The organism is Pseudomonas sp. P39-UII1 (assembly GCF_039672635.1).
In the GTDB taxonomy this organism is placed as follows: Bacteria; Pseudomonadota; Gammaproteobacteria; order Pseudomonadales; family Pseudomonadaceae; genus Aquipseudomonas.
Genome location: NZ_JBDFPP010000001.1, coordinates 55,981 through 167,999 on the forward strand (window position 1 = coordinate 55,981; position 112,019 = coordinate 167,999).

Annotated in this window: 112 protein-coding genes and 2 tRNA genes (2 of these 114 only partly in view); 47 read left to right on the top strand and 67 right to left on the bottom strand. The window is 62.7% G+C overall.

The window, feature by feature from the left end; translation table 11 throughout:
* The 3 genes from ABEH27_RS00265 to ABEH27_RS00275 form a co-directional block, all read left to right on the top strand.
* A protein-coding gene (locus tag ABEH27_RS00265) for a hypothetical protein (RefSeq protein WP_346611646.1) crosses the window boundary here: on the top strand, positions 1-188 show its end. It extends 1,132 nt beyond the left edge of the window; the window shows 188 of its 1,320 coding nt (coding positions 1,133-1,320); its start codon lies off the left edge, out of view; it ends in the stop codon at positions 186-188.
* Positions 189-320: 132 nt separating this feature from the next.
* Complete coding sequence (locus ABEH27_RS00270) at positions 321-4,202, top strand: RCC1 domain-containing protein (protein ID WP_346611647.1); 3,882 nt, start codon at positions 321-323, stop codon at positions 4,200-4,202.
* Positions 4,203-4,265: 63 nt separating this feature from the next.
* The gene (locus tag ABEH27_RS00275; RefSeq protein ID WP_346611648.1) at positions 4,266-5,123 is read left to right on the top strand and encodes an Ig-like domain-containing protein; all 858 of its coding nucleotides are present in this window, start codon (positions 4,266-4,268) and stop codon (positions 5,121-5,123) included.
* 115 nt (positions 5,124-5,238) lie between these two features.
* Here the strand turns inward: ABEH27_RS00275 and ABEH27_RS00280 are convergent, their stop codons facing one another.
* The gene (locus tag ABEH27_RS00280) at positions 5,239-6,174 is read right to left on the bottom strand and encodes an aspartyl/asparaginyl beta-hydroxylase domain-containing protein (RefSeq protein WP_346611649.1); all 936 of its coding nucleotides are present in this window, start codon (positions 6,172-6,174) and stop codon (positions 5,239-5,241) included.
* A 172-nt stretch (positions 6,175-6,346) separates the two neighbouring features.
* Positions 6,347-7,321, bottom strand: a complete 975-nt coding sequence (gene cysK / locus ABEH27_RS00285) for a cysteine synthase A (protein WP_346611650.1) — start codon at positions 7,319-7,321, stop codon at positions 6,347-6,349.
* Between the two features lie 132 nt (positions 7,322-7,453).
* On the opposite strand from cysK, the gene ABEH27_RS00290 reads away from it, so the two are divergent.
* The 3 genes from ABEH27_RS00290 (at position 7,454) to ABEH27_RS00300 (ending at position 10,794) form a co-directional block, all read left to right on the top strand.
* The gene (locus ABEH27_RS00290; protein WP_346611651.1) at positions 7,454-8,527 is read left to right on the top strand and encodes a DUF748 domain-containing protein; all 1,074 of its coding nucleotides are present in this window, start codon (positions 7,454-7,456) and stop codon (positions 8,525-8,527) included.
* 230 nt (positions 8,528-8,757) lie between these two features.
* Positions 8,758-9,603, top strand: a complete 846-nt coding sequence (locus ABEH27_RS00295) for a MoxR family ATPase (protein ID WP_012315697.1) — start codon at positions 8,758-8,760, stop codon at positions 9,601-9,603.
* 12 nt (positions 9,604-9,615) lie between these two features.
* Positions 9,616-10,794, top strand: coding sequence for a VWA domain-containing protein (locus ABEH27_RS00300; RefSeq protein ID WP_346611652.1), 1,179 nt, complete (start codon positions 9,616-9,618; stop codon positions 10,792-10,794).
* A gap of 103 nt (positions 10,795-10,897) precedes the next feature.
* On the opposite strand, the gene ABEH27_RS00305 is transcribed toward ABEH27_RS00300, so the two are convergent.
* Genes ABEH27_RS00305 through ABEH27_RS00320 form a run of 4 tightly spaced genes read right to left on the bottom strand, consistent with a single transcriptional unit; the run spans position 10,898 to position 14,579 of the window.
* Positions 10,898-11,815 carry a biotin-dependent carboxyltransferase family protein gene (locus ABEH27_RS00305; RefSeq protein WP_346611653.1) on the bottom strand — a complete coding sequence of 306 codons (918 nt, stop codon included), beginning with the start codon at positions 11,813-11,815 and terminating at the stop codon, positions 10,898-10,900.
* Positions 11,812-12,507 (bottom strand): 5-oxoprolinase subunit PxpB, encoded by a 696-nt coding sequence (gene pxpB / locus ABEH27_RS00310; RefSeq protein WP_346611654.1) that lies wholly within the window; start codon positions 12,505-12,507, stop codon positions 11,812-11,814. Before pxpB ends, ABEH27_RS00305 begins: the two co-directional genes overlap by 4 nt.
* Positions 12,504-13,283 (bottom strand): 5-oxoprolinase subunit PxpA, encoded by a 780-nt coding sequence (locus ABEH27_RS00315; protein WP_346611655.1) that lies wholly within the window; start codon positions 13,281-13,283, stop codon positions 12,504-12,506. Before ABEH27_RS00315 ends, pxpB begins: the two co-directional genes overlap by 4 nt.
* Positions 13,284-13,292: 9 nt before the next feature.
* Positions 13,293-14,579 carry an MFS transporter gene (locus ABEH27_RS00320; protein WP_346611656.1) on the bottom strand — a complete coding sequence of 429 codons (1,287 nt, stop codon included), beginning with the start codon at positions 14,577-14,579 and terminating at the stop codon, positions 13,293-13,295.
* 129 nt (positions 14,580-14,708) lie between these two features.
* Between ABEH27_RS00320 and ABEH27_RS00325 the strand changes: the two genes are divergently transcribed.
* On the top strand, positions 14,709-15,620 hold the full coding sequence (locus ABEH27_RS00325; protein WP_346611657.1) for a LysR family transcriptional regulator: 912 nt from the start codon (positions 14,709-14,711) through the stop codon (positions 15,618-15,620).
* Positions 15,621-15,751: 131 nt separating this feature from the next.
* Here the strand turns inward: ABEH27_RS00325 and ABEH27_RS00330 are convergent, their stop codons facing one another.
* The 3 genes from ABEH27_RS00330 to ABEH27_RS00340 are packed head-to-tail and all read right to left on the bottom strand — an operon-like array spanning position 15,752 to position 17,565.
* Positions 15,752-16,273 carry a DUF2937 family protein gene (locus tag ABEH27_RS00330; protein ID WP_346611658.1) on the bottom strand — a complete coding sequence of 174 codons (522 nt, stop codon included), beginning with the start codon at positions 16,271-16,273 and terminating at the stop codon, positions 15,752-15,754.
* A 9-nt stretch (positions 16,274-16,282) separates the two neighbouring features.
* Positions 16,283-17,056, bottom strand: coding sequence for a class II glutamine amidotransferase (locus ABEH27_RS00335; RefSeq protein WP_346611659.1), 774 nt, complete (start codon positions 17,054-17,056; stop codon positions 16,283-16,285).
* Between the two features lie 14 nt (positions 17,057-17,070).
* Positions 17,071-17,565 carry an MFS transporter gene (locus ABEH27_RS00340; protein ID WP_346611660.1) on the bottom strand — a complete coding sequence of 165 codons (495 nt, stop codon included), beginning with the start codon at positions 17,563-17,565 and terminating at the stop codon, positions 17,071-17,073.
* 82 nt (positions 17,566-17,647) lie between these two features.
* On the opposite strand from ABEH27_RS00340, the gene ABEH27_RS00345 reads away from it, so the two are divergent.
* Positions 17,648-19,690, top strand: a complete 2,043-nt coding sequence (locus ABEH27_RS00345) for a S9 family peptidase (RefSeq protein WP_346611661.1) — start codon at positions 17,648-17,650, stop codon at positions 19,688-19,690.
* 168 nt (positions 19,691-19,858) lie between these two features.
* On the top strand, positions 19,859-20,326 hold the full coding sequence (locus ABEH27_RS00350; RefSeq protein WP_346611662.1) for a cyclic nucleotide-binding domain-containing protein: 468 nt from the start codon (positions 19,859-19,861) through the stop codon (positions 20,324-20,326).
* Here ABEH27_RS00350 and ABEH27_RS00355 read toward each other — a convergent pair.
* Positions 20,323-20,601, bottom strand: a complete 279-nt coding sequence (locus ABEH27_RS00355; RefSeq protein WP_346611663.1) for a hypothetical protein — start codon at positions 20,599-20,601, stop codon at positions 20,323-20,325. The two genes, ABEH27_RS00350 and ABEH27_RS00355, sit on opposite strands and share 4 nt — an antisense overlap.
* A gap of 131 nt (positions 20,602-20,732) precedes the next feature.
* On the opposite strand from ABEH27_RS00355, the gene ABEH27_RS00360 reads away from it, so the two are divergent.
* Both ABEH27_RS00360 and ABEH27_RS00365 read left to right on the top strand, forming a co-directional pair.
* Complete coding sequence (locus tag ABEH27_RS00360) at positions 20,733-21,104, top strand: YajD family HNH nuclease (protein ID WP_012315716.1); 372 nt, start codon at positions 20,733-20,735, stop codon at positions 21,102-21,104.
* A 73-nt stretch (positions 21,105-21,177) separates the two neighbouring features.
* The gene (locus ABEH27_RS00365; RefSeq protein ID WP_346611664.1) at positions 21,178-21,648 is read left to right on the top strand and encodes an RNA methyltransferase; all 471 of its coding nucleotides are present in this window, start codon (positions 21,178-21,180) and stop codon (positions 21,646-21,648) included.
* Positions 21,649-21,894: 246 nt separating this feature from the next.
* On the opposite strand, the gene ABEH27_RS00370 is transcribed toward ABEH27_RS00365, so the two are convergent.
* From ABEH27_RS00370 to ABEH27_RS00390, 5 genes are all read right to left on the bottom strand, one after another.
* Entirely contained in the window at positions 21,895-23,385 is a 1,491-nt protein-coding gene (locus ABEH27_RS00370) for an aldehyde dehydrogenase (protein ID WP_346611665.1), read from the bottom strand.
* A 2-nt stretch (positions 23,386-23,387) separates the two neighbouring features.
* A complete protein-coding gene (locus tag ABEH27_RS00375; RefSeq protein ID WP_346611666.1) occupies positions 23,388-24,290 on the bottom strand; it encodes a dihydrodipicolinate synthase family protein in 903 nt (300 codons plus the stop codon).
* 73 nt (positions 24,291-24,363) lie between these two features.
* Positions 24,364-25,692 carry an MFS transporter gene (locus ABEH27_RS00380; RefSeq protein WP_346611667.1) on the bottom strand — a complete coding sequence of 443 codons (1,329 nt, stop codon included), beginning with the start codon at positions 25,690-25,692 and terminating at the stop codon, positions 24,364-24,366.
* A gap of 183 nt (positions 25,693-25,875) precedes the next feature.
* Positions 25,876-27,195 (bottom strand): FAD-binding oxidoreductase, encoded by a 1,320-nt coding sequence (locus ABEH27_RS00385; protein WP_346611668.1) that lies wholly within the window; start codon positions 27,193-27,195, stop codon positions 25,876-25,878.
* Positions 27,196-27,256: 61 nt separating this feature from the next.
* Complete coding sequence (locus ABEH27_RS00390; protein WP_346611669.1) at positions 27,257-27,973, bottom strand: GntR family transcriptional regulator; 717 nt, start codon at positions 27,971-27,973, stop codon at positions 27,257-27,259.
* 290 nt (positions 27,974-28,263) lie between these two features.
* Between ABEH27_RS00390 and ABEH27_RS00395 the strand changes: the two genes are divergently transcribed.
* A complete protein-coding gene (locus ABEH27_RS00395) occupies positions 28,264-28,605 on the top strand; it encodes a DUF2892 domain-containing protein (protein WP_346611670.1) in 342 nt (113 codons plus the stop codon).
* Between the two features lie 49 nt (positions 28,606-28,654).
* Here the strand turns inward: ABEH27_RS00395 and ABEH27_RS00400 are convergent, their stop codons facing one another.
* Complete coding sequence (locus tag ABEH27_RS00400) at positions 28,655-29,863, bottom strand: hypothetical protein (RefSeq protein WP_346611671.1); 1,209 nt, start codon at positions 29,861-29,863, stop codon at positions 28,655-28,657.
* 41 nt (positions 29,864-29,904) lie between these two features.
* Positions 29,905-30,354, bottom strand: a complete 450-nt coding sequence (locus tag ABEH27_RS00405; RefSeq protein WP_346611672.1) for a YcgN family cysteine cluster protein — start codon at positions 30,352-30,354, stop codon at positions 29,905-29,907.
* Between the two features lie 145 nt (positions 30,355-30,499).
* On the opposite strand from ABEH27_RS00405, the gene ABEH27_RS00410 reads away from it, so the two are divergent.
* Positions 30,500-31,093 carry a nitroreductase family protein gene (locus ABEH27_RS00410; protein WP_346611673.1) on the top strand — a complete coding sequence of 198 codons (594 nt, stop codon included), beginning with the start codon at positions 30,500-30,502 and terminating at the stop codon, positions 31,091-31,093.
* A gap of 130 nt (positions 31,094-31,223) precedes the next feature.
* Here the strand turns inward: ABEH27_RS00410 and ABEH27_RS00415 are convergent, their stop codons facing one another.
* The 5 genes from ABEH27_RS00415 to ABEH27_RS00435 all read right to left on the bottom strand — a co-directional run bounded on the left by ABEH27_RS00415 (position 31,224) and on the right by ABEH27_RS00435 (position 35,930).
* Complete coding sequence (locus ABEH27_RS00415) at positions 31,224-32,156, bottom strand: D-2-hydroxyacid dehydrogenase (protein ID WP_346611674.1); 933 nt, start codon at positions 32,154-32,156, stop codon at positions 31,224-31,226.
* Positions 32,157-32,234: 78 nt separating this feature from the next.
* Positions 32,235-32,528, bottom strand: a complete 294-nt coding sequence (locus tag ABEH27_RS00420; RefSeq protein ID WP_346611675.1) for a YcgL domain-containing protein — start codon at positions 32,526-32,528, stop codon at positions 32,235-32,237.
* Complete coding sequence (gene rnd / locus ABEH27_RS00425; RefSeq protein ID WP_346611676.1) at positions 32,525-33,658, bottom strand: ribonuclease D; 1,134 nt, start codon at positions 33,656-33,658, stop codon at positions 32,525-32,527. Before rnd ends, ABEH27_RS00420 begins: the two co-directional genes overlap by 4 nt.
* A 103-nt stretch (positions 33,659-33,761) precedes the next feature.
* Positions 33,762-35,399, bottom strand: a complete 1,638-nt coding sequence (locus ABEH27_RS00430; RefSeq protein ID WP_346611677.1) for a phosphoethanolamine--lipid A transferase — start codon at positions 35,397-35,399, stop codon at positions 33,762-33,764.
* Between the two features lie 165 nt (positions 35,400-35,564).
* Complete coding sequence (locus tag ABEH27_RS00435) at positions 35,565-35,930, bottom strand: 5-carboxymethyl-2-hydroxymuconate Delta-isomerase (protein ID WP_346611678.1); 366 nt, start codon at positions 35,928-35,930, stop codon at positions 35,565-35,567.
* Between the two features lie 115 nt (positions 35,931-36,045).
* Here ABEH27_RS00435 and ABEH27_RS00440 point away from each other — a divergent pair, with 115 nt between their 5' ends.
* A complete protein-coding gene (locus ABEH27_RS00440; protein WP_346612064.1) occupies positions 36,046-36,282 on the top strand; it encodes a YdcH family protein in 237 nt (78 codons plus the stop codon).
* Between the two features lie 155 nt (positions 36,283-36,437).
* Here the strand turns inward: ABEH27_RS00440 and ABEH27_RS00445 are convergent, their stop codons facing one another.
* Positions 36,438-37,622: an aminotransferase class I/II-fold pyridoxal phosphate-dependent enzyme gene (locus tag ABEH27_RS00445; RefSeq protein WP_346611679.1), complete on the bottom strand. Its 1,185-nt coding sequence runs from the start codon at positions 37,620-37,622 to the stop codon at positions 36,438-36,440.
* A gap of 122 nt (positions 37,623-37,744) precedes the next feature.
* On the opposite strand from ABEH27_RS00445, the gene ABEH27_RS00450 reads away from it, so the two are divergent.
* Positions 37,745-38,206: an Lrp/AsnC family transcriptional regulator gene (locus ABEH27_RS00450; RefSeq protein WP_346611680.1), complete on the top strand. Its 462-nt coding sequence runs from the start codon at positions 37,745-37,747 to the stop codon at positions 38,204-38,206.
* 125 nt (positions 38,207-38,331) lie between these two features.
* On the opposite strand, the gene ABEH27_RS00455 is transcribed toward ABEH27_RS00450, so the two are convergent.
* On the bottom strand, positions 38,332-40,662 hold the full coding sequence (locus tag ABEH27_RS00455; RefSeq protein ID WP_346611681.1) for an FdhF/YdeP family oxidoreductase: 2,331 nt from the start codon (positions 40,660-40,662) through the stop codon (positions 38,332-38,334).
* A 280-nt stretch (positions 40,663-40,942) separates the two neighbouring features.
* Here ABEH27_RS00455 and moaA point away from each other — a divergent pair, with 280 nt between their 5' ends.
* A complete protein-coding gene (moaA, locus tag ABEH27_RS00460; protein WP_346611682.1) occupies positions 40,943-41,947 on the top strand; it encodes a GTP 3',8-cyclase MoaA in 1,005 nt (334 codons plus the stop codon).
* 20 nt (positions 41,948-41,967) lie between these two features.
* Positions 41,968-42,867 (top strand): bestrophin family protein, encoded by a 900-nt coding sequence (locus ABEH27_RS00465; protein ID WP_346611683.1) that lies wholly within the window; start codon positions 41,968-41,970, stop codon positions 42,865-42,867.
* 118 nt (positions 42,868-42,985) lie between these two features.
* Here the strand turns inward: ABEH27_RS00465 and moaB are convergent, their stop codons facing one another.
* The gene (gene moaB / locus ABEH27_RS00470) at positions 42,986-43,525 is read right to left on the bottom strand and encodes a molybdenum cofactor biosynthesis protein B (RefSeq protein WP_346611684.1); all 540 of its coding nucleotides are present in this window, start codon (positions 43,523-43,525) and stop codon (positions 42,986-42,988) included.
* 140 nt (positions 43,526-43,665) lie between these two features.
* On the opposite strand from moaB, the gene ABEH27_RS00475 reads away from it, so the two are divergent.
* Together ABEH27_RS00475 and ABEH27_RS00480 are read left to right on the top strand one after the other, a co-directional pair.
* Positions 43,666-44,553, top strand: coding sequence for a LysR family transcriptional regulator (locus tag ABEH27_RS00475; protein WP_346611685.1), 888 nt, complete (start codon positions 43,666-43,668; stop codon positions 44,551-44,553).
* 113 nt (positions 44,554-44,666) lie between these two features.
* Complete coding sequence (locus ABEH27_RS00480) at positions 44,667-44,930, top strand: DUF6216 family protein (protein ID WP_346611686.1); 264 nt, start codon at positions 44,667-44,669, stop codon at positions 44,928-44,930.
* Between the two features lie 35 nt (positions 44,931-44,965).
* Here ABEH27_RS00480 and ABEH27_RS00485 read toward each other — a convergent pair whose 3' ends face one another.
* The gene (locus tag ABEH27_RS00485) at positions 44,966-45,766 is read right to left on the bottom strand and encodes a helix-turn-helix transcriptional regulator (RefSeq protein ID WP_346611687.1); all 801 of its coding nucleotides are present in this window, start codon (positions 45,764-45,766) and stop codon (positions 44,966-44,968) included.
* Between the two features lie 192 nt (positions 45,767-45,958).
* On the opposite strand from ABEH27_RS00485, the gene ABEH27_RS00490 reads away from it, so the two are divergent.
* Both ABEH27_RS00490 and ABEH27_RS00495 read left to right on the top strand, forming a co-directional pair.
* Positions 45,959-47,308 (top strand): APC family permease, encoded by a 1,350-nt coding sequence (locus ABEH27_RS00490; RefSeq protein WP_346611688.1) that lies wholly within the window; start codon positions 45,959-45,961, stop codon positions 47,306-47,308.
* 15 nt (positions 47,309-47,323) lie between these two features.
* A complete protein-coding gene (locus ABEH27_RS00495; RefSeq protein ID WP_346611689.1) occupies positions 47,324-48,421 on the top strand; it encodes a P1 family peptidase in 1,098 nt (365 codons plus the stop codon).
* A gap of 114 nt (positions 48,422-48,535) precedes the next feature.
* Here ABEH27_RS00495 and ABEH27_RS00500 read toward each other — a convergent pair whose 3' ends face one another.
* Positions 48,536-49,627, bottom strand: a complete 1,092-nt coding sequence (locus ABEH27_RS00500) for an NADH:flavin oxidoreductase/NADH oxidase (protein ID WP_346611690.1) — start codon at positions 49,625-49,627, stop codon at positions 48,536-48,538.
* A gap of 84 nt (positions 49,628-49,711) precedes the next feature.
* Between ABEH27_RS00500 and ABEH27_RS00505 the strand changes: the two genes are divergently transcribed.
* Complete coding sequence (locus ABEH27_RS00505) at positions 49,712-50,011, top strand: helix-turn-helix domain-containing protein (protein WP_346611691.1); 300 nt, start codon at positions 49,712-49,714, stop codon at positions 50,009-50,011.
* A 105-nt stretch (positions 50,012-50,116) separates the two neighbouring features.
* Here ABEH27_RS00505 and mqo read toward each other — a convergent pair whose 3' ends face one another.
* Complete coding sequence (gene mqo, locus ABEH27_RS00510) at positions 50,117-51,754, bottom strand: malate dehydrogenase (quinone) (RefSeq protein ID WP_346611692.1); 1,638 nt, start codon at positions 51,752-51,754, stop codon at positions 50,117-50,119.
* Positions 51,755-52,086: 332 nt separating this feature from the next.
* On the opposite strand from mqo, the gene ABEH27_RS00515 reads away from it, so the two are divergent.
* The 3 genes from ABEH27_RS00515 to ABEH27_RS00525 all read left to right on the top strand — a co-directional run bounded on the left by ABEH27_RS00515 (position 52,087) and on the right by ABEH27_RS00525 (position 56,138).
* Positions 52,087-52,617 (top strand): sigma-70 family RNA polymerase sigma factor, encoded by a 531-nt coding sequence (locus tag ABEH27_RS00515; protein ID WP_346611693.1) that lies wholly within the window; start codon positions 52,087-52,089, stop codon positions 52,615-52,617.
* Between the two features lie 4 nt (positions 52,618-52,621).
* Complete coding sequence (locus tag ABEH27_RS00520) at positions 52,622-53,587, top strand: FecR domain-containing protein (protein ID WP_346611694.1); 966 nt, start codon at positions 52,622-52,624, stop codon at positions 53,585-53,587.
* Positions 53,588-53,696: 109 nt separating this feature from the next.
* On the top strand, positions 53,697-56,138 hold the full coding sequence (locus ABEH27_RS00525) for a TonB-dependent siderophore receptor (protein WP_346611695.1): 2,442 nt from the start codon (positions 53,697-53,699) through the stop codon (positions 56,136-56,138).
* Between the two features lie 103 nt (positions 56,139-56,241).
* Here the strand turns inward: ABEH27_RS00525 and ABEH27_RS00530 are convergent, their stop codons facing one another.
* Together ABEH27_RS00530 and ABEH27_RS00535 are read right to left on the bottom strand one after the other, a co-directional pair.
* Positions 56,242-56,433 carry a DUF4223 family protein gene (locus tag ABEH27_RS00530; protein WP_346611696.1) on the bottom strand — a complete coding sequence of 64 codons (192 nt, stop codon included), beginning with the start codon at positions 56,431-56,433 and terminating at the stop codon, positions 56,242-56,244.
* A gap of 96 nt (positions 56,434-56,529) precedes the next feature.
* On the bottom strand, positions 56,530-57,390 hold the full coding sequence (locus ABEH27_RS00535) for a LysR family transcriptional regulator (RefSeq protein WP_346611697.1): 861 nt from the start codon (positions 57,388-57,390) through the stop codon (positions 56,530-56,532).
* A gap of 193 nt (positions 57,391-57,583) precedes the next feature.
* Between ABEH27_RS00535 and ABEH27_RS00540 the strand changes: the two genes are divergently transcribed.
* The 7 genes from ABEH27_RS00540 to ABEH27_RS00570 all read left to right on the top strand — a co-directional run bounded on the left by ABEH27_RS00540 (position 57,584) and on the right by ABEH27_RS00570 (position 61,464).
* Positions 57,584-58,330 (top strand): 2OG-Fe dioxygenase family protein, encoded by a 747-nt coding sequence (locus ABEH27_RS00540; RefSeq protein ID WP_346611698.1) that lies wholly within the window; start codon positions 57,584-57,586, stop codon positions 58,328-58,330.
* Complete coding sequence (locus ABEH27_RS00545; protein WP_346611699.1) at positions 58,314-58,796, top strand: N-acetyltransferase; 483 nt, start codon at positions 58,314-58,316, stop codon at positions 58,794-58,796. Before ABEH27_RS00540 ends, ABEH27_RS00545 begins: the two co-directional genes overlap by 17 nt.
* Positions 58,793-59,494 (top strand): AzlC family ABC transporter permease, encoded by a 702-nt coding sequence (locus tag ABEH27_RS00550; RefSeq protein ID WP_346611700.1) that lies wholly within the window; start codon positions 58,793-58,795, stop codon positions 59,492-59,494. The genes ABEH27_RS00545 and ABEH27_RS00550 overlap by 4 nt, the downstream gene beginning before the upstream one ends.
* Positions 59,473-59,793 carry an AzlD domain-containing protein gene (locus tag ABEH27_RS00555; protein WP_346611701.1) on the top strand — a complete coding sequence of 107 codons (321 nt, stop codon included), beginning with the start codon at positions 59,473-59,475 and terminating at the stop codon, positions 59,791-59,793. The genes ABEH27_RS00550 and ABEH27_RS00555 overlap by 22 nt, the downstream gene beginning before the upstream one ends.
* Before the next feature lie 42 nt (positions 59,794-59,835).
* A complete protein-coding gene (locus ABEH27_RS00560; RefSeq protein WP_346611702.1) occupies positions 59,836-60,270 on the top strand; it encodes a hypothetical protein in 435 nt (144 codons plus the stop codon).
* Positions 60,271-60,402: 132 nt separating this feature from the next.
* Complete coding sequence (locus ABEH27_RS00565; protein ID WP_346611703.1) at positions 60,403-60,747, top strand: hypothetical protein; 345 nt, start codon at positions 60,403-60,405, stop codon at positions 60,745-60,747.
* Positions 60,748-60,846: 99 nt separating this feature from the next.
* Complete coding sequence (locus tag ABEH27_RS00570) at positions 60,847-61,464, top strand: LysE family transporter (protein WP_346611704.1); 618 nt, start codon at positions 60,847-60,849, stop codon at positions 61,462-61,464.
* A 10-nt stretch (positions 61,465-61,474) separates the two neighbouring features.
* On the opposite strand, the gene ABEH27_RS00575 is transcribed toward ABEH27_RS00570, so the two are convergent.
* The 4 genes from ABEH27_RS00575 to ABEH27_RS00590 form a co-directional block, all read right to left on the bottom strand.
* On the bottom strand, positions 61,475-62,638 hold the full coding sequence (locus ABEH27_RS00575) for an ATP-binding protein (RefSeq protein ID WP_346611705.1): 1,164 nt from the start codon (positions 62,636-62,638) through the stop codon (positions 61,475-61,477).
* A gap of 183 nt (positions 62,639-62,821) precedes the next feature.
* Positions 62,822-64,036: a hypothetical protein gene (locus tag ABEH27_RS00580; RefSeq protein WP_346611706.1), complete on the bottom strand. Its 1,215-nt coding sequence runs from the start codon at positions 64,034-64,036 to the stop codon at positions 62,822-62,824.
* A gap of 10 nt (positions 64,037-64,046) precedes the next feature.
* On the bottom strand, positions 64,047-65,939 hold the full coding sequence (locus ABEH27_RS00585) for a hypothetical protein (RefSeq protein ID WP_346611707.1): 1,893 nt from the start codon (positions 65,937-65,939) through the stop codon (positions 64,047-64,049).
* A gap of 8 nt (positions 65,940-65,947) precedes the next feature.
* Positions 65,948-66,805, bottom strand: a complete 858-nt coding sequence (locus tag ABEH27_RS00590) for an SH3 domain-containing protein (protein WP_346611708.1) — start codon at positions 66,803-66,805, stop codon at positions 65,948-65,950.
* A gap of 694 nt (positions 66,806-67,499) precedes the next feature.
* Here ABEH27_RS00590 and ABEH27_RS00595 point away from each other — a divergent pair.
* The 3 genes from ABEH27_RS00595 to ABEH27_RS00605 all read left to right on the top strand — a co-directional run bounded on the left by ABEH27_RS00595 (position 67,500) and on the right by ABEH27_RS00605 (position 69,064).
* Positions 67,500-67,763, top strand: a complete 264-nt coding sequence (locus ABEH27_RS00595) for a hypothetical protein (RefSeq protein WP_346611709.1) — start codon at positions 67,500-67,502, stop codon at positions 67,761-67,763.
* A 147-nt stretch (positions 67,764-67,910) separates the two neighbouring features.
* On the top strand, positions 67,911-68,189 hold the full coding sequence (locus tag ABEH27_RS00600; protein WP_346611710.1) for a DUF3077 domain-containing protein: 279 nt from the start codon (positions 67,911-67,913) through the stop codon (positions 68,187-68,189).
* A gap of 128 nt (positions 68,190-68,317) precedes the next feature.
* Positions 68,318-69,064 (top strand): outer membrane beta-barrel protein, encoded by a 747-nt coding sequence (locus tag ABEH27_RS00605; protein WP_346611711.1) that lies wholly within the window; start codon positions 68,318-68,320, stop codon positions 69,062-69,064.
* A gap of 124 nt (positions 69,065-69,188) precedes the next feature.
* Here ABEH27_RS00605 and ABEH27_RS00610 read toward each other — a convergent pair.
* The 5 genes from ABEH27_RS00610 to dapA all read right to left on the bottom strand — a co-directional run bounded on the left by ABEH27_RS00610 (position 69,189) and on the right by dapA (position 72,892).
* Positions 69,189-69,278 (bottom strand) — tRNA-Ser (locus ABEH27_RS00610).
* A gap of 92 nt (positions 69,279-69,370) precedes the next feature.
* Positions 69,371-70,081 carry a phosphoribosylaminoimidazolesuccinocarboxamide synthase gene (purC, locus tag ABEH27_RS00615; protein ID WP_012315794.1) on the bottom strand — a complete coding sequence of 237 codons (711 nt, stop codon included), beginning with the start codon at positions 70,079-70,081 and terminating at the stop codon, positions 69,371-69,373.
* Between the two features lie 30 nt (positions 70,082-70,111).
* The gene (locus tag ABEH27_RS00620) at positions 70,112-70,870 is read right to left on the bottom strand and encodes an MBL fold metallo-hydrolase (RefSeq protein ID WP_346611712.1); all 759 of its coding nucleotides are present in this window, start codon (positions 70,868-70,870) and stop codon (positions 70,112-70,114) included.
* Positions 70,871-71,989, bottom strand: a complete 1,119-nt coding sequence (gene bamC / locus ABEH27_RS00625; RefSeq protein WP_346611713.1) for an outer membrane protein assembly factor BamC — start codon at positions 71,987-71,989, stop codon at positions 70,871-70,873.
* A gap of 15 nt (positions 71,990-72,004) precedes the next feature.
* Positions 72,005-72,892, bottom strand: coding sequence for a 4-hydroxy-tetrahydrodipicolinate synthase (dapA, locus tag ABEH27_RS00630; RefSeq protein ID WP_346611714.1), 888 nt, complete (start codon positions 72,890-72,892; stop codon positions 72,005-72,007).
* 260 nt (positions 72,893-73,152) lie between these two features.
* Between dapA and ABEH27_RS00635 the strand changes: the two genes are divergently transcribed.
* Positions 73,153-73,713 carry a glycine cleavage system protein R gene (locus ABEH27_RS00635; protein ID WP_346611715.1) on the top strand — a complete coding sequence of 187 codons (561 nt, stop codon included), beginning with the start codon at positions 73,153-73,155 and terminating at the stop codon, positions 73,711-73,713.
* An 11-nt stretch (positions 73,714-73,724) separates the two neighbouring features.
* Positions 73,725-74,198 carry a peroxiredoxin gene (locus tag ABEH27_RS00640; protein ID WP_346611716.1) on the top strand — a complete coding sequence of 158 codons (474 nt, stop codon included), beginning with the start codon at positions 73,725-73,727 and terminating at the stop codon, positions 74,196-74,198.
* Positions 74,199-74,320: 122 nt separating this feature from the next.
* Here ABEH27_RS00640 and ABEH27_RS00645 read toward each other — a convergent pair whose 3' ends face one another.
* A complete protein-coding gene (locus ABEH27_RS00645) occupies positions 74,321-75,391 on the bottom strand; it encodes an AI-2E family transporter (RefSeq protein WP_346611717.1) in 1,071 nt (356 codons plus the stop codon).
* Between the two features lie 19 nt (positions 75,392-75,410).
* Complete coding sequence (locus ABEH27_RS00650; RefSeq protein WP_012273752.1) at positions 75,411-75,650, bottom strand: sulfurtransferase TusA family protein; 240 nt, start codon at positions 75,648-75,650, stop codon at positions 75,411-75,413.
* Positions 75,651-75,770: 120 nt separating this feature from the next.
* On the opposite strand from ABEH27_RS00650, the gene ABEH27_RS00655 reads away from it, so the two are divergent.
* Positions 75,771-77,207 carry a M48 family metalloprotease gene (locus ABEH27_RS00655; RefSeq protein WP_346611718.1) on the top strand — a complete coding sequence of 479 codons (1,437 nt, stop codon included), beginning with the start codon at positions 75,771-75,773 and terminating at the stop codon, positions 77,205-77,207.
* Positions 77,208-77,297: 90 nt separating this feature from the next.
* Here the strand turns inward: ABEH27_RS00655 and nadA are convergent, their stop codons facing one another.
* Both nadA and ABEH27_RS00665 read right to left on the bottom strand, forming a co-directional pair.
* Complete coding sequence (gene nadA, locus ABEH27_RS00660) at positions 77,298-78,356, bottom strand: quinolinate synthase NadA (protein WP_346611719.1); 1,059 nt, start codon at positions 78,354-78,356, stop codon at positions 77,298-77,300.
* Between the two features lie 297 nt (positions 78,357-78,653).
* Positions 78,654-80,162 carry a YdgA family protein gene (locus ABEH27_RS00665; protein WP_346611720.1) on the bottom strand — a complete coding sequence of 503 codons (1,509 nt, stop codon included), beginning with the start codon at positions 80,160-80,162 and terminating at the stop codon, positions 78,654-78,656.
* 550 nt (positions 80,163-80,712) lie between these two features.
* Between ABEH27_RS00665 and ABEH27_RS00670 the strand changes: the two genes are divergently transcribed.
* The 3 genes from ABEH27_RS00670 to ABEH27_RS00680 all read left to right on the top strand — a co-directional run bounded on the left by ABEH27_RS00670 (position 80,713) and on the right by ABEH27_RS00680 (position 85,419).
* Positions 80,713-82,065, top strand: a complete 1,353-nt coding sequence (locus ABEH27_RS00670) for an APC family permease (protein ID WP_346611721.1) — start codon at positions 80,713-80,715, stop codon at positions 82,063-82,065.
* 81 nt (positions 82,066-82,146) lie between these two features.
* Entirely contained in the window at positions 82,147-84,213 is a 2,067-nt protein-coding gene (locus ABEH27_RS00675; RefSeq protein WP_346611722.1) for a methyl-accepting chemotaxis protein, read from the top strand.
* A 246-nt stretch (positions 84,214-84,459) separates the two neighbouring features.
* On the top strand, positions 84,460-85,419 hold the full coding sequence (locus ABEH27_RS00680) for a cation transporter (RefSeq protein ID WP_346611723.1): 960 nt from the start codon (positions 84,460-84,462) through the stop codon (positions 85,417-85,419).
* Position 85,420: 1 nt separating this feature from the next.
* Here the strand turns inward: ABEH27_RS00680 and ABEH27_RS00685 are convergent, their stop codons facing one another.
* From ABEH27_RS00685 to ABEH27_RS00695, 3 genes are read right to left on the bottom strand one after another with little or no spacing between them, the layout of a single operon-like run.
* Positions 85,421-86,767, bottom strand: a complete 1,347-nt coding sequence (locus tag ABEH27_RS00685; protein WP_346611724.1) for a TolC family protein — start codon at positions 86,765-86,767, stop codon at positions 85,421-85,423.
* Entirely contained in the window at positions 86,764-88,890 is a 2,127-nt protein-coding gene (locus tag ABEH27_RS00690) for a peptidase domain-containing ABC transporter (protein WP_346611725.1), read from the bottom strand. The genes ABEH27_RS00685 and ABEH27_RS00690 overlap by 4 nt, the downstream gene beginning before the upstream one ends.
* A complete protein-coding gene (locus tag ABEH27_RS00695; RefSeq protein WP_346611726.1) occupies positions 88,887-90,143 on the bottom strand; it encodes an HlyD family efflux transporter periplasmic adaptor subunit in 1,257 nt (418 codons plus the stop codon). Before ABEH27_RS00695 ends, ABEH27_RS00690 begins: the two co-directional genes overlap by 4 nt.
* A gap of 254 nt (positions 90,144-90,397) precedes the next feature.
* Between ABEH27_RS00695 and ABEH27_RS00700 the strand changes: the two genes are divergently transcribed.
* On the top strand, positions 90,398-90,589 hold the full coding sequence (locus ABEH27_RS00700; RefSeq protein WP_346611727.1) for a hypothetical protein: 192 nt from the start codon (positions 90,398-90,400) through the stop codon (positions 90,587-90,589).
* A gap of 35 nt (positions 90,590-90,624) precedes the next feature.
* Positions 90,625-90,828 (top strand): hypothetical protein, encoded by a 204-nt coding sequence (locus tag ABEH27_RS00705; protein ID WP_346611728.1) that lies wholly within the window; start codon positions 90,625-90,627, stop codon positions 90,826-90,828.
* A gap of 78 nt (positions 90,829-90,906) precedes the next feature.
* Here the strand turns inward: ABEH27_RS00705 and ABEH27_RS00710 are convergent.
* The 18 genes from ABEH27_RS00710 to ABEH27_RS00795 all read right to left on the bottom strand — a co-directional run bounded on the left by ABEH27_RS00710 (position 90,907) and on the right by ABEH27_RS00795 (position 104,556).
* Positions 90,907-90,982: transfer RNA gene (locus ABEH27_RS00710), tRNA-Lys, on the bottom strand.
* Positions 90,983-91,031: 49 nt separating this feature from the next.
* Positions 91,032-91,718: a 7-cyano-7-deazaguanine synthase QueC gene (gene queC / locus ABEH27_RS00715; RefSeq protein ID WP_346611729.1), complete on the bottom strand. Its 687-nt coding sequence runs from the start codon at positions 91,716-91,718 to the stop codon at positions 91,032-91,034.
* Positions 91,719-91,734: 16 nt separating this feature from the next.
* The gene (gene queE / locus ABEH27_RS00720) at positions 91,735-92,382 is read right to left on the bottom strand and encodes a 7-carboxy-7-deazaguanine synthase QueE (RefSeq protein ID WP_346611730.1); all 648 of its coding nucleotides are present in this window, start codon (positions 92,380-92,382) and stop codon (positions 91,735-91,737) included.
* A gap of 158 nt (positions 92,383-92,540) precedes the next feature.
* The gene (gene ybgF / locus ABEH27_RS00725; protein ID WP_346611731.1) at positions 92,541-93,356 is read right to left on the bottom strand and encodes a tol-pal system protein YbgF; all 816 of its coding nucleotides are present in this window, start codon (positions 93,354-93,356) and stop codon (positions 92,541-92,543) included.
* 6 nt (positions 93,357-93,362) lie between these two features.
* Entirely contained in the window at positions 93,363-93,860 is a 498-nt protein-coding gene (gene pal / locus ABEH27_RS00730) for a peptidoglycan-associated lipoprotein Pal (RefSeq protein WP_008090230.1), read from the bottom strand.
* Positions 93,861-93,914: 54 nt separating this feature from the next.
* A complete protein-coding gene (gene tolB / locus ABEH27_RS00735; RefSeq protein ID WP_346611732.1) occupies positions 93,915-95,216 on the bottom strand; it encodes a Tol-Pal system beta propeller repeat protein TolB in 1,302 nt (433 codons plus the stop codon).
* On the bottom strand, positions 95,213-96,289 hold the full coding sequence (tolA, locus tag ABEH27_RS00740; RefSeq protein WP_346611733.1) for a cell envelope integrity protein TolA: 1,077 nt from the start codon (positions 96,287-96,289) through the stop codon (positions 95,213-95,215). Before tolA ends, tolB begins: the two co-directional genes overlap by 4 nt.
* Complete coding sequence (tolR, locus tag ABEH27_RS00745) at positions 96,289-96,741, bottom strand: protein TolR (RefSeq protein ID WP_012273765.1); 453 nt, start codon at positions 96,739-96,741, stop codon at positions 96,289-96,291. The genes tolA and tolR overlap by 1 nt, the downstream gene beginning before the upstream one ends.
* A 14-nt stretch (positions 96,742-96,755) precedes the next feature.
* On the bottom strand, positions 96,756-97,451 hold the full coding sequence (gene tolQ / locus ABEH27_RS00750) for a protein TolQ (protein WP_008090219.1): 696 nt from the start codon (positions 97,449-97,451) through the stop codon (positions 96,756-96,758).
* 2 nt (positions 97,452-97,453) lie between these two features.
* On the bottom strand, positions 97,454-97,906 hold the full coding sequence (gene ybgC, locus ABEH27_RS00755; protein ID WP_346611734.1) for a tol-pal system-associated acyl-CoA thioesterase: 453 nt from the start codon (positions 97,904-97,906) through the stop codon (positions 97,454-97,456).
* A gap of 125 nt (positions 97,907-98,031) precedes the next feature.
* Positions 98,032-99,078, bottom strand: coding sequence for a Holliday junction branch migration DNA helicase RuvB (ruvB, locus tag ABEH27_RS00760; RefSeq protein WP_346611735.1), 1,047 nt, complete (start codon positions 99,076-99,078; stop codon positions 98,032-98,034).
* The gene (ruvA, locus tag ABEH27_RS00765; protein WP_346611736.1) at positions 99,075-99,692 is read right to left on the bottom strand and encodes a Holliday junction branch migration protein RuvA; all 618 of its coding nucleotides are present in this window, start codon (positions 99,690-99,692) and stop codon (positions 99,075-99,077) included. The genes ruvB and ruvA overlap by 4 nt, the downstream gene beginning before the upstream one ends.
* Before the next feature lie 109 nt (positions 99,693-99,801).
* The gene (gene ruvC / locus ABEH27_RS00770; RefSeq protein ID WP_346611737.1) at positions 99,802-100,326 is read right to left on the bottom strand and encodes a crossover junction endodeoxyribonuclease RuvC; all 525 of its coding nucleotides are present in this window, start codon (positions 100,324-100,326) and stop codon (positions 99,802-99,804) included.
* A gap of 188 nt (positions 100,327-100,514) precedes the next feature.
* Complete coding sequence (locus ABEH27_RS00775) at positions 100,515-101,261, bottom strand: YebC/PmpR family DNA-binding transcriptional regulator (protein WP_346611738.1); 747 nt, start codon at positions 101,259-101,261, stop codon at positions 100,515-100,517.
* 112 nt (positions 101,262-101,373) lie between these two features.
* Positions 101,374-103,149, bottom strand: coding sequence for an aspartate--tRNA ligase (aspS, locus tag ABEH27_RS00780; protein ID WP_346611739.1), 1,776 nt, complete (start codon positions 103,147-103,149; stop codon positions 101,374-101,376).
* A gap of 95 nt (positions 103,150-103,244) precedes the next feature.
* Positions 103,245-103,466: a zinc ribbon domain-containing protein gene (locus ABEH27_RS00785; RefSeq protein WP_346611740.1), complete on the bottom strand. Its 222-nt coding sequence runs from the start codon at positions 103,464-103,466 to the stop codon at positions 103,245-103,247.
* Positions 103,467-103,562: 96 nt separating this feature from the next.
* Positions 103,563-103,892 (bottom strand): ribbon-helix-helix domain-containing protein, encoded by a 330-nt coding sequence (locus ABEH27_RS00790; protein ID WP_346611741.1) that lies wholly within the window; start codon positions 103,890-103,892, stop codon positions 103,563-103,565.
* Positions 103,893-104,082: 190 nt separating this feature from the next.
* The gene (locus ABEH27_RS00795; protein ID WP_016392255.1) at positions 104,083-104,556 is read right to left on the bottom strand and encodes a Dps family protein; all 474 of its coding nucleotides are present in this window, start codon (positions 104,554-104,556) and stop codon (positions 104,083-104,085) included.
* Between the two features lie 280 nt (positions 104,557-104,836).
* On the opposite strand from ABEH27_RS00795, the gene ABEH27_RS00800 reads away from it, so the two are divergent.
* On the top strand, positions 104,837-105,430 hold the full coding sequence (locus ABEH27_RS00800; protein ID WP_346611742.1) for a cold shock domain-containing protein: 594 nt from the start codon (positions 104,837-104,839) through the stop codon (positions 105,428-105,430).
* A 38-nt stretch (positions 105,431-105,468) separates the two neighbouring features.
* Here ABEH27_RS00800 and ABEH27_RS00805 read toward each other — a convergent pair whose 3' ends face one another.
* Positions 105,469-105,675: a SlyX family protein gene (locus ABEH27_RS00805; RefSeq protein WP_346611743.1), complete on the bottom strand. Its 207-nt coding sequence runs from the start codon at positions 105,673-105,675 to the stop codon at positions 105,469-105,471.
* A gap of 1 nt (position 105,676) precedes the next feature.
* Positions 105,677-106,096 carry an HIT domain-containing protein gene (locus ABEH27_RS00810; RefSeq protein ID WP_346611744.1) on the bottom strand — a complete coding sequence of 140 codons (420 nt, stop codon included), beginning with the start codon at positions 106,094-106,096 and terminating at the stop codon, positions 105,677-105,679.
* Positions 106,097-106,858: 762 nt separating this feature from the next.
* Between ABEH27_RS00810 and ABEH27_RS00815 the strand changes: the two genes are divergently transcribed.
* The 3 genes from ABEH27_RS00815 to ABEH27_RS00825 all read left to right on the top strand — a co-directional run bounded on the left by ABEH27_RS00815 (position 106,859) and on the right by ABEH27_RS00825 (position 110,992).
* Complete coding sequence (locus ABEH27_RS00815) at positions 106,859-108,142, top strand: OprD family porin (protein ID WP_346611745.1); 1,284 nt, start codon at positions 106,859-106,861, stop codon at positions 108,140-108,142.
* 160 nt (positions 108,143-108,302) lie between these two features.
* Positions 108,303-110,018 carry a proline--tRNA ligase gene (locus tag ABEH27_RS00820; RefSeq protein WP_346611746.1) on the top strand — a complete coding sequence of 572 codons (1,716 nt, stop codon included), beginning with the start codon at positions 108,303-108,305 and terminating at the stop codon, positions 110,016-110,018.
* A gap of 20 nt (positions 110,019-110,038) precedes the next feature.
* Positions 110,039-110,992, top strand: a complete 954-nt coding sequence (locus ABEH27_RS00825; RefSeq protein WP_346611747.1) for a hypothetical protein — start codon at positions 110,039-110,041, stop codon at positions 110,990-110,992.
* A gap of 42 nt (positions 110,993-111,034) precedes the next feature.
* On the opposite strand, the gene dinB is transcribed toward ABEH27_RS00825, so the two are convergent.
* Positions 111,035-112,019 carry the 3' portion of a DNA polymerase IV gene (gene dinB, locus ABEH27_RS00830; RefSeq protein ID WP_346612065.1) on the bottom strand. It continues 74 nt past the right edge of the window, so 985 of the gene's 1,059 nt are visible here — the last part of the coding sequence; the start codon falls outside the window, past its right edge; the stop codon is at positions 111,035-111,037.

A 112,019-nucleotide genomic window follows, 5' to 3' on the forward strand; every position in this document is an offset into this window, starting at 1 on the left:
CACTGGAAGCCTTTATCTACTCCCTCACTTATGATGTATCGGGTCAGGGCCTGGCAGGCGGAAGGCGCTTTCAGCGCGACTACCATGCAGATACCGGCACTGGGTATCTGCCACTGCTACGTTTTGACCCGGCGGCTCCAAATGGGCAGTTGGTGACCTATCGACCTGAAGATCAGCACTTCGAATAACAGCCTCCAGTCTATAGCGCTTAGCCAATTCAATGTTGAACAGTGAGTACAAAGGCGTCGATCCCTTGCAAACTTTCATATCGACGCCACCCCTACATTACATGTCTCATGCATCGACTGAGGAATAGGGTAATGACTGACAGGACTACCGAAAATGGCCTCCAAACTGATATCGATGATTTCATCGAGTACCTGAGAGGGCTTGATCCCAACAACGTGACTGCAGGAACGCTGAGCCATATCTACATTCCGGACGCTGTGCGACCGCTCAAGACGAGGGGCGCAGAAATGGGTGTCAGTGGTGATCTGATAAACGAAGGCAGTGCCGGCCTGCCGGTGGTTGTCCAAGCGTATCCGAACATGCAGGTGCGCGATGTCATCAAGGTCTACTGGGGTGACGATCTGGTCGGGACTGACACGGTCAGTGAGCCCGGCTCTCCACTAACGCTGAACATCCCGCCAGAAAATATCCCAGAGGGCATCAACGAACTGTACTACGGCCTGACGCGCACCGGCACTGATAGCGAAGAACAGTCCGCACGCCTTAACGTGCTGGTGCGGTTCAATTATCCAGGTGAAGATGCCGCCAATTCGGATGAGCTGGCGGCGCCCCAGGTGTCCCATACCACGATCGAGTTGGATAGCAGAAACGTAAAAGTAACTATTGCGCCCTACGCCAAGATGCGTCGATACGACCGCATACACCTGAGCTGGTCGGGGCACGAGCTTGAGCACGAGGTCAAGCCCAACGAAGTTGGCAGAGCGGTTGTGATCGACATTCCCCAGGATGCGGTCGAGGGAGCCTCGGATGCAAACGTGCAAATCAGCTATTACGTAGTTGACGAGGTGGGTAACGAGTCCGCTGACTGGTCGGCCGATACGGTCATCCCGAACGGTCAGGTAACAGGGTTGCCAGCGCCCTTCGTGATCAATCCGCAAACGGGAAGAGACGTCCTGCGCCTGAGGCCGGGCGAGCCTGGCAGTAGCGGGCTGAGTGTGGAGATAGACCCACCAGCGGAGGGTTTTGAGCCGGGTGCGCAGGTCAACATGACCTGGACGGCAGAGACCGCACAAGGCGTGATCACCGTGGTCGACCTGGGCACACAGTGGGTGGTGCGGCGCAACCGTACGTTGGTGTTCGACCTGCCTGCCGAGCACCTGCAGCCGTTATGGGGCGGGCGTGGGACGGCCAGCTACGAAGTCATTCAGGACGGCCAGGTGGAGGGCTCCAGGCGCACCCGGGTCAACTTCGTCGGCGCCCCACTCCGCTTGCCGCCGCCACAGCTCAACGGCATCAGCCAAGGCTATGTGGACGCCGACCTGGACCCGGTCATCGTGGTGATTCCAGCAGCCGCGCAACTGCAGCCCAACGATATAGTCACCCTGACATGGCGCGGTAGGCGGCCAGACACCACATTGCTGCTGATACAGCCCACTGCGTTGCCTATCCGCCAGGCCGGGGAGGATGCAGAGTTCCGGCTCGACAGGGCAAGGGCGCTGCTGCCGCTGGATGGCGGTACGCTGGACATTTCCTATACCGTGACCCGAGGCAACGCGCGACTCCCGTCCGAGTCGGCTTTACTGGATGTCGGTGAAACGCCAGAAACCCTGGCGCCGCCATCACTCGATCCAACCCCCGAAAATGGCGTGCTTGACCCGTCACTGCCGGAATATGCCGCAGGCGTCGATCTGGTGGTGACGCTACCCGGTACAGTCGCCGTACCCTATGATGTGGAAATCGAATGGAGCACATCTAGCGGCGGGGTCCACCACGACACGCAACGCGTGAGTGACGCGAACGCCACTAGCATAAGGTTTCAGATTCCGCGGGCGCAGCTCGTGGGTGGCCTGATCCAGGCCGAGGACGTGACAGCCTACTACCGCATCGTACGGCCCAACCAACCCGACCAGATCTCGTACGATCTCGAACTGGTGCTGGGCGCACAACCGCAGTTGGACCTGGCGCTGCCTACTGTCAATGAGCTACAACAGAGCACGCTCGACCCTTCCACCCTCACCCATGGCGCGACAGTGACCATCCCGGCGTCCGCGGGCCTCGCTGCCGGTGACAAGGTGGTGGTCTACTGGGATGGCGATCACGCGAACAGTGTGACCGAGGTACATGACTCGGTCGCCCGCGGAGAGGAAGGCCAGCCGCGCACATTGCCGATTGACCTGAGTTATGTACTTGCCAGTGAAAATGGCGAAGTGGATGTTCAATATGAAATCCTCCGCTTCGATCGCAGGCGCCCTTCGGACTGGTCGGGCGTGGTCACCTTCCGGGTACAACGCGGTCCTTTGCCGTTGCCCGTGATCAATGAGGCGGTGCAAGACACTATCAACCCATTCGACCTCCACGGCCAGGCGACGGTGGTCATTGCCGCAGCTGCCAGGCTGGCCATTGGCGATAGAGTGGTAGTGCAGCTGGTAGGGCTGGTTTCCAATCATGTGGAACACTTCACTCACCCCGTGCAAAGTGGCGAGGAAGATCGAGCCTTGCATGTGATGGTCCCGACCGCCGTCATCACCGCCAACGTCAATCAAGGTTTGAAACTCAGTTACCGCATCATACGCTCCCTGGATGGTCGGGAGGAGGAATCAGCCGAGCAACTGTACTCGGTCAACCAGGAGATCAGCGCTGTACCGTTGCGGGTCATGGGCGCGCGCTACAACGTCGATGGAAGGGCAGATATTACACCCCCACGCCGGCTGACTGCGGTCAATGCGTCGACATCGGTGCCGGTCCTTGCCGAATGGCGCTACAGCGGAGATGCCGATTGGACGCCTGGGCAGACTTGGCGCGATACGCAGCCTGAACGGCTGCTCGAGGTCCGCACCCGCGCCAACAGTGTAGTGCTTAACGTCGCGAACGTGATAGGCAATAGAGAGGGCGTCACGGCCCTGGTCGACACATCGACCCCGGGTGCCTACAGCGCCCGTTCCTGGGGGAGCATAGGTGTTGCACCGGTGCTCGATGACGTAGTCGATCTATCCGTCACTATCTTGGCGAGGGCAGCCAGGCGGCTCAACGGTGCGATTACTTGCTGGGGACACGCCGGCTACGGCGGCACCATGAGGCCTGAGGACATCGCCAGGCGGGACTTCCTCAAGGTGCGCTCCAACTACGATGCTTTCGTCGCGTTGTATGGCAGTGAGACTGGCGAACGTCGCCTGACCGGCTGGGGTGCGCCGACGCACGGCGGGAGGATTCCGCAACACATTCTCGACCTGCGCGATGTGACTGACGTAGCCGCGAGTTTCCATGCTTTCGCAGCATTACGCAGTAATGGCCGTGTGGCTTGCTGGGGGCATGCGGGTTATGGCGCTGTTCTTCCCCAAGCCTACGAGGCATTTGACGATGTGGTCGAAGTCCAAGGCAGTCGCAGTGGTTTCATAGCCCGGCGAGTGACAGCGAATGGGCGCAAGAAAGTGTTTTCTTGGGGTGACGTATCCAGCACTGGCAATATGCCCGCCGCCATCCAGCAGCGGGAGGATATCGAATCGATCGAAGCGCATGGCGATTATGCATACTGCCTGTTGACCAGTCAGGGGCAGGTCCTGGCGTTCGGAAACGCAGGCCGCGGCGGTACGGTACCTGTCGAAATAGCCAGGCTAACCGACATCGTAGAAGTGACGGGCACATCGTCCGCCTTCTGTGCTCGCCGTAAAAATGGCCACATCGTAGCGTGGGGGCTCGCGTCCAGCGGGGGCACCCTTCCAGCCGATATCGCCAGGCGTGCAGATGTGATTCAGGTCGCCGCTAGCGGTAAGGCATTCGCGGCGCTGTTTGCCGACGGCTCGGTCAAAAGCTGGGGCGATGCAGCGACAGGTGGCAACTCAAGCGCTGTCACGGGGCAGTTGATCAGCGTCAGGGCTATCTATTCCACCTACTACGCGTTCATCGCCCTGACCGACGATGGCAGGGTTGTGACCTGGGGCGACAGCCGTTATGGCGGCAACAGCCTGCCTTTACAGGCCCAGCTGGTGCACAAGCTGCGCGCTCAACGTAGGTAACAGGGCCAACAACAAGGCCGGCGCTTCAAAGAAAGCGCCGCGGCCTCAAAAGGAGACAACCGCATGAGCAACCTCAACGCGCCAAGTTCCCGACACACCGTCGCCGGCTGGCTGGACCCTGACCGGTTGCCGCCGCAGGGCGCTGCGATCGACATCCAGCTCGAAGCTGCGTATGCAGGCCAGGAGCTCACCGTAGTGTTGGCCAAAGCTGATGGGACGCAACTGGCAAGCAAAAGCCTGCCGGTCAACCATAACGACCAGGCCATCACCCTGCGCTTTGCCAACCAGTATTTCACCCGGGGCAGCGGTCGGCGGCAGGTCTATTACACGGTAGGCGAGGATGGCCCAAGCGCGCCCTTGAACCTCGACATCAGTGACGGCTTTTCCGGTGTCCACGTGGTGGATCTGTCAGCCCGGCGTTTGCCGGTTTTCTATCACAATGGCGTGATCAAACTGCCCCAGAACCTTCCCGCGCAAATGCATTTTGCCCGGCCGCTGACGGGTGCCACTGGCTACACGAGCAGTAACGCGAGCGTCGCGACGGTAGACAGCACGGGCAATGTCAGCGTGTTGCGCAATGGGAACACCACCATCACCGCAATCCTGGCGGGTGGCGCCACGAGGCAGTACGCGTTGAGCGTAGCCGGCCTTGTGGGGCTTGAAATGCTCGCTAGCAGTGCGACCTTCAGCGGTGCTGAGAGGCTGTGCAGGGGGCTGGGTATGCGTGTACCGAGTCAGTCCGACTTGGCGTTGTTCAAAAGCACGTACGGCAGCCAAATGAGGCAGTGGCTACCTGATCTGGCCATCTGGGGGCAGGCAATCGGTGCTAACACCGCATGGACCTTCCACCCACATACCGCCGTGATCACGGGCGAATCGACCGCCACGGGCACCCTGCGGCAGGTAGCGGGCATAAACTGAAGCATGCTGGCTGGCCGGCGCCGATGAATGCGCACCGGCCAGCAGGAGACCGTCCCAGGCTTACTCGTTGAACGCTCAGCTGGAACAACGGGGCACCACGCCCCTGAGGCCCGACTCAGAACAACCAGTGATACAGCAGGTATGCCACCACCACCGCCAGCACCGGCCGCAAGATGCGGTAGGCCTTGGGGTTGGCGCGTTTGAACTGTTTCACGCGGGTGCTGATCCTGTTGCTGAAGCGCTTGCTCCAGGCATACGCCTGGTTGATCCCGCCCACGCGCTCGTCGTCGGTGTTCTGCGGCGCGGTGGCGCGGCCGAGGAAGGCACTGACCTTGCGGTTGATGCGGGTCATCAGCGGGCTGCTCAGCGGGCGTTCGATGTCGCAGAACAGGATCACCCGGGTGACGTCGGTTTCGTTCTTCACCCAGTGCACATAGGTTTCGTCGAACATCACGTCTTCGCCATCACGCCAGGCGTAGACCTGGCCGTCGACGTAGATGCGGCAGTCGTCGGAGTTCGGCGTCGACAAACCCAGGTGGTAACGCAGGGAACCGGCAAACGGGTCGCGGTGCGGGTTGAGGTGGCTGCCACCGGGCAGCAGGGCGAACATCGCGCCTTTGACGTTGGGGATACTGCTGACCAGCTCGACGGTCTTCGGGCACAGCGTTTCGGCAGACGGCAGCGGTTTGTCGTACCACTTCAGGTAAAAGCGCTTCCAGCCCTTCTTGAAGAACGAACCAAAACCTGCGTCGTTGTCTTTCTCCGCGGCGCGGATGTAACCCTCGTCAAACAGGCGCATGGCCTCTTCGCGAATCACCTGCCAGTTGTCCTTGAGCACGTCCAGCTCGGGGAAGCGCTGGCGGTCCAGGTAGGGCTTGGACGGCACACCGGAGAACAGGTACATCAGGCTGTTATAGGGGGCGAACAGCGCCGAATGGTTGACGAACTGGCGCAGCACCGGCAGGCGCGCCTTGCCGCGCAGGTGCACGTAGAGCACGCTGCCGAAAAACACCAGCAGGACACCGGCCTTGGCGACAAAGGAAAAGGTCATGCAACACTCCTTGGAATGGAAGCAGGCCAGCGCTGCCTGCCTCCAGAAAAATCATCCGGCCATCATAAACCCTTCCCGCCCGGGTAAAAACAACCCGGGCGGGATCTCACTCATGAAGATTTTGCAATAAACCACGCCGCCGAACGTTGCCCCGGATCAGCGGCAGGGCTGATTACTGCTGGTTTTCCTGCTCGCTGAACAGGTCGCTGAACAGCATGCTCGACAGGTAGCGCTCGCCAGAGTCGGGCAGGATTACGACGATGGTCTTACCCTGCATTTCCGGTTTTTCCGCCAGGCGCACGGCTGCCGCCATGGCCGCGCCACAGGAAATACCGCAAAGAATGCCCTCCTCCTGCATCAGGCGGATGGCCATGGCCTTGGATTCTTCGTCAGTCACGGTCTCGACCTGGTCGACAATCGACAGGTCGAGGTTCTTCGGCACGAAACCGGCGCCGATGCCCTGAATCTTGTGCGGGCTGGGCTGGAGCGCTTCGCCGGCCAGGGTCTGGCTGATCAGCGGCGAGGACACCGGCTCCACCGCCACCGACAGGATCGACTTGCCCTGAGTGTGCTTGATGTAGCGCGACACACCGGTAATGGTGCCGCCCGTGCCGACGCCGGCCACCAGCACGTCGACCGCGCCGTCGGTGTCGTTCCAGATCTCCGGGCCTGTGGTCTTTTCATGGATGGCCGGGTTGGCCGGGTTGTCGAACTGGCCAGGCAAAAAGTACTGCGCCGGGTCCGAGGCAACGATCTCGTTGGCCTTTTCGATCGCGCCTTTCATGCCTTTGGCAGGCTCGGTGAGCACCAGTTCGGCACCCAGGGCCTTGAGCACCTTGCGCCGCTCCAGGCTCATCGACGCCGGCATGGTCAGCACCAGCTTGTAGCCACGGGCGGCGGCAACAAATGCCAGGCCGATACCGGTGTTGCCCGAAGTCGGCTCGACGATGGTCATGCCGGGCTTGAGCTTGCCGCTGCTTTCGGCGTCCCAGACCATGTTCGCACCGATACGGCACTTGACCGAGTAGCCCGGGTTGCGCCCCTCGATCTTGGCCAGGATGGTCACACCGCGCGGGGCGATACGGTTGATCTGCACCAGCGGCGTGTTGCCGATGGAATGGGCGTTGTCTGCGTAGATACGGCTCATGGCAGGGTCCTTGGCATGAAATAGCAGGGAAAGACTTAAAGGGTAAGCCCGCCCCGGTGGCCCGTAAAGCCCGTTCGAACTCGCCCGGCAGCGCTGCGGTCAACCGCTCAACCCACCCTGGAGAACGCCGCGATGAAAGCCCGTTATCGCTGGCCGCTGATCGGCCTGGCCAGCCTGGTCGTGCTGCTGGTGGCCCTGCACCTGGCGCTGCCCTACCTGGTGCGCAATTACCTCAACGACAAGCTGGCGGACATGGGTGAATACCGTGGCCAGGTCGTCGATGTGGACCTCGCCTGGTGGCGCGGCGCTTACCAGATCAACGGCCTGAAAATCGTCAAGACTAGCGGCAAGGTGCCCGTGCCCCTACTGGACGCGCCGCTGATCGACCTGTCAGTGAGCTGGCATTCGCTGTGGTACGACCAGGCCGTGGTGGCCGAAGTCACGTTCTTGCGCCCGGTGCTGAACTTCGTCGACGGTGGCAGCAAACAGGCCTCGCAGACCGGCCGCGGTACCGACTGGCGCCAGCAGCTGGAAAAACTGTTGCCGATCACCCTCAACGACGTGCGCATCGATGACGGCACGCTGACCTTTCACAACTTCAATTCCAAACCGCCGGTTGACCTCAAGGCTACCCAGCTCGACGCCAACATCCGCAACCTGACCAACGTGCGCGATGAAAAAGGCCGGCGCGACGCCAGCTTCGACGCCAAGGCACTGCTGCTGGGCGATGCCAAGGTCGAAAGCCGCGCCACGTTCGACCCGTTCAGCGATTTCGACGACTTCGAGTTCCGCCTGCGCGCCACCGGCATCGAACTGCGCCGGCTCAACGACTTCGCCAGTGCCTACGGCAAGTTCGACTTCAACGCCGGCCACGGCGATGTGGTGATCGAGGCGCAAGCGGAAAAAGGCCGGCTCAATGGCTACATCAAGCCGTTGCTGCGCGACGTCGACGTGTTCAATTGGCAGCAGGACGTCGAGAACAAGAACAAGGGCTTCTTCCGCTCGGTGTGGGAAGCCTTGGTCGGGGCCAGCGAGACAGTGCTGAAGAACCAGCCGAAAAACCAGTTCGCAACCCGGGTGGAGCTGAGCGGCAGCGTGCATCAGCAGGACATCAGCGCCATCGAGGCGTTTTTGCAGATTCTGCGCAACGGCTTTATTCAGGCATTCAATGCACGGTATGAGCAGCCCAAGCCTGATTCCGACTGAGCGTGCGTGACGGGCCATTCAGGGACTGAATACCCGGTCTGCGTTTGCACGCGTTCGAGGCCGGGGTATAGTCGCTGACAAACGATAAACATGTGTTGCCTGTACTGGCCCTATCGCCGGCAAGCCGGCTCCCACAGGTGCCTCACTGAGCTCAAGGGCGATGGGGTATCTGTGGGAGCCGGCTTGCCGGCGATAGGGCCGCGACAGGCACCCCGCAGAGGACATTCCCGATGAAGTTCGAAGGCACCCGCGACTACGTCGCCACAGACGACCTGAAACTGGCGGTCAACGCGGCCATCACCCTCGAACGCCCGCTGCTGGTCAAGGGCGAGCCTGGCACCGGCAAGACCATGCTGGCCGAGCAGCTCGCCGCCTCCTTCGGCGCGCGGCTGATTACCTGGCACATCAAGTCCACCACCAAGGCCCACCAAGGGCTGTACGAGTACGACGCGGTCAGCCGCCTGCGCGATTCGCAGTTGGGTACCGAAAAAGTCCACGACGTGCGCAACTACCTGAAGAAGGGCAAGCTCTGGGAAGCCTTCGAGGCCGAAGAGCGGGTCATCCTGCTGATCGACGAGATCGACAAGGCCGACATCGAGTTCCCCAACGACCTGTTGCAGGAACTCGACAAGATGGAGTTCTACGTCTATGAAATCGACGAGACCATCAAGGCCAAGCAACGCCCGATCATCATCATCACCTCGAACAACGAAAAGGAGCTGCCCGACGCCTTCCTGCGCCGCTGCTTCTTCCATTACATCGCCTTCCCCGACCGCGACACCCTGCAGCAGATCGTCGATGTGCACTACCCGAACATCAAGCAGTCGCTGGTCAGCGAGGCGCTGGACGTGTTCTTCGACGTGCGCAAGGTGCCGGGCCTGAAGAAAAAGCCTTCCACCTCCGAGCTGGTCGACTGGCTCAAGCTGCTGATGGCCGACAACATCGGCGAAGCGGTGCTGCGCGAGCGCGACCCGACCAAGGCCATCCCGCCACTGGCCGGCGCCCTGGTGAAGAACGAACAGGACGTTCAGCTGCTCGAACGCCTGGCCTTCATGAGCCGGCGCGGCAACCGCTGACAGGAGCCGGCCATGCTGCTCAACCTGTTCAACGAAATGCGCGCGGCCAAGGTGCCGGTGTCGGTTCGCGAACTGCTCGACCTGCTCAATGCCCTGCAACAGCGGGTGGTGTTCGCCGACATGGACGAGTTCTACTACCTGGCCCGCGCCATCCTGGTGAAGGACGAGCGCCATTTCGACAAGTTCGACCGGGCGTTTTCGGCTTACTTCAAGGGCCTGGAGAACCTCGACCGGCACCTGGAAGCACTGATCCCCGAAGACTGGCTGCGCAAGGAATTCGAGCGCTCGCTCACCGATGAAGAGCGGGCGCAGATCCAGTCGCTGGGCGGCCTGGACAAGCTCATCGAGGAATTCAAGAAACGCCTCGAAGAGCAAAAGGAGCGCCACGCCGGCGGCAACAAGTGGATCGGCACCGGTGGCACCAGCCCGTTCGGCTCGGGCGGCTTCAACCCTGAAGGCATTCGCGTCGGCGAGGCCGGCAAGCGACAGGGCAAGGCGGTGAAAGTCTGGGACCAGCGGGAGTACAAGAACCTCGACGACCAGGTCGAACTGGGCACCCGCAACATCAAGCTGGCCCTGCGCCGGCTGCGCAAGTTCGCCCGTGAAGGCGCCGCCGAAGAGCTGGACATCGACGGCACCATCGACCACACCGCACGCGACGCCGGGTTGCTCAACATCCAGATGCGCCCGGAACGGCGCAATACCGTGAAGCTGCTGTTGCTGTTCGACATCGGCGGCTCGATGGATGCCCACGTCAAAGTCTGCGAAGAGCTGTTCTCGGCCTGCAAGACCGAGTTCAAGCACCTGGAGTACTACTACTTCCACAACTGCGTGTATGAGTCGGTGTGGAAAAACAACCTGCGGCGTACCTCGGAGCGGTTCTCCACCTTCGACCTGTTGCACAAGTACGGCGATGACTACAAGGTGGTGTTCGTCGGTGACGCGGCCATGGCGCCCTACGAGATCACCCAGCCGGGTGGCAGCGTGGAGCATTGGAACGAAGAAGCAGGCTACGTGTGGATTCAGCGCTTCATGGAAAAATTCAAGAAGGTCATCTGGATCAACCCGTATCCGAAGCAGGCCTGGGATTACACGGCGTCGACCCATCTAGTCCGGGACTTGATCGAGGACAAGATGTATCCACTGACCTTGCAGGGGTTGGAGGATGGGATGCGCTACCTGTCCAAGTGATATCGCTTGCACCGGCCTCCTCGCGGAACAAGCCCACTCCCACAGGCTCAACTGCAGTAAAAACCTGTGGGAGCGGGCTTGTCCCGCGAAGAGGCCGGCAGCTTCAACGCCAACGGTTCAGATAAGCCTGCTGCTGCCGCCAAGCCTCTTCCTGCACCACCGCCCTGAACCGGACCGTCTCTCCCGGCATGCACTGCGCAAGCTGCGCCAACGCCAACGGCGTCAACGCCCCCAGCCGCGGGTACCCACCAATGGTCTGGCGGTCATTGAGCAATACGATCGGCTGCCCGTCCGGCGGCACCTGCACCGCCCCCAGCGCAATCCCTTCGGAGATCATCGGCGCGCCCTGATAGACCAACTGTGGCCCGAGCAAACGGATGCCCATGCGATCGGCACGGCTGTCCAGCGTCCAGTCATTGTTGAAGGCCTCGAACAGGCTCATGCCACTGAAATCACCGATCTGCGCGCCCATCACCAAGTCGAGCACAGGCTTGTGCGGATAACTGGGCCGCAGAGCCTCCGGCACCTCACGCAGGGCCGGTAACGTGGCGGCAAACGCCAACAGCTGCCCTTTGCCAAGGGCCACGCCATGGCCATCAAGGCCGCCCAGCCCTTCACGCGTCACGGTAGCGCAGCTGCCGAGCACAACCCCGCCCTGGAAGCCGCCCGGCGCTGCAATGTAAGCGCGCACGCCGTGCTTGGGCTGTTTCAAGGAAAGCCGCTGGCCCTTGGCCAAGGTAAAACTGCGCCACGCAAGCTGCGGCTGGTCATCCACCCGCGCATCCAGGTCGGCGCCGGCCAGGGCCAGCACGCAGTCCTGCTCGGCCACTACCGTGAAGCCGCCCAGCGCCACTTCCACCACCGGCGCACCCAGCGGGTTGCCCAGTAGCCAGTTGGCCCAGTTCATTGCCACCCAATCCAGCGCCCCCCCCTGGGTCACGCCCAAGTGGCGCACGCCAAAGCGGCCAGCGTCCTGCAGCTGGCACAAGGCGGTGCTGGCTTCGATCCTCAACTGCGTCATACCAATGCCTCCAGCGGGCTGTCATCCCCTCCCAGCGCCCTGAACTCGGCGTGGGACACCGCCACGAAGCGCACCCGGTCGCCCGGTTGCAGCAGGCTGTAACCTTCACGTTCGCGGTCGAACAGGCGCACCGGGGTACGCCCGATCAAATTCCAGCCGCCCGGCGATACGGCGGGATAGGCCGCTGTCTGGCGTTCGGCAATACCCACGCTGCCGGCCGCCACGCGCTTGCGTGGGGTGCTCAGGCGCGGCGATGCCAAGCGCTCGTCCACCAGCCCCATGAAGCCGAAGCCTGGGGCAAAACCGAGGGCGAACACCGGGTATTCGCGCTCGCTGTGCAGGCGGACTACCTCCTGCTCGCCAAGACCACTGCGGGCAGCCAGCACTGGCAGTTCGGGGCCGACGCTGGCGTCGTACCAAACCGGGATTTCATGCCGACGGCCACCGCTGCCGGTGTCGGGCTGCAGCCCTTCCAGCGCCTGGGTGATCAGCGCCCTCGCCTGCCCTGGCGGCATTGCGAACTGCACCATCAGCGTGGTGTAGGACGGCACCAGATCTACCAGATGCGTGCCGAACGCGGCGCTCAACCGCTGGCTGGCCGCGAGCATCCACGGCATGTTGGCCTCGTCGATGGCGTCGAACAGGCGCACCATCAGGCTGTCGATGGCGACCACTTCAATGCGCAATTTCATGCGTGCTCCAGCGCATCGAGTGCCTGGCGAATCTGCCGCACCGCTGCCACCGAACTGTCGTTGTCACCATGCACGCACAGGGTGCTGGCGTGCAGGCGCAGCGCGCTGCCATCGTCCGCAACCAGGGTTTCACCCCGGGCCAGGCGCAGGGCCTGTTCAATCACCAGCGCCGGGGCGTGGTGCACCGCGCCGGGCAGCCGCCGCGACAGCAGGTGGCCGCTGGCGGTGTACGCACGGTCGGCGAAGGCCTCGAACCACAGCGGCACGCCGATCTCATCGCCCAGGGCCTGGGCTGCGCTGTCGTCGGCGGTGGCCATGAGCATCAGCGGCAGGTTGCTGCCGTACGCGGCCACGGCTTCGAGCACGGCGCGCAGCTTGAGCGGGTCGGCCATCATGTCGTTGTACAGCGCGCCATGGGGTTTGACGTACGCCACGCGCCCGCCAAGCACCTTGCAGATGCCGTCCAGGGCGCCGATCTGGTAATGCAGCAGGTCGCGGATTTCCTCGCTGCTGCAGGCCATGGAACGGCGGCCGAAGCCGACCAGGTCCGGGTAGGCCGGGTGGGCGCCGATGGTCACCCCATGCTGCAGCGCCAGGGCCACCGTGCGGCGCATGGTGGAAGGGTCGCCGGCATGGTAGCCGCAGGCGATGTTGGCGCAGTCGATGTACGGCATCACCTCGGCATCCAGGCCCATGCGCCAGCTGCCGAAACTTTCGCCCATGTCGCAATTGAGTAGCAGGCGTTTCACCTGGCGTGCTCCCGTGTCGATGTTCATGTGCCTACCTTAGCGCGCCTGCAGGTGTTTGCCGCGAGTTTCCGGCAGGCTCAGCGCTGCCACGATCACCACGCCATAGGACACGGCGGCAAAGCCACCGATGCTCAGGCCCAGTGGTATGGTCTGACCGAGCAGGCCGATCAGCAACGGGAACATCGCCGCGAAGACCTTGCCGATGTTGTAGCAGAAGCCCTGCCCCGACCCACGGATACGGGTAGGGAACAGTTCGGTGAGAAATGCCCCCATGCCGCTGAAGATGCCCGAGGCGAAGAAGCCCAGCGGGAAGCCCAGCCACAGCATCACGCCATCGCTGACCGGCAGCTGCGTGTACAGCAGCACAATGATGAAGGAGCCCACGGCGAACAGGATGAAGTTCTTCTTGCGCCCCAGAATGTCGGACAAGTACGCGCTGACCACATAGCCCACGTAGGAGCCGACGATGACCATCGCCAGGTAGCCGCCGGTGCCCAGCACGCTCAGGCCGCGCTCGGTCTTGAGGAAGGTCGGCAGCCACGAGGTGATGGCGTAGTAGCCGCCCAGCGCGCCGGTGGTCAGCAGGGACGCCCGCACGGTGGTCCAGAGCATGCCGGGGGCGAAGATTTCATAGAACTGCGCCGGTGCTTCGGCCTTTTCCACGGCCTTGGCCTGGCGATACACCTCGGGGTCCTTGACCAGGCGGCGGACGAAGATCACGAAAATCGCCGGCACCAGCCCCAGCAGGAACAGCGCGCGCCAGGCCTGCTCCGCCGGCAGCCAGGAAAACAGCAGCGCATACAGGATCGCGGTAAGCCCCCAGCCAAGGGCCCAGCCCGATTGCACCATGCCCACCGCCTTGCCACGGTCCTGGGCGCGAATCACTTCGCCGATCAGCACCGCGCCAGCGGTCCACTCGCCGCCAAAGCCGAAGCCCATCAAAGTGCGGGCGATCAGCAGCTGTTCGTAGTTCTGCGCAAAGCCGCAAAGGAAGGTGAAGAAGGCGAACCACAGCACCGTCAGCTGCAGGGTGCGGACCCGGCCGATGCGGTCGGAGAGGATGCCGGCGACCCAGCCGCCGACAGCCGAGGCGATCAGCGTGCTGGTGTGGATCAGCCCGGCCTCGGCGGTGCTGATGCCCCACAGCATGATCAGCGTGGGGATGACGAAGCTGAGCATCTGGGTGTCCATGCCGTCCAGGCCATAGCCGATCTTGCAGCTCCAGAAGGTGCGCCGTTGCTGGGAGTCGATATCGCGGTACCAGGCGAATGGCCCGGTCGAAGGTGGGGATTGCACCTGTTGCTGCACGCCGCTTGGGTTCATGCTTGCCTCGGCTTGTTGGTATTGTTTTATGGGCGACGTCTGGCGTCGCGGCCTGTGCGCCATGTTCAGAGCCCACGCCCTCTGCGTCCAACGAGAAAAACCGCCGGTCTGGAACAAGAAAAACTGATCATGAACCTTCGTTTCCTCGAAACCTTCGTCTGGGTGGCCCGGCTCAAGAGCTTCCGCCTCACCGCCGAAAAACTGTTCACCACCCAGGCCTCGGTATCCAGCCGCATCGCCGCGCTGGAGGCCGACCTTGGGGTCAAGCTGCTGTTGCGCGACTCGCGCGGTGTCAGCCTGACGCCGCAGGGCAGCAAGGTGCTGGAATATGCCGAGCGCATGCTGGATACCGCCAAGGCCATGAAGCAGTCGCTGGACAGCGACCGCGCCAAGGTCGGGCGTATTCGCCTGGGCGTGATGGACACGGTGATCCACACCTGGATGAGCGCATTGGTGGCCGAGCTGACCGAACGCTACCCACAGGTGGAAATCGAACTGGTCGCCGATACCGCACTGAACCTGCGCGAACAGCTGCAAAAAGGCTTTCTCGACGTGATCCTACAGACCGACCTGCTGCGCGAACAATCAATCCGCAGCCAGGACCTGGCGCGCTACCCCATGGGCTGGGTGGTGGCGGCCGGTTCCGCCCAGCACCGCGATTACCATTCGCTGGCCGAACTCGCCCGTGAGCGTATCGTCACGTTTTCGAAGAACTCGCGGCCGCACCAGGAGGTGCTCAGCCTGCTACAGGGCGCGGGAGTCGAAGCACCACAGCTGAACTGCGTGAACTCGGTGGCGGCGATCACCCGCCTGCTGCGCGATGGCTTTGGCATCGGCGCCCTACCACCGGCACTGGTGGATGCCGAATTGAGCCGGGGGGAGTTGGTGCTGCTGGCGGGCCTACAGCCACCGCCAAGCCTGGAGCTGGTGGTGGCCTGGCAGACCGGGGTGGCGCTGGTGGATGAGGTGGTCGGGGTATGCCGGCAGGTGCTGGAGCGGTATGCGCGGGATGTCGGCGGGCAGCGGATTGTGTTGGTCTGAGTGGGTATCAGCACCGGCCTCTTCGCGGGACAAGCCCGCTCCCACAGACTCACCGCAGATCTGTGACTCAGCGGGCATTCTGTGGGAGCGGGCTTGCCCCGCGAAGAGGCCGGCACAGGACACCCCAAGGCTCAGCGCCAGCTCTCTTCAACCGCCTTGCGCCGCCCGCCCAGAATCACCCAGCCGATCCCCAGCAACAGGCTCTCGACCACGAACGCCAGCACAAACCCGGCGCCAATGCCCCAGCCGATGGCTTCGGGCACCAGCAGAATCTGGTAGCTGTAGCCCTTGAGCGTCTCTTCGCGCAGCTGCGGGTCGGGCTGCACCAGCACATGCCAGGTCGTGGTCACCCAGGAGCCCTGCAGTGCCTGCCACTCGGCCTCCAGCAACTGGTTGCGGATCATCAGGCTCTCGATGCTGTTGGCATCACTGTTGAACACTGGGTCATCGCTGCTGCGGTAGTGCCGCAACAGTGCCTGCAGGTCACCATTGAAGAACCGTTCAGCCGTCTGCTGGAAGCCATCGAGCGCCTGGCGCGATTCGAACAGGTGCGCCTCGACCCGCTGGCTGTAGTCCTTGACCAGCCCAGGCACCTGGATACCGGCCAGCAGGCCGAAGGTGAACAGCAGCAACCGCAGGTAACTTCTGAACATGCAGCGTCCTTAGCTCTGGCCTTGCGAAACGCACTCTCCGTGCCGCCACAGGGCCCACTGGCCGGGCTCGTAGCGCCGCCAGGTCTCGTTCTCGGTCAAGGCCTCGGTGGCTATCACCGTGACCACGTCATTGGGGGTGGTTTCGGTGTGAAAATCGACGATAAGGTCGACATCCTTCAGGCGCGCAGCACCAAACGGCGCGCGACGGGTAATGTGTACCAGCTTGGTCGAGCAGAAGCAGAACAACCAGTCGCCGTCGCTGAGCAGGCAATTGAACACGCCCTTGCCGCGGTACTCGGCACAGGCTTCGACCAGCACCGGCAGCAGCTGTTCCACCTCCACAGGCTCCGGGAAGGCCGCGCGGATGCGGTTGAGCAGGTCGCAGAAGGCGGCTTCGCTGTCGGTGTCGCCGATCGGCCGATAGAAGGTCGCTTCCCCCGTGAACTCGCCCAACTGCCCGTTGTGCGCGAAGCACCAGTTGCGGCCCCACATTTCGCGGACGAACGGGTGGGTATTGGACAGGCACACCCGGCCAACGTTGGCCTGGCGGATGTGGCCGATCACCACTTCGCTCTTGATCGGGTAACGCTGCACCAGGTTGGCCACTTCCGACTCGCTGCTCGCGGCCGGGTCCTGGAACAGGCGCAGGCCGCGGCCTTCGTAAAAGCCGATGCCCCAGCCATCACGGTGCGGGCCGGTGCGCCCACCGCGCTGCATGAGGCCGGTGAAGCTGAAGACGATATCAGTGGGGACGTTGGCACTCATGCCCAGCAATTCGCACATGGCGGTCTCCCGGCTTACAGACGTGGCTCGACCCGGCCGCCAGCGGGTGCGGCAGGCGGCGGGTCGTTGCGGTAACGGTCGCGGCGTTCGCCGGCCAGCGGGGCGCCCATGCCGACCGCCTCGTCTTCGGCGGCCTGGCGCTGGGCAGCCGCTTCAGCCTGTGCGCGGCGCTCGCGGGCGCGTTTTTCCAGCGGCCAGCGCAGCAGCACGAAGGCCAGGTACAGGCCAAAGGCGATCAGGCCGTACATGGCAAAGTCGGAGACCGCGCGCCAGGCGTTGTTGCCGACCTTGAAGGCAACGTCCAGGGCGGTGATGGCAATGGCCGGGGCCATGGCATCCTTGCCCGGGTCGACCACGGTCGGGGTCAGCAGCAGGACCGCGAGGATGACCCGCAGCGGCTCACGCAGCCAGCGCCACATCCAGCCGGTGAGTTTGAAACCCACCCAGATGCAGCCCAGGGCAGCAACGGCGTAGAGGCCCCAGGCGAGGGTATAGTCGTTCTCGGTCATGGTGATCGTGCAAGCCAGGCAAAGAGTTGCCTATGATAAACACTTTTCCGGGCGCAGGCGCCCCCTAGCCAAGAGATCCCCGATGCCCAACGCGCTCAAGCCTCCCATTGCCCGCCCGGACCAGGCCACCGACCCCTACGCCTGGCTGCAACAGCGCGACACCCCTGAAGTGCTCGAGTACCTGCAGGCCGAGAACGCCTACCAGGAGGCCTGCCTGGCCGACCAGGCGCCCCTGCGCGAGCAATTGTTCGAAGAGATCAAAGCCCGCATCCTCGAAACCGACCTGTCGCTGCCTTCGCCCTGGGGCCCTTACCTCTACTACACCCGCACCACCGCCGGTGACGAATACCCGCGCCACTACCGCTGCCCACGCCCGGCGGATGACTCCAACACCGTCGACGAAAGCCAGGAGCAACTCCTGCTCGACCCCAATGCCCTGGCCAACGGCGGTTTTCTGTCCCTGGGGGCGTTCAACGTCAGCCCTGACCACCGCTTGCTGGCCTACAGCCTCGATACCAGTGGCGACGAGGTCTACACCCTGTACGTCAAGGACCTGACCAACGGCAGTGTCACCGCCCTGCCCTTCGACGATTGCGACGGCAGCCTGACGTGGGCCAACGACAGCCAGACACTGTTTTTTGCCGAGCTAGACGACACCCACCGGCCGTGCCGCCTGCGCCGCCATACCCTGGGCATCGAGGGCGCAGAAACCGTTTTCGAAGAAGACGATGGCCGCTTCTTCCTGCACTGCTACCGCTCAAGCTCGGAAAAACAACTGGTGCTGCTGCTCAACAGCAAGACCACCAGCGAGGCCTGGGTGCTCGATGCCGAAACGCCACAGGCCGCATTCTCATGCCTGGCGCCCCGTGTCGAAGGCCATGAATACTTCCCCGACCACGGTCAGCTCGATGGCCAGTGGCGCTGGTTCATTCGCAGCAACCAGGACGGCATCAACTTCGCCCTTTTCCACGCCCCGGCAGACCAGGTGCCCACCCGCGCGCAATGGCAGGTGCTGGTGCCGCACCGCGACGACATCATGCTCGAGGGCCTCAGCCTGAATGCCGACGCCCTGACCCTGAGCCTGCGCGAAGGCGGCCTGCCGATCATCGAAGTGCGCCCGCAAGGTCTGCCGGCCTACCGCGTCGAACTGCCGGATGCGGCCTACAGCCTGTACGTGCAGGACAGCCTGGAATTCGCCAGCACCCGCGTGCGCCTGCGCTACGAGGCGCTCAACCGCCCAGCCCAGGTACGCCAGCTGGACCTGGCCACGGGCGCGCAGGTGGTGCTCAAGCAGACCCCGGTGCTGGGTGAGTTCGATGCCGACGATTATGTCAGCGAGCGCCTGTGGGCCACTGCCGCAGACGGCACCCAGGTGCCGATCAGCCTGGTGCGCCGCAAGCAGGACCTGGGCAAGACCGTGCCCCTGTACCTCTACGGCTACGGCGCCTATGGCGAAAGCCTCGACCCGTGGTTCTCGCACGCCCGCCTGAGCCTGCTGCAACGCGGCGTCGGCTTTGCAATCGCCCATGTGCGCGGTGGCGGCGAGCTGGGTGAAGCCTGGTATCGCGCCGGCAAGCAAGCGCACAAGCACAACAGCTTCAGCGACTTCATCGCCTGCGCCGAGCACCTGATCGCCCAGGGCGTGACGGCCTCCGACCGCCTGGCCATCAGCGGCGGCAGCGCCGGTGGCCTGCTGATGGGTGCGGTGCTCAACCTGCGCCCCGAGCTGTTCCGCTGCGCGATCGCCGAAGTGCCGTTCGTCGATGTGCTCAACACCATGCTCGACCCCGAGCTGCCGCTGACCGTCACCGAGTACGACGAATGGGGTAACCCCGAAGAGCCAGAGGTGTACGAGCGCATCAAGGCTTACGCGCCGTACGAGAACGTCCGCGCCCAGGCCTACCCGGCCATGCTGGTGGTCGCCGGCTACAACGACAGCCGCGTGCAGTACTGGGAAGCGGCCAAGTGGGTGGCGCGCCTGCGCACGTGCAAGACCGACGACAACCTGCTGCTGCTCAAGACCGAGATGGGTGCAGGGCATGGCGGCATGAGCGGGCGGTATCAGGGGCTGAAAGATGTGGCGCTGGAATACGCGTTTGTCTTCAATGAGCTGGGCGTGGTGTAAATCACGTTTTCTGCTGTCATAGGTTCGCAAGGGCTGATGGCCCCATCGCCGGCAAGCCGGCTCCCACAGGTCGAGGGCGGTGCGAAACCTGTAGGAGCCGGCTTGCCGGCGATAGCGCCATCAGCTGCCCACACGCTTTCGGACAACACCCGCCAAGAAGAACAACACATGCCCGACCAGACCCACTTCAGCGCCGAGATCCGCGACATGCTCATGGACTGCGGCCTGTTCGACACCCTGCAACCCAGCGACTGCCTGACCGCCGCGGGCTATTTCAGCCTGGCCGCCATGGCTGAGGGCGAAACCATTTTCAACGAAGGCGACGCCGGTACGTTCATGTGCATCCTGCACCGTGGCGTGGTTTCTGTACGCAAGACCGACGCCACCGGCAATCAGCTGGAAATCGCCACCCTGCGCAGCGGCCGGGCCTTTGGCGAAATGGCCGTGCTCGACGGCGAACGCCGCTCGGCCAGTTGCGTCGCCGCCAGCGACTGCCAACTGCTGACCCTGGGCAAGGACTCCCTGGAAAAGATGCTCAACGAAGCGCCACGCATCGCCGCACGGATCATCCGCGCGCTGGCCGTGGCCCTGTCGAAACGCCTGCGCATGCAGGACGGCCAACGCCTGGCGCTTTAGTCGTCATCCGCCGCCGGTTTGGCAGGCTCGGTGCGCAAGCCGGGCAAAGGCTGGTCCTTCGGCGGGCCGGGCACCGGCATCGGCGGCAGCAGCGGCGCGCCAGGCTGGCTGTCATAGGCCTTGGGCGGGGTACTCGGGGTGATCTGCGGGTACGGCGTGGGCGTCGCGGTGCCGGGCGCCCCGGGCACCGGCGTGGTGATACGTGGCGGCGTGCTGGCGGCCTGGGCCACGGGCAGGCCGGCCAGCAACAGCGCGGCGAGGATCGCATGCAACATCAGCAACCTCCTGTCTGAACATTCCTACAGGCTACGCCGTTATGAAAGTTTTCGCCTGTCCGCCTGCCCCACAGGCGCGCTAGACTCATGGGCATAACCGTTATCTGCCTGATCAGAACAAAGGAAACACCATGAGTTCGGCTTCCACTTCCGCCGCCACCGCCCGCCTCGACCGCATCCTCGCCGATGCCAAGCGCGACAAGGAGATGGGCTACCGTGACAAGGCCCTGAGAATGTACCCGCACGTGTGCGGCCGCTGCGCCCGTGAATTCGCCGGCAAACGCCTGAGCGAGCTGACCGTGCACCACCGCGACCACAACCATGACAACAACCCGCAGGACGGCTCCAACTGGGAGCTGCTGTGCCTGTACTGCCACGACAACGAGCACTCGCGCTACACCGACCAGCAGTACTTCAGCGAAGGCTCCACCAGCACCCCGAGCATCGCCAAGGCCACCCACAACCCGTTCGCCGGGCTGGCGGGCCTACTGAAAAAAGACTGACCGTCGATACAGCCACCGCTGCTGCCGGCAAGCCCGTATAATCGCGCTCTTTTTTTGCGAAGGGCCCCGGCACGTGGCAAACAAACGGTACAGCTGCATCGGCCTGTTCAACCCCAAGTCTGCGGAGAACGTCGGTTCGGTGATGCGCGCAGCGGGTTGCTACGGCGTCAACTCGGTGTTCTACACCGGCAAGCGCTATGAACGCGCGCGCGATTTCGTCACTGACACCAAACGTGTGCACTACGACATCCCGCTGATCGGTATCGACGACCTGCAGCGCATCATCCCGCTGGGTTGCACGCCGGTGGCCGTGGAGTTGGTGGACGGCGCCCGGCCGCTGCCCGATTACACCCATCCAGACCGCGCCATCTACATTTTCGGGCCCGAAGACGGCAGCCTGGACGCCGACGTGCGGGCGTGGTGCGAAGAGACCATCTACATCCCCACCCAGGGCTGCATGAACCTGGCGGCGACGGTCAATGTGGTGCTGTATGACCGCATGGCCAAGGGCTTGAACACCCGTTCGGGGCCCAAGTTCAAGTAACAGAAAAGCCGCCTTTGTGGTGTCAGGATGGCCTCATCGCCGGCAAGCCGGCTCCCACAGGTATGGACTGCCCCCAGGAAGTTGGACACCAATCCAACCCTTGGCGGGCAGTCCAGGCACCCCACAGGCCTTTTGACCTTTGGAGATCCATGTGGGAGCCGGCTTGCCGGCGATGAGGCCAGCCCTGACACCCCAAAGGCGGCCGGGTGCTGAGCTCCGTCAGAACAGCTCCGTCCTGCAATCAGTTCACGAAGCGTTGATCCAGATGGTCTTCAGCTCCGTGTACTGGTCATGGGCCCAGATGGACTTGTCACGCCCACCAAAGCCGGACTCTTTGTAACCACCGAACGGCGTCGAGGCATCGCCTTCACCGAAGCAGTTGACCGTGACCACGCCCGCGCGGATTTCACGCGACAGGCGCAGGGCATGGCGCAGGCTGCCGGTGTAGGCCGAAGCGGCCAGGCCGTAGACGGTATCGTTGGCCAGCTCGATCGCCTCGTCGATGGTCTCGAAGCTGGTCACGCTCAGCACCGGCCCGAAGATTTCCTCGACGAACAGTTTGCTGTCGCGACCCACGCCATCGACGATGGTCGGTTGCACGAACACGCCCCGCTCGGTCTCGCCGCCCTGCACCACCTTGAGCTTCTGCTCGGCAGCGTATTCCAGGTACGACCTGACCTTCTCGAAGTGCGATTTGCTGACCATCGCACCCAGGCGGTTTTCCGGGTCCAGCGGGTCGCCCAGCTTCCAGTCTTTCAGGTGCTTGGCCATCAGGGCCAGCAGCGCGTCCTTGACGTCCTTGTGAACGATCAGGCGCGAGGACGCCGAGCAGTTCTCGCCCATGTTCCAGAACGCACCGGCGGTGACGAACTGGGCCACTTCGTCGAGGTCTTCGCAGTCGTTCATGACCACGGCCGGGTTCTTGCCACCCAGCTCCAGGACGATGCGCTTGAGGTTGGACTCGGCGGCGTACTTCAGGAACAGGCGGCCGGTGTCGGTGGAGCCGGTGAAGCTGACCATCGGGATGTCCATGTGCCGGCCGATGGCTTCGCCCACTTCACGGCCACCGCCTGGCACCAGGTTGAACACGCCTGCCGGTACACCGGCCTGATGGGCAAGCTCGGCCACGCGCAGCGCGCTGAGGGTGGTTTCCTTGGCCGGCTTGACCACCACCGAGCAACCGGCGGCCAGCGACGGGGCGATCTTCCACGCCAGCATCAGCAGCGGGAAGTTCCACGGCAGTACCAGGCCGACCACGCCGATGGCTTCGCGCACCACCATGGTCACGGCAGCGTTACCCGTGGGGGCCGTGTTGTCGTAGATCTTGTCGATCAGCTCGGCATGCCAGCGCAGGGTGTGGATGGTTTCCGGCACGTCGACGTTCTGGCACTCGCTGACTGGCTTGCCGCTGTCCAGTGCTTCCAGCACGGCCAGTTCGTGGCTGTTGTCTTCCAGCAATTGGGCGAACTTCAACAGGATGTGCTTGCGCTCGCCCGGCTGCAGCCTGGACCACGAACCGTCTTCGAACACGCGCTTGGCCGCGGCCACGGCGACGTCCACGTCCTGCACGTCACACGCGGCGACCTCGGCCAGTTGCTTGCCGGTAGCCGGGTTGGTGGTGACGAAGGTGCGGCCCGAGAGGGCATCGCGAAACTCACCGTCGATGAACGCCTGGGTGCGCAGTTGCAGGTCGGCGGCGATCGCCGCGTATTGCGCCTTGCTCAGCAATTCGGCCATGTTCAGGCACCTCCCGTGATCTGTGCGATGTTGCGTTTGAGGTCGCTGACGACGCGCTCCAGCGCCTGCTTCTCGGCAGCGTCCAGCTCGGACAGCGGCTTGCGCACGCCACCGCTGCTCAGGCCGTTGAGCGCCACGCCGTACTTGATCGACTGGACGAACTTGCCACCTTCGAGGAAGTCCATCAGCGGCATCATGGCGCCCATGATGCGCCGGCCTTTGTCGAAGTCCTTCTCGATCACGCAGGCCTCAAACAGGGCCACGTGCTCGCGCGGAATGAAGTTGGAGCCGGCGCAGACCCAGCTCTGTGCGCCCCAGGCGAAGAACTCCAGGGCCTGGTCGTCCCAACCGCACGACAGCTGGATGTTCGGGCGCTGGATGGCCAGGCGATGCAACTGGGCCATGTCACCGGAGCTTTCCTTGATGGCGACGATATTCTTCACATCCGCCACGGCATCGAAGAACGCCTCGCCCATGCTCACGCTCATGCGGCCAGGGTAGTTGTAGAGCATGATTGGCAGGCCAGCGGCGGCGTCGACGGCTTTGACGTGCAGGGCGATCTCTTGCTGGGTTGGCAGGGCGTAGGGTGGAGTGCCCACCAGCAACGCGTCGGCCTGGATTTCCTTGGCGTGCCTGGCGAACGCCACCGCGTCTTCGGTACGGATGCCACCGGTGCCGACGATCAGTGGCAGGCGGCCGTTGAGCACGTCCTTGGCCTGGGCGGCCAGCTCGATACGCTCCTGGGTGGTGTGGGCGTAGTATTCGCCGGTGGAGCCACCGATGATGACACCCTGGATTTTCGACTCGACCAGGTATTCGAGGACTTCAGCGAACGCCGCCTTGTCGATCGAGCCGTCCGCAGCCAGCGGGGTGATTGCCGGGGTGTAGATGCCTTCGAATTTCACGGTAGGTTCTCCAGTACGTTGATCAATCATGTAAAAGCCACCGCGGATCGACGCGGCGGCAGGTTGTAGGGGCTCAACCCAGCGAGGCGGCCTGTTGCAGGTTCAGCGAACGGGTTTCCGGGGCCAGGGCGATGGAGAAGGCCAGGCCGACGAAGGTGACGGCAGCGGCGGCATACATGGTTGCGCCGATGCCATAGCGGTCCAGGGCGATGGGGACCAGCCAGGTGCCGACCGCAGCACCGACCCGCGACATGGAGGTGCCCACGCCCACCGCACCGGCACGGATTTCAGTGGGGAACAACTCGTTGGGGTACACCAGCTGCAGCACCTGGGCACCGCCGATGAACAGCGCATAGGCACCGAACAGCACCAGGATGAGCATCTCGTTACTTTGGCTGAAGACCCCCAGGCCGAGCAGGGCCAGCCCCGACCAGAAGAAGCTGTGCAGCAGCGTGGTGCGCCGGCCGATGGTGTTCAGCAAGCGGGTGCCGATGATGCAGCCGACCACGAACAGGCAGGTGATCGCCACCGACCCGATCGACGCCCAATCACCTTTGAGGTTGAGTGCGCCCAGGACCTTGGGGGCGAAGGCATAGACGGCGAACACCGGGATCACCGAGCACGTCCAGAACATGGTGACGAACAACATGCGCTTGCCGTAGCCGGAGTGCAGCAGGCTGAAAAACGACAGCTTGCGGGTCTTCGGCTCCTCCGGCAGGTTGTGCAGCGAGAAGTCGTTGCCGTACACGGCCTTGATCACCTGCTCGGCTTCGGCCGAACGGCCCTTGCTGATCAGCCAGCGTGGCGACTCGGGCGTGCCCAGGCGGATGGCGAACAGCAACGTGCCGATCACTGCGGCGCTGGCCAGCACCAGGCGCCAGGCATCGTCACCGCCGTGACGCAGGATGGCCTGGCCGATGACGTAGGCGGTAGCTGCGCCGGCGAACCACAGCACGGTCAGGGTGGCCAGGCGTGGGCCGCGGTTCTTCCTGGGCAGGAACTCCACCAGCAGCGACGTCGCCACCGGGTATTCGATGCCCACCGCGATGCCGATGGCAAAGCGCAACAGGAACAGTGCCAGCGCCGACTCCACCCAGAACTGCGCAACCGAGGACAGGATGAACAGGGTCGGCCCGACGAAGAACACGCGCTTGCGGCCGAAGCGGTCGGTCAGCCAACCGCCGAAAAAGCCACCAAAGAAGATGCCGATCAGCGCCGAGGCGGCAATCATGCCCTGCCAGAAGCTGGTCAGGTTGAGGCCTGCGGACATCTGCACCATGGCCACGCCGATGATGCTCAAGATATAACCATCGACGAACGAGCCCCCGCCCGAGCGCAACGTCAGCCATTGGTGAAAGCGGTTGATCGGTACATCTTCAATCGAAATATTCGGACTTTTCATTGTTGTTCCTACCATTTCATTTACATGCACGTTTTCAAGGCGAGCGCGCCCGCGAAACTGAAAACCTCTTCAGCCCCGGGTGAACGGACAGCGCGTCTCGATCATCAATTTCGGGCAAAGCGAGCCCGTATCGGTCAAAGACGACCGACTTCAAATGTTCAATGGCCTAACTTGTGTAACGGATCAGCTTTCTCTTCCAGCGCGCATCTGCCCCCACTTCAGGTTGGCGTTCAAACCCAAGGAAACCAAGGGCTGCGGTGGGTTCGCACAAGGCCCGGGGGCATTGAGCAGAAACTCGATGAGTTCGTTCTTGTCACCGGCCAACCAGTCGCCCAGCAACTTGCCGGTGACCGTACCGCGGGTAACACCGAGGCCGTTGCAGCACAATGCGCCCACTACATTCGGTGCCAACTTGCCGAAGAAACCCATGTGGTTGCGCGACAGTGCCAATGCACCGCCCCAGGTATATTCGAAGTTCACCCCGGGCAACATCGGGAAGCGCCGGGCGAATGATTCACGGTGGCGTTGGACGAAGCGTTCCAGGTACTTGCGGTTACTGCGCCCATCGGGGTTGTAGCTGAAACTGTTGCGGATCAGCAGGCGGTTATCGACAGTGCGGCGCAGGGTAGTGCCGAACGGGTCTGCCGGGATCACGCCCCAGTTGGGTTTGCCACCCAGGTGCGCCTGTTCGTCTTCACTCAGCGGGCGGGTGATGCTGGCGTAGGTAAACACCGGCAGCATGCGGCCCTTGAGAAAGCCGAAGCTCATGCCGAAGGCGTTGGTGGTGAGCACCAGCTTGTCGGCCGTGATCGACCCGTTGGCATGGCGCAGCACCACCTTGTCACCGTACTCGACATCGTTGATGGGGGTGTTTTCGTACAGGGAGACGTTGCTCGGCAAGCTGTGGGCCAGGCCTTTCACCAGTGCCGAGGGCTGCAGCAGCGCCGTGCCGGGGGTAAACAGGCCCTTGCGGTAGAAGTGCGTGCCGATGTGGTCCGGCAGGTCGTGGCCTTCGATCACCTCGTAGGCCTGGCCGAGCTTGTCCAGGCCACGGCGGTAGGCATCCAGCACGGCAATGCCGCGGTCCTCGATGGCCGCCTGGTATTTGCCACAGTGGCGGAACTGGCACTCGATGCCATGGCGCTCGATCAGCTCCTTGAGGTAGGACTGCCCACCCAGATTGAGCTTGAGCACGGTCCTGGCGATACCAATGTCACCGATGTAGTCCTCGGCGCCGATGTCATGGGGCAGGTCGATGGCGAAACCGGCGTTGCGCCCCGAGGTGCCGAAACCGACCTCCTGGGCCTCGACCAGCACGATCTCATCGTCGGGGAAGTTCGTTGCCAACTGGCGCGCCGCAGCCAGGCCGGTGAAGCCAGCGCCCACCACCACCCAGCGCGCCTGGCTATGGCCAATATGGGCCGGCCTTGGCCTGCGCGGTTGGCTCAGGTGGTACCAGCCACAGGTGGCATCATCGGCAGGTAACGAACTTATTCTTGTCATGTCACTAACCTGGGTCGTGTTGTTGACTAGCGGTCAGCGCCCGTGGCGCAACCTCTGGAACTCATATCTGAATCGGCACATCCAGCCCTTGTGGCGCGGCGTATTCGGCCATGCGCCGGCGCGACAGCTCGAAGTGTTCACGCACCAGTTGCCCGGCGGCCTGCGGGTCGCGGCGTTCGATGGCCTGGATCATCTGGTCGTGCTGCTCGCAGGCGACTTCGAGGTCACGCTGCATGTCATCGGTGGTCGGGTGGCGATAGAAAATCTTGCCCAGCCGGGTATGGTCGATCAGCAGGCGCCGCAGGCTTGGCATCAGGTAGTCGTTGTGCGCCATCTTGCCGATTTCCAGGTGGAAGGCGTCGTTGTAGAGCACGCGGTTTTCCACATCACGCTCTTCGATGGCCTGGCGGAACAGCGCCTGGATGGCTTTGAGCGCTTCGATCTCGGCTTCGCTGGCATAGGTGGCGGCCAGCTGGGTAGTGGCGATATAGATAAGCGGCGCGGCCACGTAGAAGCTGTGCAGCGATGCGTGGTTCATCGCGGCGACGCGAGGGGCGCGATTGGCTTCCAGTTCGATGTAGCCTTCGGCGGCGATCTGGCGCAGCAGCTCTCGTACCGGGGGGCGCGACAGGCCGAACTCGTCGCACAGGGCCAGTTCGTCCACCACTGCGCCTGGGGCCAGTTCCATGCTGAGGATTCGGCGGCGCAGCGCTTCGGCGAGGACGGCCTTGCGGTCCTGCGGCACCTCTGCACTGACGGGTTGGACGGTGGCTTTCATGGTGGCCTTTGTTGTTGTCATGGCGCTGTGTCTACTATTTGTATAACGACTATATGGCACTGTTAGACAATGTGTCTACAGCATTTTCGATGAGCGGTGGAATCTGCAGAAGCCCCATATTCAAAGGGCTTGAGCGCAGTTCAGGGGTGAGATTAAACACCCTTGAGGCTGCATTGCCAAACCGGACAGGTAGTTGTCCAGAAAAGACAAACCCGCCGCCCGGCAATGCCGACTGAACGGTGGGCGCCGCCCATGGGTCAGCTGCTTACACTTCACAAGGAGGGCTTGCCATGCTCGATATTCATTCCACTTCGGCATCACAGGAACACAATGTTCAGGGCCTGGAACGGGTCGGATCGCTGGCCGGCGGGGCGTTGATGTTCACCAAAGGCTTGCGCCATGGCGGCCTGATCGGGCTGCTGCAGATGGTGGTGGGCGGTATTGCGGTGGCACGAGGCGTCAGCGGGCATTGCTCTACCAAGGCCTGGTTTCAGCAACACCGCCAGGAATATCACCGTCTGCGTTCGGACATCGAGCGCAGTGCGGGCGAGCTGCAGGCGCTCAAGCGCAGTGCCGAAGCGGCTACGCGCGGGGTGACGGTGACGGGCAAAGATCCGTTGACCGGTAGTTGATGGGTTATTTGTACCGGCCCCGTCGCGGGCCGGTACAGCCACCAGGGGACTAGCGCAACACCTTGCTCTGCAACACCTCGGACCGCCGCCCCAGCACACTCTCGCTGATCTGCACGAACTCATCGGTAGTCACTTTCGGCAAGCGCATCAACGCCTGCGTCACATCATCCAGCGATCGCTTGGCCTGGGTGTGGATGCGGATTTCCTTGTCCAGCGCCTGCAGCAGCAGCACCCCACGCGCCACCTGTGCCGGCCCCACCTGCTCGCCGCGCAGCCGGGTGACCTTGGCGCCCTGCTTCTGCAACTGCGCCTGCCACACCTGTTGTCGATCGTCGCTCACGCCCCCGGCGCGGCGCAGCAGTTCGTTGGCGTAATACTCGGTGAGGCTCTGGCCTAGCCAGCCACTGTCGGCACTCACGCGGATCTGCGCAAACAGCTGGACCAGCTCGCGCAGCAGCGGGCTGCTGCCGCTCTCGCTGATCATGGGCCGGCCGCTGTGCAGGTAAAGCGAGCCCCGCGCCGACATCGCCCCACGCCACATGCCGTCGCGGGCACCGACCAGCAGCAGCTTGGGCGGATTGCGCGGGAACACGGCTTGCAGGTGCGGCCATACGAAGGTCAGCAAGGTCAGGTTGTCCATGCGGCGCATGCCCTGCCCTACCGGAGCCGCTACGGTCACATCGGTTTCGCCCAGGCGTGCACGGCGGCTGCCGAGGTCGCCTGCAAGCATCCAGCCGGTCGGGCGGTCGAACAGGCGCGAAACGTTGTCGATGCGGAACTTGTCCTTGCCGATGCGCGGCCAGGAGGTTTCGATGCTTTTCCAGCCCTCGGGCAAGTCGACCGACAGGCGCGCCACCAGTTCGGTGCCGTCTTGCTGATCGAGGCGCGCCGGCGGCACCAGCTGGTCGCCCATGAACAGGGCCCAATGGGGCGTGATACGCGAGGAATAGGCGCCGCTGCGCAGCGTCTGGTCCAGCTTCACCCGGTAACTGAGGCTGGTCTTGCCCGCTGCCGGGCGCCACACGCCCCGCTCGCCCTGCGCCTGCCATTGGCCATCCGCCTGGAAACCGCTGTAGGCGCCAGCCTTGCCCAGGTCGAAGTCGAGGCTGCGTACGGCGCTGCCATCAGCCAGGGTCAGGCGCACTTCGGCCTGGCCGTTGGCGGGCAACAGGCGCACCTGATAGTCGAGGTCGACCTTTTTCGCCCAGGCCGACGAACAGGCGACAAGGCCCAAAAGCAGCAACAGCTGGCAACGCATACAGAAACTCCTTGTTTCCCAGAGGCGACGGACTGTGCCGCTCAGCTGGCGCGAAAGATCAGGTGGTCTTCCCAGTCGTCTTCATCCACGTCCTGCTCCCTGAGCATACGCCCCGACTGGGAAATGCGCTGCTCATGCACTTGCTGGCGGTCACCGCAGACCAGGTGGTGCCAGGCCGGCAGGTCCTTGCCCTCGCTGACCAGGCGGTAGCCACAGGTGCTCGGCAGCCATTTGAACTGGTCGGCCTTGCCTGGGGTGAGCTGGATGCAATCGGGCACTTCGGCGAACCGGTTGGGGTAGTCGCTGCACTGGCAGGCGTTCATGTCCAGCAGCTTGCAGGCGATGCGCGTGTAATAGACGCTGTTGTCGTCCTCGTCCTCGAGCTTCTGCAGGCAGCACAGGCCACAGCCGTCACACAGCGACTCCCACTCTTGCGGGTCGAGTTGTTCGAGAGTCTTGCGCCGCCAGAACGGCGCGCTTTCAGCGATCATCACACGGGTTTCCTGCAGTCATCTTGAGGCCGCGGCGCGCGGCGGCGCCAGTCTAGAGCCTGGCCTTCGGCAACGCCAGACCGCTTGTCAGTCCTGACCGGACGCAGTAGCGTGCGGTCTTTCCCCTCCACTTGCAGGAGCAGCCATGAGCGCCACCCCCCGCATCGCCGATTACGCCATCAACGAACAGTTCATCAACCGCTGGTCACCCCGCGCTTTCACGGCCGAGCCGATCAGCGAAGCAACCCTGTTGAGCTTCCTCGAAGCGGCCCGCTGGGCGCCGTCGGCCTACAACTCGCAACCCTGGCGCTTCCTTTATGCCCGGCGCGATACGCCGAACTGGGAGCGTTACCTGAGCCTGCTGGTGCCGTTCAACCGCAGCTGGGCGCAGCAGGCATCAGCGCTGGTGCTGGTGATTTCCAAGACCACCTTCGCGGCCCCGGGTGCCAGCGAAGAAAAGCCAGCCCTGTGGCACACCTTCGACACCGGTTCCGCCTGGGGCCATCTGGCGCTGCAGGCAAGCATCAGCGGTTGGCATACCCACGGCATGGCCGGGTTCGACAAGGACCTGGCGCGCAGCGAGCTGAAGGTGCCGGAAGGCTACGAGCTGCATGCCATGGTGGCGATCGGCAAGCTGGGCGACAAGGCGAGCCTGGACGAAGGCCTGCAGGCGCGCGAAGTGCCAAGCCCGCGCCGGCCGCTGAGCGAACTGGCGGCTGAGGGGGATTTCAGCCTGTAAGCCTTGTTGTGGCTTTGCTGGCCCCATCGCCGGCAAGCCGGCTCCCACAAGTACCCCGCCGATGTTGAGGCCTGCGCAGTACCTGTGGGAGCCGGCTTGCCGGCGATGGGGCCGGCAAAGGCACTACCCATCAGTAGCCCCTGGTGAAATCCACTTCACCCCGCATCCCCTGCCCTGCCTGGTATGCCCGCTCATTCTCGACAAACAACCGCACCATTGCCGCCGGCGAGGTGGGCGCCGAGCTGTGCCCGGTGAGCAGCAAGCCCCACGCCGTCCAGAACGGGTGGCGCTGCGGCAGGGGTTCCTGCCGGCACACATCGATCACCGCGCCCGCCAAATGCCCCTCTTTCAAAGCCTCGACCAGATCGGCATCGACCACCGCCACCCCGCGCCCGGCATTGATGAACAGCGCGCTTGGCTGGAAGCACTTGAACAGTGCGGCGTCGTACAGGTCATGGGTGGCCGGCGTATCCGGCAGCAGGTTCAGCACGTAATCGACCTGCCCGACCATCCGCGGCAAGTCAGCCAAACCGGCCACTTCAACAAATGGCGCCTGCTCGCGGGCGGTGCTGGCGATGCCATACAGGGTCACACCAAACGGTGCGAGAAACTCGGCCACGCGCTGGCCGATATCACCGGTGCCGACGATCAGCACTTTGCGCCCCTCAAGCGAGTGCCCGGGGCGCTCGTCCCAACGGCGTTCGACCTGGCTGACCAGGCGCGACAGTACTTCCCGCTCATGCCCCAGCATGTAAGTGAGCATGTACTCGGCCATCACCTGGCCGAAGATACCGACCGCGCGGGTCAGGCGGTATTCACGGGGCAATCCCTCGGCCAGCAACGGTGTGATGCCGGCCCAGGTCGATTGCACCCACGCCGGCGTGTAACCCTGGCGCAGCAGGCACGCCAGCAAGTCCGGCTGGCCCAGCCAGATCGGGCACTGCGGCGCCTGCAGGGCCAACTCGGCGGAATCGCCACTGGTCAGGATTTCCAGGTCCGGGGCCGCTTCGGCCAGCAGGCGGGCGTAGGTGGCATGATCCTGCTCAGCGATCAGAACGCGCATCAAAGTAACAACCTTGGCAGACAACGAAGGCGGCCCGCCATGCGGGCCACCTGGGCATGTGAGGGGACCGGGACTGGGTCAGACCGGGTCGTTGCGGCGCAGCAGCTCTTCCGGCAGGTGCTCGATGTACTCGTCTTCGGCCGGTGGCATCTGCAGGTGGTAGCCCTGGTTTTCCAGGTTATCCAGCACCTTGGCGATGTCTTCGCGGGCCAGCGTGCGCTCGGGGGTCAACACCAGGTCGAAGGCGTGCACGGGCTTGCCGAAGAACGGCAGCAACGCCTCGGGCACCCGCTCCAGGCCGTCGGCCTTGAGCACGTAGAGGTACATTTCGTTCTTGCGGGGGCTCTTGTAGATCGAGCAGATACGTTTCATCGGGTTTCTCCGGCGCCTGCCAGGTCATCCAGCAGGGCCTGGCCCATCCGCTCACGGCGCCAGCCGCGCAGCGAATCGGGCAATTGATAGGGGCCATTGGGGTAGCCACTTTTCAGCAGCGCTTCCAGGGCTTTCTTGCGCAGCATCAGCTCTGGGGCGATGCCAAGGCGTTCGCCTTCGGCCTGGCCGATGGCGCGCAGGCGCTTGAGGATACCGGCGGCTTCGATCGGCAGCGGCTCGGGCAGCGTGGCCGGCCATTGCTCAGCCGGCTGGCTGGCAGCGCGCTTGATCAGCTCGATCAGCACGGCGCCGTCCTGACGAATGGTGCGCGGGTGCATTTCTTCGATCTTGGCCAGCGCCGCCAGGTTGTCCGGCTGGCTCTTGGCCATTGGCCACAGCGAGTGTTCCTTGAGGATGCGGTTGCGCGGTACGTCGCGGCTGCGTGCCTCACGCTCGCGCCAGGCGCACAGCTCGCGCAGCACCGCCAGCTGCTGGCGGCCCAGCTTCCAGGCCAGCTTGACGTCGCGGTACAGGGTTTGCGGGTCGACTTCACGGCGCAGCGCCGCGACCAGTTCGGCGCCGTCTTCCAGCACCCAGGCGTACTTGTCGTCGGACAGGCGTGGGCGCAGAGCCGAGAACAGCTCGGCCAGGTGCACGGCGTCTTCGGCGGCGTAGCTGACCTGGGTGTCCGACAGCGGGCGCTGCAGCCAGTCGGAGCGGGTCTCGCCCTTGGGCAGCTCCAGGCCCAGCACTTCCTGCACCAGGCGCGAATAGCCCATGGAGAAGCCCAGGTTCAGGTAGCCGGCAGCCAGCTGCGTATCGAACAGCGGCTGCGGCAGCTTGCCAGTCAGGCGCAACAGCACCTCGAGGTCTTCGCTGCAGGCGTGCAGCACCTTGACCACGCCGGCGTCTTCGAGCAGTTGGCCCAAAGGCTGCCAATTGCCGATCAGCAGCGGGTCGATCAGGAAAGCCCGCTCGCCGTCGCCGATCTGGATCAGGCCGGCTTTCGGGTAGAAGGTGTCGACCCGCATGAACTCGGTATCCAGCGCCACAAAGGGCAATTGGCGCCACTTCTGGCAGAGTTCGGCCAGGGTCTGGTCGTCACGGATCCAGTGTATTTCGATGGCCACGAGGCTCTCCCACAAACATTGGCGCGCAGTATATACGGCGCGGGCACTGCGGGTGAAACCTGGCGACCGCCGCGCCTGCAAGGATATTGAAAAGCGTAATCGATCAGCGCTTGGCCGCCAGCCATGGGCGGCAACTGGCGAACATGTCCAGCGACTGCTGGTAGACCTGGGTGTGCACCTGCAGCAGGCCCAGCATGGAGTGGAACAGGTTGTCCTGCGACAGCGGCGCATCGCTGAGCCTGGCCAGGCAGTCGGTGTCCAGGCCGAAGTCTTCCTTGTAGCTGTCGGAGAACCAGGTCAGCAGCGGCACGTGTTTCTGCTGCTCCGGGGCAATGGGGTATGGGGTACCGTGCAGGAACAGGTTGTACTCGCCCAACGACTCACCGTGGTCGGAGAGGTAGATCATCGCCGTATCGACCTTGCCTTGCTTGCTGCGCAGGGTGTCGATCAACGCCGCCAGCACCTTGTCGGTATAGGCCAGCGTGTTGTCGTAGCCATTGATGATGTCCTGTTCGCTGCACTGGTCCAGCGCGTTGCTCAGGCACACCGGGGTGAAGCGCTCACTGCCATGGGGGTAGCGCTTGAAATACTCGGGGCCGTGGCTGCCCATCTGATGCAGCACCAGCACGGTGTCCTTGTCGAGGTTGTCGATCAGCTCGCCCAGGCCCTGCAAGAGGATCTCGTCGTGGCACTCGCCATTGGCGCACAGCGCCGGGTCCTTGAGGTTGCTGACATCGAGAAATTGCACCCGGTCGCAGGTGCCCTTGCAGCCCGACTGGTTGTCGCGCCATTGCACCGCCAGGCCGGCACGCTGAAGAATGTCCAGCAGCCCCTCGCGGTTCTTCGCCACACGGGCGTCGTAGTCCTTGCGCGGCATGCCCGAGAACATGCAGGGCACCGAGACTGCAGTTTCAGTACCGCAAGAATGCACATCGGAGAACGCCAGCAAGCCTTGCTCCCTGGCCAGATTGGGTGTGGTATCACGGCCATAGCCCAGCACACCGAAATGGTCTGCCCGTGCACTTTCACCGACCACCAGCACGGTCAGCGACTTGCGTTCGTGGTGCTGCCAGGCGGGGTCACGCTTGGCATCGGTGCCGTAACTCTGGAAGGGCCGGGCCGCCGTACCGACACGCTCGCTGACATAACCAATGGAGGCGCCGACGATGTTGCTGGGGGTGAGCATCAGGCGCAGTTCGTGGTGGTTGCGAAACAGTGACGACAGCCCCTGGTAGTTCACCAGTGCTACCGAGCCCAATGCCACCACGCAGGCGCCGCTGACCACCAGTTTGCCAAGCACCTCTCGGTGCCAGGCACGGTAGGCAATGGGGGCTTTCCACAGCAATACAGACGGTAATACACCAAGCAGCAATATATAGGCGGCAAACTTCAGCGAAAGCAGATCACGCACTTCCGTCACATTGGTTTCAGCCATATTGCGAAACATACCGGCGTCAATAAGTACGCCGTATTGATTCATGAAATAGGCCACGCCTGCGCCGCTCATGAATAACACGATCAACACCGGTTTCAACACATAGCGAAAGGCACACAGCGTCAGCACCAGGTTGAACGCGAACAACATCAATGCCGCAAACGCCAGGCTCAGCCACAACCCGGGCAAACCGCTGGGTACCACCTGCTGCAGGTGCTCCCAGAGAAACACGTTGAAGCCAATCAGCAGGTACACGCTGGCCAGCAGCGTGACCCATTCGGTCCGCAGCGATTTGAAGTTGGTCATGGGTGTTCTTGATCCAGAGTGGTTATTACCCCCGGCACGCACGGCACCGTGGGAAAGTTGCCGCAACTCTAGAAAGCACACCATCAATTTTTTGTGAAAAAGACGCCAACGAATTAGTCAACAGGCGTCTTCATACCGATTGATTCAATTTCGTTCAGCGGCCATTCAGCCGGGAAGACGAAGCTTGGCGTAAGGCTCGCGGTCAATATCCTGCACCTCGACACACAACTGAAGGTCCAGCCCCTGTTGCTCTGCAAGGGTTTCACGCAACACCGCAAGCAAGCTGGCCGACAACTGCTGCTTCACCTCGGGCGAGCGCCCGCTGAGGATGGCCAGGCGCACATGGGCAAACGCCCGCTCACCCAGCCCGGTGCCGACCCGGTAATGGCTGAACACCTGGGCACGGCTTTTGATGTCCGCCTCGTCAGCGAACTGGCCGCTGCCGAACAGGGCATGGTTCAGGCGCAGCAGCAGCACGTCGACGTTGAGTGCGCGCAGGTTGTCGCTGTATTCCAGGTTCAGGTGAGGCATGGCACAGGTTCCAGGCGTTGGGGAGATCGACAGCCTACCCCAGTCCCCTACCCGCGCAAAGGCGGCTATCCTCAAAGGTCAGGACCTTAACGACAACCCTGACAGAGGTGAAGAAATGCCAGTTCCGCATGATCTGCTCGCTGACTTGCACGTTACCGCTGATGCATTCCAGGCACTGATAGACAAGGACCACACGCTGCATGCGTTGCACAAGGAATACAACGCCAAAGACAAGGAGGTGGTCGCCGCCGAGGGCAACGGCACCAACGATGACGCCGTCAACCGCCTGCGCAAGGAGCGCCTGCTGATCAAGGACAAGATCGAGCGAATTATTCATCCGCCGAAATCCTGATGGGTTTCTGCTGACACGACCGGCCTCTTCGCGGGGCAAGTCGGATCGCCGCACCGCCGCTCCCACAGGCATGTCACACGTCTCGAAGACTGTGCTGATCTTGTGGGAGCGGCGGTGCGGCGATCCGACTTGCCCCGCGAAGAGGCCTGCAGCATTTACACCGCAGCCGAAGCCTTCAGCGCTGCATCCAGATCCTCGATCAGATCGCGGTAATCCTCGATCCCGATCGACAGCCGCAGCAAGCTTTCACTGATCCCCATCACACCCTTCTGCTCAGGGCTCAGGGAGTTGTGCGACATGCTCCAGGAGTGGTTGATCATGCTCTCCACGCCCCCCAGCGAATCGGCCAGCACGAAGATCCGCAAGGCTTCGACCAGGCGGTTGAGCGCTGCACGGTCGCCACCCTTGATTTTCATCGCCACCACTGCCCCGCCCGCCCTCATCTGACGCTTGCACAAGGCATGCTGCGGGTGGCTTTCCAGCCCTGGGTAATACACCTGCTCGACCTGCGGGTGGCGTTCGAGAAAACGCGCCACCTGCAGGGCATTGGCGCACTGGCGCTCCATGCGCACGTCGAGGGTCTTGAGGCCGCGCAGGGCCAGGTAGCAGTCGAACGGCCCCTGGATGGCGCCAATGGCCATGCTGATTTTGCGCAGGCGTGCCAGCAACGCGTCGTTGGCGGCCACCACCACGCCGCCAGTCAGGTCCGAATGGCCGCCGATGTACTTGCTGGCCGAGTGCATCACCAGGTCCACCCCGAGGGTGATCGGCCGCTGGTTCCAGGGCGAACAGAAGGTGTTGTCGATGCAAGTGAGAATACCGCGCGCCCGCGCCAGGTCGCAGACCGCCTTGATGTCGACCAGGTGCAGCAACGGGTTGGTCGGCGACTCGATCCAGATCAGCTGGGTTTCAGGTTTGATCGCTGCAGCCACGGCCTCGACATCATTGAGGTCGACATAGGTCGTGGTCAGGCCCGAAGTGTGCGCGCGATAGTCTTCGAGGATACGGAACGTACCGCCGTAGACCCCGTTCATCACCACTACGTGGGCGTCCTTGGGCAGCAACTCCAGCACCGTGGCGGTGGCGTTGACACCTGAGGCACAGGCTACCGCGCCGACACCTTCTTCCAGCGCCGCGACGCAGCTTTCATACGCATGCCGGGTGGGGTTGCCGACGCGGCTGTAGGCGTACTCCGGGTTGTCGTCGAGGCTGCGCTTGGTGTACGAGCTAGCCGTGTAGATCGGCGGAAAGATCGCGTTGTCGGCGACGCTGAACTGCTCGCCGGCGTGGATGGTACGGGTGGCGAAATTGCGCGGCTTGTCGGACATGGTCGGGCCCATTGGCAGATGTAAGTGCGCAACTATCGCACAATCCCGAGGGACGACAACGCCTGTGCTTGCAGGAATTTTTTCTATTGTTGGAGTAATCTGGGGAATATTTTTCTGACCGGCCTGTAACCGATATGGACAGCTTCGACCAGCACATCCTCACCCTGCTCCAGCGCGACGCGTCGATCTCGCTGAAAGACCTGGCCGAGGCCGTCAACCTGTCTACCACACCCTGCTGGAAGCGGGTCAAGCGCCTGGAAGAAGACGGCTACATCCTCGGCCGCGTCGCCCTGCTCGACCCCGAGCGCCTGGGCTTGGGGCTGACGGTGTTCGTCCAGCTCAAGACCCAGTGCCACGACAGTGCCTGGCTGGAACGGTTTGCCACGACGGTGAAGGGCTTCGAGGAGGTGATGGAGTTCTATCGTATGTCGGGGGATTGGGACTACATGCTGCGGGTGGTGGTGGGTGACATTGCGGCCTACGACCGCTTCTACAAGAAGCTGATTACCAGCACCGACGGGCTCTCCAATATCACCTCCAGTTTTGCCATGGAGCAGATGAAGTACACCACGGCTTATCCGGTGCACAGAAGCTGATTCGGGCTGCCTGTGCTGGCCTCATCGCCGGCAAGCCGGCTCCCACAGGTATGGCACAGGTCTTGAGGGTTGCATCAATCCTGCAGGAGCGGGCTTGCCCGCGAGGAGCCAGCACAGGCAACCGATCAATCCGCCGCCAGCACCGCCTCGATCCGATTTCCGGCCCTGGCCTTCTCCAACCGAATCGCCACGAACTTCGACGTCGGCGTGTAAGTCCCCTCGCCATAGCTCTCCAGCGGCACCAGCGGGTTGGTCTCCGGGTAGTAAGCCGCTGCCTGCCCATCCGGTATGTCATACGGCACCAGACGGAACCCCGACACCCGCCGCTCCACACCGTCCTCCCACAGCGACACCAGGTCTACATGCTCGCCCGGCTCGAAGCCCAGCCGACGGATATCCGCCTCGCTGACAAACACCACCTCTCGCAACCCGAATACCCCGCGGTAACGGTCATCAAGCCCGTACAGGGTGGTGTTGTACTGGTCGTGCGAGCGCATGGTCTGCAGGATCAGGTCCGGCTTGTCGCCCCGTGCCAGCACCTTGGCGTTGACCAGTTGCTCGGGCAACTGGCTGGCACTGAAACGTGCCTTGCCGGTGGCAGTGCGCCAGTTGCGCTCGGCAGCGCTGTTGCCCAGGTGGAAGCCGCCCGGGTGCTGCAGGCGCTCATTGAAGTTGGCGAAGCCCGGAATGACATCGGCGATCATGCTGCGAATACGGCTGTAGTCGGCCACGGCGTATTCCCAGTCGATAGGCTGGTTACCCAGGGTGGCCTTGGCCATGCCGGCGACGATCCACGGCTCCGAACGCATGTGCGGCGAGCGCGGGCGCAGCTGGCCGTGGGAGATGTGCACCATGCTGAAGGTATCTTCCACGGTTACGCCTTGCGGCCCTTCGGCCTGCAGGTCGATTTCGGTACGGCCCAGGCACGGCAGAATCAGCGCATCGCGCCCAGTGACCAGGTGCGAGCGGTTGAGCTTGGTGGAAATCTGCACGGTCAGCGCGCAGTTGCGCAGCGCCGCGTGGGTACGGGGGGTGTCCGGGGTGGCCTGGGCGAAGTTGCCGCCCAGGGCGATGAACACTTTGGCACGCTGCTCTTCCATGGCCTGGATCGCCAGCACCGCGTTGTGCCCATGAGCACGCGGCACGCGGAAGTGGAAGCGTTTTTCCAGCGCGTCGAGCAGCGCCGCCTTGGGCTTTTCGTCGATGCCCATGGTGCGGTCGCCTTGCACGTTGCTGTGGCCGCGGACCGGCGACAGGCCGGCGCCGGGCTTGCCGACGTTGCCGCGCAGCAGCTGCAGGTTGACGATTTCCTGCACGGTCGGCACCGAGTGGCGGTGCTGGGTGACGCCCATGGCCCAGCACATGATCACCCGCTCGGCCTTGCGGTACATGCGCGCCGCCAGCTCGATCTCGGCCAGGGTCAGCCCGGACTGCTCGACGATGTGCTCCCACGAAGTGGCATCCACCGCCGCCAGGTAATCATCGACGCCGCTGGTCTGCTCGGCGATGAATGCGTGGTCGAACACCGCAGGCTCACCCTTGGCCTGGGCTTCGCGTTCCCACTGCAGCAGGTACTTGGCGATGCCGCGCATGGCCGCCATGTCGCCGCCCAAGGCCGGGCGGAAATAGGCGCTGGTAGTCGGCTCGGAGCCGTTGCTGAGCATCTCGAACGGGTGCTGAGGGTGCTGGAAGCGCTCCAGGCCACGCTCCTTGAGCGGGTTGAAGCACACCACCTGGGCGCCGCGCTTGACCGCTTCGCGCAGCGGTTCGAGCATGCGCGGGTGGTTGGTGCCGGGGTTCTGGCCGATGACGAAGATCGCGTCGGCCAACTCCAGGTCATGGAACACCACCGTGCCCTTGCCCACCCCGAGGGTTTCCGACATGCCCACGCCGCTGGCCTCGTGGCACATGTTCGAGCAGTCGGGGAAGTTGTTGGTGCCATAGGCGCGAACGAACAGCTGGTAGAGGAACGCCGCTTCGTTGCTGGCCCGGCCCGAGGTGTAGAATTCGGCCTGATCGGGCGATTCGAGCGCCCGCAGGTGCTTGGCGACCAGGGCGAAGGCCTCTTCCCAGGACGTTTCGACGTAGTGGTCGGTGGCCGCGTCATAGCGCATCGGGTGAGTCAGCCGGCCCTGGAACTCGAGCCAGTAGTCGGTCTGCTCGGCCAAGGCACTGACGCTGTATTTTGCAAAGAACGCCGGGTCGACGGAGCGGCCGGTGGCTTCCCAGTTGACCGCCTTGGCGCCGTTTTCGCAGAACTTCACCATGTCGCTTTCCGGCGACTCGCCCCAGGCGCAGCCCGGGCAGTCAAACCCGCCGTTCTGGTTGGTCTTGAGCATGGCCCGCAGGTTCTTGAAGGCATTGTCGCTGCCCAGCCAGCTCTTGGTCACGCTCTTCAGCGCGCCCCAGCCGGCGGCCGGCCCCTTGTAGTCCCTGATGTGTTCGTCCTGGCTCATGCGGTCAATCCTCACGCGGGCATCGAAAAGGTGCAGCGGATCGTGTCGTCCGGTGCTTGTTTCCAGCCTAGGGATGCCGGCATAGGGCCGTCCAATCGAAATGTCTTACGGGGTGATAGGCCGTTTCGATGACGGATCGGACAGGCGCTGCAGCCCCTTTGAATACGCGGCCTGCAGCTGTGATAGAGGAGATCGATCAAGCAGTCGGGGAAAGCAATTTGACGGGGCGCACCGCAGGTTATAGCTTGGTCCTGAAACCCCTCCCCTGCCGAGCGCGAACGTGGAACAGAACAGCCGGGCCCTGATCGACGGCTTCAATCGGAAAATCGACTACCTGCGGATGTCGGTCACGGACCGCTGCGACTTCCGTTGCGTCTATTGCATGGCCGAAGACATGCAGTTCCTGCCGCGCCAGCAAATTCTCAGCCTCGAAGAGCTGTTCCAGGTAGCCGAGCGTTTCGTTGCCCTGGGCACCCGCAAGATCCGCCTGACCGGTGGCGAGCCCTTGGTGCGCCAGGGCATCGTCGACTTGTGCGGGCGCATCGCTGCCCTGCCCGGCCTGCGCGAACTGTGCATGACCAGCAACGGCTCGCAACTCGGTCGCCTGGCCCAGCCCCTGTTCGACGCCGGGCTGTCACGCCTGAACATCAGCCTGGACAGCCTGGATACCGAGCGTTTCAAGCAACTGACCCGCACCGGCGACCTCACCCAGGTGATCGCCGGCATCGACGCGGCGCGTCGCGCGGGCTTTCAGCGTATCAAGCTCAACTGCGTGGTGCTCAAGGGGCGTAACGATCACGAACTGGTCGACTTGGTGCGCTTCGCCATCGACCGCGAGCTGGACATCACCTTCATCGAAGAAATGCCGCTGGGCGTGATCAGCGAGCATGAGCGCGGCGAGTCGTTCTGCTCCAGCGACGAGGTCCGCGCGCGCCTGGCCGAGCAGTTCACCCTGGTCGAATCGACCGAATCGTCCCAGGGCCCGGCCCGTTACTGGCGCCTGGCCGAAGCGGCCAGTACCCGCGTCGGCTTCATCTCGCCGCACAGCCACAACTTCTGCGCCACCTGCAACCGCGTGCGCCTGACCGTCGAAGGCCGGCTGCTGCTGTGCCTGGGCAACGAACACTCGATGGACCTCAAGCAGGTGCTGCGCGGCCATCCAGGCGATGCCGAGCGGCTGGAAAAAGCCATCCGCGACTCGCTGCACCTCAAGCCCTACCGCCACCACTTCGAAGTGGGTGGCGATGTGCAGATCCTGCGTTTCATGAACATGACCGGCGGCTGATCGGCTGCCTCAGGATTTCCATGATCGTCCACTCCCGCCCTGATGTGCTGCGCGTGCTGTTCACCCTCAAGGGTTCAATCGTCAAGCGCATTGCCTTGCGCTGCCTGATGGTCACCTTGCTGGCCGCGCTGATTGTGCTGGTCGAGCACCACTACCCAGCGTTTTTCTACCCGGTCAGCGCCACACCCTTCACCTTGCTCGGCCTGTCGCTGTCGATCTTCATGAGCTTTCGCAACAACGCCTGCTACGACCGCTGGTGGGAGGGGCGCAAGGCCTGGGGCAAGTTGATCATCGAGACCCGCTCGTTCGTGCGTGAGAGCGTGGTGATTGCCGATGAAACCGTGCGTGCCGAGCTGCTGCGCAGCCTGTGCGGGTTTGCCCATGCGCTGAATGCACGGCTGCGCAACGAGGATGATGTGGCTGCCGCCCGACCGTGGCTGGTCAACGCCGCTACGGTCAGCCCGCACAATGTCTGTGACGGTATCCTGCAGGCCATCGGCGCGCGCTGCTCACGCCTGGCCGAGCAGCAACAGATCAGCGACTGGCGCTACAGCCTGCTGGAGCAACGCCTGGTCGGGCTGTCGGAGGTCCAGGCCACCTGCGAGCGCATCAAAGGCACACCTTTGCCGTTCCCCTATACCTTGCTGCTGCACCGCACCATCTACATCTTCTGCCTGCTGTTGCCCTTTGCGCTGGCCGAGCCGCTGGGCTGGCTGGCGCCGCTGTTCACCACCATCGTCGGGTACACCTTCTTCGGCCTGGATGCGATCGGCAACGAGCTGGAAGACCCGTTCGGGCGGGACGAAAACGATCTGCCGACCGATGCCATGGTACGCACGGTCGAGCGCGATGTGCTGGGGGCGTTGGGGGTGCAGCCATTGCCCCCGGCGTTGCAGCCGGTGGAGCATGTGCTGAGCTGAACCATTGATGTTGGCAACGCTGGCCTCTTCGCGGGGCAAGCCCGCTCCCACAGAAAACCTCGGATCCACCACCTGCCTCCGTGGAAGCGGGCTTGCCCCGCGAAGAGGCCGGTACAGATCACCCGCGGCTTTCGCAGGCTTCGATGGGTTTGAGGTGTTTGACGAAGTTGCACGGCTGGTGCCGCGCATCCAGCTGCTCCGCCAGGATGCCTTCCCATGCCGTGCGACAGGCGCCGGTCGAGCCCGGCAGGCAGCACACCAGGGTGCCATTGGCCATACCGGCCAGCGCCCGGCTTTGCACGGTGGAGGTGCCGATATCGAGAATCGACAGCGCGCGGAACAGCTCGCCGAAACCGTCGATACGCCGGTCGAACAGGCATTGCACCGCTTCCGGAGTGCTGTCGCGCCCGGTAAAGCCGGTGCCGCCCGTGATCAGTACCACCTGCACCTGCTCATCGGCAATCCAGGTGGCAACCTGGGCGCGGATCTTGTACAGGTCGTCCTTGAGCAGCGCGCGTGCGACCAGGCGGTGGCCAATCTGCACCGAGCGGCTGGCCAGCAGCTCGCCGGAGGTATCGTTGTCGTAGGTGCGGGTGTCGCTGACCGTCAGTACGGCGATGTTGAGCGGTACGAAGACCGCGTCGGGTTTGACGCGCACGGTGTGGCTCCTTGAGTGGCAGTAGCGCCACGCTAAAGGGCATGGCACCGCAGCGTCCAATCGATATGGCGTACCGCCCGATCAATGACATCTATCGCTGACTTGGTTAAGGTCAGCATAACCAGACGCCAGGTTTTCCCATGGACATCAAGCAGCTCAAGTTCCTCATCGCCCTCGACCAGACCCGCCACTTCGGCCAGGCCGCAGCGCTGTGCCACATCACCCAACCGACGCTGTCCATGCGCCTGCGCAACCTGGAGGACGAACTGGACCTGGTGCTGGTCAAGCGCGGCCAGCGCTTCGAGGGCTTTACCGAGGCTGGCGAACGTATCCTGGCCTGGGCCCGCACACTGCTCGCCGCCCACGATGGCCTGCAGGCCGAAGCCGCCAGCTGCCGTGGCCAGGTGGTCGGCAGCCTGCGCCTGGGTACCGTGCCGCTGGCCAGTTTCAACCCCATGCAACTGCTGCTGCCGCTGCGCGAAAAATACCCCGAGTTGCAGTTTCAGCTCAGCTCGCACAGCACCGAGCAGATCATGGATGGCCTGAGCCGCAACCAGCTCGACCTGGGCATCTGCTACCTGGACCAGGTCAATGCCAACTTCTTCGAAGTGATCGAACTGGGCACCACCACCATGGGCCTGCTGCACGATACCCGGCATTTTCAGTTCGCGGCGGGCACCCTGACCTGGGAGGACCTCGCCAGGATCCCCCTGGGGCTGCTGAGCAAAGGCATGCACTACCGCCAGTCGCTGGACTTGAGCTTTCGCAGCCGCAGCCTGGAACCCAACGCCGTGCTGGAAAGCGACTCCAGCTTCCAGCTGGTCCAGGCCATCAACACCGGCGTGTGCTGCGCAATCATGCCGCTCGATTGCGGCCTGGAAGACTTGAGCGACCACATGCGCATCATCCCCATCGCCGACGCCAGCATCCACAGCCCGGTCGGCCTGCTGCTGCGCCGCAGCGAGCCACGTTCGGCGATTGCCGAGCAGTGTTTTGACGAGGCACGTGTTTTGTTCGCTACAACGTGATTCCGGAACAACCACAGAAACTTCCTACAGCACACTAGGAAGTTTCTGCAGCGACACGCCTCTCTTACGGCTTTTATCCTGTCGGAAAGGGCAGGCAGCCGTTCAACGCTTACTTGGCGGATGACAAACTGGATATCGTCTGCTCGTTCTTCATGGACCCTGCTTACACCTCGCACGTGGAAAAAGGCCTGAAAGAGCAACGTTCAATCCTGGCCGGCTTCGCCCTGATCTGCATGGTCGGGATGATCCTGGCAGTGCTGAAATTGGCGCGAATGGAGAGGGCCAGCGCGCTTTACCAGCAGTGGCAGCGTCGCCTGGCAGCAACAAGCGCCAACCCTGCTGGCGCGCCGTCGCCTGGCGCTACTGCCGGGGCGTGAACCTCGCGCGGGCGCACTCGCCACCGGCACTGCATTCAAGGATGCTGCGGATCATGCCCCAATGACTGCAGAAACAGCGAAAACAGCTCCGGCTGTGACGAAATGTCGAGCTTGGTGTACAGATGCCGCCGGTGCACCTTGATCGTCTCCGGTGAAATCCGCAGCCGCTCGGCCATGGCCTTTGATGAGAACCCTCGCAGGATCAGCCGGGCAATCTCCAGCTCACGCTCGGACAACACCCCCGCGCCGAACTGGCTGAGCGCATCGCGCACCTGCTCGGCGACCGGCTCGTCCTGCCCCAGTGCGCGCTTGCGGCCAGCCTGCCAATGCTGGTGCATCAGCGCCAGCACCCATGGGCAAAGCATCGCCAGCAGGCCGTATTGCTCGGCGTCGAACGCCCCCCCCCTGCCCAGCGACAAGGTCAGGGCGCCCTCCCCGGCAAGCTGCAGAATGAACTGCACCTCGTCTTCCAGCACGTGGGCCTGGAACCAGCTGATGTAGTACTCGCTTTGGTGGAACTGGTCCGGCGCCACCTCATCCAGCCGGTGCAGGCCACTGCTCACGCCGTCCTGGCAGGCCAGGTAGAACGGGTCGAGCTGGTACAACCCGCTCAAGTACAGCGACATTGCCGCCGGGCCTGCCTGCCGCCCGGCGTCGTGCTCCTCCTGCACCACCGGTGTGCCGCTCAGGGGGTAGAACGCCGCCAGGGCGTTGTCGAACGGCAGCCAGCGGTGCAGCAGCAAAATCAGCTGCTTCCAGAAGCGCGGCTGGCCAATCTGTTCGATGGTACGGCCAAGGTTGGCATGCATGCCGACTTCATGAAAAACGTTGTGCATCGTGTCGGCTCCCCTGAACGCTGATGCGATTTCCCTCCTTTGCAACGCCCGCGTCAAGGGGCGTAACCCCAAAGGGTAATTGGCCGGCAACCGGCCCAAGCCTAGATTGCAACCCACGCAGCGCCCCGTCGAGAGGGCGCCCCCTTCTTTCGTTACTGCCTCAACCCCCAATAACAATTCGAGGAAAACGACATGCACGACAGTGCGCTCAAGCCCAGCCTGGGTATGCTCGACGTGGTCGCGATCACGGTATCGGCCGTCACCCCGGCCAGTTCCGTGTTCGTCATTGCGCCCTTCGCCATTGCCCAGGCCGGCAGTGGTGCCTTCCTGGCGTTTGTATTGGCCGGCTTGCTGGCATTGATGTTCGCCTGGTGCTATGCCGAGCTGGGCCGCGCCCACAGCTCGGCAGGCGGTGAATACGTGTATGCCAAGCGGGTGTTCGGCGGCATGGCCGGCTACGCGACCTTTCTCACCGTGCTGGTTTCGCTGCTGTTCATCCCGCCAGTGCTTGCTACCGGCGCCGCCACCTACCTGAACAACGCACTGGGCACCGCGTTCGATACCCAGGCCGTGGCCCTGGCGATCGTCGCCGGCAGTTATGCCCTGGGCATCCTCAACATCCGCCTCAACGCCTGGGTCACCGGTGTGTTCCTGCTGTGCGAAGTGGCCGCGGTGCTGGTGATCGTGGTGTTGGGGCTGGGCAACGTCAGCCAGCCGCTGAGCGTGCTGGTCACGCCCCTGCACATCGACCACGGCCTGCTCGCCGCCGCCCCCTGGGCACTGGTGTTCGCCTCGATCGGTACCGCGCTGTTCGCCTACAACGGCTTCGGCGCCGCCGTGGTGCTGGCCGAGGACATGAAAGACGGCGGCCGCAGCACCCATCGCGCGGTGCTGTGGTCGCTGGCCCTGGTGGTGGCGATCGAGCTGGTACCCATCTGCGCCCTGCTGCTGGGCGCGCCCTCCCTGCAGGCCATGCTCGCCAGCCCCGACCCGATCGGCTATCTGCTCAATGCGCATGGCAACCCGACGCTGTCGCGGCTGGTCAGCGCGGGCATTTTCCTCTCGGTGTTCAATGCCATCATCGCCATCGTCATCCAGTCGGGGCGGGTGATCTTCAGCAGTGGCCGCGACCAGCTGTGGACGGCGTCGCTCAACCGCCTGTTCACGCGCATCCACCCACGCTGGGGTTCGCCTTGGCTGGCCACCCTGCTGCTGGCGATACCCTCCGCCGCGCTGAGCTTCAGCTCCAACCTCGAAGAGATGACCTCGTTCACCGTGCTGTTGCTGCTGATGGTCTACCTGGCGGTTGCCCTGTGCGGGTTGTTCAGCCGCGTGCTGCGTAGCGACCGCGAGCACCCGTACCGCATGCCGCTGTGGCCACTGCCAGCGCTGGTGGCGGTGGTCGGTGCGGGCTACCTGCTGCTCAGCGGTCTGCTGGGTGCGCCGCTTCGCGACATCCTCATCATTCTCGTGCTGCTCGTCGTTTCGGTGATCCTTTACAGCACTTACGGCAAGTTCAGCCCAGCCTTCCAGAAACTCTGACTTACAGGAATTCCTATGCGCGCTCGTCAACTTGGCATCACCCTGGGCCTTGGCCAACCCGGAGCATTCAACGCGATCACCGATGTCCCCGGTGTACGTGTCGGCCACAGCACGTTGCTTGCCGAAGGTAGTGGCAAGCAGGTACGCACCGGCGTGACGGTGGTGCAGCCGCGGCCGGCAGAGGCGCGCCTGGCGCCCTGCTTTGCTGGCGTCCATGTGCTGAACGGCAACGGCGATGCCACCGGCCTTGAATGGATCCGCGAAGCGGGCCTGCTGACCACGCCGATCGCCATCACCAACACCCACAGCGTCGGCGTGGTGCGCGATGCGCTGATCGCTGCCGAGCGCGACAGCCTGGCCGACCCGTCGGTGTACTGGTGCATGCCGGTGGTGCTGGAAACCTACGATGGCCTGCTCAACGACATCTGGGGGCAGCACGTTGGGCCTGCGCAGGTGACCGAAGCGCTCGCTCGCGCAGAGCCCGGCCCGGTCGCCGAGGGCGCGGTGGGCGGCGGCACCGGCATGATTTGCCATGAGTTCAAAGGGGGCATTGGCAGCGCCTCCCGGTGCCTGACGCCCGATCAGGGTGGCTGGACGGTGGGTGTGCTGGTGCAGGCCAACCATGGTCAGCGCCGTGAACTGCGGGTCGATGGTTACCCTGTCGGCCGGGTGCTGGGCGACATCCCCTCACCGTTTGCCGAACGTGGTGAGCCGGGCATGGGCTCGATCGTGGTGATCATCGCGACCGATGCGCCGCTGCTGCCACACCAGTGTCAGCGCCTGGCCCAACGGGCATCGATCGGCATTGCCCGCACCGGGGGCGGTACCGAGGATGCCAGCGGTGATCTGTTCGTCGCCTTCTCGACTGCCGAGCAGCAACTGCCACCGGCGGCCTATGGACGTAAGGGCGTGCCGTTCAGCCAGGCGGTGCAGATGCTCAACAACGACCACATCACACCGCTGTTCATGGCCGCGGCCGAGGCGGTGGAGGAAGCGATCGTGAATGCGATGCTGGCTGGGGAGGATATGTACACCGCCGATGGGGTGCTGGTGCCGGGGTTGGCTGGGGAGCGGTTGCTGGCGGCGTTGGCTGAGGTGGGGTGGCGCAAGTGAAGCGCGGTGGCCTGTTGCGCGGGCAAACCCGCCCCCACCGCCCGACGCAAACGCGGTGGTAGGAGCGGGCTTGCCCGCGATGAGGCCCGTGCAGGCTACTGCTGAATCAGCAACTCAACGATAACGCTCAAGCCAGTGAGCGTAAGGCGCCGGCAAGGTCCAGGCTGCTTTCTCCACGCCCAGCTCCTTGGCCGCGAAGTACGCCCAGTGCGGGTCGGCCAGGTGCGCACGCCCCACCGATACCAGGTCAAGCTGGTTGGCCTTCAGCGCGCCCTCAGCCAGCTGCGGCGTACCAAAGCCCCACGCCGACGTCACCGGCAGGCCCGCTTCACGGCGCACGCGCTCGGCAATCGGCCCCATGAACGCCGGGCCCCACGGAATGTTGGTTTGCGCGATGGTGAAGCCGACGCTGACACTCAGCAGGTCCAGGCCGCCGGCCTTGAACATGCGCGCCAACTCGATGGACTCATCCAGGGTCTGCTCGTCGCGGCCGTCATATTCCAGCACACCAAAGCGCGCAGTCAGCGGCAGGTGCTCCGGCCAGACCTCACGCACGGCCGCCAGGGTTTCCAGCAGGAAGCGGCTACGGTTCTCGAAGCTGCCGCCGTAGGCATCGGTACGCTGGTTGGAGTGCTCGGAGAAGAAGCTCTGGCCCAGGTAACCATGGGCGAAGTGCAGTTCGATCCACTCGAAGCCCGCCTCCCGCGCACGGCGGGCGCCGTCGACGAAGTCCTGCTTCACCCGGGCGATATCAGCCAGGGTCATTTCACGGGGCACTTTCGGCAGGTTGGCACCAAAGGCGATGGCCGACGGGGCGATGGTGCCCCAGCCGCGCGCGTCATCCGCCGCAATATGGTCATCACCTTCCCACGGGCGGTTGGCGCTGGCCTTGCGGCCGGCGTGGGCGATCTGGATGCCCGGCACCGAACCTGCAGCCTTGATTGCCTTTACCACGGGCACGAAGGCCTGGGCGTGGGCGTCGCTCCAGATACCGGCACAGCCGGGGGTGATGCGGCCTTCCGGCGCAACGGCAGTGGCCTCGACCACCAACAGGCCGGCACCGCCGCGGGCCATGCTGGCGTAGTGTACCTGGTGCCAATCGTTGACCATGCCGTCCTCGGCCAGGTACTGGCACATCGGTGGAATGGCGATGCGGTTGCGCAGGGTAATGTCTTTGAGGGTGTAGGGTTCGAACAAGGCGGACATGGAAAACTCCGGGTTCATCTGAATACGATAGTTCGATCATAATCGAACTATGGCAATTAATGAAACCCCCGTTATCATGGCGGCATGCGAGCCTACAAACACCCCAACCCTGAAGACCTGATCCTCGAGCGCCTGCTGTACGCCCTGAGCGACCCGGTGCGCCTGGAGATCGTGCGCCACCTGGCGGGCGTGGCCGAAGCCAGCTGCGGCGAGCTGGACGGCGGCCGGCCGAAGTCGAGCATGTCCCACCATTTCCGCGTATTGCGGGATGCGGGGCTGGTGCATACGCGCAATGTCGGCACCACCCACATGAACTCGCTGCGCAGCGAAATGCTCGACGAACGGTTCCCCGACTTGCTGGCGTGCATTCTGCGTCAGCGGTAATTCAGTGCCGCCCCTGTGGGGGGTGCGCTTGCCCGCGAAGCGGCCGGTCAAGACAAAAAAAAGCCACGAGGTCACCCCCGTGGCTTTTGATCACAACCGTGCCGCTTACAGCGCCATGTCGTTCTCAGGCTTGCTTTCGACCGGCTGGGTGACGCCAGTGGTGGTCCCGACGCTCTGGTCGATCACCGGTGGCTTCTCCAGCTGCAGGACTTCAGCGGTGTAGTTCCACTCTTTCTGGGTGGCAGCTGCCGAATCGTTGAGCTTGGTGCCGTAGCTCGGCACGATCTCTTTGATCTTGGCTTGCCATTCAGGGGTGGCGACTTTCTCTTTGAACACGGTTTCCAGCACGTTCAGCATGATCGGTGCGGCGGTCGAGGCACCTGGCGATGCGCCCAGCAGGCCTGCGATGGTGCGGTCTTGCGAAGCCACGACTTCGGTGCCCAGCTTGAGCACGCCACCCTTGTCTGCATCACGCTTGATGATCTGCACGCGCTGGCCGGCCTGCCACAGTTTCCAGTCTTCTTTCTTGGCGTCCGGGAAGTAGGTGCGCAGCGCTTCGAAGCGGTCGTCATCCGACAGCATCAGCTGGCCAGCGAGGTACTCGACCAGCGGGTACTGCTCGATGCCCACCTTGGTCATTGGCCATACGTTGTGCAGGGTGGTGCTGCTGAGCAGGTCCAGGTACGAACCGTTCTTCAGGAACTTGGTCGAGAAGGTGGCGAATGGCCCGAACAGGATCACGCGCTTGCCGTCCAGCACGCGGGTGTCCAGGTGCGGTACCGACATGGGTGGCGCGCCAGTCGAAGCGATGCCGTAGGCCTTGGCCATGTGCTGCATGGCAATGGTCGGGTTCTCGGTCACCAGGAACGAGCCGCCAACCGGGAAGCCTGCGTATTCCTTGGCTTCAGGAATGCCCGACTTCTGCAGCAGCTTCAGTGCGCCACCGCCTGCACCGATGAACAGGAACTTGGCGTCGGTAGCCGATTCGGTACCGTCCTTCAGGTTCTTGTACTCGACGTGCCAGGAGCCGTCCTTGTTGCGGGTGATGTCCTGAACTTCGCTGGACAGTTGCAGGGTGAACTTGTCCTGGGTCTTCAGGTGGCCGACGAACTGGCGGGTGATCTCGCCGAAGTTGACGTCGGTGCCGATTGGGGTCCAGGTCACCGCCAGCTTCTGGTTCGGGTCGCGGCCTTGCATCATCAGCGGGACCCACTTGGCGATCTGCGCGTGGTCCTCGGAGTACTGCATCGGGCGGAACAGCGGGCTGGCCTGCAGCGCGTCGTAACGCTTCTTCAGGAACTTGATGTTGTCATCGCCCCAGACGAAGCTCATGTGCGGGGTGGTGTTGATGAACGAGTGCGGGTTCTTCAGCACGCCCTGACGGACCTGCCACGACCAGAACTGGCGGGAGATCTGGAAGGCTTCGTTGATCTCGATGGCCTTGGAGATGTTGACGTTGCCGTCTTTGTCTTCCGGGGTGTAGTTCAGCTCGGCCAGCGCGGAGTGGCCGGTGCCGGCGTTGTTCCAGCCGTTGGAGCTTTCTTCGGCGACGCCGTCCAGGCGCTCGACCATTTCCATCGACCAGCTTGGCTCCAGCTCGTGCAGCCACACGGCCAAGGTGGAGCTCATGATGCCGCCGCCGACCAGCAGCACATCGACTTTCTTGGTTTCTGCGGCGTGCGCTTGCATGAAGCTCGCAGCGACAGCCAGACCCAGCAAGGTCTTGCCAGCTTTCTTGAACATTGATCAATTCCAGTCAGTAGAACGAAGGTAGGGCCTGTGGCTGGCCCAGGTGTTTCGTGTTCTTCCGCGCAGGCTTGTTGTGATCATTGTTCAGCGGCTTAAAGAACCAGAAAACGACCCAGGCTTTTGTCGAATTGACCGACAGGGCTGAATCGTTTCGCTGATTGTATATGAATTGCCAGCACAAACAAATTGCGCGAGCCGGCGCAAGGCGGCAGGTTGTCTCATGCCATGTCGCCACTTATTTCACCGATTGCAGTATTCTTCTGCCAGCCCTACTATTGCGATCATTTCTCATTCGCACCCATTCAGTGCCAGCGCCGGATGCCGCCGTGGTTTCGATACCTGAGCCGAACAGCCCGATCCATACCTTGTACCAGAGCCATTCGCGCTGGCTGCTGGGCTTTCTGTATCGGCGCCTTGGCAATCGCCCGGATGCCGCAGACCTGGTGCAGGACACCTTTGTGCGCATCCTGCATCGCCCCCGCCAGTTCGATGGCCACACCGGTGAGCGCTCCTACCTTGCAACCATCGCCCGCGGCCTGTGCATCGACCACTGGCGCCGACAGAAGCTGGAAATGGCCTGGCTTGAACACTTGAGCCTGCAGCCCGCCGCCCTGCAACCTTCCCCCGAACAACGCGCACTGATCATCGAGACCCTGCACGACGTCGACGCCATGTTGCTGCGCCTGCCCGCCAAGGTCAGGCAGGCCTTTCTGATGGCGCAGATCGATGGCCTGGCCTACCGCGATATCGCCGCGCACATAGGCGTCAGCGAACGCATGGTCAAGAAGTACCTGGCCCAGGCGTTCGTGCATTGCGCCATCCTCGAAGCCGAGCTCGACGGCCTGCTGGTGGAATGACGCCATGACGACGCCTGCGCAAAAACTCAGCCACGCCAGCTTGCAGGAAGCCGCCCACTGGTATGTGCAACTGCAGGACGAAAATGTCGGCCCGCAGCTGCGTCAGCAGTGGCAGTGCTGGTTCGACCAGCACGCTGACCACCAGGTTGCCTGGCAATACGTGCAGCGTGTCGGCCAGCGCTTTGCCCCGCTGCAGGCTGAGAGCACGGGCGCGGGCCGGGTGCTGCGCGAACAGGATGCGCAGCGCTTCAGCCGCCGCACAGGGCTCAAGTCACTGCTGGTGCTGGGTGCCAGCTCGCTGCTTGGCTGGCATGCCTGGCGTGGGGCGCCACTGTCGGGGTGGAGTGCAGACCTTGCTACCGGCATCGGCGAAACCCGTGAAACACGCCTGGCTGACGGTAGCCAATTGTGGCTGGCGGCACAGACTGCGGTGGACCTGGACTTTTCTGCACTGGCCCGTGTGCTGCACCTGCGCTTCGGTGAAATCCTCGTGGAAACCGCCCACGAACCACGCCGGCCATTCCTGGTCGATACCGCCCAGGGCCGCATGGAAGCCTTGGGCACGCGTTTCGCGGTGTACCAGCAGGACGAAACCACGCGGCTGGATGTGTATGCCGGCGCGGTTGAGGTGTGCACGGCGCTCAGCGGCGAGCGGTGCATTGTGCAAGCCGGCCAGCAGGTGAATTTTACCGCCCGGGGCATCGGCGCCACGGGCCCGGCACAGAGCGCTGGGGAGTCGTGGATCCACCAGCGCCTCAATGCCGAAGGCATGCCGTTGGCGCAGTTGCTGCAGACCTTGGGCCGCTACCGCCATGGTCATCTGGGCTGGCACCCGGCCGTGGCCCAGCTGTCGGTGATGGGGGCTTTCCCGCTCAACGATAGCGACCGTGCGCTGGCATTGCTGCAAGCGGCGTTGCCTGTTCGCGTGCAAAAACTGACGCCCTGGTGGGTGAGTGTCGAGCCCGCCTGAAGGGCTGGGTGAAAATAATCTTCGGTCGCCGGTTCCCTTTTCCTCGACTCGTTCGGTTTATCCCTCACAAGCCACTTCACTTCACAGTACATCGATTCCAGGGACCCGCATGCCGACGCCTTTCCACCCCGCGTTCCGCCTGGCGCTTGCCGCGCCGCTTTACCTGTGCGCTGCCGCGCCGCTGATGCTGCCCGCAGCGCTGGCCTACGCCGAACAGCCAATCGGCACCCAGACCCAATTCGACATTGCCCCTGGCTCGCTCGCGGCTGCCCTGAACCAGTTCAGCAGCCAGGCCGGCATTTACCTGGCCGGCAGCAACGCCTTGGCCGCCGGCAAAACCAGCCAGGGCCTGCAGGGCCGTTACAGCGTCGCCCAGGGCCTGGCCCTGCTGCTGCAGGGTAGCGGCCTGCAGGCAGTGCCGCAGGGCAATGCCGGTTACGTGCTGCAACCAGTCGCCGAAGGCAATGCCCTGCAACTGGATCCCACAGCAGTCAATGCCGCCGCCGAGCTCACCAGCAATGGCCAGGGCGACACCGGTTACCGCGCAGTCACCAGCGCCACCGCCAGCAAGACCAGCAGCGCCCTGGCCGACACGCCGCGCTCGGTGTCGGTGGTCACCCGCCAGCGCATGGACGACCAGCAATCGCAGACCCTCACCGAAGTACTCGGCTATGTCCCGGGCATCTTTTCACCGCCCTTCGCCGGCGGTGATGGCCAGGCCGGCGACCTGTTCTTCATCCGCGGCTTCAACGCCACCGACTACGGCTACGGTCTGCTGCGCGACGGCCTGCGGGTGCAGGGCAACCGCTATGACACCAGCAGCGAACCCTACGGCCTGGAGCGGGTGGAAGTGTTCCGCGGCCCGACCTCGATCCTGTATGGCGAGAATGCGCCGGGGGGTGTGGTCAACCTGGTCAGCAAACGGCCGACCGAACAAACCCGCGGTGAAGTGCAGTTGAGCTACGGCTCGCACAATCGCCGCCAGTTGGGCGTGGACGTCTCGGGCCCGCTGAACGAAGAAGGCAATGTCCTCGGCCGCTTGGTAATGATGGGCCGCAAGTCTGACACCCAGGTCGATCACCAGCCGGATGACCGCCTGTACCTGGCGCCATCGCTGACCTTGAATTTCGACGGGTTCAACAGCCTGACCGTGCTGGCGACCTACCAGCGCGACCGCACCTTGATGGAACTGGGCTACCCCGCCGCCGGTACACTGCTGCACAACCCCAACGGCAAGATCGACAAGGACCAGTTGTCCGGCAACCCGGACTGGGACAACTTCGAGCGTGAAACCTGGAGCCTGGGCTACGCCTTCAGCCACCGCTTCAATGACACCTGGCAGTTCCGCCAGAACTCCCGCTACATGCAGTCGCGCATCGACCGCCAGGAAATGTGGCCCGGCAACCTCAACAACGGCGGTTTCGGCACCACCCTGAGCAACCAGGCCTACGACCGCTATAACAAATCCATCGCCTACTCGCTGGACAACCAGTTCGAAGGCAACTTCTACAGCGGCGCGTTCGAACACACCCTGCTGCTGGGAGCGAGCCTGGACCGCACCTCGTTCAACCAGGACTGGGACGCCGGCAATGGCGGTACCATCAACGTCTTCAACCCGGTCTGGAACGGCCAGCCGAGCACGCCCTTACACGTGCAGAACGCCTTGCTCGAGCAAACCATGTATGGCCTCTACAGCCAGCTGCAGACCAAGGTCGACAACTGGGTACTGCTGCTCGGCGGGCGCCTGGACCGGGTCAACAGCCAGTTCCGCAACAAGGCCGGCACCCTTAACGCGCAAGCCGACATGGACAGCTGGGACAGCGATTTCACCTGGCAGACCGGTGTGATGTACCAGTTCGAAAACGGCCTGTCGCCCTACTTCAGCTACTCCACCGCCTTCGCCCCGACCCAGCAAACCGAAAGCAGGAGCGGCCCGCTGGACCCGACCACCAGCGAACAGTACGAAGTGGGCATCAAGTACGAACCCAAGGGCTGGAATACCGCCTTCACCGCGTCGGTGTACGACCTGCGCAAGAAGGACGATGTGCTGTTCGACGCCAGCGTCGGTGATTACCGCCAGATCGGCGCCAGCCGGGCCAAGGGTGTGGAGCTGGAACTCAACAGCGACCTGAGCGAGAACCTGAACCTGACCGCTGCCTATACCTATACCGATTCGCGCATCACCAAGGATGTGGCGGGGTCGCTTTACGAGGACCACCAGATGACCGGCGTTCCGCGCAACCAGGCCTCGGTATGGAGCACCTATCGCATGCGCGACGGGCTGCTCAAAGGCCTGCAGCTCGGTGCAGGCGTGCGTCATTTCGACAGCACCTTTGCCTACACCCCGGCCACCCTGTACGGCAAGCTCGACACCGGTGACGTCACCCTGGTAGATGCCAAGGTGGGCTACACCATCGATGACAACTGGTCGGTCGAAGTGAATGCGCGAAACCTGTTCGACAAAGAATATGTGGCCGGCTGCAACAATGCCGGGCGCTGCTACTGGGGTGAAGAACGCACGGTGCTTGGCACGGTATCGCTGCGCTGGTAGCACCTTCGCCACCTCAATGGCAGGCAAACAAAAACCCCCGGCACAAGCGTGACCGGGGGTTCTGGATCAGGCCGCAAGCGCCCCGATCAGGGTGTAGCCAAGATCACTGCGGCGCAGGCAGCTTGTCGATCGGGCCGCAGCCACCGATGACCTTGGAGATGGAAACCGAAGGGTGGAACAGGTAGTCATACGAGCAGTTTTTCTGCGCGTTGTAGACCTGGCCAGTGCAGCCCGACAGCAGGGCAACGCCCGAAACGACAGCGACGGCTACAGTGGCCTTGAACAGCTTTTTCATACTAAGTCCTTTAAATGCATCATCTTCGGCCATCATTCTGATGGCGGCGGGATGATACAGAACCCGTGCATTGGATCCAACCAATACCGGCCTGTGCTAGGCGCTTATCGACTCGAAGCTGCGTATCGGCGACGGCACCGGGCAAAACTGTGGGAACTCCTCTTCGACGATCCACGGCTCTTTCATCACCAGGTAAACATCGAGGAAGTCGGAAAAGCCCGGCCAGACGAACAGCTGATTGGCCTCGGCCACCGCCCGGGAGAGCACGCCCATGCCGCCGAAGCTCTTGATCATGGAAACACTGACGATCTCGCTGCCGGAGTGGAACACCGTCGCCCCTTGCAGCGCGCCGGTCCTGCGCTCGGCAAAGCGCGAGAAGATCGAGGCGTAAGGGCATTCGGGCAAGGGCTTGATGACCACCGAAGGCACGGCGTCATCACTGACCGAGCAGGCCACCACCTCGATACGCAGGCCCTTGAGGGACACCGAATAGAAGCCAGCGGGCACGCTGTCACCCAGGATCACCACCATGTCGGCTTCGCCCTTGGCCAGCTTGGTGAGGTTGTCGGGGGTTTCCGAGCAACTGAAGATCGGGCTGCAACCGGTCAGGTTGCCGACCACCCCACCCATGATCTGCTGGTTGATCTCCATCGACAGGGTGCTGTTCAAGGCAACGCGCAGGGGCTGGCTCTGGCGCTCGCGCAATTGATTGATCTTGAGCTGCATGCGCTCGGATGAGCGGACGATCTCCAGCACATGAGGCAGTATGCCTGCCCCTTCCTGGGTGAGTGACACCCCTTTGTTGGTACGGTCGAACAGCTTGAAGCCGCAGTGATCTTCAAGTTTTTTCAGCTGCGCGGCCAAAGCCTGCACAGTGACATGCACCTGTTCGGCTGCATCGGTGATCGACCCCGTCCTGGCGACGTTCACAATGTTTCTGAGAACCCTGATATCCATTCCACTCCCCTCCCTTTCTCGCTGAAGCCGGCTTGCAACGAGGCCAACGAGCATAGCGCACTACCCTGCCCCTGTCTGCCCGCCCGGCCGCTCGCCAGCAAGCGCCGGTTGAGGCACGTCAAAAATAAGTGAAGTTTCTGCCATCATTTCGCCTGCTAGATTACCGGCAGTTTTTAATAAGAAGAGATGCCAAATGCTTGCACTGAAACGCAACATCGACGACGCACTGCGACAACACAAGACCGTCAACGTACTGGGCAGTGATTTTGAACTGAGCGGTGGTTTTGGCCACTTTGTCGAATTTTCCAGAAGTTGGGAAACCATGGGCGTTGACCGTTATTACGGCCAAGCCGACAAGGGTACCCGCTATCGCCGTTACAGCGACTTCGATTACAACCCGGTCAGCGGTGAACTGCAGCAACTCGAGCACCGCGCGTATGAACAATCGGAAGCCCATAACCAGTATGTCGGTGGCATGCGCCGCCACTTCGACGACGTCTCCAGCGATGTGTTCAACTCGCCGGTACTGCGTGCGCTGATCAAGCTCGATTTCGACGTATATAAAGCGGTACTGCCCGAAGCACTGCACAACGTCACCTGGCAGTGCCAGGTGCACCAGATCCGTATCGAAGTCAAACCTGGCGCGCAGATCGAAATCACGCCTGAAGGCATTCACTGCGACGGTTACCCGTTCAGTGGCGTGCACTTCTGGGGCCGCCACAATATCGAAGGCGCCACCAGCAAGGTCTACGACAAGCAGTCGAACGTAATCGACTCCGGCACCTACCTGGAGATTCTCGATACCACGTACTTCCTCGACCGCGAACTGCAGCACTACGTCACGCCGGCCATCAACCCCAGCGATTCGGAAATGGGCTACCGGCAGATCATTGCCATTTCCTTCTCTCGGCCGGGTAGCGAACATGACATTGTCCGGTAGCCTTGAACAGGCACTGCTCAAGCAGGCCACGCCAGAACATATCAACGGCCTGACCATCAAGAAAGCCACGCCGTTCTATGCCGCGAAACTGGTCAACTTCCTCAAGCGTTTCGACGAAGTGTCGTTCTGCGACTGGCAGAACGAAGACCTGCTCAAGGGCTTGCTGGGTTCGGACAATACCTACTGCTATGTTGCCGAAAACCACAGCGGGGCAATCATCGGTGCGGTCGCCGGTGGTTCGATGGGGACGCGAGGCACCATCAACCACTTGGCGGTCTCACCGGACTATCGCCACAGCAGGATCGGCACTTCGTTGACCAACTCGATCCTCAGTGATTTTCGCCAGCACGGCATTCGGCGCATTTTCCTGTTCATTGAGGCGGGCAATGCGTCAGCGCTGAACTTCTGGCAGAAACAAGGGTTTCAGCAAACCCGTGGTGAAATTACCTGCGAGGTCGATCTATGACCGAAGTGGCGCTGCTCCCTGTTTCGCGCAAAGAGAGCTTCTTCGATGCACTGCCGATCATCACCGGCTACTTTGTCGTCAGCTTCGTCTTTGGCGTGATGTGCATCAATGCCGGCTTGCCGCTGTGGCTGCCGGTGGCCATGTGCGTGTTCGTCTACGCCGGTGCTGCGCAGTTCGCCGCACTGACATTGATCACCACGGGCGCACCGCTGCTTTCGATCGCCTTATCGACACTGCTGATCAATTCGCGGCATGTGTTGATGGCCATGTACATGGCCAAACGCAGCGAGGGGCTGGGTATTAGCAAAGCGCAGAAGTTGATGTACGCGTTCGGCCTCACCGATGAGTCCTTTGCCTTGCACAGCCAACGGCTGGAAAGCCGCAAGCACACTTCGCCGGGCTACATGCTGCAGTTCAACACCTGGTGCCATGCCAGCTGGATTGCCGGGGCACTGGTCGGCGCCGTGGCCTCCGATGCACTGCACCGGTTCTCGCAGTTCAAGCTGGACTATGCGCTGACCGCCATGATGATCTTCGTGCTGATTTCGCTGTGCAACACCAGGACCAAGTTCATCATCGCACTCGTCGTCATTGTTGCGACGTGCCTGCTCAATGCGCTCAACACGTCCCCCTTGAACGTATTCATTGCAACCGCCGTGGGCTGTGGAGTGGGGTTATGCCTGAAGAAAAATACCTGATCGCCGCCGTCGCGCTGATGATGGCCATCACCTACCTGACCCGCGCCACGCCATTGTTTTTTAGGATGGAAAGAACCCCAAAGGTATTCAACGACGTCATTGAATACCTGCCCGTGGCAATCATCGCCAGCATCACCGTGCCGGCCCTGCTGATGGCCAAGGACGGCACGTTGATGCCGCTCAATGCCGACCTGCTGGCCGCCATTCCGGTAGCGCTGGTGGCCTATTTCACGCGGAGTTTGATATTCAGCGTAACTGCCGGTATCGCGGCGCATATCGCGATCACGCTCTATGCGTGAGTGGCCGCTAGCCCCGTGCACGCACCCGACAGGGAACTCGCCATGAGCGGAGTACGCAAGACGCTGACACTTTCAAGTTTGAGCCAGTTTGCACGCCTCATACCGCATGGCCTGCCGCGTGATCAGGTGTTTGGTGCACTGAGTGGTTTGTCTCTGGAGTGCTCGCTCAGCTACGACTTGAGCAAGAGCTTCTTGAGCGACGGCTGGATCGTCGAATATCGCCATCTGCGCACTGCAGGCCAACTGAACCCGGTCAGCGATCTTCTATTGTTTGCGACTTCCGGCGGCTTGGAAATCGAGATGGCCGACGGTTCGACACATCACGTGAAGTGTGGGGAGCACGTGATGTTGCCAGCCGATTGCCAGGCGACGGTGTTCCCCGTGGGTGAGCGTGACAGCGTGAGTTTCATCGCCTTGGCCATCGAACTCGACCTTGGTCAGATTCTGCAGGAGCTGACGGAAGTGCCGCCCGCGTGAAGCACTTCACAGCGCAGGCTTGCGTGGCGCCCAAACCGTGACGGGGTCTACGCAGCAACGTTGCCTTGCCACGCCTTGCATCTATACCTGAGAGCGCTACAGCCGATTCCCAACCGACTCAGGAGCAACTGCATGGAAGCCTATTTCGCCCTCACCACCGTTGATACGCCGCGAGAGTTCATCTTCAAGCTGACCAATGAACAGCGTATCGCCCACGCCCGCAAAATCCTCTCGGGCGAGGAAATCAACGAAGTTCATGTCCATGGCCGGATCATAAAACGCGAGCAGCCCTACAACCCGAACTGGAGCTTTCATCTGGACCCGGATTCGATCAACTTTTTCGACGTGGCGATCGAAGTGTGCGATGCCGGCACCCAATACGTAGAAGACCATCTCGACGAAGCCTGCGGTGCATTCCTGCCTGGCTGCCACTGGTGCCCATGGACATCGAAACTCACCCGCGAAGTAAAACCCTGATCCACCAAGTTTGAAACCTGCCACAGGGCAGTTGTAAAGCAGGCCGCAGCCAACGATAGTCTACGGTTCTGCCTTTGCACTGCCCTACAGGAGTTCCCCATGCTCGGCGTCACCGACTACGGCGCGTTCGTCATCGCCTTCATCATCGTCCTGGCCATCCCCGGCCCAGGCAACTTCGCCCTGATCACCGCCACCGGCAAGGGCGGTATCAAGGCAGGCATGGCGGCGACCTGCGGGGTGATTCTGGGAGACCAAGTGTTGCTGTGGCTGGCGGTGGCGGGCGTCGCGACCCTGCTGGCCGCCTACCCCGCTGCTTTCCACGTGGTGCAGTGGGCCGGTGCGGCGTACCTGGCCTACCTGGGCATGCGCATGCTGCTGAGCAAGCCTGGCGGCGCCCCGCGCGCCAGCCGCATGGACAATGGCCACTACCTGCGCCAGACCACGATGATCACCTTGCTCAACCCCAAGGCGATCATGTTCTACATGGCATTTTTCCCCCTGTTCGTCGACCCGGTGAAGCACCAAGGGTTGGTGACTTTCGGCTTCCTGGCAGCGACCGTGGCGGTGGTGACGTTCCTGTATGGGCTGATTGCCGTGGTGCTAACCCACCAACTGGCCGAGCGCATGCGCGCCAACCCGCGCATTGCCAACCTGTTCGAGCGGCTGGCGGGGGCTTGCCTGGTGGGGTTTGGGATCAAGCTGGCGGCGATGCGCTGAGGATTGAAGCCTAACCTTGCCGCCGCATGTACTCGGCAAAAAGCGGCACGGTAAAATCCAGAAAGCCATGATCTGTACTGTAAGCCATCCCCTTGGAGATAACCTTGGCCCTTGTCGGCCCTAATGATGATTGTGGGCGCCCCAGCGCCTTCGCGACATCACTCACCGCATAGGGCCCATCACCAAGCTGCGACATCGCTTTAACGAAAAGCACTTCGCTTGGCGTCAACTGGTCGATACGCACCCTGAAGAACCCCGCGTCAAGCAAGGCCAGCGTTTCTGAATAGGACTTCACCACATCATCCAACGATATTTCCGGCCCTTCAGCACAGTTCCACGCCGTAGATGCCCACTCTTGCAGGAAGAAAGGATACCCCTTCGTACGTACGACAATCTCTTGAAGGGCGGCTTGTGCAATGGACGCCTCTTCTTCCAGGATCGGCTTCAGGACTGCCTGAGCAGCGGCCTCCGCATCCAGTGCATTGATTTCGGGATAGAGGAAAAGTCGTTCCGCATAAGACTTCGCCTCCCCTGCAAGACGCGCCACCTGAGGCAAGCCTGCCCCAACAAGCAGTATCGGCAAACCTTCCTGAGACATGCGGTGCATCGAGACGATCAATGCCCGTAAATCAGCTTCAGACAGGTACTGCACTTCATCAATCAGCAAAATCCAGCCTTTGCCTGCGGCCTTTGCTGCCCGACCAATAACGTTGAAAAGGTCTGGCAAGTCGTACTGAAGGTTGCCACTGTCGGCCAACCCGGGCTCCGGCTCCACGCCAACTTCCACTCCGGCAATATCAATCTTGAAGATGGACGCGAAGCCCCGCAGCCCTTTGAGTCCACGATTAGCGATCTGTTTGGCGGCTTCTACGGTTGAGAGCGAGCGCATGACCTTGCGCATTTCGGGGTAGAGCAACCGGGCCAAGCTTTCTTCTTCCGGAGATTCGACTTTTGAAACCAGCAAGCCTTCGTCCTCGGCAATCTTCCCGACTTCATTCAGCAATACCGTTTTCCCGGTGCCTCTCAAACCAAGCAGCATCATGGACCTGGCGCTGCGACCATTGACCGCTCTACCACAGGCTATTCGAGCATGATCCAGCACCACATCGCGCCCTGCCAGTTCCGGGGGCCTGCTGCCTGCGCCAGGTGCGAAAGGGTTGCGGTAAGGGTCCATGGGGCACCTCCTAAACGAGTTATACCAATAGATATCAAAAACTACCTATTTCCGCTATCTATTGTTAGCTTTCGGTAGGATTTGTATTGCGGACCAGTACTAAGTTGTCACCTGCTGACCGCCACAGCAAAAAGGGTGGCCTGAGCCACCCTTTCGGTTTACGCGATTGGCACCGTCACCGGCTCAATTGCTTTCCAGTTCGTACGCCTTGCTGACGAAAAGCGCTGCAAACAGGCTCTTGCCTTCCTTGAACTTGTACTCCTCCTCGAAGCTGCCTTCCTCCACCAGTTTGCGGCTGATGGCGCATTCCGAGTCGCTGTGGTTTTTGCCTTTGGCGCCAAAGTCGCTGGACCACTGTGACAGCCCGACCTCTTCGCAGAAGGCCTCGAACTTGGCCTTGGGTGTGGCTTCCTGGTAGCTGCCATAGGCTTCTTTCAGCGGTTTGAAGCCGCTGTAGGTGACCGAGTAATTCTCGACCTTGGTCACCCGCGCGAAGCTGCTGACAGCCTCGGTCAGCGCCGCCTGACCGGCGTATGGCTGATATGCACCGAGGATGAAGCCGCTCAGCGCGTTCTTCAGCCCGTCTTCCACATCGTCGAGTTCCGGCAGCGAGGCGAAGTTGGCCTTGCGCACGATCTCGCCGACCTTGGAGCCGTCATTGCGGTGGGTGACCACGAACTTCATCGAGCCTTCACCATCGCTGGAGCGCTTGAGGATGAAATCCACGTCGACCTGGGTGCCAAAGGTGCCGGTGCTGTTGACCAGGAACGCACCGGTGACCGGCTGGCGCACAGCCAGGTTGGTGCCCCAGGAGAAGTCCGACTGGGTGGCGCGACCGTTTGCCGACAATTCAGCGCGCGGCTGGATCTCGTCGTTCACGTCAGAGACCAGCACCACTTCAGCACCCTTGTGGGAAATGAACGGGTTGCCCATCTGCAGGCCGAGCAACTGGATGTGGATCTCTCCCGCCTTGCTGTCGCCATCGCGGGCAACTTTCAGGGCATCGGCTTTCAGGTAGACACCCGCGACATTGCGGCCGGAAACCGCATCGAGCTGGTACTTAGCCCAACTCGCCAGGCCCGTTTCGCTGGAACCAGCACCCCTGGGGTCGAATGAGCCCATGAGGCTGCGCAGGAAATTCATCGCCCCGTTGGTCTGCGCGGTAGCCATGCGGATCTCAGGGTCGGCCACGGTCAGGTTGCCGGAGAAGGCCGAATACGAAACTTCGCCTTCGGACAGCACGTCCTCGAGGAAGTAGCGCTCCTTGAACTCATCGTAATAGCTCAGTGCGGCCTTCTTGCCAGCGCTGGAAACCATCGCGAAGCCGCCGCCGAGCACCAGCACTGCAGCGGCAACACCGCCTATCAGCAGCTGCTTTTTGTTCATCTGTTTGATCATGGTGTATGCCTCACTGGACCTGAGCGGAAGCGTTGTTCCAGTCGTTCACGAACTGTTGGGAGACCTCTGGGGTCCAGCTGAAGTCGATGCCCGCGTTGGGGAATTCCTTGGCCAGCACAGCGCCGAACGACACACGGTCAGCACAGTGGTCCTGCTTGCAGGCCTCCGGCTCACCGGCGCTGTAGGCGCGGTAGGTGACGACCGCGCGGCCGTCTTCCAGCGGGAAGTACGGGGTGGCGTTGGCCACCTGGGTGACGTACCAGCCTTCGCTGTATTCCTCATCCGCTACGAGGCGGCCCTTGCTTGGGAAGTCGATGGTGTAGAAGTCACCTTTCTTGCCGGTGACATGCACCATCATCGGCGTGACGCTGGCCGACGACGACGGGTCCTGCAGCGCCAGCGGCGAGCCGAAGCGCACCTTGATACCGGCCATCTGCGCCAGGGCTTCGGTTTCGCGGCCCTTGAACTCGCTCATGCCCTCTTGCAGTTGCTGGTAACGCTCCAGCACATGCGTGTGCACCCGGGCCAGTTCCTGCTGGCGCCGACGCGCCTCGCGCACCCGCTGCTGCTCACGCTGGGCCGCCCAGTTGGCGCCATCGCGCACATCGAAGAACAGGCCTTGGCGATTGATGCCGATGCGGTTGCGGGTGATCTTCAGCGCGTCGTTGCCCCAGACGTTGTTGGCAATTGCCGACAGGTCTTTGACGATGAACAGGTTGTTCACATCAGTCGTGGTCGGTGAGGCGGTCTTGATCAGGTTGAAGATCTCCAGCGCGGTTTCCTTGTACTGCGCCGCGTCCAGCGCGAACGACTCGTCGGGCGTTACCGCCACATAGTACGGGTCGTTGCCGAACGGCCTGAGCACGCCATAGCTCGAGCGCGTGAACGTCAGGTACACCTTCATCTTCCGGCTCGGGATTTCCCCAACCAGGAACGCCGCCTGGTCGGCTTGCGGGGTGAGGTAGGCCACCGCCTTGTCCTTTACCGCGGCTTCGAGGTCCTTGGTGAAAATCAGCGCGCTTGGGTGAACGTAGACGCGGCTCCAGTTATCGCCGCGGTAGGTACCGACCGCCTTCCAGCTGATTTTTTCGAAGCTGCCTTCGCCGAAACCGGACGCCGGGCACGGCATGGCCGGGGTGGTGCCGAACGACAGGGTGTCGCCATCGCTGATGGTCGCGGTGCTGAGCACCCATTTGCAGCCGGTGCCGTCGGTTATCTGCATGAGGTTCTGGTTCTGCAGGACAACAGCGCGGCCGTAGTCGGATGTGGGGGCAGCGGCCACTGCTGCTGTGGGTGCAGGGGTAGCCGGGGCGGCAGGCGCTGCTGCGGGGGCTTGGGCAACGGCGGCTGGCGCGGGCTCTGCGACGACGGCTGGGGCTGGAGCAGGTGCAGGAGCAGGAGCAGCCTCTACTTTCGCGGGCGCGGCTTCTGCGACAGCCGGGGCGGGATCAGGGGCCGGTGCCGCGGCAGCAGGTGCTGGCGCCACGGCAGGTGCAGCAGGTGCAGCAGGTGCAGCAGGTGCAGCAGGTACAGGTGCAGATGCCGGTTCTGGCGCGACAGGCGCGGCAGCCAGGGTCACCAGGCCAAGGTTGGAGGCATTGCCTGAACCGCTGGCGTAGAGGGCACCTTTGGCATCAACTGCCTTCCAGCTCACCTTGGCCGTCGAGCAGTCCTTGGCGAACACGAACGGCAGCTTGGTCAGCAGGCCGGACAGCAAATCCTGGTTGTCCCACACCGGGCGCGTGATGGTCAGCTCAACCTCGGGTTTGCACCAGGTGGTGGCATCCCCGGGCACTTCGACCTTGATGTTTTCTTTCTTCGAGAAGGCCAGCTCGTGAGCGAACGCCTGCGGTACCAGACCGCAAGCGCCGAACACTGCCAGCGCGAGCGCGTGCTTTTTCATGGAGTTCCTCAGATCAGTTCCCAGGTGCCGTTGGCTTGTTTGCAGAAGGTGTTCTGCTCCTGCTCGGTCTGGCCGGTTTTCGACTTCAAGCTGACGGTGACCGGCCGGCAAGCGGCCTCGGCGGCAACTGTCTCGGTCGGCAGCGACTGGATCGAATCAAGGTCGAAGCCTTGGGTTTCCTTGTTCGCGGCAACATCAAGATCGTCCAGGTTGATGGCCGGAGCGGCGCGCTTGGCGATGGCCTGAGCCTTGGGCTCGACGTAGTTCTTGTGCACGTAGCCAACCGTCACGCCCTTGCGGCCCACCAGAATCCAGTCACCGGTGGAGCCCACGGCGGTGAACTCGGTGTGGCTCTTCAGGCTGCCGACTTTTTCGCCACTGGCGTTCGGTGCGGCGCGCACGTTCAGGTTGTCGCTGATGGTGACGTAAGGCTCGTTGATCAGCTTCATCGATGGCACCGCCTGAATCTTCGGCGCACGTTTCACCTCGACCTTCTTGGTCTGGGTGTATTCCTTGCCTGGGGTGATCTGCGCCGTGGCACCGGAGTGATCGGACTTCCAGGTCACCGGCTGGGCGCTGGCGGTGGTCGGCTGGCTCAGCACTTCCTGGGTGCGCAGCGCCAGCGCCTGCTGGTCCTTTTCATCGAGCATGTGGCCGATGCGGTTGCCGACGTAGGCGCCGATACCGCCGGCGATCAGTGCTGCGGCGATCTTGCCGTTGCCACTGCCCATGGTCGAGCCGATGGCTACACCGGCCAGGCCACCGATCACGGTGCCCGCTTGCTCTTTGCTGATCCCGAGCTGTGCACAGGCGGTGGTCGTGGCGATGGCGACCGCCAAGAGGGATGCGACGAATTTCTTACGCAAGTGGAGCACTCCATTTCCGGTGGGTCACTCTGCTCAAGGCAGAGGCCTGGTTTGTGTGTAAAGGATCGACAGGCGCACGCGCGCCGCAGCCGATGGCAGGCCGCAGAGGTCGAGGCTGTTTGAGGGGCATCAAGAGGATGGCGGCACTGGCCGGGTACAGCGGCTGGGCGTTGAACAGGGTTTCACCCTGCAAGCCGAGGGCGTTGAGCGAAGCCAGTACGACGGGGAGCATCCAACCAATCCATGTCAGAAAAGGGTCATCGTCCAGCGCGCGTATTCATTACGGCGGGGGCCTGGACGAGAGTGGCGTTTTGCCGCCGCATTGTAACGCAAGGTTACATCGGCAATACAAGGCAAAAAATTGGGTTTGGAAGGGGGAAGTGGTAGCGCGTCCTACATTTTTAACTCAGATTTTTCCCATTCCTTGTAGTCCATTTCCGAATCATACTGCTGCCGCTGCCAAACCATTGCGACTGGAGAGATTGCGGCCTAGGCTCGGTCCGTCGTTGCCAAATCAACGACCAGCTTTGACAGGCTGACTATTCAAGTTTCCGTTGCAGCGCTTCATGGCAGCTGTGCATGGGGCACATTCGTGTGCGCCGGGTTCTTGGGTAACCGGTCTGTCAATCCATGTACAGCTGCCTCCATTCGTTTGACAGCGTTGCCAGGCGGCTCCACTTACCCAGGAGCTATCATGCGCAAAATAGTCCCCGATCCACCCTACTCCCTCGATTCCTCGTACATGCTGCAGGACACCCTGGTCCAGACCTCGGAATACGTCACCTGTGCTCTATCCGTCGCCCGCCAATCGGTGCAACTGAAACCCACCTCCCCCAGCTCGATCGTGATGCAGGCGGTCATCCATGAAATGGAAGTTGCCCATGCACTGGTGGAATCGGCGCTGATGCAGCTGCAGCGCCAAGTGCAGTTGCCGGCTGAGCCTAGATCGTTGCACTAAGGCTCAGATGATGGGCTGCTCATGCCGGCCTCTTCGCGGGGCAAGCCCGCTCCCACAGGTCCTGCGGCGCCACCCCCGCAACCTGTGGGAGCGGGCTTGCCCCGCGAAGAGGCCGGCCCAGGCAACAGAAAATTCGGGAGAAAAACAATGACCACAGATGACACCCAGCGCCACACCACAGTTGGCAAAACCCGCTTCTACCAGGCAGAAGGCCAGACCCAACCGCTATTTCGCATCGAACCCGGCATCCCCTGCCAAGCCGCCCGCGAACAGGCATCTGAACTCATGGGCTACGTGCGAGACATGACCTTGACCGGCGTGATGGAGAGAGATGAGAAGCTGATTTGGGCTGCACATTACTTAAGCGCAATGGCCAAGGCGCTGCTGGATGATGCGGAGCTGGGGATGACGACTAAACCCCATTAGTCAGCAAGCCATGGGCAGCAGGCAGCCCCACCTTTGCAAGGCCATAATTTTTATGAACTTTCGCGAAAAAAGGCGTCTCGAAACCGCCGTTGACCTTTTCTTGTACATGTCATGGAGACATTTCGCGAATGTTCACTGCAAAAATGTTGCGTCACGCCTGCGCTCTAGCCCTGCTCGGTTCTCCCTTGGCAGCCATGGCCGCCCCGAGCACTGACCCCCTGTTCACCTTCGGCCTCCTGGGTTCCTACGACAACTTCAAGTTCGAAGGCGGCAGCGACTCCGACAAGGAGCATTTGGGCCAAGGCGGCGTGTTCGCCAACTTCGGTAACAAGATGACCGCTGAATCCGGCTTCGTTTATCAAATAGGCGCCGAAGCCAAGTACGCCAAGAAGAACGACAACAAACTCAAAGAAGCCCAGGCTGACCTCGACCTGGGCTGGCGTGCCGCGTTGGATGCACGCAACTTCGTCGACATCATCGTCGGCGGTGGCTATAGCTGGACCCGCTTCGAGCCCGAGATCAACGACCTGGATACCAGGCTGACCTACAAGTCGCCGTTCGCCAAGGCAGCACTTGGGTACAACCACCAATTCGATGCGTCGACCCTGCGGGTGGAAGTCGGTGCCCGCCACACCATCGATGGCCGCGCACGCCTGAAGGTCGACGACTTCGGCAGCGACAGTGTCGATATGAAGGACCGCACCAACCCCTACGCAGAAGTCACGCTGCTGATGAACCAACAGGGCGGCATGCCGATCCAGGCGGGCGTGTACTACACCCGCACCGAGTACAAGCTCGATGGGGACTCGCCTGTGGCCGACAACACCAAACTCAAGCGTGATGAGTTTGGCGTGAAGCTGGGCCTGGCGTTCTAAGCGGGCCTGCATGCCGCGCAGTTGGCGGTGGCCTGCATAGGGCCCCGCCGCATCACGCGGCCTGGACTGTCGCCAAAACGAAAAAGCCCCTGGAAACTTTCGCTTCCAGGGGCTTCATCATGTATGGCGGAGAGATAGGGATTTGAACCCTAGGTACTGTTGCCAGTACAACGGATTTCGAATCCGTCCCGTTCGACCACTCCGGCATCTCTCCAATGCCGCGCATCATACCAGCGAATTCTGAAAACGCAAACCTTTATTTGCAAAAAAAACGCGTGGTATCAGGCGCTTGCGTGACCAGGCCGCTTACAGCGGCACGCCCAGGCGCTTGGCAACTTCTTCGTAGGCTTCGATCACGTCGCCCAGGCCCTGACGGAAGCGGTCCTTGTCCATCTTCTTGCGGGTTTCCTTGTCCCACAGGCGGCAGCCGTCCGGGCTGAACTCGTCGCCGAGGACGATCTGGCCGTGGAACACGCCGAACTCCAGCTTGAAGTCGACCAGCAGCAGGCCGGCGTCATCAAACAGCTTGTTCAGCACTTCGTTGACCTTCAGCGACAGCTTCTTCATCTCTGCCAGCTGCTCGGCGGTACCCCAGCCGAAGGCGACAACGTGCGATTCGTTGATGAACGGGTCGCCCTTCTCGTCGTTCTTCAGGAACAGCTCGAAGGTGGACGGCTCGAGCTTGATGCCCTCTTCCACGCCCAGGCGCTTGACCAGGCTGCCGGCGGCATAGTTACGCACCACGCACTCGACCGGGATCATGTCCAGCTTCTTGACCAGGCACTCGTTGTCGCCCAGCAGCTTGTCGAATTGGGTCGGCACGCCGGCTTCTTCGAGTTTCTGCATGATGAAGGCGTTGAACTTGTTGTTCACCATGCCTTTGCGGTCGAGTTGTTCGATGCGCTTGCCGTCGAACGCCGAGGTGTCGTTACGGAACAGCAGGATCAAGCGGTCGGCGTCGTCGGTCTTGTAAACCGATTTGGCCTTGCCGCGGTAGAGTTCTTCGCGTTTTTCCATGATTGGGCTCCGCTTGCTTGAGTGGTTGGGCTAGGCGATTTCGCGCCAGTCGAGCCCGTGTTCCTGATTCGCCACCTGGAGCCAGTCCGGGTCGCACCCAAGGGTGTCGACGAAACACTGGCGGGCCAGATGTGGCAGGTTGTTCTTGCTACTGAGGTGGGCCAGCACTAGGTGCTGCAGGTTGCTCCAGCCCAACTCGTTCACCAGGGTTGCAGCCTGGTGGTTGTTCAAATGGCCTTGCATGCCGCCAACCCGCTGCTTGAGAAAGCGTGGGTAGTGCCCGCGCGCCAGCAGGTCGCGGCAATGGTTGGCCTCGATCAGCAGTGCGTCCAGGCCCTGGTAGCGTTCCAGCAGCAGCGCATCGTACGAGCCCAGGTCGGTGAGCATGCCAAAGCGCCGGCGGCCGTCACTGATGACGTACTGCAGCGGCTCGTAGGCATCGTGCTCGACCCGCGCCGCGCTCACTTGCAGGCTACCGACGCGCAGGCTGTCGCCACAGGCGAGAAAACCGGCCACCTCCACCGGCTTGCGCAGGCCGCGCAAGGTCCCTTGGCTGAGGTAGACCGGTACATTGTAGCGCCGCGACAGCAAGCCCACCCCATGCACGTGGTCGGCATGTTCGTGGGTGACCAGCACCGCGCTCAGTTGCGCCGCCGACACCCCGAGCAGCGCCAGGCGCCGCTCGGTTTCACGCAGGGAGAACCCGCAATCGACCAGGATGTACGTGTCACCACTGGCGATCAGCGTGCCATTTCCCTGGCTGCCGCTTCCAAGTACCGCGAAGCGCACTTAACCCAGGTGGTCCTGAATGGCACTCAGCACGCGGCGAGCGACATCGGCCGGGGCCACGGTGTTGATGTTTTTCTCGACGGTAACCTGCACGCTCTCGCCGACCTTGCTCAGGCGCACCTGATAACGCTCGGCACGGGCTTCGCGCTCTTCCTTGGTCGGCGCACTGCCGAACATGCGGCTGAAGAAGCCAGGCTCGTTCTGCTTGTCGTCAGGTTTTTCCGACAGGTTGATGTAGTACAGGCCCAAGCTGCGGTTGATGTCCTCGACGCGCCATTCGCCGCCCTGCTCCAGAGCGCGGCCCACGCCGGACCAGGCACGGTCCAGGTCGGAGCCGAGGAACAGCACCGGGTTGCCGCTGCCGTCTTCGCTCAGGCTGACGCGGCTCGGCGCATCGAAATCGCGCGCGGCCAGCAGCGAGACCGACCCGCCCTTCTCGGCGCTGCGGTTCATGCTGGCGAGCATTTCGTCGACCAGCAGCGCATCGGCGCCGGTGTTGGCGGAGGTGGACGGGAACGCCGTGTCGGCGGTGCTGCCGGCCGGGCGCTCGACGCTGACGATGTATACCTCGGAGGTGTTGCGCTGCACGCCAGGCTCCATGCGCACACGGACGCGCACTTCGCTGTCACCGCTGCTGGCGGTGCTCGCCAGGCGCTGGCCGAGCGAGGCCGACAGTTCGTCGAAACGCTGCCAGCTGGTGCTGAACTCGCCGGTTTGCGGGCGCTCTTCGACAATGCGGAAGCCGTTGTCCTCGAAGAACTGATGCGCCACAGGCCAGACTTCGGCCGGCGAACGCTGGGCCAGCACCCAACGGCTGCTGCCGCTGCGCTGCAGGCTGAAGTCGCTGACTTCGGCACCGCCGGTCAGGGGTTGCGGGCGCGGCACTTCGAACTCGCCCTTGGCATTGTCGTCGGCGACGTTGCGTGGGATCGGCAGCAGCGGGTCAAGGCGCTTGACGTTGCTGGCGTCCTGCGGCAGCTGCATTGGCGCGGTGGGGTGCGCCTGCAGGTAATCGCTGCCGCGGTCGCGGAAATAGCCATCCTCGCCCCACAGCCAGCCACACCCACTGGTGCTGGAAATGATCAGGGCGAGCGCGGAAAGACCAGCCAGTCGCTTCATGCGGTGTACTTCCTCTTAAACCAGTACGCCGGACTGGCGCAAGGCAGTACGGACTTTTTCGTGACAGCCTTCGCTCAGCCAGGTCAGCGGCAGGCGAATACCTTTGTGCATCAGGCCCATTTCAACGAGCGCGAACTTCACCGGAATCGGGTTGGCTTCGCAGAACAGGTCTTTGTGCAGCGGCATGAGTGTTTCGTTGATTGCGCGGGCCTTCTCGGCATTGCCCTCAAGGGCGGCCTCGCACAGGTCGGCCATTTCGCGCGGGGCGACGTTGGCAGTAACGGAGATGTTGCCTTTGCCGCCCATCAGGATCAGCTCGACGGCAGTCGGGTCATCGCCAGACAGCACGATGAAGTCTTCGCTGACGCCATCGAGGATGGCCTTGGCGCGCACCAGGTCGCCGGTGGCTTCCTTGATGCCGATGATGTTCGGCACGCTCGACAGGCGGATCACGGTCTCGGCCTGCATGTCGCAGGAGGTGCGGCCGGGTACGTTGTAGAGGATCTGCGGGATGTCGACGGCTTCGGCGATGTGCTTGAAGTGCTGGTACAAGCCCTCTTGGGTCGGCTTGTTGTAGTACGGCACCACCAGCAGGCAGGCGTCGGCGCCAGCGTTCTTGGCGTTCTGGGTCAGGTGCACGGCTTCGGCAGTGGAGTTTGCACCGGTACCGGCAATGACCGGCACATTACGCTTGCTGCGCTTGACGCGCTCGACCACGTGCTTGATGACCAGGATGTGCTCTTCGACATCCAGCGTGGCGGACTCACCGGTGGTGCCGACAGCGACGATCGCGTGGGTGCCATTTTCCAGGTGGAAGTCTACAAGTTTGTCGAGGCTGTCCCAATCAAGACGCCCTTGTGCATCCATGGGTGTGACCAATGCCACCATACTGCCCGCAATCATGTAACTGCTCCTGCCGGAAAAAGAGAGCGGTAATGGTACTGGGGGCATCGGCCTTGCACAAGCGAAGCAGGCGGGCGGAGCATTCCCCTCGGCGCCTTATTTCGCTACCCTTGACCCTTTGATCGGTGCAGCGCGGCCCGCCGGGCCGTCGACCTTGCTCCCCGGCCAGCGTCCACGTCCTCGCATGCGAGCCCCGGGCCCTGCCGACAGGAGGCTTTCGCCCGTCCTGTGCCGACCGCTCATCGCTTTAGGAATGCTGCATGTCCACCCCCACCGTCCGCGAACAATTCCTTGTCATCAGTGCCTTGGGCCCCAACCCGATGGAGCTGGCCAACGTCCTCAGCCGCGCTGCCTTCGAAAACCGCTGCGCGGTCGTCACTTCGCGCCTGAGCCGCCATGGCGAGACCAGCGCCCTGGTATTGCAGGTAGGCGGCAGCTGGGATGCCCTGGCCCGCTTCGAGTCCACCCTCCCGGGCCTTGGCAAGAAGCACGGCCTGACCCTGGACGTGGTGCGCAGCGCCGACCAGGAAGTACGCCCGCAGGCCCTGCCTTATGTGGCCTACGTCAGCGCCGCCTACCGCCCGGACATCATCAATGAGCTGTGCCAGTTCTTCCTCGACCACCGTGTCGAGCTCGAAGCCATGACCTGCGACACCTACCTGGCGCCGCAAACCGGCAGCAGCATGCTCAATGCCCAGTTCACCGTGATCCTGCCGGCCGGCACCCAGATCAGCTGGCTGCGCGACCAGTTCCTCGACTTTGCCGACGCCCTCAACCTGGACGCGCTGATCGAACCTTGGCGCCCACAGAACCCTGTGTAAGGAATGCACCCATGGCAGTAGCACTCGACCAACCCGTCGCCGACTTCCAGGCCCAGGCCACCAGCGGCCAGTCCGTTAGCCTGGCCGAACTCAAGGGCCGCCAGGTGGTGGTGTACTTCTACCCCAAGGACAGCACACCAGGCTGCACCACCCAAGGCCAGGGTTTCCGCGACCAGCATGCGGCCTTTGCGGCGGCCAACACCGTGGTGTTCGGCGTGTCGCGTGACGGCCTCAAGTCGCACGAGAACTTCAAGGCCAAGCAGGGCTTCCCGTTCGAGCTGATCAGCGACAAGGACGAGGCGCTGTGCCAGCTGTTCGATGTGATCAAGCTGAAAAAGCTGTATGGCAAGGAATACATGGGCGTTGACCGCAGCACCTTCCTCATCGACAAGGACGGTGTGTTGCGCCAGGAATGGCGTGGCGTGAAAGTGCCGGGGCATGTGGATGCCGTGCTGGCAGCCGCGCAGGCGCTGAACAAGGCTTGAGATTGACTGGGGCCGCTTTGCGCCCCATCGCCGGCAAGCCGGCTCCCACAGTGTTCGGTGTTGCACCGGGGTTGTGGGAGCCGGCTTGCCGGCGATGGGGCGCAAAGCGGCCCCGGTTTCATTCAGAGAATCGGTGAAACACTCGGTTCCTGCCGCGGCCAGGCATCCAGCACCGCCTTGATCAGCGTCGCCAGCGGGATGGCGAAGAAGATCCCCCAGAAGCCCCACAACCCGCCGAACAGCAACACCGCGCAGATGATCGCCACCGGGTGCAGGCTCACTGCCTCGGAGAACAGCAGCGGCACCAGCACGTTGCCATCCAGCGCCTGGATGATCGCGTACACCGTCATCAGGTAGATGAACTGGTCACCCCAGCCCCACTGGAACAGCGCGATCAGCGTCACCGGCACGGTCACCACCACCGCCCCTACATACGGCACCACCACCGACAGCCCCACCAACAGTGCCAGCAGCGCGGCATAGTTGAGCCCCAGGCTGATGAAGGCAATGTAGGTGGCAATCCCGCAGATCAGGATCTCGATGCCCTTGCCGCGGATGTAGTTGGCAATCTGCCGGTTCATCTCGCTGCCCACCCTGTTGAGCAACGTACGCTGGCGCGGCAGGTAGCCGCTGACCCAGCGGCCGATCAGCTCGCGGTCCTTGAGGAAGAAGAACACCAGGATCGGCACCAGCACCAGGTAGATCATGGCGCTCACCAGCAGCGGCAGGCTCGACAGCGAGAAGGTCAGCGCCCACTGGCCAAACTTGCCGATCTCGCCACGCACCGACTCGATGGCATGCAGCACCTGCTCGTCCGACACCAGGTGCGGGTAGCGCTCGGGCAGCAGCAACAGCAACGACTGCCATTTGCCGAGCATGCCTGGCAGTTCGTTGAACAGGGTGATCAGCTGATGCCAGAGCAGCGGCACCAGCACCAGCAGGAACACCGCCAGCGCCCCCATGAACAGGGTGAACACCAGCACTACGGCCAGCCGCGTCGGCACCCGAATACGCTCCAGGGCATTGACCAGCCCCTGCATCAGAAACGCCAGCACCATACCGGCCAGCACCGGCGCGAGCATGCCGCCGAGGGTAAGCACCGCGGTAAAGGCCAGGAACAGCAGGACCGCCAACACCACGGCTTCCTCATCGGAGAAGTAGCGGTGTATCCAGTCGCGAAGCACTTTGAACATTGACGATCCTTGGTTGGACTCAGGCCTTGCGCAGCCAGTAGGTATAGGTGCCGGCCTCGGCCGTTTCCTGCAGCAGCGTATGACCGGCCAGCTGGGCGAAAGTGCGGAAGTCGCGCTGGGAGCCGGCATCGGTGGCGATCACCTTGAGCACCGCGCCACTGGCCAGGCGGTTGAGTTCCATCTTCGCCTTGAGCAGCGGCAGCGGGCAGTTCAGCCCGCTGGCGTCGAGTTCGGCGTCGCAGGTCAGGGTGTCACTCATCAGGGGTTCTCCACGCGTGGGGCAGACGTCTTTGGTAACAGGGCAGCTAGGATACCGCCACTGGTCGTCTACGTGCGAGCGGGCTACAGTAGGCGCTTTGACCCGACGCGAGCTTCGTGCATGAATCTACTGCGCCCTACCCTGCTGACGCTGGCCTGCCTCATGGCCCTCCCCGGCCATGCTGACGACCTGCCATCACTGGGCGACGCCAGTTCTGCGATCGTCTCGCCGCAACAGGAGCACCAGCTCGGGCGCGCCTGGCTCAGCCTGCTGCGCGGCCAGGTCAACCAGTTGAACGACCCGCAGCTCAAGGACTACGTCGAAACCACCGTGTACCGGTTGGCCGAAACCAGCCAGCTGCAGGACCGGCGCCTGGAATTCATCCTCATCGACAGCCGTGAACTCAACGCCTTCGCAGCCCCCGGCGGCATCGTCGGGGTCAACGGTGGGCTGTTCCTCAATGCCCGCACCGAAGGCGAGTATGCCTCGGTGCTGGCGCACGAACTGGCGCACTTGTCGCAACGCCACTTCGCCCGCGGCGTCGAGGCCCAGCAACGCATGCAGCTGCCGATGATGGCGGCTTTGCTCGCGGGTATCGTGCTGGCTGCCGGCGGCGCTGGCGATGCGGGTATCGGCATGATTGCCGGCACCCAGGCGGCGGCCATCCAGGAACAGCGGCGCTTCTCGCGGCAGAACGAACAGGAGGCCGACCGCATCGGCATCCAGAACCTGGAAAAGGCCGGTTACGACCCTCGCAACATGCCCACCATGTTCGAACGCCTGGCGCAGCAGTACCGCTACGGCGCCAAGCCGCCGGAATTTCTGCTGACTCACCCGGTGACCGAATCACGTATTGCCGACACCCGCAACCGTGCCGAGCAGGCGCCCAAGGGCGGCGTCGAGGACAGCCAGCGCTACCAGCTGATTCGCGCTCGCGTGGCCCTTACCTATGAAGAAACGCCAGGCCTGGCCGCCAAGCGCTTTCGCACCCAGCTCGATGACGACCCTAAACTCGACCCTGCACGCTACGGCCTGGCCCTGGCGCAGATCAAGGGTGGCCAGCTGAACGAAGCGCGCGAAAACCTCAAGCCGTTGTTGGCGAAGGCCCCCAACGACATCACCTACAACCTGGCGCAGATCGACCTGGACATCACCAACAACCGCCTGGCAGACGCCCAGCAACGGGCCGAGCGCATGCAGGGCTTGTATCCGGGCAACTACCCGCTGAAACAGGTCCGCGCCGATTTGCTGGTCAAGCAGAACAAGCCCGCCGAGGCCGAAAAGGTGTTGAACGACCTGCTCAAGAGCCGGCCGGATGACCCGGACGTGTGGTACGACATGGCCGAGGTGCGGGGGTTGTCGGGCAATACCATTGGCCTGCACCGTGCGCGTGCCGAGTACTTCACCTTGGTTGGGGATTTTGACCAGGCGATCCAGCAGCTGGATTACGCCAAGCGCCGCGCGGGCAGCAACTTCCCGCTGGCATCACAGATCGACCAGCGCCAGCGCGAGATCCTCGAGCAGCAGCGGATGGTCAGGGAAATGATGGGGCGTTAAGGGCCCTTCGCGGGCAAGCCCGCTCCTACAGGGACCGCGTGATACCTGTAGGAGCGGGCTTGCCCGCGAAGACGTCGACGCGGACCAACGTCAGGCGTTACCAGACAACTTCAGCCGAGCCGCCTGGGTAAAGTCCAGCATCCGGTTCAAAGGCTTGATCGCCTTCGGCACCAGCGCCGGGTCGACAAAGATTTCATTGGTGCCTTTACGCAGGCAATCCAGCACCCGCTCCAGGGTGTTCATCGCCATCCATGGGCAGTGCGCACAGCTGCGGCACGCCGCGCCGTTGCCGGCGGTCGGGGCTTCGACGAATTCCTTGTCCGGGCACAGCTGCTGCATCTTGTAGAAGATGCCGCGGTCGGTGGCAACGATGAAGGTCTTGTTCGGCAGCGTCTGCGCGGCTTTGATCAGCTGGCTGGTGGAGCCCACCGCATCGGCCAGGTCGATCACCGACTCCGGGGATTCGGGGTGGACCAGGATGGCGGCATCCGGGTACAGCGCTTTCATGTCGGCCAACTGGCGCGACTTGAACTCTTCGTGGACGATGCAGGCACCGTCCCACAGCAGCATGTCGGCACCGGTCTGCTTCTGGATATAACGGCCCAGGTGCTGGTCCGGGCCCCAGATGATGGTCTCGCCGTTGTCCATCAGGCTTTCGACGATCTCCAGCGCGCAGCTGGAGGTCACCACCCAGTCGGCACGGGCTTTTACCGCCGCTGAGGTGTTGGCATAGACCACGACGGTGCGCTCGGGGTGTTGGTCGCAGAAGGCCGAGAACTCTTCGACCGGGCAACCCAGGTCAAGCGAGCAGGTAGCCTCCAGCGTCGGCATCAGCACGCGCTTTTCGGGGGTGAGGATCTTGGCGGTTTCGCCCATGAAGCGCACACCGGCGACGATTACCGTCTCGGCGGGGTGGTTCTTGCCGAAGCGGGCCATTTCCAGCGAGTCGGACACGCAGCCGCCGGTCTCTTCGGCCAGCGCCTGGATAACCGGGTCACAGTAGTAGTGGGCAACCAGCACGGCGTTCTGCGCCTTCAGCTCGGCAGCGATGGCCGCACGGTATTCGGCCTCCTGCTCGGCTGTCAGCGGGTTGGGCTGCTTGGCGTCGAGGTGGGCCTGTACCAACAGGCGTTCGGAAATCTGGGTCATGATCGCTGGACCTGCAGGCGCGCGTGCGCATCAAATCGAGTGTATCACCCGGCCCTGGCAGATCGGCTAAGGGTGCCGGACGGCAGGCATGCCGCCACGACCCTCTGCGGGCGCGGATTATTATCGGACGCCGAAGGCTACAGACAATCAAGGGATTTCTAAAGCGGTTTTTATGTGGCCTGTACCGGCCTCATCGCCGGCAAGCCGGCTCCCACAGGTGCTACACCATTCTCAAGGGCAGTGTTGTACCTGCAGGAGCCGGCTTGCCGGCGATGAGGCCGGTACAGGCTCGATCAATCAGCCCTGCGGCTGCATCGCAGCAAAGTGCGCAGCCAGGATCATGGCGAACTCCTCGACGGTCATCTTCTTGCCGTTGAAGTCGACCATGCCATCGGCATAGTGCAGGCTCGACACCACATCATCACCCTGCACCGTGGCCATGCCGCTCTGCAGCGCCATCATGCCGACCATCTCACCGGCCTGGCTGGACTGCATGGCAATCGCCTGGGCATCGCTCTGGCCTTCCAGCAGGGCCTGCAAGGTCGCCAGGTCACCGATCATCGGTTTGGACAACGACAGCTTGCTCTTCACCTGGGTAATCAGCTGCTTGCTCAGCTGGTCTGGCGGCAGGTCGAAGGACGTCGGGCTGGCAAAGTCCATCGACAGGTTGAAGCGGCTCTCGCCATTGGCCGTCTTGAACGACAGGTTCTCCACCGCCACCTGCGGCTTGGACGCCAGCAGTTGCTTCAGGTCGCCCTGGAACTTGGCCTTCTCCGCTTCACCCATCCGGATTTCCGGCAACGGCTGGCCGGCAGCGGCGGCTTGCTGGAACTCCGGCATATGCGCCTGGTACCACTGCGACAGCGATTGCAGGGCCGGGGCGTTGATCGACTTGATGCTCACCGCCATCTGCCCGCTGCCTACCGCGCGGCCATCCCAGGTGATATCCGCCACCTTGTAATCCACGCGCCCGCCCACGGTGTCGGGGCCGTCCAGCGCTTGCAGCGCGTTTTGCTCCAGGCCCTTGAGCAGCAGCACCTGCTGCTTGGGCCCGAGCGTGACCTTGGCTTCGGCCAAGTGCAGATCCACATTACCGACATAGATCGCGTCGTGCTGGGTGGATGCCAGGTTGCCGCCGACTTCCAGGCCCTTCAACTCGAATGTGGCCGGGGGGTGATCGTCGCCCACCAGCTTCATCTCGAAGCGGTCGGCAGTACCCTGGAACTTCGACGCCTTGCCTTCGTTGTCGCCGCTTATCGCCAGGCGCATACCCGAGAAATCAAGGGTGCTGCCGTTGTCCTCGGTCAGCTTGACCGGCGCAACCAGGATATTGCCATCGACATTGCCGCCAAAGCCCAGGCTGGTCTGCGAGGTAATCGGGGCCTTGTCGCCCGCTGCGGCGAACCACGGCGCGGTGAAGTCGTCCTTGTCCAGCGCACTGTTACTGGCCGCCAGCACCGGCATCAGCTTGAACGCCTTGACCCGCGACCAGGGGAATGGGCCGTGCTCGATCTGGTCGGTGACGCCCACCTCGAAGTTGACCGTCTGGCCATCGGACAAGTGGATGTCGCTGGCTTTGAGGCGGTAGTGCGCAGTGCTGCTGAAGAAATGCTGCTCCAGCGAGGCCACTTCGATGGTCATGTTGCCCCCCACACCGACCAGGGCCTTCTTCAGCTGGGCATTGGCACGGCCGACGGATTGCTCCAGCTGCGCAGGCAGTTGCTTGCCGGTGTACCAGGCGCCAGCGGTGGTAACGACGGCGATGGCGATGGCCAGGCCGGAGAGGATGCCTACTGATTTCTTCATGAATTGAACCGATTGATGTCCATATGGGAGGGTGGGCAGCCAGCCGGCCGCGCGGGTGCAAAATAGTATCACCCCCGCCTTGGCCAAGTGCTCGCCACCGAGGCGAATCCGCATATTTAGGAAGCATCCGACACGCAACGACGAAACGCCCTTTTCGTAAAATTTTACGAACATTCGCATCGATCGAAACCGCAAAAAACCGCGCATAAAGCGAACAAAACGGCCTTTAAATCGATAAATATTTCAATTTAGTAACATCTTGTCATGTTTAACTTGACACCCACCTACCCATCGTTTTTTATTTTCACCACCTTGCCCAGCGCCACTCCACGAAGAAGAACAGACGCGCCGACATGATGCCTCACCGCCCCTGCCCGCACGCTCCACCTTCCTAGCCCAGGCTCTGCCAGCTCGACAGCGGCGCATCGCCTGCGCCTATCTCTGCTCCAACAATAAAATACAGGTGAACACATGGAGCCCACCCGCTCGCCCTCGTCGCATGCGCATACCCCCTCGCCCGCCGTTCACGCTCAGCAGGAGCCATGCCAGCATGCAGCCTGATCACAGCGCCACCGGCAACGGCCAACTCCGTAAAACCCTGCGCCTATGGCACGTGATCATCATCGGCCTCGCCTACCTGACGCCGATGACCGTGTTCGACACCTTCGGCATCGTTTCCGGGATTACCGCAGGCCACGTGCCCAGCGCGTACCTGCTGGCGCTGGCCGGCATCCTGTTCACTGCAGTGAGCTATGGCACCCTGGTGCGCCGCTTTCCGCAATCCGGCTCGGCCTACACCTACACCCAACGCGCGATCAACCCGCATGTGGGCTTCCTGGTCGGCTGGTCGTCGCTGCTCGATTACCTGCTGCTGCCGATGGTCAATGCCCTGCTGGCAAAACTGTACCTGTCGGCGATGTTCCCCGAAGTGCCGGCGTGGATCTGGGTAGCCGCCTTCGTCACGCTGATCAGCCTGATCAACATGCGCAGCGTCAACCTGGTCGCGCACTTCAACTTGCTGTTCGTGGCGGTGCAGGTGGCGATCATCGCCGTGTTCATCTACCTGTGCGTGCGCGGCCTGGACCATGGTGAAGGCCTGGGCACGGCGTGGAGCCTGCAACCGTTCGGCGACGGCCAGACCCAACTGAGCGCTCTGGCCGCCGGTGCGACCATCCTGTGCTTCTCGTTCCTGGGCTTCGACGCGGTCACCTGCCTGTCGGAAGAAACCCGCGACCCGAGCAAGACCATCCCACGGGCGATCTTCCTCACTGCACTGATCGGCGGCCTGGTGTTCATCACCGTGTCGTACTTCATCCAGGCTTACTTCCCGACCATGTCGCGCTTCCACGACCAGGAAGCCGCCCTGCCGGAAATCGCCCTGTATGTGGGCGGCAAGCTGTTCCAGTCGGTCTTCATTGCCTGCACCGTGATCAACACCATCGCGTCGGGCCTGGCCTCGCAGACCAGCGTCTCGCGCCTGCTGTACGTGATGGGCCGCGACAAGGTAATCCCGGCCGGCATCTTTGCCCGCCTGCACCCGCGTTACAAAACCCCGGTGATGAACATTGCGGTCGTCGGGCTGATTTCGCTGTCGGCGATCTTCTTCGACCTGGTCACCGCCACCTCGATCATCAACTTCGGTGCACTGGTGGCGTTCAGCTTCGTCAACTTGTCGGTGATCAACCATTGCTACCTGCGTGAAGGCAATCGCCGGGGCCTGATGAACAAGCTGAAGTACCTGGTGCTGCCGACCATCGGCTTTTGCATCATCGTCTCGCTGTGGCTTGACCTGAACGAGCATTCACTGATGTTCGGTGGTATCTGGGCGGCGCTGGGCCTGGCGTACCTGGCCTGGCTGACCAAAGCCTTCACCGCCGCGCCACCGAAGTATGTCGCTGAATGACCGCCTCAGAATGACCCTTGCTGCCGACAACGCCCGCGCCTGAACGCGGGCGTTGTTCATGATCGAAAAGGAAAAGCCCACATGCCGCTGCGTCGCCTCTCCATCCAGTGGAAGATCACCCTGCTCGCCGGCCTCTGCCTGCTGGCCATCGTCGCCCTGCTGGTGGCCACCTCGCTGGCCCAGGCGCAGCGCAGTGCGGCCCTGGTCAGCCAGGCCAACAGCGAAATGCTCGAACACAGCGCGCGCCTGCGCCTGCAGGCCCATGCCGAAACCCAGGCACTGCGTATCCAGCGCTACTTCATGGACGCCTACCAGTACGCCAACGGTTTTGCCCGCCTGGTGCAAGTGCTCAAGGCGCACGGCGGCAACGACCTGCGTGCCGAACTGACCCGCCAGGCCCGCGCCAGCCTGGCCGGCAACCCGGATGTGATCGGCCTGTACCTGGTGTTTCAGCACAACGCGCTGGACCAGCAGGACAGCCAGTTCGTCGCCCAGCAAGCCCTGGGCAGCAACGACAGCGGGCGCTTCTCGCTGTACTGGTCGCAACCCTCCCCAGGCACCCTGGAGCGCGAGGCGATGCCTGAGTCGATGCTCGCCGACAGCACAGTTGGCGCCAACGGTGCGGCACAGAACCGCTGGCTGACCTGCCCGCAGGAAACCGCCAAGGCCTGCGTGCTGGAGCCGTACCTCGACGAGGTCAATGGCCGCCAGGTACTGATGACCAGCATCGCCCTGCCCCTGCTGGAAAACGGCAAGGTGGTGGGCGTGGTCGGCCTGGATATCGGCCTGGACAACCTGCAGCAACTGAGCCTGGAGGGGCGTCAGGAACTGTTCGACGGCCAGGGCGAGGTCAGCATCGTCAGCAACAGCGGCCTGCTCGCCGGGCACAGCCGCGATGCCAGCAAGCTGGCCAGGCCACTGGCCAACGACGTGGCGCAGGGCCTGCTGCGTGTCGGCCGCCCGTTCGCGCCAATCCCCGGCGCGGCGCCCTGGCAGGTGCTGCTGGAGCTGCCGGAGGCCGTGCTGCAAGCGCCGGCCGCGGCCCTGAACCAGCGCCTCGACGAACACAACCAGGGCGCCAACCTGACCAGCCTGCTGATCGGCCTGGGCGCTGCCGTGGTTGGCCTGCTGCTGGTCTGGCTGACCGCGCGCGGGGTAACCCGGCCGATCCTGGCCGTGGCCGCACGCCTTGAAGACATCGCCAGCGGCGAAGGTGACCTGACCCGCCGCCTGGACTACGCGCGTCAGGACGAACTGGGCCAGCTGAGCGGTTGGTTCAACCGCTTCCTCGACAAGCTGCAACCGGTGATCGCCCAGGTCAAAGGTTCGCTGCATGAAGCCCGCGGCACCGCCGACCAGTCTGCAGCCATTGCCAGCCAGACCAGCAACGGCATGCAGCAGCAACAGCGTGAGATCGAACAGGTTGCCACGGCCGCCAACGAGATGAGCGCTACCGCCCAGGATGTCGCCCATAACGCGGCGCAAGCGGCCCAGGCCGCACGGGGCGCCGACCAGGCCAGCCGTGAGGGCCTGCAGTTGATCGCCAGTACCCGCCAGGCCATCGACAACCTGGCGGTGGGGATGAATGCCGCCATGGACGAAGCCCGCGCCCTGGAAAACCGCAGCGAGCAGATCGGTTCGGTGCTCGAGGTCATCCGTGCGATTGCCGAGCAGACCAACTTGCTGGCACTCAATGCCGCCATCGAAGCCGCCCGCGCAGGTGAAGCCGGGCGTGGTTTTGCCGTGGTCGCCGATGAGGTACGCAGCCTGGCGCAGCGCACCCAGGTGTCGGTGGAAGAGATTCGCCAGGTGATCGAAGGCCTGCAGCAAGGCACCCAGGATGTGGTGGGTGCGATGCATGAAGGCCAGCGCCAGGCACAGGCCAGCGCAACACGCATGGAGCAGGCGCTGCCGGCGCTGCAGCGGATCGCAGAAGCGGTGGCGGTGATCAGCGACATGAACCTGCAGATCGCTTCGGCGGCCGAAGAGCAGAGCGCGGTGGCTGAAGAAGTGAACCGTAACGTGGCTGGCATTCGTGATGTGACAGAATCGCTGTCGGGCCAGGCGGATGAGTCGGCGCGGATCAGCCAGGCGCTGAACCGGCTGGCCAACCAGCAGCAAGCATTGATGGAGCAGTTTCGCGTCTAGGCTGCACTGGCCCTATCGCCGGCAAGCCGGCTCTCATAGAACAAACGCTAACTTACTGATTTGCCGCTCCTACAGGGTATGCGGCGCGCTCGCGGGCTTTGTTCTCTGCGCGACAGCGCAGCCCGGAGGGCTGGGTAATCTCCCGCAGGAAACCACAGCCTTCAAGGCCGGCGTTGTACCTGTGGGAGCCGGCTTGCCGACGATAGGGCCAGTACAGTCACCCCACCTTTAGAAAGAGTTTTACCCATGGATAGACCAAACAAATCACCCTTCTTCGACATCACCAGCGAACAGGGCCTGCTACGCACCTCGATTGCCGTCACCCTGTTCATCGCCACCATCGGCATCGCCTTCGGCCTGGCCTCCGGTTCGTTCTCGATCATCTTCGACGGCGTCTACTCGCTGGTCGATGCCAGCATGAGCGGCCTGTCGCTGGTGGTGGTCAAGCTGATCACCTCGCACGCCACCAGCCTGCAACTGTCGCGCAAGCTGCGCGAGCGCTTCACCATGGGCTTCTGGCACCTCGAGCCGATGGTGCTCGCGCTCAACGGCATCCTGCTCAGCGGCGTTGCCCTCTACGCCCTGATCAACGCCATCAGCAGCGTGCTCGAAGGCGGCCGCCACCTGGAGTTCGGGATTGCCATGGTGTACGCGGTACTGACCGTGATCGCCTGCGCGACCATCGCCGTGGTCGAGGCCCGCGCCAACCGCAAGCTGAACTCGGACTTCGTGCGCATGGACGTCAAGGGCTGGGTGATGTCGGCCAGCATCACCGCGGCCTTGCTGATCGCCTTCTGCTTCGGCTTTGCCGTGCAGGGTACGCAGTGGGAATGGGTGTCGCCGTACATCGACCCGGCGGTGCTGGCGCTGGTGTGCCTGGTGATCATTCCGCTGCCGCTGTCGGTGGTGCGCCAGGCCATGTCGGAAATCTTCCTGGTGACCCCCAACGACCTCAAGCAGCACGTCGATAACGTCGCCCAGCAGTTCGTCCTCAAGCACGGCCTGCAGTCGTACAAGGCCTACGTGGCCAAGGTTGGGCGCTCGCGGGAGATCGAGCTGTACTTCATCGTGCCGACCGACATGCCCGCGCGGTCCATCGCGCACTGGGACGCCCTGCGCGACGAGATTGGCGATGCGGTCGGCGGCGAGGGCCCGGACCGCTGGATCACCGTGGTCTTCACCGGCGACCCGGCCTGGGCGCAGTGACCTACCGGCCCAGCTCGCCCAGGTCGGCGGCCAGCTGCAGCCGGGCGGTGTACCAGTCCACCACCGACCCGACCCGCCGCTGCTGCGCGGCGGCCAGGTCGTTCTGGGCATTGAGCAGCTCGATGATGCTGCCGACGCCAGCCTTGTAGCGCCCCAACGCCACCCGGTGCGACTGGCTGGCACTGGCGACCAGGCGCCGGCTGATGGACAACGCCTGGGTCCGCGCCGCCAGGGCCTGACGGCTGCGCCAGACACTCAGGGCAATGGTCCGCTCGGCGGTGCGCACGTCCTGTTCACGCGCCCCGGCCTCCTCCTCGGCGGCACGCGCTCGGCGCCGGGAGAGAAAGCCGTCGAATATCGGTACGCTGACCTGCACACCGACCGTCCAGGTTTCGATCTGTTGGCGTGAAGCCACCTGGTCGACCGGTGTGTCGTCATGCCGGTAATTGCTGTACAGCGATACCGTCGGGCGCCCCTGGGCCCGCTCCGCCTCTGCCCTGGCCAGGCTGGATGACCACTGGGCACGCGCTGTTTCAACGGACGGATGGTTTTGCCGCGCCTGCTCCATCAGTGCATCCACGCTCTGCATAAAGCGTTGCTCCTCGCCGTTCGGTTCATCCAGCGCCTCCAGCCGCAGCCGCGCCGATGGCGAGAGGTTGACCGCGCTCGCCAGCGCGCCCTCGGCAGTGGCCAGGTCGCCTTCGGCCAGCACCCGTTCAAGCTGGGCCTGCTCGTAGGTGGTCTGCGCCTGCAGGCGGTCGGCCTGCTCGCCTGCGCCCGCCTGGTGCTTGGCCGTGGTGACCCGCAGGCTGTCTGCCGCCAAGGCTTCGATGCTCTGCCGCGCCTGCAGCAACGCGCGGTTGGCCTGCACCTGGTAGAACGCCTTGCTGGTATTGAGCACCACCGCCTGGATCTTCTCCACCCGGCTGCTGCTGGCTGCGTTCAACAGTTGCCGGGCGCTTTCCACCCTCGCCTCGCGCAAGCCGAAGTCATACAGCACCCAGTTGAGGCTCAGGCCGTAGCCGCTGGTACGGGCATTCAGGCTGGAGTCTGCCTCGGGAAAACCGTCGTAGCGCGTCTTGCGGTTGGCCCTGCCGCTGCTGGCCACGCCTTGCAAAGTGGGCCAGTACGCCGAGCGCTCGGCATCCATGCTGGCCTGGCTGCTCAATTGCGTGCGCCAGGCTGCCGCGACCTCAGGGTCGGCGCACAGCGCCATGGCCACGGCCCGCGCCAGTGCCAGCGCTTCATCAGGGCGCAATGGGCCGGGGCAGGCCTGAAGTGGCTGCTCGGCCACGCAGTGCATGCTCAGCAGGGCAAGCCCGGCTGCCAGCGCCCATCGCCTGATCATGGCGCGGCGCCCGGCTCACGGCTGTCACTCGTCACCCGGCCATCGGCCAATACCAGCACGCGCTGCGCCGAACGTATGGTGTCCGGCCGATGGGCAACGATCACCCGGGTGATGTTCAACGCCTGCAGCGCATGGTTGACCGCAGCTTCGCGCTGGATGTCCAGGTGGCTGGTCGCCTCGTCGAGAAACAACAGCCGCGGCCGCCGGTACAGCGCACGGGCCAGCAGGATGCGCTGCTTCTGCCCACCCGACAGCACCGTGCCCATGTCGCCGACCAGGGTGTTGTAACCCATGGGCATGCGCGCGACATCGTCATGCACCGCTGCCATGCGGGCGCACTGCTCGACCCAGGCCTGGTCGGCATCGTTGGCGAAAAAGCTGATGTTGTCGCCGATCGAACCTGCAAACAGCACATCGTCCTGCAACACCGTGGCACTGATACGCCGCAGCCGGTCGACGGTCGACGCATCGATCGGCTCGCCGTCCAGCAGCACCTGCCCGTCGACAGGGGGCAAAATGCCAAGCATCACATTGAGCAACGTGGTCTTGCCGCAGCCTGAAGGCCCGACGATGGCCACCGACTCGCCCGGCTCGATCACCAGGGACACCCCGTCGAGTACCCAGGGCTCGTGATCGGAATAGCGGAACCTGAGCTGGCGCACTTCCAGGCGCGGCACCCGGTCCGTGACAGGCACCAATGCCGGCGCCGATTGTGGCTCTGCTGTTTCCAGCACGATATCCGCCAGCCGCTCGCCATGCAGGCGCAGCATGATCACATCCACCAGCTTGTCGATAAGGCCGGCGACGCGGCTGTTGAACTGGTCCTTGTAGGCATTGAAGGCGATCAGCATGCCAGCACTGAACACGCCGTCGATCACCTGCCTGGCACCGAGCCAGAGCACCAGCAGCGTGACGCTGCCGAACAGCAGGCCATTGAAGGTGCGGTACAGCAACTGCAGCTTCTGCGGCTGCAGGCCGGCATTGATTTCGTCCACCAGCAAGCCGCTCCAGGCAGTGGCACGTTGCTCCTGGTGGGCGAACAGCTTGAGCGTACGCACGCCACGCATCGTCTCGAGGAAGTAACTTTGCTGCTTGGCGGCGCGCACCAGTTCGTCTTCGCTGGCCCGCCGCAACGGCCCGAACCAGGCCCAGCGCGCCAGCGCATAAAGCACCATGGCGGTAACCGCGATCATCGCCAGCGGCGGGCTGTAGACGAACATCAACACCAGCGTTACCACAGTCATCAGCCCATCGAGCAACGCTTCGATGAATGAGGTGGTCAGTGTGCGCTGGATGGCCTTGAGCGAGCCGAAACGCGAAATGATGTCGCCCAGGTGCCGCCGTTCGAAGTACGCCACCGGCAGGCGCACCAGGTGGTTGAAGACATTGATCTGCCACTGGCTGCCGAGTAGCGTGCCGAGGTACATGAGCGCCCAGGAGCGGCCCAGCGACAACACCTGCTGGGCAACCAGCAGCAGGCCGAAGCCCAGCGCCAGCACCGCCAGCAGGTCGAGGTCGGCGCTGACCAGTACCTTGTCGATGACTGTTTGCAGAAAGAACGGCGCAAGGATCATGCACAGCTCCAGCGCCATGCCCAGCAACAGCACGTGCCCGAGCACCCCGCCAAAGCCCTGGACCTTACCCAGCAGCCGGCGCAGGGAAACCTGGCTTTTCACTTCGCCTGGCTGAAAGTCACTGTGTGGCCAAAGCTCCAGGGCAATACCGGTAAACGACGCCGACACCTCGGCAAGGCTCAGCTTGCGTATGCCCCGGGCCGGGTCGTGCAGCACCACGCCGCGTGGGCCGACCTCCTTGAGCACGACGAAGTGGTTGAACTCCCAATGCAGGATGCAGGGCAACCGTAGCTGCGCCAGCGCCTCCAGCTCCAGGCGCAGCGGCCGCGTGGCCAGGCCCAGCTGGCCAGCCATGGCCATCAGTTGCTTGAGCGTTGCGCCCTTCATTGACGGCGACAGCTTGTGCCGCAGGGAATGCATGTCATGCACCTGGCCATGGTAAGCGGCGATCATCGCCAGGCAGGCCTGGCCGCACTCTGCGGCCTCGACCTGAAGCATCACAGGCAGCTTGCGGCCCATGCCGAAGCTCAGGGACTGGGAGATGGTCACAGGCGTTTTCCTATGCCGCGCAAGGGTTCGAGCAGCCATTCGTAGAGCGGCAGGTTTTCCAGCATGATGTCGGCGTCCAGCTGCATGCCAGAGCGCAACCGCTCTTCCCTGCCCCTGGCAAACAGGCTTTGCCGGTCGAGTGCGACCTTGACCCGATACAACGGCCCTTGCTCGCGCAAGGCATCGGTGGCGGCGCCCACGGTCATGATCTCGTCGGCCGGCAACGCACTGCGCGACACCGAGGCAACGGTGCCGCGGGCGAGGCCGAAGTGCTGGTAGGGGTAGGCCTGGTAACGCAGCAACACTTCATGCCCCGGGCGCACGAAGCCCGCCGAACGGCTTGGTACGTACAGCTCGGCATAGAGCGGGCTGTCTTGCGGCACCAGGCTGAACAGCGGGCGGCTGACATCGGCGCGTGAACCATTGACCACGCCCATGGCCGTCACCTCACCGGCAGCTGGCGCGGTAATCACCACCTGGCGCTTGACCTCGCTCTCGAGCAGGTTGCTTTCGCTGTCGATCAACCGGCGCTCGAGGTCGGCCAGCTGTTTGGTCTGGTTGTAGGGAAGCTCGGCGAGTTCGGCGCGCACTGCAGCGCTGTCGTTGCGCAGTGCCAGCAGTGAGCGGTGCAGCTCCTCGGCGCGCAGGCGCACTTCCAGCACGGCGTCCTGCTTGGCCTGCAGCAGGTCACGCGAGACAAAGTCCTGACGTTGCAATTCGGCATACCGTTCGGCGATGCCTTGCGCCAACGCCAGGCGCTGGCGCGTCAGCGCGATCTGCGCGGTAACCTTTTCCTGCTCGCCCTGCAGCATGCTCAGGCGGCGCTGCTTGCCCTCACGCTCCTGCTGGTGGAGCACGCGGGTCTCGGCTATCTCGTCAGCCAGGCTGCTGTTGCGCCGCGCGATCAGGCGGCTGATGGCAACCTGGTTGGCGCCAGCGTCGCCGCTTTGGGTATCGCTGACCAGCGTCAGCAAGGTCGCCCCAGCCTGGACGTGCTGGCCATCACTGACCAGCAAACCCTGCACCACCCCGACCTGGGGTGCGAACACCTTGATCAGGCCGCCCTCGGGCACCAGCACCCCAGTCACGGCTTCGCGCCGGGTATAACTGGCAAACGTCAGGAACAGCACCAGCACCACACAAAACAGCAGCGCGCAGGCACTGGCCACCCGCAACGATGGCGGCGATATCAAAATGACGCTGCCCAGGTCCTTCTGCGCCCCTGATTGCAGTGCTTCCTTTCGAAATAGCATTCCCTGGCCTACGGTGCTGGCAGATGCGAAGTGGCCTCGCTGCAGATCCGGCTGCGAGGCACCGCCAGCCTAAACAAGCTGGCCTGCGCTAACACTAGTACAGATGTGCTAGCCGAGCTGCGCACCCGCAGTGGCACCTGGACATTAGGCCACCCGTTCTATTGCCCCTTTGTACTGTCCGTCCACATGATTCCCCGAGCCCATTGCCTGGGCTACCCATGACGGAACAACAAAACTGGAACGAGGACGCAATCATGAACACCGCATCAAGTGCGCTGCGCGCGTTGAATGATCAGGAACTGGATCAAGTCAGTGGCGGCCTGTCAGCCTTTGGCTATTTCGTGGACGTCGACCTGGTCAATTATGGCGACGGCGAAAAGGTCCATGTGAGCTGGGGCGAGGAAGGGGGCTCCTACAACTATGTCGAAGTCAACGTCGGCTGCTGATCGGCCAATGGCTGATTACCGAGAGGGCACAAGGCATGAACTGCACGACGCATACAATCCGAACGCTTGGCGAAGAGGAACTGCAACAGGTCAGCGGTGGGGCTTCACTGTTTGGCTACTTCGTTGAAGTCGACACGGTCAACTATGGCAATGGCGACAGCCTGGTGGTGAGCTGGGGGAAAGAGGGCGAATCCTGGGACTACGCCGAATTTGAATTGGGAACCAACAAACCGGAGTGATCCAGGCCGCACGTTCTGCCAACCCAGAACGACAAAGCCCGCCACCGTTTCCGGTAGCGGGCTTTGACTTGTTGCGTATGGTGGGTCGTGTAGGATTCGAACCTACGACCAATTGGTTAAAAGCCAACTGCTCTACCAACTGAGCTAACGACCCGTTGGATGGCGCGTATAATACTGATTTCTAACGAGAAATCAACACCCCATCAAAACTTTTTTGAAAAATACCGCGTCGGGTCGTCTACGCCAGCGGCCTTGAAGCCGTCAGCGCGCAAGCGGCAGCTGTCACACTTGCCACAGGCGCGGCCTTGATCATCGGCCTGGTAGCATGAAACGGTCAGGCTGTAGTCCACGCCACGGGCCAGCCCGGCTTGCACGATCTGCGCCTTGCTCAGGTTCTGCAAGGGTGCCTGGATACGGAAGCCCTGCCCCTCGACACCGGCCTTGGTCGCAAGGTTTGCCATGCGCTCGAACGCCTCGACGAACTCCGGGCGGCAATCCGGGTAGCCGGAATAGTCGACGGCATTGACCCCGATGAAGATGTCACGTGCTTCCAGCACTTCTGCCCAGCCCAGGGCCAGGGACAGGAATACCGTGTTGCGTGCCGGCACGTAGGTTACCGGGATGCCCTCACCTGGGGTTTCCGGCACATCGATGCTGCTGTCGGTCAGGGCCGAGCCGCCGATACCATCGAGGTTCAGGCCGATCACCTTGTGCTCGACCACGCCCAGGTCGCGGGCGACGCGTGCGGCGGCGTCCAGCTCGGCACGGTGGCGCTGGCCATAGTCGAAGCTCATGGTGTAGCAGCTGTAGCCTTCGGCCTTGGCCATGGCTACGACGGTGGCCGAATCGAGGCCGCCAGACAGCAGGATTACCGCGCGTTTCTCAGTCATGTGCTTTTACTCTCAATCAACGTCCGGGTTCGTCGTTCCACAGCAGCTTGTGCAACTGCAGCTGGAAACGCACGGGCAGGTTGTCGGCAACGATCCAGTCGGCCAGGTCGCTTGCGCTCACCTGCTGATGGCTTGGCGAAAACAGCACCTCACCGGCGCGCTCGGCCAGGTTGTACTGGATCAGCTTGGAGACAGCCCAGTCATAGTCCTCCCGCGAACAGATGACGAACTTGACCTGGTCATTGCGGGTCAGCTGCTCGATGTTCTCGTAGCGGTTGCGGTGGGACTCTTCGGACCCTGGGGTCTTGAGGTCGACCACACGGCTGACGCGCACATCGGTGGCCGAGATATCCAGGGCACCACTGGTTTCCAGCGAAACCTCGTAACCGGCATCGCACAGGCGCTGCAGCAGCGGCAAGGCATTGGGCTGGGCCAGTGGTTCGCCACCCGTCACGCAGACGTAGCGGGGCTTGAAGCCAGCCACCTGCTCCATGATCGAATCGAGGGTGCGGATCGTGCCGCCCGTAAAGGCATAGGCACTGTCGCAGTACTGGCAGCGCAGGGGGCAACCGGTCAGGCGCACGAATACCGTGGGCAGCCCAGCCGTTCGTGTTTCACCCTGCAAAGAGTAAAAGACTTCGGTGATGCGTAATGTGTCTTGCATGATCGCCACGGGCGAGACAGCTGAACAGGCTGTCCGCCTCCGTCAGGCACTGTCGCGGACTCGACATGGCGTTATCCGCGGCAGCGTGTTTAAGAAAAGGGCAGTGATTCTAACGAAAAAACCCGCGACTGGCGCGGGTTTCTTTCAAACGGTGCTGCTTAGAGCTTCTGCAGGTCGCGTTGCGCCAGTTGCGCGGCAGAGGTGCCGGGGTACTGGGTGATGACCTGCTGCAGGATGCCCTTGACCTTGTCGGTGTGGCCCATACGGCGCTCGACATCGGCCAGCTTGTACAGCGAATCCGGCACCTTGCTGTGTTTCGGGTACTTCTGGCTGACCTGGGCAAAGGCCTGGCTGGCGGCTGGCAGGTCGCCCTTGGCCAGGTTCACTTCACCCAGCCAGTACTGCGCGTTGCCGGCGTACTGGCTGTTTGGGTACTTGCGCAGGAAGGCGTTGAACGCCTGGCTGGCCTTGTCGAAGTCCTTCTGCTTGATCAGGTCGAAAGCCGCGTCGTAATAGAGCTTCTCTTTCGCCGGATCGCCCGGTTCGCTGTTGGCGGCCGGTTGTTGCGCAGCAGCGCCAGCGGCGCCTGCTGCTGCACCGGCGGCGGCATCGGGTGCACCACCGGTGGAGGAATTGTCGGGGGTCGCGGCAGGCGCGCCACCACTGTTGATGCGACGGTCCAGGTCCTGGTATCGCTCCAGGTTTTCCTGCTTCATGCGCGACACATCGTTTTGCAGCTCTTCGATGATGCCTTGCTGGCGGGAAAGCTGGTCCTGCATCTGTTGCAGCTGCATGAACAGCTGGCCCTGTGCTGAGGCAGGGGTCGAAGCCCCTGCCCCGGCATAGGCGCCGCTCGTGCCATAACCCGAAGGTGGATACCCACCTGCGTTGTCATCTACTACAGGAACCGCAGCCCACGCTGAAAGCGGAAGGCTGAGTGCGAGGACGGTTACAACACGACGGCACATTCGCATGGGAACTTACTTACGCAGTTCTACGCGACGGTTCTGAGCCCAGGACTGCTCGTCGTTGCCGGTGGCAACTGGACGCTCTTCGCCGTAGGAGACCAGTTCCAGCTGAGCAGGGGAAACGCCCTGCAGAACCAGGTAACGCTGAACGGCTTTGGCACGACGCTCACCCAGAGCCATGTTGTACTCGCGGGTGCCGCGCTCGTCAGTGTTGCCTTCCAGAACAACACGGTTGCCGTTGGACTTCAGGTCCTTGGCGTGAACGTCCAGAGCGCGCATGGCTTCTGGCTTCAGGTCCGAGCTGTCGTATTCGAAGTAGAAGGTGGTGATTGCGCGCAGGGCGGCTTCTTCGCTCAGGGAGCCGTCGACAGCGCCAGTGTTGGCACCGTAGCCAGCGTTCGGGTCAACAGCGCCTTCACCAGCATTGTCACCGCCCTTCGAGGAGCAACCTACAGCTACAGCCATGGCCAGAGCCAGCGCAGCAAATTTACCAAACTTCAGCATTTCCATCGTGAAACTCCTAATGAAACCCCAGTGTGTTAAGCAAAACGTATTACGCCGCAATCAGTTCAGGTAAGGGGACCAGGACGGTTCTCTGACTTCGCCTTGAGCGGTAGGAAGTGGGAGCCTCACGCGGCCATTAAGCGACACGAGCATCAAGACTCCCCGGCCCTGCTGGCGGGTGGCGTAGATTAGCATGGTGCCGTTTGGCGCAACAGTGGGAGACTCATCAAGACTTGTTTCCGTGAGAATCTTTACACTTCCGCGCTGCAAGTCCTGTGCCGCCACTTTGAAGTTGGTGAAACCCTGCTGGCGATGGATCATTACCAGGGTCTTTTCGTCCGCCGACAGTTTCGGGTTGGCGTTGTAGTTACCGACGAAAGTCACGCGCTCTGCACTACCACCGCTGACCGACTGTTTGTAGATCTGCGGCTTGCCGCCACGGTCGGAGGTGAAGTACAGGGTGTTGCCATCCTTGCCCCAGAACGGTTCGGTATTGATACCCGGGCCGGCAGTGACACGGCTGATCTGGCGCGAGGCCACGTTCATGACATAGATGTCCGGGTTGCCGTCTTTCGACAGCACGAACGCCAGGCGCGAACCGTCAGGCGACCAGGCCGGCGCACCGTTCAGGCCTTCGAAGTTGGTGACCTGCTCGCGGCGACCGGTATCGATGTGCTGAACGAAGATGCGCGGGCGCTTCTGCTCGAACGAGACATAGGCGATACGCTTGCCATCCGGCGCGAAGCGCGGCGACAGGATCGGCTCGCGCGACTGCAGCAGGGTCACTGCGCGCGCACCGTCGTAGTCCGAACGCTGCAGGGTGTAGCGGGTGTTGTTGGTCGAGAAGCGCTCGGCAGTCACGTACAGCATGCGGGTGGAGAACGCACCCTTGATGCCGGTGAGCTTCTCGAACGACTGGTCGGCAATATAGTGCGACATGTCGCGCAGCTGGTCGGCGGTGCCAGCGACGCTACCGGTCAGCACTTGCTGCTCGGTGGCGACGTTGAACAACGCGTACTGCACCTGCAGGCGGCCACCCGACGGGGTGATGCTGCCGACCATCACATACTGGGCGCCCAGGGCTTTCCAGTCACGGAAGATGACTTCGCTGGCCTGGGAAGGCTGGCTGATCATGTTCTGCCGCGGGATCGGCGAGTAGTAGCCGGAGTTGCGCAGGTCGTTACCGATGATATCGGCCATGTCTTCTGGCAGCACGCTGCCACCCTGCACACCGAACGGCACCACCGCGATGGGCGTGGCCCGATCGCTGCCGCTGGTGACCAGGATGTTCTTTTCGTCTGCCATGGCCATGCCTGCCACGCAGCACAGCATGACCAGCAGTCCTCGAAGGAGAGTAATCACAACGCTAGATCCTCAGGAGTAAATGTCATCTTGAACGAACGATACCTGTTGAAATCGCTCGGCTTCATACCCTGCATTTCGGTCAGACGACCGATGTTCTTCATTGCTGCCACCGCCGAACTGTCAAACGGGCCGTCGCCACTGGAGCGCAACACACTGACATTGGTAATGGTGCCATCCGGCAGCATGTTGACCTGCAGGACTACCGTCATGCCTTTACGCGCGGAAGGTGGACGCGCCCAGCCTTCAGCCGCGCGCATACGGATCAGGTCGTCGAAATCGCCGGCCACCTGGTCTCCTTGCTCGTCGGCCAGGGCCTGCTGCCGCTCGGTGGTGTCAGACAACAGCTCGGCCAGGGCCTGGGCTTTTTTGTCTTCCGCCGACTTGCGGGCCGCTTCCTGTGCCTTCTTCTTCTGGGCATCTGCCGCGGCCTTTTTCTTGGCCTCTTCAGCTGCCTTCTTCTTCGCATCCTCGGCCGCCGCTTTTTTCTTGGCGTCTTCGGCTGCTTTCTTCTTGGCCTCTTCGGCCGCCTTTTTCTTGGCGTCCTCGGCGGCTTGTTTCTTGGCTTCTTCGTCGGCCTGTTTCTTGGCCTCTTCCTCAGCCTTCTTCTTGGCGATGTCGGCCTGCTGCTTTTCAGCCGCCTTCTTCGCTTCGTCAGCCTTCTTGGCTTCGGCGGCTTTTTTGGCCTCGGTGGCCTTGGCAGCCTCTTCGGCTTTTTTCGCCTCGGCAGCTTCGCGGGCCTCCTCGGCCTTTTGAGCGGCGTCGGCTTTCTTTTGTTCCGCAGCCTTCACGGCTTCCTGCTCGACCTTCTTCTGCTCCAGCTGCTCGACTTCCGTCTGGCGCGAGGCGGTTTTCTTCGCTTCCCCGGCAATCTTCTGATTGGTCTGGGTAGTCGCCTGGCTCTTGGACTTGAGCTGATACAGAGTAGCCTGAACGATCGGCTTGGAAGGCGGCAATTCTGGCGTCATGGCAAAACTGACGAACAGCATTGCGAACACCAGTACATGCAGGCCGATGGCCCAGACACTGGGCCAGAAGTAGCTTTCCGAGGCGGATGGCTCTCGCTGTTGCATCAGGGCGCCTCGGTAATCAGGCCAACGTTACCGACACCGGCCTTCTGCAACCCGCCCATGGCGCCCATGACGGCGCCGTAGTCGACAGCCTTGTCGCCACGAATGAAGACCTGGGTCTGCTTGCCCTGGTCGCGACCGGCGGCAATGATCTTGGTCACCGCGTTGGTCATGTCGGGCAAGGTCATGGCCTTGTCCATCTGCTTGTCGGTGTCGACTTCGCTGCCGAGGTTCCAGTAATAGGTCTTGTCGGCCTTGATGGAGATGGTAAGGATCTGGACGTTGTTGTCCTGCGGCAAGGCTTCGCTGGAAACCTTGGGCAGGTCGACCTTCACGCCCTGGTTGAGCATGGGGGCCGTCACCATGAAGATGACCAGCAGTACCAGCATCACGTCGATGTAGGGCACCACGTTCATCTCGGCGACCGGCTTGCGTTTGTGGCGAACTCGGGCCATGGGCTTCTACCTGATTACTCTTCGCTGGTGTGCACTTTGCGGTGCAGGATCGCCTGGAACTCGTCGGCGAAGGTGTAGTAACGACCGATCAGCACTTCACTGCGTGCGGCGAAACGGTTGTAGGCGATGACCGCCGGGATTGCCGCGAACAGGCCGATGGCGGTGGCGATCAGCGCTTCGGCGATACCCGGGGCAACGGTGGCCAGGGTGGCCTGCTGAGCACTGGCCAGGCCGCGGAAGGAGTTCATGATGCCCCATACGGTACCGAACAGGCCGATGTACGGGCTGGTCGAACCGACGGTGGCAAGGAACGGCAGGCTCTGCTCGAGCTTTTCTTCCTCACGCGAGATAGCCACGCGCATGGCCCGGCCTACGCCTTCCATGACTGCGTCCGGGTCCACGCCCGGCTGCTGACGCAGACGCGAGAACTCTTTGAAGCCGGCACGGAAGACCTGCTCCACGCCCGAGTCCGGGTCTGGGTTGCTGCCTGCCTGACGATACAGCTTCGACAGGTCGATGCCCGACCAGAAGCGCTCTTCAAAGGCATCCAGCGCACGACGACCGGCGCGCAGCATGGTGCTGCGCTGGAAGATCATGATCCATGAGGTGACCGAGGCGGCCACGAGGATCAGCATTACCAGCTGTACCACCACGCTGGCATTGCTGACCAGACTCCACATGGAGGTATGGTCGACGACGTTAGCTTCCACGCTTATTCTCCTGCATTCGATTGAGTACCCGAGCCGTCCGCCATAAAGGCGTCGCGCAGCTGGGGGGGTATGGCTCGGGGTTTGAAAGTGTCGGCGCGCACGGCGGCCACCAGGAACTGCCCCTCGCAGAGCAGTGTTTCATCCTTTTCCCGCCAGACCTGCTGTACGAAACGCAGGCTGGCGCGATTGAGTTCAAGTACTTGCGCGGTTACCCGCAGCTCATCGTCCAGCCGCGCCGGCGCGTGATAGCGCGCCTCGCTGGAATGGACGACGAACAACAGGTTCTCGCCGGCCAGCTGCAGCTGGGAAAACCCCAGGTGTCGCAGCCGCTCGGTGCGCGCGCGCTCCATGAATTTCAGGTAGTTGACGTAATACACCACGCCACCGGCGTCGGTATCCTCGTAATAGACGCGACAACGGTGTGCGAAAGATTCCAGGCCATTTTGCGCGCGCATACTCTAGTGCTTACTCCTCAGCTTGCCAATCCGCTGCGGCAACTGTTTTTTCTTCATTAATGTCTTATTGCCAGCAACCCTGAGGCATGCCAGCGGTAGGACCACGAAAAGCGGGTTTCGATCTGTCATTCATCGCCTGCTTCGGAAAAATCTGCCCCCTCGCCCAGGCGGCCGGGAACATTCAGGCCAAAGTGCAGGTAGGCGTGCCGGGTGACTACGCGCCCGCGGGGCGTGCGCATGATGTAGCCCTGCTGAATCAGGTACGGCTCGAGCACATCCTCGATGGTATGGCGTTCCTCGCTGATCGCTGCCGCCAGGTTGTCCACGCCCACCGGGCCACCGTCGAACTTCTCGATCATGGTCAGCAGCAGGCGGCGGTCGGAATGGTCGAAACCCCGCTCGTCGACGTCCAGCAGGTTGAGCGCCATGTCGGCCACGGCCTTGGTGATCTGCCCCTTGCCGCGCACTTCGGCGTAGTCACGTACACGGCGCAGCAACCGGTTGGCGATACGCGGCGTACCCCGGGCGCGACGGGCGATCTCGTAGGCACCCAGGTCTTCGATGACCAGCCCCAGAATGTGGGCGGACCGGCTGACGATGGTCGCCAGGTCCTTGTCGCTGTAGAACTCCAGGCGCTGGACGATACCGAAACGGTCACGCAGCGGGTTGGTCAGCATGCCGGCGCGGGTGGTGGCACCGACCAGGGTAAAGGGCGGCAGGTCGAGCTTGATCGAACGGGCGGCCGGGCCTTCGCCGATCATGATGTCGAGCTGGAAGTCCTCCATGGCCGGGTACAGCACCTCTTCGACAACCGGCGACAGCCGGTGGATTTCGTCGATGAACAGCACGTCATGCGGCTCGAGGTTGGTGAGCATGGCCGCCAGGTCGCCCGGGCGCTCGAGAATCGGCCCCGAGGTGCTCTTGACCGATACCCCCATCTCCTGGGCAATGATGTTGGCCAGGGTGGTCTTGCCCAGGCCGGGCGGGCCGAAGATCAGCGTGTGGTCGAGCGATTCGTTGCGACCGCGGGCAGCCTGGATGAACAGCGCCATCTGCTCGCGCACCACCGGCTGGCCAATGTATTCGTCCAGGCGCAGCGGGCGGATCGCGCGGTCCTGGACTTCTTCACGGTCGCGGCCACTGGCGGCGATCAGGCGGTCGGCTTCGATCACTTGGTAATCATCCCTTTCAGGCTGCGGCGGATCAGCTCTTCACTGCTCAGGCCTGCCTTGTCCTTGATCGCGGATACTGCCTTGCTGGCTTCCTGCGGCTTGTAGCCCAGGGACACCAGTGCACTGACCGCATCGGCCTCGGCCGTGGAGGCGCCACTGACCGGCAGCGGGCCGTCGGAGACCAAGGTGAACATGGCTGGCGAGGTTTCCCACGCCTTGAAGCGGTCCTTGAGCTCGACCAGCAGGCGCTCGGCGGTCTTCTTGCCAACGCCCGGCACACGGACCAGTGCCGACGTGTCCTGGGCCTGCACGCAACGCACCAGTTCGTCGGCTTCGAGGCCCGACATCAAGGCCAGCGCCAGCTTCGGGCCCACGCCATTCAGGCGAATGAGTTCGCGGAACAATTCGCGCTCGCGCTTTTCGTGGAAACCGTACAGCAGGTGAGCATCTTCACGCACCACCAGATGGGTGTGCACGGTGACGGTCTCGCCCAGCCTGGGCAGGCGGTACAAGGTGGTCATGGGGACTTCCAGCTCGTAGCCCACGCCATTCACGTCGATAATCAGGTGCGGCGGTTGCTTTTCCGCCAGGGTGCCGCGCAAACGTCCAATCACGTTCCGATCCTTCCTCTCGGGGAGCCGATCAAAGACCGCTCAACCCTATCAGCAAATGCAGCGGATGAACGATTCACCCGGACAAAATGTGTATCAGCGCATGAAGCGCTTACAGACGCAAGCGCCCACCGCGCCGACGGGCCGTTGACAGGCCGTGTGGTACCAGGCTGGAACGGGTATGGGCATGGCACAGGGCAATGGCCAGGGCATCGGAGGCATCGATCTGCGGTTTCTGGGTCAACTTGAGCAGGTGCATGACCATCAGCATTACCTGCTCCTTGTTGGCCCCGCCCGTGCCGGCTACGGCCTGCTTGACCTGGGTTGCGCTGTATTCGGCGATTTCCAGGCCGGCCTCTGCTGCGGCGACGATGGCCGCGCCGCGGGCCTGGCCAAGCTTGAGCGCCGAATCGGGGTTGCGGGCCATGAACACGCGCTCGATGCCCATGGTCACAGGGCCGTGCTGGGTAATGATTTCACTGACACCGCGAAAAACGATCTGCAAGCGCTCGTGCAGCTCACCGCTGCCTGTGCGGATACAACCCGACGCCACGTATTCGCAACCACGGGCTGTCTGGCGCACAACGCCATAGCCGGTGATGCGCGAACCGGGGTCGATACCAAGAATAAGCGTCATAGTGCCTGTCGTTCAAAGCTCACGATTCAAGACCATTAGGGCCGCTGCGCGACCCATCGCCGGCAAGCCAGCTCCCACAAGTACAGTGCAGGCCCGAAGAAATGCACTGTACGTGTGGGAGCTGGCTTGCCGGCGATGGGCTGCGCAGCGGCCCCAATAGAAGCCTTGACGCGAAGGGTCAGGAGACCTTAGCCGATATTTTCCATGATCTCGTCGGAAATCTGGGCATTGGAGTAGACGTTCTGCACATCATCCAGGTCTTCGAGCATGTCGATCAGCTTCAGCACCTTTTCGGCACCCTCCTGATCCAGCTCGGCACTGGTGGTCGGCTGCATGACGATCTCCGCGTCCGCCGCCTTGAAGCCAGCTTCTTCCAAGGCATTACGCACCGCGTAGAAGCTGTTGAACGAGGTGAACACCTCGAAGGAGCCATCTTCGTTGGCGACCACGTCGTCAGCATCGGCCTCCATCGCGGCTTCCATCAGTGCATCTTCGTCGATACCTGGCGCGAAGCTGATCTGCCCCTTGCGCTCGAACAGGTAGGCCACCGAACCATCGGTGCCGAGGTTGCCGCCACACTTGGTGAAGGCATGACGCACGGCGGCGGCGGTACGGTTGCGGTTGTCGGTCATGGCTTCGACCATGATCGCCACGCCGCCCGGGCCGTAACCCTCGTAGCTGAGCTCTTCGACGTTGTCGCTTTCGTTGGTGCCCGCACCCCGTGCCACCGCGCGATCGATGATGTCGCGGCTCATGTTGGCACCCAGGGCCTTGTCCAGCGCCAGGCGCAGGCGCGGGTTGGAAGCGGGATCGCCACCACCCTGCTTGGCCGCGACGGTCAGTTCACGGATCCACTTGGTGAAGATCTTGCCTCTCTTGGCATCCTGGCGCTCTTTGCGGTGCTTGATGTTCGCCCACTTGGAATGACCCGCCATAACAACTCCAAATCCTTGAAACACAAACAATTGCGCCCCACTCGGGGCGCAACGACAAAATTCCTGCGCCGTAACGCAAAGGCGCATCCATGTGGATGCGCCCGGGGTCCGCTTACTCGACCTTGGTCTGTTCGCGCAGACGGATGTGCAGCTCGCGCAGGGCCTTGGCGTCGACCAGGCCAGGGGCCTGGGTCATCACACACGCAGCGCTCTGGGTTTTCGGGAAGGCGATCACTTCACGAATCGACTGGGCGCCGGTCATCAGCATGACCAGGCGGTCCAGGCCGAAGGCCAGGCCACCGTGGGGTGGCGCACCGAACTTCAGCGCGTCGAGCAGGAAGCCGAACTTCTCTTCCTGTTCTGCCGCTTCGATACCCAGCAGGCGGAACACCGCCTGTTGCATCTCTTTACGGTGGATACGGATGGAACCGCCACCCAGCTCGGTGCCGTTCAGCACCATGTCATAGGCACGCGACAGCGCGGTAGCCGGGTTGGCTTCGAGCTCTTCCGGGCTGCACTTCGGCGCGGTGAACGGGTGGTGCAGCGCGGTGAAGCTGCCGTCGTCGTTCTCTTCGAACATCGGGAAGTCGACGACCCACATCGGTGCCCACTCGCAGGTGTGCAGGTTGAAGTCGTTACCAACCTTGATACGCAGCGCGCCCAGGGCCTCGCTGACGATCTTGGCCTTGTCGGCGCCGAAGAACACGATGTCGCCATCGACCGCACCCACGCGATCGAGGATCACGTTCAGGTTGGCCTCAGGGATGTTCTTGACGATCGGCGACTGCAGGCCTTCAACACCCTTGGCGCGCTCGTTGACCTTGATGTACGCCAGGCCTTTGGCACCGTAGATGCCAACGAACTTGGTGTACTCGTCGATCTTGCTGCGCGGCATGCTGGCGCCGCCTGGCAGGCGCAGCGCGGTAACGCGGCACTTCGGATCGTTGGCAGGGCCTGCGAAGACCTTGAAGTCGACGTCCTTGAGCTGGTCGGCAACGTCGACCAGTTCCAGCGGGTTACGCAGGTCTGGTTTATCGGAACCGTAGCGGCGCATGGCTTCTTCGAAGGTCATGTGCGGGAACTCGCCGAACTCCAGGTCCAGGACTTCCTTGAACAGCTTGCGGATCATGCTTTCGGTCAGGCCCATGATCTCGGATTCATCGAGGAAGCTGGTCTCGATGTCGATCTGGGTGAACTCCGGCTGACGGTCAGCACGCAGGTCTTCGTCACGGAAGCACTTGGCGATCTGGTAGTAGCGGTCGAACCCGGCCACCATCAGCAGCTGCTTGAACAGCTGGGGCGATTGCGGCAGTGCGAAGAAGCTGCCGGCGTGGGTGCGGCTCGGCACCAGGTAGTCACGCGCGCCTTCAGGGGTGGCACGGGTGAGGATCGGCGTTTCGACGTCGAGGAAGCCGTTTTCGTCGAGGAAGCGACGGATGCTGCTGGTGATGCGCGAACGCAGGCGCAGCTTGTCGGCCATTTCCGGGCGACGCAGGTCGATGAAGCGGTAGCGCAGGCGGGTTTCTTCGCCGACGTCGGAGTATTCGTTCAGCGGGAACGGCGGGGTTTCAGCTTCGTTCAGCACGTTCAGCTGGTAGCCGAGGATCTCGATGGCACCGGAGGCCATGTTGGCATTTACCGCGCCGTCCGGGCGCTTGCGTACCTTACCGGTGATCTGCACTACGAATTCGCTGCGCACGCGGTCGGCGGCGGCGAAGGTTTCAGCGCGGTCCGGGTCGAACACGACCTGGGCCATGCCTTCGCGGTCACGGATGTCGAGGAAGATCACCCCGCCGTGGTCGCGGCGACGATGGACCCAGCCGCAAAGGGTGACTTCCTGGCCGTCCAGGCTCTCGTTCAGTTGGCCGCAATAATGGCTGCGCATCATGATGGTGGTTTCGCTTCTCGTGATTCGTGTATTCGATGGAGGCCTTGGCCGCCCCAGGGGGCTAATACTGCAAGACCCGGCTACTGCAATTCAACTCAGTCGGCTTTGTCGCCGCCTGCCAGATTCTTTTTTGCCCCAGTCTTGAAGTCGGTTTCGTACCAGCCGCTACCGCTCAGGCGAAAGCCAGGGACCGACAGCAATTTCTTCAATGCCGGCGCCTGGCAGGCCGGACAGTCGGTCAGCGGCGCGGCGCTGATCTTCTGCAGCGCTTCCATCTGGTGATCGCAGGCTGCACATTGATAGTCATAAAGGGGCATGGGTGTCTCTCGTCAACCATAACAATGCTTCGCTGCCGGGGCAGCAAAAAGCGCGATTATATATGGTTAGCAGGCACTGCGCAGCCCGCCAGGCGATCAGCGTACACCGGGTGGTTGCTGCAGCCAGGCAACGCAGATCACCCGGATCAGGCCGCTGAAGTTACGCACCCCGCCTTGGCGAAGGTGCACTTCGCGGTCCACATAGGAAAGCACGGCGCTGACCGAGCACTCATTGGCCTCGGCGATGCGCTCGAGGATACCCCAATAGACGGCCTCCAGGCGCAAGCAGGTGGAAAAACCGTTGAGCCGGACCGAACGGGATACCGGCCGAATCTGCAACATGTCGAAATCTTCCCTGAAGGGATCGATGCATTGCTTGCCAGGGCAGCGCCCCAGATTCCCCACACGCTTGCTCGCTTGAATCATGCGCGTCACTTCCTCGCCACAGGTATTTCTCCCTGCGCCGCCATACAGACATAAGCACAGGAACCAGGAGCTAAATGAAGCGCGCACACGCGGGCACAGAGCAGCGGCAAAGCCTTCCCGCACAAACCAGAAAGCCCGGCCGAGCGTGGCTAGGCCGGGCTTTCAACCCGCATTCAGGCGTTACATCCGATCACTTGCCGTCCAGCAGCACCCGCAGCATCCAGGCAGTTTTTTCGTGCACCTGCATGCGTTGGGTCAGCAAGTCGGCGGTCGGCTCGTCACTGACCTTGTCCACCACGGGGAAGATGCTGCGCGCGGTACGGACCACGGCCTCCTGCCCCTGAACGAGCTGACGAATCATTTCATCCGCCACCGGCACACCCTCTTCCTCCTTGATGGAGGAATGCCTTGCATAAAAGGCATAGGAGCCCGGCGCCGGAAAGCCCAACGCGCGAATGCGCTCGGCGATCGAGTCGACCGCCAGGGCCAGCTCGTTGTATTGCTCTTCGAACATCAGGTGCAGGGTGCGGAACGAGGGGCCGGTGACGTTCCAATGAAAGTTGTGGGTTTTCAGATACAGCACGTAGGTATCCGACAACAGGCGGGAAAGCCCTTCGACGATGGACTTGCGATCTTCTTCACTGATACCGATATCGATTGCCATGAAGTTCCCCTTTTGCAAATGGCTTGATGACCAAGCAGGCCCCACACACTGTACCAACACTTGGCGAAACACGCCCATGACACAGGGCAACACAATGCCATCGGCCGACTGCGGTTTGAGAAGGCCCCGCCTTTGCTGTTAAATAGGCACCGTGCCACCCGTGCGGACTGTTATTGCCGGGTGCATAGGCTGGCCCACCACGTGTTCGCGCTCTACACCTCATGCGCACCGTGCTGCCAGCTCTTCCTGTGATCGGCCTTATCAACTGTGAGCCAACCCCATGTTCAAGATCGTCCATCTGGTGACGGGCGCTGCAGCTTTGCTGCTATCGCTCATACCCAGCCTGAAAACCGATGCAACACCCTTCCTGCAGCAACCCGACGCGGTCTACCTGGCCCTGCTCGGCCTGCTCAACCTGCTGCTGGCGCCGGTCGTGCCCCTGTATTACCGAGGCGCCCGTCAGCAACTGCAACACCTGGCCTGCGCCCTGCTGGTGGTGGCCGTGGTGCTGCAAACCCTGACCTTGCTGGCCCGCCCGGAAATGGGCAACATCGCTGCGCTGGTCTGCGCGGCACTCGCCGTCGTGCTGCACCTGGCCGCAGGCTTTGCCCGCACCGCCAGAAAAGCACGCCCAAGCCAAGGTGCCGCAATGGAGACCGGCATGCGTGATACCGGCACGGTGAAGTGGTTCAACACATCCAAGGGCTTTGGTTTCATTTCCCGCGATTCGGGGGACGATATTTTCGTCCACTTCCGTGCCATCCGCGGCGAAGGCCACCGCATCCTGGTCGAAGGCCAGCGCGTGGAGTTCTCGGTGATGCACCGTGACAAGGGCCTGCAGGCCGAAGATGTGGTCGCGGTAACCCGCCGCTGACCCGGAGCAGCCCTGGGGCAACCCCAGGGCTGCATCACTCAGTAATGAGGCGGCGGCGCCTCTTCCCCCTCGCTGCCGTATTGCCCGACCATCTCTTCGTAGCGCTTGATCAGCTCGGCCATCTGCAATTGCAGGCGCTGGATAACCCGCCCCTGCTCGACCACCACGTCATTGAGTTCCTGAATACTGTCGTCCTGAAACGCCTGACGGGTTTCCAGCTCGATGATGCGCGCTTCCACAGACATGTCAGGCCTCCTGGTAATCGGCGAGAGGCAACGCACGCAGGCGCTGACGAATGGCGTCGACCTGGCCAGGGCCATATTCGACTGCAGGCACCTTGCCCCAGACCGGCGCTGGCCAGGCGGCGTCGCCGTGACGGCGGACGATGACATGCATGTGCATCTGGCTCACCACGTTGCCCAGCGTCGCTACGTTCATCTTGTCGGCGGCAAATTCACCCTTGAGCGCTTCAGCCAACCCCGTGGTTTCTTTCCACAGCTGAGCCTGATCCTCCTGGCTCATGTCGAACAACTCGCTGACGCCTTCACGTTTGGGCACCAGGATGAACCAAGGGTAATTGGCATCCTTGCTTAATAGCAGACGGCACAGTGGAAACTCTCCAAGCACCAGCGAGTCCTGCTGCAAACGCGAATCCATCTCAAACACTGCAAACCTCCAACACACAAGATCGAGCCCGACCAACGCGGGAATACGCGCAAGGATACCTTGCTTCGCCTGTCCCGGCATGCAACAGCGGGTTGCGCTGCACAGTTTAAGTTCATGGAGGGCAGCCACTTGCACAATCGCGGTAACACCCCGCTACTTTTCGCACCAAAATGAGGCCGCAAACGAGTACACCACTACGCTTTTACACACACGAATGACTCAGCATGAACAGTTGCCGGTAACACATTGACTTTCATGGCAGCTTTGGGGTTTGAAGGACACTGAATATCTGGCACACCATCAGACAAGTCTCAGCCCATGTTTTCGGGGCATTTCGACCTGCCACCGGGGTGTTTGTGAAAATTTCATGAACCGTTGTTAATTTTGAGCACGCTTGTTGCATTCTCCCCACACCAAGTCGGCACGACATCTGCATCAAGCGATGTACGCGACAAATAACAACAGCCGCTTTGGATAGACCAGGGAGTTTCCCCAGCCATAACCGGTAGTTACAGAATCGTTACGGTGAAAGGAACAGCGCTGGCGTTGTACGCCCCGGAAATACGGGACGTGATTTGCGACATGGAAATACGTGAAGGCGACATGGCCATAAAGTTCCCGAAAGGTTGTATATGCCCATATCGCCAACAACAGTCAGCGTGCTATACATTTCCGCCGACATAACAAGAAAGAGCTGCCCCATATAACTAAAAGACTTGGGCGCAGCGGTACTCTTCCTAAAAACCAAAGGAGCAAATCACGATGCGCGTGATGAAGTGGAGCATGATCGCCCTGGCCGTTTCGGCAGGGACCTCGCAATTGGCCTTCGCCTCTGCACAAGACGAGTCCAAGGGTTTCATCGAAGACAGCCAGCTGAACGTCAAGACTCGCATGCTGTACTTCAGCCGCGACTTCCGTAACAACCCCGCTGGCACCCAGAGCCGCGTTGAAGAAACCGGCTTGGGCTTCCTCGGCACTTACGAGTCGGGCTTCACCCAGGGCACTGTAGGTTTCGGCGTAGACGCCATTGGCATGCTCGGCGTGAAACTGGACAGCGGCCGTGGCCGTGCCGGTACCGGCCTGTTCCCACAAGGCTCCGATGGCCGTTCGCAGGATGATTACTCCGAGGGCGGCGGCGCTGTCAAAATGCGCATTTCCGATACCGTGCTGAAGTTCGGTGACCAGTTCACCGCAATGCCGGTATTCGCCACCGACGACAGCCGACTGCTGCCGGAAGTAGCCCAAGGCGGCCTGATCACCAGCAACGAGATCAAAGGCCTGACCCTGAACGCCGGCCACTTCACCTCGCTGAATGCCCAGGCCCAGACGTACCACGACAGCCTGAACCTGACCGAAGCCAACATCTTCGGCGGCACCTACGCTTTCACTGACAGCCTCAGCACCAGCGTCTACTACTCGCGCGTGGAAGACCACTTCCGCAAGTGGTACGGCAACATCAACTGGGCGCTGCCGATCAGCGACAAGCAAGGCCTGGTGTTCGACTTCAACATCTATGACACCAAGTCCATCGGCGACAACCGCACTGGCGCGTTCGTCACCAAGTCCGACGGCAGCAACGAACTCGACAACATTGCCGCCAGCCTGTCGGCCGCCTACAACGTCGGCGCCCACACCTTCACCCTGGCCTACCAGAAAGTCAGCGGTGACGGCGACTACGCCTACGGCGTAGACGGTGGCGGTACCGTGTTCCTGGCCAACTCCATCGCCCGCTCCGACTTCAACGCTGAAGACGAGAAGTCCTGGCAGGCTCGCTACGACCTGAACTTCGCCGAGTTCGGCGTGCCAGGCCTGACCTTCATGACCCGTTACGCTCGCGGTACCGGTGCAACTACCCGTACCACCGACGACGGCAAGGAATGGGAACGCGACATCGACGTCAAGTACGTGATGCAGAGCGGCCCGGCGAAAGACCTGAGCTTCCGCGTCCGTCAAGCCACCTACCGCTCCGCCGACGGTGTGTACTACGGTTCGAGCTCGATCGACGAACTGCGCCTGATCGTCGAATACCCGCTGAGCATCCTGTAAGCCTCGCTTATAGTGCCCCGCACCTGAGAAAGCCCGGCACGCTTGCCGGGCTTTTTCTTGGCTGACAATTGCCCCGCCCTGGGGCATCCTGTACGCCTTCGTTTCGCCCCCGTACAATGCGGGGTCATTTCAATGTCTTAGGCAATCGACACGGCTAACCATGCGCACCAGTCAATATTTGCTCGCCACCCAGAAAGAAACCCCTGCCGACGCAGTGGTCATCAGCCATCAGCTCATGCTGCGTGCCGGCATGATCCGCAAACTGGCCTCCGGCCTGTACACCTGGCTGCCGATGGGCCTGCGAGTAATGCGCAAGGTCGAAGCCGTGGTGCGCGAGGAAATGAACGCCGCCGGCGCCCTGGAAGTGCTGATGCCTAGCATCCAGCCCGCCGAGCTGTGGCAGGAATCCGGCCGCTGGGAGCAGTACGGCCCTGAGCTGCTGCGCCTGAAAGACCGCCACAACCGTGATTTCTGCGTTGGCCCGACCCACGAAGAAGTCATCACCGACCTGGCCCGCAACGAGCTGTCCAGCTATAAACAGCTGCCGCTCAACATGTACCAGATCCAGACCAAATTCCGTGATGAAATCCGCCCACGCTTCGGCCTGATGCGTGGCCGCGAGTTCATCATGAAGGACGCCTACTCCTTCCATGCCGACCAGGCTTCCCTGCAGGAAACCTACGACCGCATGCACCAGGCGTACTCCAACGTCTTCACCCGCCTGGGCCTGGACTTCCGCCCAGTGCAGGCCGACACCGGCTCCATCGGTGGCAGCTACTCGCATGAGTTCCACGTGTTGGCCGACTCCGGTGAAGACGACGTAATCTTCAGCGACAGCTCCGATTACGCTGCCAACATCGAGAAAGCCGAGGCCATCCCGCGCGAAACCGTGCGCCCTGCGCCTACCGAAGAGCTGCGCCTGGTCGACACGCCCGATGCCAAGACCATCGCTCAGCTGGTCGAAAACTTCGGCCTGGCGATCGAGAAGACCGTCAAGACCCTGATCGTGCGCGGCGCCGAAGAAGGCAAGCTGGTCGCCCTGATCGTCCGTGGCGATCACGAGCTCAACGAAATCAAGGCTGCCAAGCTGGAGCAGGTTGCCGACCCAGTGGTCATGGCCACCGACGCAGAACTGCGTGAGGCCATTGGTGCCGGCGCAGGCTCACTGGGCCCGCTGAACCTGCCGCTGGAATGCATCATCGACCGCTCGGTCGCACTGATGAGCGACTTCGGCATCGGCGCCAACATCGACGATAAGCACTACTTCGGCGTCAACTGGGAACGCGACCTGCCGGTCCCTCAGGTTGCCGACCTGCGCAACGTCGTCGAAGGCGACCCGAGCCCGGATGGCCAAGGCACCCTGGTGATCAAGCGCGGCATCGAAGTGGGCCACATCTTCCAGCTCGGCACCAAGTACAGCGAGGCCCTCAAGTGCCAGGTACTGGGCGAGAACGGCAAGCCAGTGGTGCTGTCCATGGGCTGCTACGGCATCGGCGTGTCCCGCGTGGTCGCTGCCGCCATCGAGCAGAGCTATGACGACAAGGGCATCATCTGGAACGACGCCCTGGCGCCCTTCCAGGTTGCACTGGTGCCGCTGCGCTACGAAACCGACGTGGTACGCGAAGCCACCGACAAGCTGTACGCCGAACTGACGGCCGCCGGCTTCGAAGTGCTGCTGGACGACCGCGACAAGAAGACCAGCCCAGGCATCAAGTTTGCCGATATGGAGCTGATCGGCATCCCCCACCGCATCGTCGTCAGCGACCGCGGCCTGGCGGACGGCAACCTGGAATACAAGCACCGCACCGAACAGGATGCTCAAGCGCTGCCACTCAATGAAGTGCTCAGCTTCCTGCAGGCCCGCGTTCGCCGCTGATAATCAATGCACGAGTGATCATGTCCAAGCGAAGTACCTTTACCATGGGGGGCGCCGCACTGTGCGGCGCCCTGCTCGTCAGCGGTTGCGCCAACCAGATGTCCCAGCGCAGCGAGCATGAGGAGCGCGTCGAGCGCAAACTGCTCGAACATACCCTGCAGATCGATGTCGGCGAGCCGAAGGTGATGGAGCTTCCGCAGCGGCGTGTGCGCGTACATGAACAGAAGCGCTTCGAGCTCACCGAGTTCGAAGTGACCCGCCGCTACGACCGTTACACGCCTTACCAGCCCTGGCGGGAGGTCTACGAGATCCCGCTTGGCGCGGTAGCGGTAGTGGCCGGCGTTGGCGCCAACGTGGTCAACATATTCGCCTTGGGCAACCTGCCCGAAAGCGTGACCCACGACTGGCTCAGCTATGGCGTTGCCGGACTCAACCCGTTCATGAACGTGCAGTCCAACGGTCGCGCCCAGCAGAACCTGGCCGGGATAAGCGAAGTGCAGAAGGACAAGCGCGAAGAATTCACCAGCCTGCCCTGGAGCGAACGCCTGGTCGAGGTCAAGGCCGGCAAGATGACCCACGAGCTGACCACCGACAGAAACGGCGTCCTGCGCCTGAACCTGCTCGACAGCCCGTTCTCCGAGCAACACTTGAACCATGTCGGCACGCTGCACTTGCAGGTAGTCGATGAAGACAACGCAGTGCGCGGGGATGCCAGCCTGTTGGTCAGCGCCACCCTGCGCAACAAGCTGCGCGAAGCCCATGAACTGATTTTCGACGACCTTGAAGACGACGACGTCGGCCAATGGGTACACCGGGTCAAGCGCCTTTCGGAGCTGGGCCTGGAAGAGGAAGCCAGCGAGATGGAGCAGAGCCTGATCGAGCTGACCCGCAACGATCCGGAACTGCAACAAGAGTTTCTGCAAGCGCTGACCAAATCCACTGGCCGGTTGGTGGCGGATCCAGGCGCGCAGTAATCGCGTGCTTATATAAAGAGGGGCTGCCTAGGCAGCCCCTTTTTATTTATCGGCAAACAATTCCAACTGCTCGTGCGCCCCGCGCAAATCCCGCAACCTCACCCCCACCCCCAGCAAGCGCACCGGTTTGCCACCCCGGGCAAACGCTTGCTTCATCAATTGCCGGTAGCTTTCCAGGTCTCTGCCCGCCCCTGCCTGCTCAAGCGTGGTCTGGCTGAAATCATGGAACTTGACCTTGACGAAGGGTTTGTCCGGTCGGTAACTGCTGTCCATGCGGCCGATGCGTTCATTCAGGCTGCTCAGCAACTCAGGTAAACGCTCCAGGCAACTGGCCAGGTCGGGCAGGTCCGTGTCGTAGGTGTTCTCCACGCTGACCGACTGCCTGCGGCTGTCATTGTGCACCGCCCGCTCGTCGACACCCCGCGCCAGCCCCCACAGGCGCTCGCCAAAACTGCCGAACTCGCGCACCAGCGCCAGCCGCGACCAATCTCGCAAGTCCAGGCAGGTCACGATACCCAGCCGGGCGAGCTTGTCTGCAGTCACCTTGCCCACACCGCGCAGCCTGGCGACGGGCAAAGCAGCCACAAAGGCCTCCACCTGGTCTGGGGTAATCACGAAAATCCCGTTGGGTTTGCGCCAGTCACTGGCAATCTTGGCCAGGAACTTGTTCGGCGCCACCCCAGCCGACACGGTTATGTGCAGGGTGCGGGCAACACGCTGGCGAATATCCTCGGCGATGCGCGTAGCGCTGCCGGCAAACCATTGGCTATCACTCACGTCGAGGTAGGCTTCATCGAGCGATAGAGGCTCGATCAACTCGGTGTAGTCTCGGAAAATGCCGTGAATTTCACGCGAGGCTTCCCGGTAGGCCTCGAAACGCGGTTTGACGATCAACAAGTCTGGGCAAAGTTTGAGCGCATGCCGGGACGACATGGCCGAACGCACGCCGTAGGCCCGCGCTTCATAATTGCAGGTAGCGATCACCCCGCGATGATCCGGCGAGCCACCCACAGCCATCGGCCTGCCG

Coding starts and splice junctions, on each gene's coding strand:
- ABEH27_RS00270 (WP_346611647.1), top strand. CDS start 321: ATGACTGACAGGACTACCGAAAATGGCCTCCAAACTGATATCGATGAT.
- ABEH27_RS00275 (WP_346611648.1), top strand. CDS start 4,266: ATGAGCAACCTCAACGCGCCAAGTTCCCGACACACCGTCGCCGGCTGG.
- ABEH27_RS00280 (WP_346611649.1), bottom strand. CDS start 6,174: ATGACCTTTTCCTTTGTCGCCAAGGCCGGTGTCCTGCTGGTGTTTTTC.
- cysK (WP_346611650.1), bottom strand. CDS start 7,321: ATGAGCCGTATCTACGCAGACAACGCCCATTCCATCGGCAACACGCCG.
- ABEH27_RS00290 (WP_346611651.1), top strand. CDS start 7,454: ATGAAAGCCCGTTATCGCTGGCCGCTGATCGGCCTGGCCAGCCTGGTC.
- ABEH27_RS00295 (WP_012315697.1), top strand. CDS start 8,758: ATGAAGTTCGAAGGCACCCGCGACTACGTCGCCACAGACGACCTGAAA.
- ABEH27_RS00300 (WP_346611652.1), top strand. CDS start 9,616: ATGCTGCTCAACCTGTTCAACGAAATGCGCGCGGCCAAGGTGCCGGTG.
- ABEH27_RS00305 (WP_346611653.1), bottom strand. CDS start 11,815: ATGACGCAGTTGAGGATCGAAGCCAGCACCGCCTTGTGCCAGCTGCAG.
- pxpB (WP_346611654.1), bottom strand. CDS start 12,507: ATGAAATTGCGCATTGAAGTGGTCGCCATCGACAGCCTGATGGTGCGC.
- ABEH27_RS00315 (WP_346611655.1), bottom strand. CDS start 13,283: ATGAACATCGACACGGGAGCACGCCAGGTGAAACGCCTGCTACTCAAT.
- ABEH27_RS00320 (WP_346611656.1), bottom strand. CDS start 14,579: ATGAACCCAAGCGGCGTGCAGCAACAGGTGCAATCCCCACCTTCGACC.
- ABEH27_RS00325 (WP_346611657.1), top strand. CDS start 14,709: ATGAACCTTCGTTTCCTCGAAACCTTCGTCTGGGTGGCCCGGCTCAAG.
- ABEH27_RS00330 (WP_346611658.1), bottom strand. CDS start 16,273: ATGTTCAGAAGTTACCTGCGGTTGCTGCTGTTCACCTTCGGCCTGCTG.
- ABEH27_RS00335 (WP_346611659.1), bottom strand. CDS start 17,056: ATGTGCGAATTGCTGGGCATGAGTGCCAACGTCCCCACTGATATCGTC.
- ABEH27_RS00340 (WP_346611660.1), bottom strand. CDS start 17,565: ATGACCGAGAACGACTATACCCTCGCCTGGGGCCTCTACGCCGTTGCT.
- ABEH27_RS00345 (WP_346611661.1), top strand. CDS start 17,648: ATGCCCAACGCGCTCAAGCCTCCCATTGCCCGCCCGGACCAGGCCACC.
- ABEH27_RS00350 (WP_346611662.1), top strand. CDS start 19,859: ATGCCCGACCAGACCCACTTCAGCGCCGAGATCCGCGACATGCTCATG.
- ABEH27_RS00355 (WP_346611663.1), bottom strand. CDS start 20,601: ATGTTGCATGCGATCCTCGCCGCGCTGTTGCTGGCCGGCCTGCCCGTG.
- ABEH27_RS00360 (WP_012315716.1), top strand. CDS start 20,733: ATGAGTTCGGCTTCCACTTCCGCCGCCACCGCCCGCCTCGACCGCATC.
- ABEH27_RS00370 (WP_346611665.1), bottom strand. CDS start 23,385: ATGGCCGAATTGCTGAGCAAGGCGCAATACGCGGCGATCGCCGCCGAC.
- ABEH27_RS00380 (WP_346611667.1), bottom strand. CDS start 25,692: ATGAAAAGTCCGAATATTTCGATTGAAGATGTACCGATCAACCGCTTT.
- ABEH27_RS00385 (WP_346611668.1), bottom strand. CDS start 27,195: ATGACAAGAATAAGTTCGTTACCTGCCGATGATGCCACCTGTGGCTGG.
- ABEH27_RS00390 (WP_346611669.1), bottom strand. CDS start 27,973: ATGAAAGCCACCGTCCAACCCGTCAGTGCAGAGGTGCCGCAGGACCGC.
- ABEH27_RS00395 (WP_346611670.1), top strand. CDS start 28,264: ATGCTCGATATTCATTCCACTTCGGCATCACAGGAACACAATGTTCAG.
- ABEH27_RS00400 (WP_346611671.1), bottom strand. CDS start 29,863: ATGCGTTGCCAGCTGTTGCTGCTTTTGGGCCTTGTCGCCTGTTCGTCG.
- ABEH27_RS00405 (WP_346611672.1), bottom strand. CDS start 30,354: ATGATCGCTGAAAGCGCGCCGTTCTGGCGGCGCAAGACTCTCGAACAA.
- ABEH27_RS00410 (WP_346611673.1), top strand. CDS start 30,500: ATGAGCGCCACCCCCCGCATCGCCGATTACGCCATCAACGAACAGTTC.
- ABEH27_RS00415 (WP_346611674.1), bottom strand. CDS start 32,156: ATGCGCGTTCTGATCGCTGAGCAGGATCATGCCACCTACGCCCGCCTG.
- ABEH27_RS00420 (WP_346611675.1), bottom strand. CDS start 32,528: ATGAAACGTATCTGCTCGATCTACAAGAGCCCCCGCAAGAACGAAATG.
- ABEH27_RS00430 (WP_346611677.1), bottom strand. CDS start 35,399: ATGACCAACTTCAAATCGCTGCGGACCGAATGGGTCACGCTGCTGGCC.
- ABEH27_RS00435 (WP_346611678.1), bottom strand. CDS start 35,930: ATGCCTCACCTGAACCTGGAATACAGCGACAACCTGCGCGCACTCAAC.
- ABEH27_RS00440 (WP_346612064.1), top strand. CDS start 36,046: ATGCCAGTTCCGCATGATCTGCTCGCTGACTTGCACGTTACCGCTGAT.
- ABEH27_RS00445 (WP_346611679.1), bottom strand. CDS start 37,622: ATGGGCCCGACCATGTCCGACAAGCCGCGCAATTTCGCCACCCGTACC.
- ABEH27_RS00450 (WP_346611680.1), top strand. CDS start 37,745: ATGGACAGCTTCGACCAGCACATCCTCACCCTGCTCCAGCGCGACGCG.
- ABEH27_RS00455 (WP_346611681.1), bottom strand. CDS start 40,662: ATGAGCCAGGACGAACACATCAGGGACTACAAGGGGCCGGCCGCCGGC.
- ABEH27_RS00465 (WP_346611683.1), top strand. CDS start 41,968: ATGATCGTCCACTCCCGCCCTGATGTGCTGCGCGTGCTGTTCACCCTC.
- ABEH27_RS00475 (WP_346611685.1), top strand. CDS start 43,666: ATGGACATCAAGCAGCTCAAGTTCCTCATCGCCCTCGACCAGACCCGC.
- ABEH27_RS00485 (WP_346611687.1), bottom strand. CDS start 45,766: ATGCACAACGTTTTTCATGAAGTCGGCATGCATGCCAACCTTGGCCGT.
- ABEH27_RS00490 (WP_346611688.1), top strand. CDS start 45,959: ATGCACGACAGTGCGCTCAAGCCCAGCCTGGGTATGCTCGACGTGGTC.
- ABEH27_RS00495 (WP_346611689.1), top strand. CDS start 47,324: ATGCGCGCTCGTCAACTTGGCATCACCCTGGGCCTTGGCCAACCCGGA.
- ABEH27_RS00500 (WP_346611690.1), bottom strand. CDS start 49,627: ATGTCCGCCTTGTTCGAACCCTACACCCTCAAAGACATTACCCTGCGC.
- ABEH27_RS00505 (WP_346611691.1), top strand. CDS start 49,712: ATGCGAGCCTACAAACACCCCAACCCTGAAGACCTGATCCTCGAGCGC.
- mqo (WP_346611692.1), bottom strand. CDS start 51,754: ATGTTCAAGAAAGCTGGCAAGACCTTGCTGGGTCTGGCTGTCGCTGCG.
- ABEH27_RS00520 (WP_346611694.1), top strand. CDS start 52,622: ATGACGACGCCTGCGCAAAAACTCAGCCACGCCAGCTTGCAGGAAGCC.
- ABEH27_RS00525 (WP_346611695.1), top strand. CDS start 53,697: ATGCCGACGCCTTTCCACCCCGCGTTCCGCCTGGCGCTTGCCGCGCCG.
- ABEH27_RS00530 (WP_346611696.1), bottom strand. CDS start 56,433: ATGAAAAAGCTGTTCAAGGCCACTGTAGCCGTCGCTGTCGTTTCGGGC.
- ABEH27_RS00535 (WP_346611697.1), bottom strand. CDS start 57,390: ATGGATATCAGGGTTCTCAGAAACATTGTGAACGTCGCCAGGACGGGG.
- ABEH27_RS00540 (WP_346611698.1), top strand. CDS start 57,584: ATGCTTGCACTGAAACGCAACATCGACGACGCACTGCGACAACACAAG.
- ABEH27_RS00545 (WP_346611699.1), top strand. CDS start 58,314: ATGACATTGTCCGGTAGCCTTGAACAGGCACTGCTCAAGCAGGCCACG.
- ABEH27_RS00550 (WP_346611700.1), top strand. CDS start 58,793: ATGACCGAAGTGGCGCTGCTCCCTGTTTCGCGCAAAGAGAGCTTCTTC.
- ABEH27_RS00555 (WP_346611701.1), top strand. CDS start 59,473: ATGCCTGAAGAAAAATACCTGATCGCCGCCGTCGCGCTGATGATGGCC.
- ABEH27_RS00560 (WP_346611702.1), top strand. CDS start 59,836: ATGAGCGGAGTACGCAAGACGCTGACACTTTCAAGTTTGAGCCAGTTT.
- ABEH27_RS00565 (WP_346611703.1), top strand. CDS start 60,403: ATGGAAGCCTATTTCGCCCTCACCACCGTTGATACGCCGCGAGAGTTC.
- ABEH27_RS00570 (WP_346611704.1), top strand. CDS start 60,847: ATGCTCGGCGTCACCGACTACGGCGCGTTCGTCATCGCCTTCATCATC.
- ABEH27_RS00575 (WP_346611705.1), bottom strand. CDS start 62,638: ATGGACCCTTACCGCAACCCTTTCGCACCTGGCGCAGGCAGCAGGCCC.
- ABEH27_RS00580 (WP_346611706.1), bottom strand. CDS start 64,036: ATGATCAAACAGATGAACAAAAAGCAGCTGCTGATAGGCGGTGTTGCC.
- ABEH27_RS00585 (WP_346611707.1), bottom strand. CDS start 65,939: ATGAAAAAGCACGCGCTCGCGCTGGCAGTGTTCGGCGCTTGCGGTCTG.
- ABEH27_RS00595 (WP_346611709.1), top strand. CDS start 67,500: ATGCGCAAAATAGTCCCCGATCCACCCTACTCCCTCGATTCCTCGTAC.
- ABEH27_RS00600 (WP_346611710.1), top strand. CDS start 67,911: ATGACCACAGATGACACCCAGCGCCACACCACAGTTGGCAAAACCCGC.
- ABEH27_RS00605 (WP_346611711.1), top strand. CDS start 68,318: ATGTTCACTGCAAAAATGTTGCGTCACGCCTGCGCTCTAGCCCTGCTC.
- purC (WP_012315794.1), bottom strand. CDS start 70,081: ATGGAAAAACGCGAAGAACTCTACCGCGGCAAGGCCAAATCGGTTTAC.
- bamC (WP_346611713.1), bottom strand. CDS start 71,989: ATGAAGCGACTGGCTGGTCTTTCCGCGCTCGCCCTGATCATTTCCAGC.
- dapA (WP_346611714.1), bottom strand. CDS start 72,892: ATGATTGCGGGCAGTATGGTGGCATTGGTCACACCCATGGATGCACAA.
- ABEH27_RS00635 (WP_346611715.1), top strand. CDS start 73,153: ATGTCCACCCCCACCGTCCGCGAACAATTCCTTGTCATCAGTGCCTTG.
- ABEH27_RS00640 (WP_346611716.1), top strand. CDS start 73,725: ATGGCAGTAGCACTCGACCAACCCGTCGCCGACTTCCAGGCCCAGGCC.
- ABEH27_RS00645 (WP_346611717.1), bottom strand. CDS start 75,391: ATGTTCAAAGTGCTTCGCGACTGGATACACCGCTACTTCTCCGATGAG.
- ABEH27_RS00650 (WP_012273752.1), bottom strand. CDS start 75,650: ATGAGTGACACCCTGACCTGCGACGCCGAACTCGACGCCAGCGGGCTG.
- ABEH27_RS00655 (WP_346611718.1), top strand. CDS start 75,771: ATGAATCTACTGCGCCCTACCCTGCTGACGCTGGCCTGCCTCATGGCC.
- nadA (WP_346611719.1), bottom strand. CDS start 78,356: ATGACCCAGATTTCCGAACGCCTGTTGGTACAGGCCCACCTCGACGCC.
- ABEH27_RS00665 (WP_346611720.1), bottom strand. CDS start 80,162: ATGAAGAAATCAGTAGGCATCCTCTCCGGCCTGGCCATCGCCATCGCC.
- ABEH27_RS00670 (WP_346611721.1), top strand. CDS start 80,713: ATGCAGCCTGATCACAGCGCCACCGGCAACGGCCAACTCCGTAAAACC.
- ABEH27_RS00675 (WP_346611722.1), top strand. CDS start 82,147: ATGCCGCTGCGTCGCCTCTCCATCCAGTGGAAGATCACCCTGCTCGCC.
- ABEH27_RS00680 (WP_346611723.1), top strand. CDS start 84,460: ATGGATAGACCAAACAAATCACCCTTCTTCGACATCACCAGCGAACAG.
- ABEH27_RS00685 (WP_346611724.1), bottom strand. CDS start 86,767: ATGATCAGGCGATGGGCGCTGGCAGCCGGGCTTGCCCTGCTGAGCATG.
- ABEH27_RS00695 (WP_346611726.1), bottom strand. CDS start 90,143: ATGCTATTTCGAAAGGAAGCACTGCAATCAGGGGCGCAGAAGGACCTG.
- ABEH27_RS00700 (WP_346611727.1), top strand. CDS start 90,398: ATGAACACCGCATCAAGTGCGCTGCGCGCGTTGAATGATCAGGAACTG.
- ABEH27_RS00705 (WP_346611728.1), top strand. CDS start 90,625: ATGAACTGCACGACGCATACAATCCGAACGCTTGGCGAAGAGGAACTG.
- queC (WP_346611729.1), bottom strand. CDS start 91,718: ATGACTGAGAAACGCGCGGTAATCCTGCTGTCTGGCGGCCTCGATTCG.
- queE (WP_346611730.1), bottom strand. CDS start 92,382: ATGCAAGACACATTACGCATCACCGAAGTCTTTTACTCTTTGCAGGGT.
- ybgF (WP_346611731.1), bottom strand. CDS start 93,356: ATGCGAATGTGCCGTCGTGTTGTAACCGTCCTCGCACTCAGCCTTCCG.
- pal (WP_008090230.1), bottom strand. CDS start 93,860: ATGGAAATGCTGAAGTTTGGTAAATTTGCTGCGCTGGCTCTGGCCATG.
- tolA (WP_346611733.1), bottom strand. CDS start 96,289: ATGCAACAGCGAGAGCCATCCGCCTCGGAAAGCTACTTCTGGCCCAGT.
- tolR (WP_012273765.1), bottom strand. CDS start 96,741: ATGGCCCGAGTTCGCCACAAACGCAAGCCGGTCGCCGAGATGAACGTG.
- ybgC (WP_346611734.1), bottom strand. CDS start 97,906: ATGCGCGCGCAAAATGGCCTGGAATCTTTCGCACACCGTTGTCGCGTC.
- ruvC (WP_346611737.1), bottom strand. CDS start 100,326: ATGACGCTTATTCTTGGTATCGACCCCGGTTCGCGCATCACCGGCTAT.
- ABEH27_RS00775 (WP_346611738.1), bottom strand. CDS start 101,261: ATGGCGGGTCATTCCAAGTGGGCGAACATCAAGCACCGCAAAGAGCGC.
- aspS (WP_346611739.1), bottom strand. CDS start 103,149: ATGATGCGCAGCCATTATTGCGGCCAACTGAACGAGAGCCTGGACGGC.
- ABEH27_RS00785 (WP_346611740.1), bottom strand. CDS start 103,466: ATGCCCCTTTATGACTATCAATGTGCAGCCTGCGATCACCAGATGGAA.
- ABEH27_RS00790 (WP_346611741.1), bottom strand. CDS start 103,892: ATGATTCAAGCGAGCAAGCGTGTGGGGAATCTGGGGCGCTGCCCTGGC.
- ABEH27_RS00795 (WP_016392255.1), bottom strand. CDS start 104,556: ATGGCAATCGATATCGGTATCAGTGAAGAAGATCGCAAGTCCATCGTC.
- ABEH27_RS00800 (WP_346611742.1), top strand. CDS start 104,837: ATGTTCAAGATCGTCCATCTGGTGACGGGCGCTGCAGCTTTGCTGCTA.
- ABEH27_RS00805 (WP_346611743.1), bottom strand. CDS start 105,675: ATGTCTGTGGAAGCGCGCATCATCGAGCTGGAAACCCGTCAGGCGTTT.
- ABEH27_RS00815 (WP_346611745.1), top strand. CDS start 106,859: ATGCGCGTGATGAAGTGGAGCATGATCGCCCTGGCCGTTTCGGCAGGG.
- ABEH27_RS00820 (WP_346611746.1), top strand. CDS start 108,303: ATGCGCACCAGTCAATATTTGCTCGCCACCCAGAAAGAAACCCCTGCC.
- ABEH27_RS00825 (WP_346611747.1), top strand. CDS start 110,039: ATGTCCAAGCGAAGTACCTTTACCATGGGGGGCGCCGCACTGTGCGGC.